Source organism: Actinoplanes auranticolor, assembly GCF_018332655.1.
Classification (GTDB): Bacteria; Actinomycetota; Actinomycetes; order Mycobacteriales; family Micromonosporaceae; genus Actinoplanes; species Actinoplanes auranticolor.
Genome location: NZ_BOQL01000014.1, coordinates 1 through 110,060, shown reverse-complemented (window position 1 = coordinate 110,060; position 110,060 = coordinate 1). Strand labels below are relative to the sequence as shown.

Here is a 110,060-nt window from a genome sequence, read left to right as displayed (position 1 = left end):
GAGGTGCTCACCGAGCGGGTGATCCGCCGGGCCAAGCTGCGGCACACCTACTTCCCGGCCGTCGGGGAGCAGGGCATCCGGGAACGGCACCCGCGGGGCTACCACCCGGACGCGGCGGGCAAGCCGCGGGACGTCACCACGCTGGACCCGTCCTGGGGCTGGGCCGCCGGACAGATGATCGCCACACCGGACGACCTGAACAAGTTCTTCGGCGCCCTGCTGGCCGGTCGCCTGCTGCCGGCCGCGCAGCTGAAGGAGATGCGCACCACCGTCCCGGCGGACATGTGGCCCGGCGCCCGGTACGGCCTGGGCGTGGTGAGCTTCCCGCTCAGCTGCGGCGGCGTGGCCTGGGGCCACGGCGGTGACATCCCGGGTTACGAGACCCGCGGCGGCGTCACCGAGGACGGTCGCGCGGCGTCGGTCGCCGTGACCTCGATGCCGGTCGATGAGGAATCGGCCGACAAGGTGCTCGAGACGGTGGACACCGCGCTCTGCGCATAGCCGTCAGCAGGGCGGCCGGGCGCCCTCGGGACGCCCGGCCGCCACCCGTCGGGCACCAGAAGCGGGGGTGTGCTCGCCTACGCCGGTGCGACCGGGCAGGATATGCCCTTATGAGCGAGCAGGGAGATCGGCACATGCCGGGCCAGGGCCTGATCAACGGGCTGGCCGTCACGCTCAAGACGATGACCAAGCGCAGCAGCACGCAGCAGTATCCGGACGTGGAGCCCGATCTGCCGCCGCGCTCCCGCGGGGTCATCGCCCTGCTCGAGGAGAACTGCACGGTCTGCATGCTGTGCGCCCGCGAGTGCCCGGACTGGTGCATCTACATCGACTCGCACAAGGAGGAGGTCGTCGTTCCCGGTGCCGCCCGGGCCCGGCAGCGCAACGTCCTCGACAAGTTCGACATCGACTTCTCCCTGTGCATGTACTGCGGCATCTGCATCGAGGTCTGCCCGTTCGACGCGCTGCACTGGACGCCGGAGTTCGAGTACGCGGAGACCGACGTGCTGAACCTGCTGCACGACAAGGACCGCCTCGGCGACTGGATGCGGACCGTCCCGCCGCCGCCGGCCCACGACGTGCTCGGCGAGCCCTCGAAGGAGGAGGCCACCGCCGCACGTAAGGCTGCGGGTCCCGGCGCGGCCACCCCGGCCAAGACCGCACGTCCCGCCGTACGCCCGGAGCCGGAGAAGTGACGGTCGCGGACGTGCTGCTGCTGGCCCTCGGAGCCGTGGCGGTGGGCTCCGGTGCGGCCGTGGTCACCAGCAACCACCTGGTCCGTTCCGGGCTCTACCTGGTGATCAGCCTGGGTGCGGTCGCCGGGCTCTACCTGGTCCTCGGGGCCGAGCTGGTCGCCTGGGTGCAGATCCTGGTCTACGTCGGCGCGGTGGTCGTGCTGCTGCTGTTCGCGGTCATGCTGACCCGGGCCCCGATCGGACCCTCCCGCGACCTGGACCGCCCGGCCTGGCCGGCGCTGATCGTCGGCGGCGGGGTCGGGCTGGGCCTGGCGGCGCTGCTGGCCGACGCGTTCCGCTGGACGCTCTACGACCGGCCGCCCCCGGGCACCGCCGAACGGATGGGCACGCAGATCTTCGGCCAGTGGGTGCTGCCGTTCGAGGTGCTGTCGATCCTGCTGCTCGCCGCGCTGGTGGGGGCGATCGTGCTGTCGCGCCCCGACATCGGCGCCCGCGAGGGGGAGGAGGCCTGATGCACGCCGTGATCCCGTACGTGACGGGCGCGCTGCTCTTCGGGCTCGGCGTCTACGGCGTGCTGCGCCGGCGCAACGCGATCCTGGTGCTGATGGCGGTCGAGCTGATGCTCAACGCGGTCAACCTGATCCTCGTGACCGCCGACGCCGCGGTCCGGGCCACCCTGGTCGGCGTACAGATCGAGTCCTGGGCGTATCCCAACGGCAGGCCGGCCCACTCCGGCGGGGTGTTCGCCCTGTTCGTGATCGTGCTGGCCGCCGCCGAGGTGGGCGTGGGCCTGGCCATCGTGCTGCAGTACTACCGGATGCGCCGGGCGGTGCACGTCGACGAGGTCGCCCTGCACCACGACGACGAGCAGGTCAGCCGGTGATCGCGGAGGTCTTCGGCACGGCGCTGTTCGGCGTACCGGTGCTGGCCGGGCTGCTGGGTCTGCTGCTGCCGGCCGGCGACGGCGGCCGGGCCCGACGCCGCCGGGCCGCCGCGCTCGGCATCGCCGGTGCCGCGTTCGCCCTGGCCGACGCGGTCTTCCTGCTGCTGGTCGCGGACGATCCGGTCGAGTTCGGGGTGGAGGCGGTGCGCTTCGGCGAGCTGCCGGTCACCTTCGGGGTCTCGCTCGGCCCGGCCGCCCTCTACGTCGCGCTCGCGGTCACCGTCGTCGCGCTGTTCGTGCAGATCTACTCGGTCGGCTACCTGCACGACGACCCGCGCTACGCCCCCTACGCCGCGCAGATCAGCATCTTCACCGGGGCGATGCTGCTGGTCGTGTCGGCCGGCGACCTGATCATGCTGCTGGTCGGGTGGGAGGTGATGGGCGTCTGTTCGTATCTGCTCATCGGCCACGACCGGCGGCTGCCCGAGGCGCCCCGGGCCGCGGTCAAGGCGTTCCTGGTGACCCGGGTCGGCGACGTCGGCTTCCTGCTCGGCATCGCGCTGCTCGGCGTCTCGGCCGGCAGCTTCGAGATCTCCGCCGTGCTGGCGAGCCCGCCGGCGCACCTGACCGTCGCGCTGCTGCTCATCCTGGCCGGGGTGGCGGGCAAGAGCGCCCAGTTCCCGCTGCACACCTGGCTGCCGGACGCGATGGCCGGCCCGACGCCGATCTCGGCCCTGATCCACGCGGCCACGATGGTCGCCGCGGGCGTGTACGTGGTCTTCCGGCTCTTCCCGCTCTTCGCCCGCTCACCCGGCGCGCTGGCGGTGCTCGGGGTCATGGCGGCGATCACCCTGCTGCTCGGCGCGCTCGCCGCGACCGCCCAGGACGACCTCAAGCGGGTGCTGGCCTGGTCCACGGTCTCGCAGATCGGCTACATGACCGGCGCCCTGGCCGTCGGCTCGCCTGCCGCGGCCCTGTTCCACCTGCTCACCCACGCCGCGTTCAAGGCGCTGCTGTTCCTCGCCGCCGGTGCGGTGATCCACGCGGTCGGCACCAACCTGATGTCCCGGATGGGCGGCCTGCGCCCGCATCTGCCCCGGACCTTCTGGGCCTTCGTGATCGGGCTCGGCGCGCTGGCCGGGCTGCCGCCGCTGGCCGGCTTCTGGTCCAAGGAGAACGTCCTGGTCGCCGCCGCGCACGCCGCCGACGGCGAGGGCCCGGCCCCGGCCTGGGTCGGCTGGGTGGTCTGGGTGGCCGGACTGCTCGGCGTCGCGATCACCGCCTGGTACGCGACCCGCCTGCTGCTGCGCACCTTCTTCGGCCACGCCCGCTCCCGCACCGACGAGTGGCACGTCGGCTTCGACGACGCCCGCTACGAGCGGGGGCCCGGCGCCGCGCACGACCCACCCGGGCTGATGCTGTGGCCGGTGCAGTTGCTGGCGATCCCGGCCGCGCTGCTCGGACTGGCCGCGTTCCTGCCCGGCTTCCGCAGCGCGCTGGAGCTCGAAGCGCCGCACCTGGAGGTCAGCATCGTGCTGCCGCTGATCCTGCTCGCGGCCGGCGCCGGCAGCTCGTGGTGGCTGTGGCACACCGCGCCCGGCGTGGACCCGGCGCAGGCCCTGGGCCGGTGGCGGCCGTTGTTCGCCGCCGGCTTCCGGCTCGACGACGTGCAGGACCGCCTGGTGGTACGCCCGGTCCGCGCGCTGGCCACCGCCCTGCGCCTGCTCGACGAGCGGGTGGTCGACGCGGCCGTCGAGGGCACCGGAACATCCACCACCCGCCTCGGCGTCGTGCTGGCGAACGCCCACCGGGCGGCGCTGCCACGGGCGGCGGTCGCGGTCTTCGCCGGCGCGCTGGTACTCGGCGTGGTCGCGGCGATCTACGGAGCCGCCTCATGACCACGCTCGCGCAGGTGCTGCTCGTCTCGGTGCTGGCCGTGCCGGCCCTCGGCGCGCTGGTCGTCGCGCTGCTGCCGGCCCGGCACGACCGCGGTGCCCGGATCGTGGCGACCGTCTTCGCGGCGGTCACCTTCGTGCTGACGGTGCTGCTCGTGGTGCCGGATGCGGAGTACGGCTGGTTCACGTACACGGATGGGCCGCCGGCTCTCCTGCCGTGGATCGACGTGTCCGCGTCCTGGGTGCCGGCGCTGGGGCTCGACTTCCACCTCGGCGTGGACGGGATCTCGTACCCGCTCGTGGTGCTGACCGGGCTGTTGACGCTGCTCTGCTGCGCGTACACGGTGTCCAAAGTGCCCGGCGGCGGTCGCGGCCGGACGCTGGCGGCGCTGCTGCTGGTGCTCGAGGTGGGCATCCTCGGCACGTTCCTGGCCCTGGACCTCGTGCTGTTCTTCATCTTCTTCGAGGTCGTCCTGCTGCCGATGTACGCGGTCATCGCCGGCTGGGGTGGCCCGGACCGCCGCCGCGCGGCCCGCAAGTTCGTGCTCTACACCCTGTTCGGCTCGCTGCTGCTCCTGCTCGGCGTCTTCACCGTCGTCGTCGCGGCCGGCACCGGCGACCTGATGGCCCTGACCGGCGGCACGGGCCTGTCCCGCACGGTGCAGTACGTCGCGTTCGCTCTGTTCGCCGTCGCCTTCGCGGTGAAGGCGCCGCTCTGGCCCCTGCACACCTGGCTTCCGGACGCGCACACCGAAGCCCCCACGGTCGGCAGCGTGATCCTGGCCGGCGTGCTGCTGAAGATGGGCACGTACGGCCTGATCCGGGTCGGGGTCGGGGTGGCTCCGCTCGGCGCGGCCTGGGCGGCGCCGGTGCTCGGCATCCTTGCCGTCGCCGCGATCCTCGTCGGGTCGCTGGTGTGCCTGCGGCAGACCGAGCTGAAGCGGCTGATCGCGTACTCCAGCGTCGGGCACATGGGTTTCGTGCTGCTGGGCATCGCGACGCTGACGGTGACCGGCCTGCAGGCCGCGCTGATCGGCAACGTGGCGCACGGCGTGATCACCGGCCTGCTGTTCTTCCTGGCCGGAGCGATCAAGGACCGGGCCCACACCGGCGCCCTGGCCGACCTGGGCGGGCTGCGGGAGACCGCGCCGCGGCTGGCCGGCCTGCTCGCGTTCGCGTCGATCGCCTCGCTGGGGCTGCCCGGCCTGGCCGGCTTCTGGGGCGAGGCCTTCGCCGTGGTGGCCGCCACCGAGCGCGGCGGACCCCTGTGGATCACCCTGGCGGTGCTGGCGGCGATCGGCGGCGCCCTGACCGCGGCGTACTTCCTGCGGCTGCTGCGCCGGGTCACCCACGGCCCGGCGAGCCCGGCGGTGGCCGGTTTCGCGGGTGTCGACCGGCCCGAATGGCTGGCGTGGTCGCCGCTGGTCCTGCTGGCGCTGGCCATCGGGCTGGTGCCGGCGCTGGTGCTCGCCGCGACCGCCGACCCGGTGGCCGCCCTGACCGGAGCCCTGCCATGACCCAGACCGTGAACCACTTCGCCCTGCTGCCGCTCTACGCGGCGGGCGGCACCGCGCTGCTCGTCCTGGTGCTGGAGCTGGCCTTCGGCCGGTTCGTGCTCCCGGCCGGCATCCTCGGCGGCCTGGCCACGATCGGCGCGGCGGTCGCGCTCGGGCTGCGCCCGGCCTCGACCTTCTGCGGCCCGGAGCACTGCTCCTGGGTGAGCGGCCCGCAGGCGGCGGTGGTCGCGGTGCTGTTCGCGGCGCTCACCATCGGCGTGCTGGCCCTGTCGGCCCCGGCGCTGCGCGCGGGCATCGCCCCGCCGGGCGAGTTCTGCTTCCTGCTGGCCGCGGCGATGGCCGGGGGAGTGGTCATCGCGTACGCGGGCGACCTGATCACCCTGATCGTCGGGCTGGAGACGCTGACCCTGCCGCTGTACGTGCTCGTCGGCCTGCGCCGGTTCGCACCCCGCGAGCGGGTGACGACCACTGGCGCCTCCGCCGCGGTCACCTTCTTCCTGGTCAGCGTGATCTCCACGGCGATCGCCCTGCTCGGCGCGGCCCTGCTGTTCGCGTCCACCGGCGTGCTGCACCTGGCCGTGCTGACCGAGGGATCGGGCCCGCTCGCGCCGCTCGGGGCGGTCGGCGCCGCGCTGCTGGTGATCGGCTTCGCCTTCAAGGTGGCGGCGGTACCGCTGCACGCCTGGGCGCCGGCCACCTACGACGGCGCACCCGTGCCCGTGGCGGCGTACCTGTCGACGGCCTCCAAGCTCGGCGGCGTGGTGGCTCTGGCCGCGGTCGTGCAGCGGCTGGACACCGGGCCGCTGGTGGCGGTCCTGGCCGTGCTGACCATGACGGTGGGCAACCTGGTCGCGCTGCGACAGACCCGCACGGTCCGGCTGCTGGCCTGGTCGTCGGTCGCCCAGGCGGGCTACATCCTGGCCGCGCTGGCGGTGGGCTCGGCGGGCGTGCCGGCGGCGATCGCGTACGCGCTCTTCTTCGTCGTGCTGGAGTTCGTGGCCTTCGCCGTGGTGGTGGCCGTGCGTGGCCCGTCCGCCGACGGTGGCGACCTGGCCGACTTCCGGGGCGTGGGCCGTGGTCAGCCCTGGCTGGGTGCGGCCCTGGTGCTGGCCCTGGCCGGTCTGGCCGGCCTCCCGCCGGGTCTGGCCGGCCTGTTCGCCAAGGTCACCGTGATCGCGGCCCTGATCAACGCGGGCTGGGGCTGGCTGGCGGCGGTGGTGGCGCTGAACGCCCTCATCGCGCTGGCCTACTACCTCCGGGTGGCGGCCCTGCTCTACGCCCGTTCCGAGCCGGTGGGCGTGCCCTTCGCCGACCTCCCGGCCCCCGAGCCCGCGGCGACCGGATCCACCGTGACCGCGGTCGCCGACCCGGACCTCCTCCGAGCGGCGACCCACCCCCGCGTTCCGGTGCCGCGCACGGTCGCCGCGGCGGTCGCGGTGGCGGGCACGATCACCGTCGTGCTGGGCTTCGCACCACAGTGGATCTTCGACGCGCTGCTCGGTTAGCCGGGTGTATCGATGATCACCTACAGCGAACTCACAGCTACAGCCGGATGAATCCACACCCTGTGGATGTTCCATGAGACGTGGGCCCACCGGCCCCCACGTCGAAGGAGCACCATCGTGCACAGCCACCACAACGGCCTCAAAACGGCCGCTCTGCTGGGCTTGCTCACCGCCATGATCCTGGCCGTCGGCTACTGGCTCGGGGGAAGCGGCGGGCTGGTCCTCGCCGTCGTCCTGTCGCTGGCGCTCAACGCCGGCAGCTACTTCTTCTCCGACAAGATCGCCCTGCGGTCCATGCGGGCCCGCCCGGTCTCCGAGGCCGAGTTCCCCGCGCTGCACCAGATCGTGCGGGAGCTCGCGACGGAGGCGGGGCAGCCGATGCCGCGCCTGTACGTCAGCCCGGCGATGCAGCCGAACGCGTTCGCGACCGGTCGCAACCCGCGGCACGCCGCCGTGGCGGTCACCGTCGGGATCACCCAGCTGCTGGACCGGCGTGAGCTGCGCGGCGTCATCGGCCACGAGCTCTCCCACGTCTACAACCGCGACATCCTGATCTCCAGCGTCGCCGCGGCGCTGGCCGGCATCATCACCACGTTCGCCCAGCTGGCGATCTTCCTGCCGTTCGGCAGCTCGGACGACGAGGACGGCCCGAACCCGGCGTCGCTGCTGCTCATGCTGATCCTCGGCCCGCTCGCCGCGTCGGTGATCCAGCTCGCGATCAGCCGCAACCGGGAGTATCAGGCCGACGCGTCCGGCGCGACCCTGACCCGGGACCCGCTGGCCCTGGCCAGTGCGCTGGAGAAGATCCAGTACGGCGCCCAGCGGCTGCCGCTGCCGGCCGACGGTCAGCTCGCCAGTTCGGCGCACCTGATGATCGCCAACCCGCTGCGCAGCGGCGGCATCGCGTCGCTGTTCTCGACGCACCCGCCGATGGGCGAGCGGATCAAGCGGCTGCACCAGCTGGCCGCGATCACCGGCACCGGACCGGTGCAGTTCCAGCGCTGACCCTTCCCACCGTCACCCCCGTCTCGCGTGCCGAGGCGGGGGTGACGTCTGTGACATCAAGCCGTATTTCCCGTGTGTTACGCGCCCGCCGGCAGTTACGTTCGGGGCTCGCGACGAAGGAGGTAGGACCCGATGACCGCACTGCGTCAGTACCTGGGCGTGTGGCAGATGCCAGGCGGCCGGGTGCTGCTGATCGTCGGGATCCTGGCCCGCCTGGGCATCGGCATGACCCCGCTCGCCCTGCTGCTGCTCGTCCAGCAGACCACCGGCCGGTACGCCGCCGCGGGCCTGGCCGGCGGCATGTACGCGCTGGCCGGCGCGGCCGTCAGCCCGATTGCGGGGCGGCTGGCCGACCGGATCGGCCCGTCACCGGTGCTGTGGACGACCGCGGTGCTGCATCCGCTGGCCCTGGTCGGTCTGCTGCTGGTCAGCCGGGATGGTGAGGCGGCGCTGCCGTGGATCTTCGTGGCGTCCGCGCTGGCCGGTGCGACGTACCCGCCGCTGACCGCCGCGATCCGCCGGGCCTGGACCGACGCCACCGCGGTGGGCAGTGGTCGGCACGGCCTGCGGGAGGCCGCGATGGCCGCCGAGACGTCACTGTTCGAGCTGGTCTTCGTGCTCGGCCCGATGCTGGTCGCGGCGCTGCTCGTGATCACCCACGACCCGGCGACCGCGCTGGCCACCTCGGCCGTGACGACCTTCGCCGGCACTCTGTGGATCGCCTCGCTGCCGATCATGCGGCACTGGGTGCGCCACGGGGATGCCACGACGACCCGTGGCCTGGGCCCGCTGAAGGTCGGCGGTTTCGGTGCCCTGCTGGTCTGCGTCGCCGCGCTCGGTATCGCCTTCGGCGCCGCCGGTGTGATCGTGCCCGCGTACGCCGGTCAGCACGGCGGCGGGGAGAGCCTCGGTGGTGTCCTGCTCGGGGTCTGGGGCGTGGGCAGTGCGATCGGCGGCATCTGGTTCGGCACCCGGCGGCCCGCGATGGCCCTGCCCCGGCAGTTCGCCTGGCTGCTCGGCGGGGTTGCGCTGAGCTTCCTGGTGCTGGCGGCCATGCCGAATCCGCTGTCGCTGGGCATCGCCCTGGTCGTGGGCGGCGCGACGATCGCCCCGGCACTGACGGTGGAGACCAACCTGGTCGGCCGGATCGCCCCGGCGGGGATGCTGAACGAGGCGTACACCTGGGTGGTCACCCTCTCGGTGGCGGGCAGCGCGGCCGGTGGCGCGGTGGCCGGGGCCATCGTGGACCAGCCGGGCGGGCTGCCGTGGGCCTTCGTCTTCGCGGCCGCGGTGCTGGTCGTGGCGGCCCTGGTGGCCGCCGTGCCGAGCGGACCGATGGCCCGGGCGGACCGGCGCGCGGCCGAGCGCCTGGAGCAGGCGCTGGCGGCGGCGCACTGACGCCTGTCGGATTAGCGTCATCACCCCTTTAGCCTGATAGACAGCGATATTGCCGCTCCGCGCCGTTACGTTCCGGTGATGGCAACAGGTCGTTATCGGACGGTATGGCGGATTCCCTACGCCCCGACGCTCCTGGTGGGCGGGATGGTGGCGCGGCTCGGCATCGCCATGACCCCGCTCGCCCTGCTGCTGCTCGTCGAGGAGGCCACCGGCCGGTACGCCGCCGGTGGCCTCGCCGCGGGTTGCTACGCGCTCGCCGGCGCCGTCGCCAACCCGCTGACCGCCCGCGTCGCCGACCGGATCGGCCCGGCACCCGTGCTGCGCCTCTGCGCGCTGGCCCACGCGCTGGTCCTGGCCGCGCTGGCGTTGCTGACCGACGCGGCGTTGCCGCTGCTGCTGGTCGTCTCCGCGATCGCGGGGGCCACGTACCCGCCGCTGACCGGGGCCATCCGGGGAGCCTGGACGACCCTGACCGGCGCCGGCCCGCGGCGAGCCGTCGGGCCTCGCGTGCGGCAGGCCGCGCTGGCGGCCGAGACGTCGCTGTTCGAGCTGATCTACGTCGTCGGCCCGTTGCTCGTGGCCGCGCTGACCCTGCTCCGGCCCGGCTACGGCCCGGCGCTGCTGGTCGCGGCGGCGGCCACGCTGCTCGGCGGACTGGCCGTCGCCCGGGTGCCGGTGCTGCGGTTCCCCCGGCGGATGACCCGGCGCCCGATGCGCCGGACTCCCGGGTTCGGCGCCCTGCTGCTCTGCGCCGGGCTGCTGGGGGCCGGCTTCGGCGCGGTCACCGTCGGCGTGCCCGCCTTCGCCGCGGCCCACGGAGGTGGCGCGGGTCTCGGCGGGGTGCTGCTGGGCGTGTGGGCGCTGGGCAGCACCTGCGGCGGCGTGTACTTCGGGACCCGCCGCCCGGCCCCGGACCCGAGCCGCCGGTACGCCGTCCTGCTCGCGCTGATCGGGGCCGGCTTCCTGGCGCTGATCGCCGCGCCGGGACCCTGGGGGCTGGCGGTGGTGCTGATCGTCGGCGGCGTCGCGATGGCACCCGCGCTGACCGTGGAGAACAACCTGGTCAGCCGGATCGCCCCGGGCGCGGTGCTGAACGAGGCCTACACCTGGGTGCTCACGATGGCGATCACGGCCAGCGCGGCCGGCAGTGCCGCGGCGGGGGCGGTCGTCGACCGGTCGGGCGACGCGCGGTGGGCGTTCGCGCTGGCCGGCGGTCTGGCCCTGGCCGCGGCGATCGTCGCGGGCCGGCCGGGCGGCGCGCTGGGACGGGCGGACGAGGTGATCGCCGCCCGGTTGCGCGCCGCGAGCGAGGTGGCCCGGTCGCTGCCGGCCATGCGGGAACAGCCGCCCGGCCGCGGGGTGACCGATCCTCCGGGCGGCCGCACCGCGCCCCTGGAACACGATCCGGAGCTCTTTGTGGACGGAGGGCAGGTTCAGGTCTAGAGCGCGGCGGGTGGCTCCATTAACCTGCTGTCATGGCCAAGGACGTCGTGCCGCACCGTGATGCCGAGACGTTACGCGCGGCCGACGCCGACCGGCACAAGATCGCCGACCAGCTGAAGTCCGCGCTCGACGAGGGCCGTCTCTCGCTGGGTGAGTACGACGACCGGGTGCGGCAGGCGTACGCCGCCCGCACCTACGCCGAGCTCCTGATCCTGGTGGCCGACCTGCCCCAGCCCGGGGTGAGCGCGGCCGAGGTGAGCGCCCGTCAGGCCGCGGAGCTGCGTCGCGCCGAGCGCAAGCTACCCATGGCGCTGCTCGTGCTGTGGACGATCTGGGGCGCGCTGGCCGCCGTCAACCTGATGGTCTGGTTCCTGGTCGCGGTCACCGTCGACGGTTACGTCTATCCGTGGCCGATCTGGCTCCTGGTGCCGGGTGCCGCGCTCGGTGCCGCGACGGTCGGGACCCAGGCGATCCGGCGGCAGCAGCGCCGGCGCTGACCTCGGCGGTGTGGCGGGAATCATGCACTGAGTGCAAGTTGCACCGAGTGCAATCGGCGTACGGTCGGAACTGTGGTTGTCGCCAGCCCGGTCCGGGAGCGTAAGAAACGCGAGACCTGGCGTCTCGTGCACGCGGCCGCGCTGAGGTTGATGACCGAGCGCGGCTTCGACGCCGTGTCGATCGACGACATCGTGGCCGCCGCCGGCATCTCCCGGCGCACGTTCTTCAACTACTTCGCGGGCAAGGAGTCGGTCGTCTTCGACCCCGACCCCGACGACCCGGCACTCTGGGCCGCGTTGCTGACCGAACGCCCGGCCGGCGAGCCGCTCTGGGTGTCGTTGCGCGAGGTCCTGATCGGCTACACCACGGCCGCGGCCGACCGGATGCTGCTGCAACGCCGCGTCCGGCTGGCCTCGCCGGAGCTGGCCGGCTGCTCCCGCGAGCTGGCCGACCAGTTCTGGGTCGCGGCCCGGGACTGGGCCGCCGACCGGTCCGGCCTGGACGAGCTGCACCTCGACCTCACCGTCAACGCCGCCCGCACGGTGCTGAACACCTCCTGCCCGCACTGGGACGCCGACACCGGCATCACCGGCCTGCACGAGCTGATCCGCGCCGGCTTCGCCTTCGTCACGCCATCTCTTCCGGAACGGATCACCTCATGAGTCGCGTACCCCTGTCCGTGCTCGATCTCGCCACCGTCCGCGAGGGTCACGACAGCACCGACGCCCTGCGCGGGACCACCGAGATCGCCCAGGCCGCCGACGACCTCGGCTACTCGCGGTTCTGGGTCGCCGAGCACCACAACATGCCGGCCGTCGCGTCCACCTCGCCGCCGGTGCTGATCGCCCACCTCGCCGCCACCACCCGGCGGATCCGGGTCGGCTCCGGCGGCGTCATGCTGCCCAACCACATGCCGTTCGTGGTGGCGGAGCAGTTCGCGCTGCTCGAGGCGCTGCACCCGAACCGCATCGACCTCGGCATCGGCCGCGCGCCCGGCACCGACCAGGCGACGGCGGCCGCGCTGCGCGGGGTGTCGCCGCACCTGACCGTCGAGCAGTTCCCGGATCACCTCGGCATGGTGCTCGCGCTGCTCGGTGACGACCGGGTCGCCGCCGAGCGGATCGAGAAGCTGCGGGCCACCCCGGCCCCGACGACCTTCCCCGAGGTGTGGATGCTCGGCTCGTCGACGTACGGGGCCCAGGTCGCCGCGGCGCTCGGCCTGCCGTTCTGTTACGCGTACCACTTCGCCATGAGCTCCGACGTGGACACGGCCGCCCGGCTGTACGTCGACGGCTTCAAGCCGTCGGCCCGTTTCCCCGAGCCGCACCTGATGGTCAGCGCCTCGGTGATCGCCGCCGAGACGCACGAGGAGGCGCAGTTCCTGGCCGGCCCGAGCCGGATCATGGCGCTGAGCCTGCGCACCGGCCGGCTCGGCCCGATCGTCTCGCCCGAGCAGGCCGCCACCCGCGAGCTGTCCGACCTCGACCGCCAGCTGCTCGACCAGCTCCCCGGCACCCAGTACGCGGGCACCGCCGAGGAAGTCGTGGAAGCGCTGGACAAGCTGGTCGAGCGGACCGGCGCCCGCGAGCTCATCCTGGCCGGGACGGTCTACGACCCGGCCACCCGGCGCGACTCGCTGGCCCGGATCGCCAAGGCCTGGGGCCTGCCGAATTAGGGATGCGCCGGGGTGCCCCGCGGCCGAGGATGACTGCATGCCCTGGCACATCACGAACAACGTCGACGAGTTCCTGAGCGGCGCGGGGGAGTTCCTGCGGGCCCGCCCGGTGGAGAACACGGTGCTGCTGACGATCACGGACAGCTTGCGGCAACGCGGGCCGCACGTGTTCGGCGACGGTGCCGCGGCGCTCGGCTGGTGCGGTGACGGGGCTTTTCTGCGTACGCCGCCGCGCGGGGCCCTGCTCTCCGACATGCCGCCGGCAGCCGCCGCGGAACTGGCCGTGGCCCTCGCCGGGACAGATCTGCCGGGCATCGCCGGGCCCGACAAGGTGGTGGACGCGTTCGCCGCCGAATGGCAGCGCCTCACCGGCGTCACCCCACGCCTCACCGGCCGCCAGCGGTTGTACCGGCTCGACCGGCTCACCCCGCCCGATCCGCCGGCTCCCGGCGCCGGCCGGTTCGCCGAGGCCCACGACCGTGACCTGCTCCTCAACTGGATGACCGCGTTCCAGCAGACCCTCGGTGAGGGCGCGGACCACGCGGCTGAGTTCGTCGACGACAAGCTGTCGCACGGCGGTCTGCTGCTCTGGGAGGACGGCGGCCGGCCGGTCTCGATGGCCGGCACCACCAGACCGGCGGCCGGCATGGTCCGGGTGCAGGCGGTCTACACGCCCCGCGAGCACCGCGCCAAGGGCTACGCGGGTGCCGCTACCGTGGCAGTCACCCGGGCGGCGCTGGACGCCGGCGCCACCGACGTGGTCCTCTTCACGGACCTGGACAACCCGACCAGCAACGCCCTCTACCAACGCCTCGGCTACACCCCGATCGAGGACCGCCGCACCGTGGAGTTCCCCGCATGAGTAGAGCCACCGTCCTGCAGGTCAACCTGGCCGTCCCGGAGAAGAGCGATGCCAAGAACGTCGGCATCACGGGCATCAACAAGCAACCGGTCGACCACCCGGTCGCCGTGCGTGCCCCGGGCCCGAAGCGCACCGGCCTGCACAGCGGCCTGGTCGGCGACCAGATCTTCGACATCGACCACCACGGCGGCGACGACCAGGCGGTCTACGCGTACGCCCGGGAGGACTACGACTGGTGGGAGCAGGAGCTCGGCCGCAGCCTGACCGGCGGGATCTTCGGCGAGAACCTGACGACCGAGGGACTCGACGTCAACGGCGCGGTCCTCGGCGAGACCTGGGCCATCGGTGCGGAACTGGTGCTGCAGACCACGTTCGGGCGCATTCCGTGTGCGACGTTCCAGTGGAAGATGCGCGAGCCCCGCTGGGTGAAGCGGTTCGCGGCGGAACGCCGCCCGGGCGCGTACCTGCGGGTGGTGCAGCCGGGCGACGTCCGGGCCGGTGACGAGGTACGGGTCCTGCACCGTCCGGCGCACGGGGTGACGATCGGCGACAGCTTCCACGCCTGGATGCACGACTCCAGTCGGCTGCGCGAGTACCTGGAGCTCGACGACCTGCCCGAGGGACTGCGCGCGGACATCCACCGCAAACTCAAGCTCTGATGGAGCCGATCCAGGTGGCCGGCCTGATCGCGGCGCACGTGGCCGTGATCGGGCTGGCGGTCGTGGCGCTCCGGGGCCGCGGTCGGCGGAACCGGGACGACAGCCCGCCGGGCGAGGGCCCGCGCACCGGCAACCAGCCGGACTGAAGCTGGGCTGGGCCGGCGTTCAGCCGTCTCGTTCCCGCCGTTCCAGATCGGTCTCGCGCTGCTCGGCGAGCTCTTCCCAGATGCCCTCCCACTGCTGCTGGGCGGCGACCCGCCGCTGCCGTTCGTCGAGCATCTTCTCCCGTTCGTCGGCGAGGCGGTCCCGGTCATCGGCGCGGCTGACCCGCTCCCGCGTGAGGCGCACGGAGGCGGCGCTCCCGGGGCGGACGTAGTGCTGCGGATTCCGGACCACCACCGCGATGCCCGCCCGGGCGGCCCGCTCGTGCACGGCCAGCAACGCGCGCAGCCCGCCCAGATCGAGAAACTCGACGCGGGCGAGCTCGATGTCGATCCGCCCGACCGGACGTTCGCTGACCTGGTCGACCACCTGCAGCACGATGGGCCCGTCGGACAGCTCCGCCAGATCCACAATGATCATCCGAGGCCCGCCCATCCTCTGACCGAGGCCCATTCCTCGCGGTCGCGTGCCACTTCTCGGTCTATTCAGAGCGGGTCGGGTCCCGGCCTCGTCGGGGGCCGGACGAGCAGATCCGCCGAGAGGTCGGGGTCTCGGAGAGCCCGGCGGTCCCGGCCGGGAAGCATCCGCCCGGCCGACACCACGAGCCGCGCCACCTCAATCGCGCCGCGCGCCTGCAAATGCGTGTCGTCGGATACGCCGTTCGGGAACTTCGGTGACTCGCCCGCGTCCAGCCAGAGGAAGTAGTCCTTGGTGGCCTCCGGCCCGAGCGAACTCCAGAGCGCGAAGGAAAGCGCGGCGAGATCAATCAGCGGCGTACGGGTGGTTGCGGCGAGGGCGCGCATCGCGTCGGGATATTCGCCGTGCGAAAGGAAAGACACCCCGTCGGCGGTGAAACGACGTCGTTCGACCGGGGTCACCAGAACGGGAAGGGCCCGGGTGGCCCGGGCGCCGTCGATGTAGAGCTGGAGGTAGTCCTGGAAGGTCGTCCAGGGGTCGGTGTGCCGGGTGGGGTGTTCTGACTCATCGCCGTGCCCGAAGGAGATGAGAAGGACGTCCCGGGGCCGGAGGACCGCCAGAATCCTGTCGAGCCGGCCGGCTACGGAGAAGCTCTTGGAGCTGGACGCGGAAACCGCCTCGTTGACGACGGTGGTTCCGGGGGTGAGGAAGAGGGGGAGGGCTTGACCCCACCCGGCGCGGGGAACCTCCGTTGTGGCGTAGGCAGAGGCGGTGGAGTCACCCACCACATAGATCGTCCGTCGATCGTCCTTGGAAGGGCGGGCTTCGGCCGGGCCGGCGGCGCCCAGCCAATGCGCGACTGCGCCGGTGACGGCGGCGCGAAGCAACATCCTACGACCGATGATCATGCCGCCATATGACCACAAAGCCGGCGAAGGTGCGTTCCCCCCGCCGCTACTTCAACTGATCGGCGCATGGCGACTCTCGCTGATCAGCTCACGCCGACACGGATGCGACACCAGCGCGACAACACCTGCTCGTCGATCGCCACGCCTCAGGCTGGACGAGTAAACGCTGAGGCAAGCCACGCTGCCGCTCGGTGGGGGTGCCGTAGCCCCCGTGTCTGATGGGCGCCCCGCCGGCCTAGAGCACCTTCGTCTCCACGTTCGGGCTATTCGGCACCAAAAGAGCGAAGATACTCGATGCATGCCTGCAGGCGCGTTATATCTTCGCTCGCGTTCCCCAGGATCCTGTTACAGGGCCCGCACAAAAGCTTCCTGACGGCGCCGGAGCCGTGACAATGATCGACTTGTAGTGCCATCGGCAGAGTGACGAGGCCGTCCTTTCGAGGTCTCCCACCCGGTCGCCGCTCGATCTCACTTTCCTGCCTCTTACATATTGCGCACCGGAAGTCCTGGCGTGCACGCATATCGTCGTACTGCTCAGGGGTAATGCCATACAGTCGGCGCAGATTACGACGACGTACAGCATCGGGCTGCTGGTGCGGATCAACACCCTTCGGCACGGGCGACCTCCGGCGACACATCAACTTAGCGGGTCCTCGCTGGCTGGCGTCCGAGTCGCGAACGTCGACACGAGCTCAGGTTCGAACGTTTGTACCTCGTATCCGATACGGGTAGGCGGAAGGGTGTACCGACTATCGACTGGCCTTGCTTTACCCGGCACGTTGTGGGAGCAGTGTGCTCAGACGGTGTCTTGAACTCGCCGATGCTACGTCTGCCCAGCGGCGGCAGCTTGAGCCCTCCGACACGCCGCCATGACGCACCGATCCATGAATTGGTCGCCCTCTACTGCTCGGGTTCGAAGGGTCACCGCAAGCGCTACGACGAGTTCCTGGAGAAGTGGACGGCAGAGGTTGGAGCCCTCCGAAGCCCGTGACCGACCTTCGCGGAGGCGACGACTGCCGGGGCGGGAGCGCCGACACGTATACGACACGACCAGTGGGATCGAGCGGTCCTGAGTGAGATTCAGTGGGACCGACGAGAGAAGCCCCTCACTGCTGTTTCAGCAGGTGAGGGGCTTCTTCGTGCCGGTGGTGGCGGGTAGAGGATTCGAACCTCTGTAGCTTTCGCGACGGATTTACAGTCCGCTCCCATTGGCCGCTCGGGCAACCCGCCTGGGCATGCCGCCGCGGTCCCCCGCTGCGACGAAGAACAGGATAGCCATACCGACGGCGGGTTTCACAACCGGGTACGGTCGGCATGTCGGGGGCCCCTCGCGGCCTTCCGCGGACATCGATACGTGGCCCACCAGCAGGAGTCTGATCATGGCAGCCAGCCCGTCGTTCGACATCGTCAGCAAGGTCGACGGCCAGGAGGTCGACAACGCCTTCCATCAGGCGGAGAAGGAGCTCGGGACCCGGTTCGACTTCCGGGGGACCGGCACCGTCATCGCCAAGTCGGGGGAGAACGGCGTCACCATCACCTCCGAGACCGAGGAGCGGGCCGTCGCCGCGCTCGACGTCTACAAGGAGAAGCTGGTCAAGCGGAACATCTCGCTGAAGTCTCTCGAGGCCGGCGAGCCGCGGCAGTCCGGCAAGACGTACAAGATCGATTGCAAGGTCATCGAGGGGATCGAGACCGACAAGGCCAAGGCGATCAGCAAGAAGATCCGCGACGAGGGTCCCAAGGGCGTGCAGGCGCAGATCCAGGGCGACCAGCTGCGGGTCACCGGCAAGAAGCGGGACGACCTGCAGGCCGTGATCGCCCTGCTCAAGGCCGAGGACTTCGGCGTCGCGCTGCAGTTCACGAACTACCGGTAAGCAGGCCGCCCGCGGCGCAGACTGAGGGCCATGGACCTCGGTACGGCGACGCTTCTGGTCGGTGGCGTGATCGGGCTCGTCCTGGCCCTGTTCGGGGTCAGGATGCTGGTCACCGGGCGCGCCCCGGCCAGCACGGTGCGGAACTTCCCGGGCGTGCGCGCCGCCGCCCTGTACCACCTTCTCTTCGGCCTGGCCCTCCTTCTGATGGTGCTGGGGCAGGGTCTGCTCACCGGCGCCGCGAGACTCGCCGTGACCGTGCTCGCCGTTGCGCTGGTCGCCGTGGCCCTCGTGCGGTTCCGGCCCCGCGGACGCAGATCCGCCGATGGCCAGTAGTGAGAGCTGATGGCCAGGTAAGTAAGGAGTCAACGTGATCGATCCGGTCGTCGACCAGGCGTGGGTGCGCGAGCAGGGGGACCGTGTGGTCCTCGCCGACGTCCGCTGGTATCTGGACGGCCGGTCCGGGCGCGCGGCGTACGACTCCGGGCATCTGCCGGGTGCCGTCTTCGTCGATCTGGACCGCTGGCTGGCCCGGCCCGCCTCGCCGGCCGAGGGCCGGCATCCGCTGCCGGATCCCGAGGTTTTCGCGGCGGGCATGGCCGCGGCCGGCATCAGCGACGACGACACGGTGATCGGGTACGACGACGCGGGCGGTGTCATTGCCGCCCGGCTGGTCTGGATGCTGCGCGCCACGGGACACGAGGCTGCGCTTCTCGACGGTGGGCTCACCGCGTACCAGGGTGAACTGGTCCGCGCTGAGCCGGACCGGCCCCCGGCGGTCTTCACGCCGCGACCTTGGCCCGCCGACCGCCTGGCCGGCATCGACGACGCAGCGGCCGGCTCGCTCGTGGTCCTTGACGCTCGTGACGCGCCGCGGTTCCGCGGTGACACCGAGCCGATCGATCCGCGGCCGGGCCACATCCCGGGCGCGCGGAACCTGCCGTGCCGGGAGAACCTCGGCGCCGACGGCCGCTTCCTGCCCGTCGCTCAGCTGCGCGAGCGGTTCGCCTCGGTCGGGGTGAGCGAAGGTACGGACGTCGTCTCCTACTGCGGCTCGGGCGTGACCGCCTGCCACAACCTGCTCGCCCTGGAGCACGCCGGCCTGGGTGCGGGGCGGCTCTACCCGGGCTCGTGGTCGCAGTACAGCGCGACCGACCGCCCGGCCGCCACCGGCGAGCAGCCCTGACCCACCCCGGCCCCGGCAGAAGCTCGCCGGCGGACAGCTCAGTCCGGGCGCCCGGCCAGGCCGCGAGCCGAGGAAGCCTGGTCCGGGTCGAGCCCCTCGAACCCGGTCAGCTCATGCTGACGCGCCTGCTCCTCGATCCACCGGTTGTGCGCCTCCCACGCGGCTTGCTTGCTGGTGCCGAGCGCCGCGCCGATCTGGTTCCACGACGCTCCGCTGCCGCGCGCCGAGCGCACCATCGCCTGCCGGCCGTAGCCCGCCTTGCGGATGACCACCTCGCTGAGGGCGAGCAATTCCAGCGTCTCCTCGCGGGACAGCGGGGGGTTGTCGGCGTCCGCGGTCATCGCCGCGAGCGCGTCCCGCATCCTCAGCTCGTCGTAACGCGTTGTGGCGGTAGAGAGCGTGTGCTGTTGCTCCAGTTCGTCGGGAGTAGTCATGAATCGCAGTCTTCCGTCAGGTTTCCCTGACGTCAAGCTGGCCTGACAGATTGAAGCGAATTGCGCTCACTTCTCCCAATAAATCCGGGCCAAAGGCCTCAATTTTGTGTGCCCTAACTGCATGAACACCTCAGCCGTTCAGTCAAGATTTCGGGATGTGCGGTTCCGACCCGCCGTTCGGCGGTGTCTGACGTACTCAGCGTGTGGCACCATCATGGAACCCCCACCCCGACTGACACCTTCAGCACAGGAGCCATAGATGTCCGCAAAGAAGCTCGGCCGCTTCACCGCCGGCTTGTTCGTGGCCCTCGGTCTGGCGTTCGGCGGTGCGCTCGCGGCCGCCGTCGACGGGAGTTCAGCGGTCGCCGCTGCCAAGACATCCCCGACGGCCGCCGTCACAGCGCAGTTCGACTTCGACTGGAGCTGAGTGAGCAGGCCGCCGTGCGGCCAGGGGACACCACGTCTGGAGTTCACCGAGCGGTAGGGGCGTTGGATGGCAGGTCGTCAATCCCCACCGCGGCGGTCGCCGGAATACGTCTGGCTCGTCACCGGCACCCTGGCGATCATCGCCATCGTCTTCAGCACGATCCTCGGTGTCCAGCACGACGGCTGGTCCGACGAGTGGCTCGCCGCCCTGGTCGCGCTTCCGCTGTTCGTCCTGCTCGGCACCGGATCCCGCTACATCCAGATCGGGCGCCACGGGACCTCGCTGAGCCTGAGCGAAATAGCCCTCGTCCTGGGCTTCTACTTCCTGCCGGCCGTCCTGGTCGTCGCGGTCAGCTCGATCGCCGTGGTCATCAAGGAGATCCGCCGGCATGCGGCGCCGGACAGGTTCGCGTTCAACGTCGCGCGTAGTGCCGCGGCTGTCGCCACGGCCGGCGTGGTCCTGCAGGCGTTCCCGAAGATCGAGGACAGCAGTCCGTCCTCCTGGGTCGCCCTCAGCGTCGCCGTCACGGTCAACACCGTCCTGACCTTGTTCGCGGTGGCCGCCGTGATGGCGACCGTCCAGGGACTGCAGGCCGGGCTCGAAATGCTGCGGGTGTCCTGGCCCGGTCTGGTGGCCGCGGAGCTGTGCATCGTCATCGGCCTGGTCTTCATCGTGGCCCTCGACGCCACCTGGTGGTCCGCGTTCCTGTTGTTCATCCTGGCCGGCGTGCTCATCCTGGCGTACCGGTCCTACTCGGACTTCCTGCGCCAGCACCACACCCTGGCCGAGCTCTACGAACTGGCCAACGCGGTAGCCGAGTCCAGTCAGGACGTCACGCTGATCGACTCGCTGCTGGTCCGCGCCCGTTCCCTCATGCAGGCCGAGTACGCGACGTTCCACCTGCCCGTCACCAGCCGGCACCCCGAGGTGCTGCTGACGGCCAAGGTCGAGGCCAAGGGTCTCCTCGACCTGAGCCGGACGCCGCCGGAGATGGTCGAGCGGGCCACCAGCGAGCGCCGCAGCGTGGCCGTGGGTTCCCGGCTCACCACCGACCAGGACCTGCGGCCGAGCCTGGCCAAGGCCGGCATCAAGGACTGCATCGTCGTGCCGCTGCGGTCGGGCCAGGCGGTGATCGGCACCCTCGAGGTGGTCAACCGCCTCGGCGACTTCAAGTACTTCACCACCGCCGACGTACAGGTCGTCGAGACGATCGCCGCGCACGCCGCCGCCGCGGTCGAGAATTCCCGCCTCGTCGAGCGGCTGCGCTACGACGCGTACCACGACCGGCTGACGTCGCTGCCCAACCGCCGGCGGATCACCGACGCGCTCACCGAGTCCGTCAAGATCCGCACCCCCGGTGAGGTGGTGGAGGTCATGCTCTTCGACGTCGACGGGCTGCGCGACGTCAACGAGTCGATGGGTCACGACGCCGGCGACAAGCTGCTCACCGAGGTGGCCGTACGGCTGCGCAAGATCGCCGGCCCGGGTGCGCTGGTCGGCCGGATCGGTGGCGACGAGTTCGTGGTGACGCTGCGGGCGGAGAGCACCGAGGAGACCGTACGGCTGGCCACCGAGATGCGGGAGCAGCTGCGCGGCCCGATGGCCGTCGGCACCCTCACGCTCGACGTGGACACGGCCGCCGGCGTGGCCGTGCAGCCGGACCACGGTGACGACCCGGACGCCCTGCTGCGCCGCGCTGAGCTGGCTGCCAACGCGGCCAAGGCGCTGCCGTACGGCGTCCAGCTGTTCCACCCCGCGCTGGAGTCCCGGGCGGTACGCCGCCTCGGCCTGGCCGCCGACCTGCGCCGGGCGCTGGACTCCGGCGAGCTCGAAGTGCACTTCCAGCCCAAGGTGACCATTCAGGACCGGCACCTGATCGGGGTCGAGTGCCTGGCCCGCTGGCAGCACCCCGCGCACGGTGAGGTCTCGCCGGAGGACTTCGTCGCGGTCGCCGAGCACACCGGTCAGCTGCACCGCCTGACCGAGGTGGTGCTGACCGCCGGCCTGCGGCACTGCCGGGAGTGGGCGGACGCCGGCCGGCCGCTGTCCATCGCGGTGAACCTGTCCGCGCGCACCCTGCTGGACCCGCGCTTCCCCGACCAGGTGCACGAGCTCCTCAAGCAGTACAGAGTGCCGCCGCCGCAGGTCACCTTCGAGATCTCCGAGCCGAGCATGCTGGGCGAGATCGAGCGGGCCCTGCCGACCCTCTACCGGTTGCGTGACCTCGGGGTCCGGCTCTCGGTCGACGACTTCGGCACGGGCGCCTCCTCGCTGTCCTACCTGCGCCAGCTGCCGGTGCACGAGGTGAAGATCGACGACAGCTTCGTACAGGGCATGGCGACGGACTCCGGCGATCTCGCGATCGTCCGGGCGGTGGTCGGCCTGTCCCGCGAGTTCGGGCTCACCGTGGTCGCCGAGGGTGTGGAGAGTGAGCTCACCTTCGATCTGCTGGCCGAGATGGGCTGTGAGATCGGGCAGGGCTACTTCTTCAGCCGGCCGCTGCCGGTGGAGCGATTGAACACGTGGCTCAGCGCCCAGACCGAGCCCGAGGAGACGCCGACCGGCGAGGTGCGCCGTTTGCGGGCCGTCGGATGACAAGCCGCTGACCAGGGATTTCGCCACACCGGGGAGGCGATTTCACCTGGGCTGGCCAGCCGTGTAAGCTTCTGTCTGCGCATCACGCGAGAGATCGCGCGCGCCCCCTTAGCTCAGTCGGCAGAGCGTCTCCATGGTAAGGAGAAGGTCTACGGTTCGATTCCGTAAGGGGGCTCCAACCGGGTTCGTCCTACGCCCTCGCCAAGATCGGTGAGGGCGTTCGATCGTGAGCCTGGCGCGGCGGTGTAGCTCAGATGGCAGAGCAAGCGGCTCATAATCGCTGTGTCGCCGGTTCAAGTCCGGCCACCGCTACTCATCCGGGACCCCGTCCCGGATGTCGTACGAACCCGGGCATCCGTCCGCCGGTTTTGCATGTCCGCGTGACTAGCGTCTACGCTGGTATGTCGTATGTGAATCCCGTTAGCAGGAAGGCACCCCGCCGTGGCCAAGGCGACCGACGTCCGTCCCAAGATCACCTTGGCGTGTACGGAGTGCAAGGAGCGGAACTACATCACCCGGAAGAACCGCCGCAACGACCCGGACCGCATCGAGCTGAAGAAGTTCTGCCCCCGGGACGGCAAGCACACCCTGCACCGCGAGACCCGCTGATCTTTCGTACGACGGCGTGGCGGTGACCCTCCGGGGTCGCCGCCACTTCTGTTTACCCGGGCCGTGACGGGCAGGTAGTTTCGCCTCATGCCCCTCGACCAGTCCTTCGTCGGCCGCAGCTGGCCGGCCACCGCGCCCTACCTCGTGGGCCGCGAGAAGATCCGCGAGTTCGCCACCGCGATCGGCGCCACCGACGCCGAGTATCACGACCCCGGGGCCGCCCGGGCGGCCGGCTACCCGGACGTGGTGGCCCCGCCCACCTTCCCGGTCGTGATCACCATGGCGGCCAGCCGGCAGATCGTCGCGGACCCGGCCCTCGGCCTGGACTACAGCCGGGTGGTGCACGGCGACCAGAAGTTCGCCTACACCCGTCCGGTGGTGGCCGGCGACTCGCTCATCTGTGTGAACACGGTGGACGAGATCACCTCGCGGGGCGGCCACGACTTCCTGACCACCCGCACCGAGGTCACCACCGAGGCCGGCGAGCCCGTCGTCACGGTCTGGTCCAAGCTCGTCCAGCGCGGGGAGAACTGATCATGACCGACACGCTGCCCACCCAGACCTTCCGGGTCACCCGGGCCGACCTGGTGCGCTACTGCGGCGCCTCCGGCGACTTCAACACGATCCACTGGAGCGAACGGATCGCCAAGAGCGTCGGCCTGCCCGGCGTGATCGCCCACGGGATGTACACGATGGCTCTCGCCGGCCGCGCCGTGACGGCGTGGGCCGGTGCGCCCGACGCCGTCGTCGAGTTCGGCGTGCGGTTCAGCCGCCCGGTGCCGGTGCCGGACACCGACGAGGGCACCGAGGTGGTGGTCACCGGGGTGATCAAGGAGGTCACCGACGACGGGCTCACCAAGCTCGAACTGACCGCGACCTGCGGCGGCGAGAAGGTGTTGTCGCTCGCGAGGGCCACCATCCGCAAGGGGTAGGCCCGGGTTGGGAATCACGCGGACCTACCCGTACACTGGTCCGCCGTGGGGTAGTGAACCCTGCCTTTCGCGCTGCGACGGGCAGGATGCCTCACAAAGGGGTGTAGCTCAATTGGCAGAGCAGCGGTCTCCAAAACCGCAGGCTGCAGGTTCAAGTCCTGTCACCCCTGCGCACCGATCGGCCCAGTAACCGGACCGGCCCAGTGGCCGGTTCGCCCGGCGGCGGGCGGCCGGCTTGACCGACCGCCGCATACGGCGCCGATGCGACATCCCATCGACGACGGAAGAGGGCGGAAGTGGCCGAGAGGAAGCGACCCGGTGACGACGCTGCAGGCGACCGCCCCGAGGACGAGGCCTACAACGACAGCGACGTCCAGGATGACGCCGTCGAGGTAGCCGACGAGTCGGACAGCCGTGGCGGCGACAAGGCCGAGTCCGGCAGCGTGGCGACCAGGAGTGAAGGCCGGCGAGGCGGCAACCGCATCGGCGGTTTCTTCCGCGAGGTCGTCAGCGAGCTGCGTAAGGTCATCTGGCCGACCCGCAAGGAACTGCTGACCTACACCGCGGTCGTCATCGTGTTCGTCACGGTCGTGACCACGATCGTGGCGCTGCTCGATCTCGGGTTCGGCAAGGCCGTCCTGGCGACGTTCGGCAACTGAAGCTGAGAGTTACGGAAGTGAGTAAGCGTGCCTGAGTACGACGACGAGACCGCCTTGGCCGCCGACGAGCAGTCCGCGGTCGCGACGGCGGACGATGCCGAGTCGGTCGAGGCCGCCAGCGCAGAGCCAGCCGCCGAGGCGGAAGCCCCGGACGTGGACGAGAACTACGACCCGGTCGCCGAGCTGCGCCAGAAACTGCGCTACGCCCCCGGCGACTGGTACGTGGTGCACTCGTACGCCGGCTACGAGAACAAGGTCAAGACCAACCTCGAGACCCGGATCACGAGCCTCGACATGGAGGAGTTCATCTTCCAGGTCGAGGTCCCGACCCGCGAAGAGGTCGAGGTCAAGAACGGCAAGCGCCTCCAGGTGCAGAACAAGGTCTTCCCCGGCTACATCCTGGTCCGGATGGATCTCACTCCCGAGTCGTACTCCTGCGTGCGCAACACGCCAGGAGTGACCGGCTTCGTGGGTGCCACCGACCGGGTGGACCGCCCGGCGCCGCTGTCGCTCGACGAGGTGCTCAAGTGGCTCGCCCCGGCCGTCGAGGCCGAGGAGAAGAAGGCCAAGCCCGAGGTCCGCGTGCTGGACTTCGAGGTCGGCGACTCGGTCACCGTCACGGACGGCGCCTTCGCGTCGCTGCCGGCCTCGATCAGTGAAATCAATGCCGACCAGCAGAAGTTGAAGGTGCTGGTCTCCATCTTCGGTCGCGAGACGCCGGTGGAGCTCAACTTCAACCAGGTCGCCAAGATCTAGTTCGCCAGACGGAAGTCGTGGGAGGGGCGCGAACGGCGCGCCCCGCCATCTACCACAGGAGTAAGAGAGACATGCAGCGCAGCAAGGCGTACCGCAAGGCAGCTGAGCAGATCGACACCAACGCGCTCTACGCGCCGGCCGAGGCTGTCAAGATCGCCAAGAACGCCAGCCCCACCAAGTTCGACGCCACGGTCGAGGTCGCGATGCGCCTCGGTGTGGACCCGCGTAAGGCCGACCAGATGGTCCGCGGCGTGGTCAACCTGCCGCACGGCACCGGCAAGACGGCCCGCGTGATCGTCTTCGCCCAGGGCGCCAAGGCCGAGGAGGCCGTCGCGGCCGGCGCCGACGAGGTCGGCACGGACGAGCTCGTCGCCCGCATCCAGGGTGGCTGGCTCGACTTCGACGCCGCGATCGCGACCCCGGACCAGATGGCCAAGATCGGCCGGATCGCCCGCATCCTCGGCCCCCGTGGCCTGATGCCGAACCCGAAGACGGGCACGGTCACCATGGACGTGACCAAGGCGGTCTCGGACATCAAGGGCGGCAAGATCACGTTCCGGGTGGACAAGCACTCGAACCTGCACCTGATCATCGGCAAGGCCTCGTTCTCCGAGGAGCAGCTGGTGGAGAACTACGGTGCGGTCCTCGACGAGGTCCTGCGGGCCAAGCCGTCCGCGGCCAAGGGCAAGTACCTCCGGAAGGTCACCGTCAGCACCACCATGGGCCCCGGCGTGCCGGTCGACCCGAACGTCGTCAAGAACCTGCGTGGCGACAACGCCGACGCCTGACGCACCCGTTCCACCAGGAAGCCCTCGGGGATCACCCCGGGGGCTTCTTTGTGCCAAGCTGTCCGGCGTGCGATTCGACCAGGTCTGGTTCCGGTACGCACGCCGCGCGCAGTGGACCCTGCGGACCGTGGACGCCACCGTCGAGCCCGGCGCCACCGTGGTGGTGCTCGGCCGCAACGGTGCCGGCAAGTCGACGCTGCTCCAGCTCGCCGCCGGGGTGCTGCGCCCGGTCTTGGGCGCCGTGCGGGACCGGCCGCCGATCGTCGGCTGGGTCCCGGAGCGCTTCCCGGCCGATCAGGCCTTCACCGCCGGGCAGTATCTGACCAGGATGGCGGCCCTGCGCGGACTGCGGGGGAGCGCCCAGGCCGAGCACTGGATCGAGCGGCTCGGCCTCGCCGAGCACTGCCACACCCGGCTGGCCGATCTGTCCAAGGGCACCGCGCAGAAGGTCGGCCTGGCCCAGGCCCTGCTGGTCACGCCCGGGCTGCTGGTGCTGGACGAACCGTGGGAGGGCCTCGACTCGGTCGCCCGGACGCTGATTCCCCACATCGTCGGTGAGGTCACCGCGGCCGGGGGAGCGGTGCTGGTCAGCGACCATCGCGGCGAGATCGCCGGCCTGCCGGACGCGATTCACTGGACGGTGGCCGACGGCGAGGTTCACACCGGCGCGCAGCCGGAGACCGACGAGGTGGTGGTCGAGGTCGCCGTCCGCCGGACGGCCGCGGACGCCACGGTGGCCCGGCTGCGTGCCGAAGGTCACCGCATCCTGACGGTACGCGCACCGGGCGGACCGTGGCCCGGCAGAGCGGAGCCGCAGGACGCCGAGGACTCCACGCGGGCCGCCGACGCCGCAGGCGACGGGGTGACCCGGTGATCGCCCTGGTCCGGATGCGCCTCGCCGCCTTCCTGCGCAGCGGCCGGGCCCTGGCCCCGGTGATCACCGCGCTGGTGGTGCTCGGGATCATCCACGGCGGCGGCCGGTCGGCGGCCGCCCCGGCGTACGGCTACTCCGCGGTCATGCTCTTCCCGGTGCTGGCCTGGCAGGCCAAGTTGCTGCTGGACGGGGAGCCGGACGTGCAGCGGCGCCTGGCCCGCCTGACCATCGGGGCTCGCCGTGAGGCGGTGGCCGGGCTGCTGGCCGCCACCGTGCTCGCCGTGGTCTTCTGTGCCGTCGCCATGCTGGTGCCGTGGTGGCCGTTGCACGCGATCCGCGGTCCGGAGCCCGGCTCCGTCGAGCCGTCCCTGGCGGCCGGCATCGTGCTCGGCGTGCTGGCCCATCTGCTGGCGGTGCCGGCGGCCGTGGCCCTCGGGGCCCTGGCCAGCCGGGCGGTGACCCGGACGGTCCGCAACGGCCTCACCGTGCTGGTCACCGGGTCCGTACTGGTGATCGTGCTCGGCCTGAGCAGCTCGGTGGCGCCGTGGCTGGTGCCGCCGGTGATGGCGACCGCGCGTGCGCTGAGCGCCGACCAGCTGCCCGCGGCGGGCACGCTCTGGCTGCTCATCGGCTGGACGACGCTGTGGTGCGCGGCCGCGTTCGGTGGTTACGGGCGTCTGCGCCGGAGCCGCTCGTGACGGTGATTTGGAGGTAGCGCTCGCGCTCGCGTACAGTTTGCCGAGAAGTTCCACCCATAGACCGCTGGTCGTCGCCCTTCCTGTCGTTTGACGGAAGTGGCGGTCGAAGGTCCCGCAGCATTCGGGCGGCCCGCGCAGGGGAGAACGGTTCGTGATCATGTCGACGCGGCAACGCGTCCATGTCCCGCCCCGTGCGCCCTGCGCCGGGGCGTTTCTCGTGCTCGGGCCCGCTGAGAAGTTCTGGCCAGCGGCTGAGCACTGAGAGAGGAGGGACATGGCGGACAAGCCGGTCCGGGCCGACAAGGCCTCTGCCGTTGCCGAGCTCACGGAGAACTTCCGTAACTCCGCGGCCACCCTGCTGACCGAGTACCGCGGCCTCACGGTTTCCGAGATCACCGAGCTGCGGCGCTCGCTGGGCAACGACACCAAGTACTCCGTGTCGAAGAACACGCTCGCCAAGCGGGCGGCGACCGACGCGGGTATCGAGGGCCTCGACACGCTGTTCACCGGTCCTACCGCGCTCGCCTTCGTGGGCGGGGACCCGGTCGAGGCGGCCAAGGGCCTTCGTGCCTTCGCCAAGGCCCACCCCGTCCTGATCATCAAGGGCGGCGTCTTCGAGGGCAAGGCCGTCTCGGCCGAAGAGGTCGGCAAGATCGCCGACCTCGAGTCCCGTGAGGTGCTGCTGGCGAAGCTCGCCGGCGCCATGAAGGGCAACCTGACCAAGGCGGCGGCCACGTTCCAGGCCCCGCTCGCTCAGGTCGCCCGCCTGGCCGCGGCTCTGCAGGACAAGCGCGCACAGGACGGTTCCGCCGAGGCCTGATCAGGCCGCGCGGAAGTTCGACTTTCCATTCAGAGAAACAACGAAAGGTTGCCAGACATGGCGAAGCTCAGCACCGACGAGCTGCTTGACGCGTTCAAGGAAATGACCCTGATCGAGCTCTCCGAGTTCGTGAAGCAGTTCGAAGAGGTCTTCGAGGTCACCGCGGCCGCGCCGGTCGCCGTCGCCGCCGCCGGTGGCGCTGCCGCCCCGGCCGAGGCCGAGGTCGAGAAGGACTCGTTCGACGTCGTCCTCGAGGGTGACGGTGGCAAGAAGATCCAGGTCATCAAGGTCGTGCGTGAGCTGACCGGCCTGGGCCTCAAGGAGGCCAAGGACGCCGTCGAGGCCGCCCCCAAGGCGATCCTCGAGGGTGTCAACAAGGAGAAGGCCGAGGCCGCCAAGGCCAAGCTCGAGGGCGAGGGCGCCAAGGTCACCCTCAAGTGACCTGAGCTCCACTGCTTCACCTCGGCGTAGGCGGGGACCCGCAAGGGTCCTCGCCTGCCCCGTTTCCAGGCGATGAAACACCAGGTCAGAGGCGGTTTGGCCGGCCGTCGGATGACTGACGGACAAATGCCGCCAGCCCCCGCTTTTCGTACGCTAAAGTCGCTATGCCGCGTCCGGTGGACGACGGCGCAGGACCGACCCGTGGCGCAACCCTTGACTGTGTGTCCGCTGACAGGCACGCTGACATCAGCAAGTTTCCGCGCTTGCGACAGCCGTCCTGTGGGTAGTCCCGTCATCGACCGGGGTTCCCGCAGACCGGCACCCGAGGGAGAGCAGCCGCGTTCCGAGCGGCCCCGCGCGAGGCACTGACCATGAAGGCGCAGGTCAGAGGCCGCGGGGACACGTTCCGCAGGCACCCTCCGGTGTGGGCTGGACAGCGGTTAGCCGAGCGGCTACACTGCTAGTTTGCGCTGCCTTCTGTCATGAGCCCTGCAGGAACATCGATCCGGATGATTTCCTGGGGGTTCATTGGAGTGCACGCACACAAGTGACGCAGACAGTTGCATCAGCAGCTCAGCCGCATCAGCAGCACCGGTCCTCGGAAGGACGCATCTTGGCAGCTTCCCGCCCTGCGAAGACCAGTCGTACGTCGAGCGCTTACGCTCCCCGCCGTATCTCGTTCGGCAGGATCGACGAGCAACTCGAAGTCCCCAACCTCCTCGCCCTCCAGACGGAGTCCTTCGACTGGTTGGTCGGGAACGAGGCTTGGCAGACGCGCTCTACGGACGATCCACATGCCCACTCGGGCCTCGCAGAGATCCTCGAAGAGATCAGTCCCATTGAGGACTTCTCCGGCACCATGTCGCTGTCCTTCTCAGCGCCGCGCTTCGACGAGGTCAAGGCCTCGATCGAGGAGTGCAAGGAGAAGGACCTGACCTACTGCGCACCGCTGTTCGTGACCGCGGAGTTCACCAACAACACGACTGGCGAGATCAAGAGCCAGACGGTGTTCATGGGTGACTTCCCGATGATGACCCCCAAGGGGACGTTCGTCATCAACGGCACCGAACGCGTCGTGGTGAGTCAGCTCGTCCGCTCGCCGGGCGTGTACTTCACCAAGGAGCCGGACAAGACCTCCGACCGTGACCTCTCCAGCGTCAAGGTCATTCCGAGCCGGGGCGCCTGGCTCGAGTTCGACATCGACAAGCGCGACACCGTCGGTGTCCGCATCGACCGCAAGCGCCGGCAGGCCGTCACCGTCCTGCTGAAGGCGATCGGTTGGTCGGCGGACCAGATCCGGGAGCGGTTCGGCTGGTCCGAGCTGCTCATGACGACGCTCGAGAAGGACCACATCGGCGGGCAGGACGAGGCCCTGCTCGACATCTACCGCAAGCTCCGTCCCGGCGAGCCGCCGACGCGTGAGAACGCGCAGACCCTGCTCGACAACCTCTTCTTCAACCCGAAGAGGTACGACGTCGCCAAGGTCGGCCGGTACAAGTTCAACAAGAAGCTCGACATCGACGTCCCGATCGTCCGGGGCACGCTGACCGAGGAAGACATCGTCAAGACCGTGGACTACCTCTGCCGGCTGCACGCCGGTGAGGAGGGCTACGAGGCCGACGACATCGACCACTTCGGCAACCGGCGCCTGCGTACCGTGGGCGAGCTCATCCAGAACCAGGTCCGCGTGGGCCTGTCCCGGATGGAGCGCGTCGTCCGCGAGCGCATGACGACCCAGGACGTCGAGGCGATCACGCCGCAGACCCTGATCAACATCCGCCCCGTGGTGGCCGCGATCAAGGAGTTCTTCGGTACGTCGCAGCTGTCGCAGTTCATGGACCAGACCAACCCGCTGGCGGGCTTGACCCACCGGCGCCGGCTGAGCGCGCTCGGCCCCGGTGGTCTGTCCCGTGAGCGGGCGGGCTTCGAGGTCCGTGACGTGCACCCGTCCCACTATGGCCGGATGTGCCCGATCGAGACGCCGGAAGGCCCGAACATCGGCCTGATCGGTGCCCTCTCGACGTTCGCGCGGGTCAACCCGTTCGGATTCATCGAGACCCCGTACCGCAAGGTGGAGAACGGCCGGGTCACCGACCAGGTCGACTACCTCACCGCGGACGAGGAGGACCGCTTCGTCAAGGCGCAGGCCAACGCGACGCTGGCGTCCGACGGCACCTTCGCGCAGGATCGCGTCCTGGTCCGCCGTAAGGGCGGTGAGGTCGACTACGTGCCCGGCACCGAGGTCGACTACATGGACGTCTCGCCGCGGCAGATGACCTCGGTCGCGACGGCGATGATCCCGTTCCTCGAGCACGACGACGCCAACCGCGCCCTGATGGGTGCGAACATGCAGCGTCAGGCCGTTCCGCTGGTCAAGGCGGAGGCGCCGCTGGTCGGCACGGGCATGGAATACCGTGCCGCGGTCGACGCCGGCGACGTGGTCGTGGCCGAGGTCGGCGGTCTGGTCGAGGACCTGTGCGCCGACTACGTGACGGTGCACCAGGACGACGGCCACCGCCGGACCTACCTGCTGCACAAGTTCCGTCGCAGCAACGCCGGCTCCTGCGTCAACCAGAAGCCCGTCGTCTTCGAAGGCGACCGGGTCGAGGCCGGCCAGGTCATCGCCGACGGTCCGTGCACCGACGAAGGGGAGATGGCCCTCGGCCGGAACCTGCTCGTCGCGTTCATGTGCTGGGAAGGCCACAACTACGAGGACGCGATCATCCTGTCGCAGCGCCTCGTGCAGCAGGACGTCCTCACCTCGATCCACATCGAGGAGCACGAGGTCGACGCCCGCGACACCAAGCTCGGCCCGGAAGAGATCACCCGCGACATCCCCAACGTCAGCGAGGAAATGCTCGCCGACCTGGACGAGCGCGGCATCATCCGGATCGGTGCCGAGGTCGTGCCCGGCGACATCCTGGTCGGCAAGGTCACGCCCAAGGGCGAGACCGAGCTGACCCCGGAGGAGCGGCTGCTGCGCGCGATCTTCGGTGAGAAGGCCCGGGAGGTCCGGGACACCTCGCTGAAGGTGCCGCACGGCGAGACCGGCACGGTCATCGGTGTCCGCACGTTCTCGCGGGAGGACGGCGACGAGCTGCCCCCCGGCGTGAACGAGCTGGTCCGGGTCTACGTCGCCCAGAAGCGCAAGATCCAGGACGGTGACAAGCTCGCGGGCCGGCACGGCAACAAGGGCGTCATCTCCAAGATCCTGCCGATCGAGGACATGCCGTTCCTGGAGGACGGCACCCCGGTCGACATCGTGCTCAACCCGCTGGGTGTGCCCTCGCGCATGAACATCGGCCAGGTCCTGGAGACCCACCTCGGGTGGATCGCCAAGACGGGCTGGGAGGTCGAGGGCGAGGACGCCGACTGGAAGCGTCAGCTGCGCGCCATCGAGGCCCACGAGTCGCCGAAGAACAGCAACGTGGCGACCCCGGTCTTCGACGGTGCCCAGGAGGACGAGATCAAGGGCCTGCTGGAGTCGACCCTGGTCAACCGCGACGGTAAGCGGCTGGTCAACGGCGACGGCAAGGCGCAGCTCTTCGACGGTCGTTCCGGTGAACCGCTGCCGGACCCGATCTCGGTCGGCTACGTCTACATCCTGAAGCTCAACCACCTGGTCGACGACAAGATCCACGCGCGCTCCACGGGGCCGTACTCGATGATCACGCAGCAGCCGCTGGGTGGTAAGGCGCAGTTCGGTGGCCAGCGCTTCGGTGAGATGGAGTGCTGGGCGATGCAGGCCTACGGTGCGGCCTACGCACTGCAGGAGCTGCTCACCATCAAGTCCGACGACGTACTCGGCCGCGTGAAGGTCTACGAGGCGATCGTCAAGGGCGAGAACATCCCGGAGCCGGGAATCCCCGAGTCCTTCAAGGTGCTTCTCAAGGAGCTCCAGTCGCTGTGCCTGAACGTCGAGGTGCTGTCCAGCGACGGTGTTGCCCTGGAGATGCGCGAGACGGACGACGAGGTCTTCCGGGCCGCGGAAGAACTCGGCATCGACCTGTCCCGGCGCCCGAACGAGGGCGTCAGCAGCGTCGAAGAGATCTGACGGAGAGCGTCCCCGGCGCCCCGGCCCACTGCGAAGTGAGCCGAGCGCCGGGGACGCCCCCGCCGGCCTGGAATTTATCCGAGCAACGAAACACGAGGGATAGTCCAAGTGCTCGACGTCAACTTCTTCGACGAGTTGCGTATCGGCCTTGCTACCGCTGACGACATCCGGCAGTGGTCTCACGGCGAGGTCAAGAAGCCCGAGACGATCAACTACCGCACGCTCAAGCCCGAGAAGGACGGACTCTTCTGCGAGAAGATCTTCGGCCCTCAGCGGGACTGGGAGTGCTACTGCGGCAAGTACAAGCGGGTCCGGTTCAAGGGCATCATCTGTGAGCGCTGCGGCGTCGAGGTGACCCGGTCCAAGGTCCGTCGTGAGCGCATGGGCCACATCGAGCTGGCCGCGTCGGTCACGCACATCTGGTACTTCAAGGGTGTGCCGAGCCGGCTGGGCTACCTGCTCGACCTGGCGCCCAAGGATCTCGAGAAGATCATCTACTTCGCCTCGTACGTGATCACGAGCGTGGACGCCGAAGCGCGTCACCGCGACATGTCCACGGTCGAGAACGAGATCTTCGCGGAGAAGCGGCAGTCCGAGAACAGCCGCGACTCCGAGATCGAGAAGCGCGCCGGCAAGCTCGAGCAGGACCTTGCCGAGCTGGAGGCCGAGGGGGCCAAGGCGGACGTGCGCCGCAAGGTCAAGGAGGCCGGCGAACGCGAGATGCGCCAGATCCGTGACAAGGCGCAGCGCGAGATCGACCGCCTGGACGAGGTGCTCGACACCTTCCGCAAGCTCGACAGCAAGCAGCTGGTCACCGACGAGCTGCTCTACCGCGAGCTGCGCGACCGCTTCGGTGAGTACTTCACCGGTGGCATGGGTGCCGAGGCGATCAAGGCCCTGCTGCAGAACATGGACCTCGACGCCGAGGCCGAGTCGCTGCGCGAGACCATCCGCAGCGGCAAGGGCCAGCGCAAGATCCGTGCGCTCAAGCGGCTCAAGGTCGTCGCCGCGTTCCTGAACACCCGCAACTCGCCGCTGGGCATGGTCCTGGACTGCGTCCCGGTCATCCCGCCGGACCTGCGCCCGATGGTGCAGCTCGACGGTGGCCGCTTCGCCACGTCCGACCTGAACGACCTGTACCGCCGCGTGATCAACCGGAACAACCGGCTCAAGCGGCTGATCGACCTCGGCGCGCCCGAGATCATCGTCAACAACGAGAAGCGGATGCTGCAGGAGGCCGTCGACGCACTGTTCGACAACGGCCGCCGCGGCCGGCCGGTCACCGGTCCGGGCAACCGTCCGCTGAAGTCGCTGTCCGACATGCTCAAGGGCAAGCAGGGCCGGTTCCGGCAGAACCTGCTCGGCAAGCGCGTCGACTACTCCGGCCGTTCCGTCATCGTCGTCGGCCCCCGGCTCAAGCTGCACCAGTGCGGCCTGCCGAAGCAGATGGCGCTGGAGCTGTTCAAGCCGTTCGTGATGAAGCGCCTGGTGGACCTGAACCACGCGCAGAACATCAAGTCGGCCAAGCGCATGGTCGAGCGTCAGCGCGCGGTCGTGTGGGACGTTCTCGAAGAGGTCATCAGCGAGCACCCGGTGCTGCTCAACCGCGCACCGACGCTGCACCGCCTGGGCATCCAGGCCTTCGAGCCGCAGCTGGTCGAGGGCAAGGCGATCCAGATCCACCCGCTCGTCTGCACGGCGTTCAACGCCGACTTCGACGGTGACCAGATGGCGGTGCACGTGCCGCTGTCGGCCGAGGCGCAGGCCGAGGCCCGGATCCTGATGCTGTCGTCGAACAACATCCTCAAGCCCGCCGACGGTAAGCCCGTCACCATGCCCACCCAGGACATGGTCATCGGCCTCTACTACCTGACCCACCTCACCAAGGGCGCGAAGGGCGAGGGCCGGACGTTCAGCTCGGACGCCGAGGCCCGGATGGCGTTCGACAACGGCGAGCTGCACCTGCAGGCGCTCGTGAAGATCCGCCTGCCCGAGGTGCTCGAGGTCGACAACGGTGCCGGCGCGGCTGCCTGGCAGCGGCCGGAGGGCTGGGAGTCGGGCGACAAGCTGACCGTGGAGACCACCCTGGGACGGGTGCTCTTCAACGAGACGCTGCCGCCGGGCTACCGCTACGTCAACTACGAGATCCGCAAGGGTCAGCTCTCCGCGATCGTCAACGACCTCGCCGAGCGCTTCCCCAAGGTCGCCCTTGCGGCGACCCTGGACGCGCTCAAGGAGGCCGGCTTCCACTGGGCCACCTGGTCCGGTGTGACGATCGGTATGGGCGACGTCGTGGCTCCGCCGCGCAAGCCGGAGATCATCGCCCGCTACCAGGGCGAGGCCGACCGCATCGACAAGCAGTACCAGCGTGGTCTGATGACCGCCGAGGAACGTCGCGGCGAGCTCATCGACATCTGGACCAACGCGACCAAGGACATCTCGAAGGAGATGGAGACGGCGCTGCCGCAGGAGAACCCGCTCTGGGTCATGATCAACTCCGGCGCTCGCGGTAACCTCCTCCAGCTCCGGCAGATCGCCGCGATCCGTGGTCTGGTGGCCAACCCCAAGGGCGAGATCATCCCGCGCCCGATCACCTCGTCGTACCGCGAGGGTCTGACCGTGCTGGAGTACTTCATCTCCACGCACGGTGCCCGTAAGGGTCTGGCCGACACCGCGCTGCGTACCGCCGACTCGGGTTACCTGACCCGGCGTCTGGTGGACGTCTCGCAGGACGTCATCATCCGCGAGGAGGACTGCGGCACCGACCGCGCGATCCCGATGCAGGTGGGCGACCGCGAGCCGGACGGCACCCTGGTGGTGCACACGCACGCCGAGACCGGCGTGCACGCCCGGACGCTGGCCGACGACATCGACGACGCCCAGGGCAACCGGGTGGTGTCGCGCGGCGACGACCTCAACTCGATCATGGTCGACAAGCTGGTCGCGGCCGGCGTGGAGACGGTCCGGGTGCGCAGCGTCCTGACCTGTGAGTCGAAGCTGGGTGTGTGTGCTGCCTGCTACGGCCGTTCGCTGCCGACCGGCAAGGCGGTCGACATCGGCGAGGCCGTCGGCATCATCGCGGCCCAGTCCATCGGTGAGCCCGGTACGCAGCTGACGATGCGTACCTTCCACACCGGTGGTGTCGCGGGTGAGGACATCACCCAGGGTCTGCCGCGTGTGCAGGAGATCTTCGAGGCTCGCGTGCCGAAGGGCAAGGCGCCCATCGCCGACACCCCCGGCCGCATCCGCATCGAGGACGGCGAGCGTTCGCGGAAGATCATCGTGATCCCGGACGACGGCAGCGAGGAGATCGTGTACGACAAGATCTCCAAGCGCGTCAAGCTGCGGGCCCACGACGGCGACCACGTCGCGGTCGGCGAGAAGCTCACCGAGGGCACCATCGATCCGCACGAACTGCTGCGCATCATGGGCCCGCGGGCGGTCCAGGTCCACCTGACCAGTGAGGTCCAGGAGGTCTACCGCTCGCAGGGTGTGCTCATCCACGACAAGCACATCGAGATCATCATCCGCCAGATGCTCAAGCGGGTCACGGTCATCGATTCCGGCGCGACCGAGTTCCTGCCGGGCGTGCTGGTCGACCGGGCGCTCTTCGAGTCGGAGAACCGCCGGCTCGTGGGCGAGGGTGGCGAGCCCGCCGCCGGTCGCCCGGTGCTGATGGGTATCACCAAGGCCTCGCTGGCGACCGACTCCTGGCTTTCGGCGGCCTCCTTCCAGGAGACCACCCGGGTGCTCACCGACGCTGCGATCAACTCGCGCAGCGACTCGCTGGTGGGCCTCAAGGAGAACGTCATCATCGGCAAGCTCATCCCGGCCGGTACGGGCATCAGCAAGTACCGCAACATCCGGGTCGAGCCGACCGAGGAGGCCAAGGCGAAGGTGTACTCGATGACCGGGTACCCCGAGACCGACTACGGCTTCGGGCCGGCCAGCGGGCAGGCCGTGCCGCTGGACGACTTCGATTTCGGGTCCTACCGCTAAGGTTTTTCGCACGGCAAGGCGGGCGGTCGCGCATCATGCGCGGCCGCCCGTTCGTGTTCCTAAGATGGACGGGTGAGCTACCCCGCGATGACCGCACCCACCCGGCACCCGATGGATCCCGAGCCGGCGCCGTCGACCAAGGCCCGGGCCGTCTTCGCGCTGGGACTCGTGGCGTTGCTGACCGGAGCGATGGTCGGCGGCGTGATTCCCGCCACGGTCGCGCTGATCCTCGCCCGGCAGGTCCGGCGCCAGGCCTACGCCGCCGGCGGCTACCTGCTCGGGGCCGCCTGGGTGCGCCGCGGGGAGCGGCTGGCCTGGGCCGGGATCGTGCTGGCGCTGACCGCGCTGGTCGTCGCGTCGATCGCCGGCCTGCTGCACCTGGCCGGTACCCCGGGGGGTCAGGACTTCGACTCCGACACCGACTGAGCGCCCGGGAGCGGCCCCAGGGCTGCGCCGGACCACGTTCGGGTGACATGCTCGAAGATCCAGGGGTACGCGGCGAGAGGGACGGTCCGGTGACGCAGCAACCAGGTTCGTGGCCACCGGCCGGACAGCCGGTGACGATGGCCGGCCCGCCGGCGCCGGTGGTGCTGCCCAAGCCCAGCGAGGCCTGGACGCCGGAACGGGTCGAGCCCGTGGCCGGCACCGAGTTCGCCCTCGTCCAGCTGCGGGTCGCGCCGATCACCTCCGGCCTGGCCACCGGCTCGCTCATCGCCGGCATCGGCGCGATCATGATCTCCACGCTGGTGCTCTGCTTCGGCCTGCTGGGTCAGTCCGAGGGCTGGGGTGCCGTGGTGGCGGGGGCGTTCGCACTGCTCGGTGTGCTGGTCGGCGGGGGCGCGGTGGGTGTAGGGCTGGCTGCCCGGCGCCAGATCAAGCGCTCCGGGCAGGACGGCAAGGTCCGCTTCGTGGGCCGGGGGATGGCCACGGCCGGGATCTCCTGCGGTGCTGCCGGGTTGGGAATTGCGGCGCTGACGCTGCTGTTGGTAGTGGTGTTGCAGTTCTCGTGAGGCCTTGTGACGCCGGATACGACACCGAGGCGTCGTCCCGCCGAGGCACCCGGTACACTTGTTAGCTGGAGATGTCCATCAGGGGAAACAGTTCTCGTTTTGACCTGTGTCCCTGCGGTGGGTACTCTTTCCCCTCGTGCCCGGGCTCGCCCGGGCAACTCGTGCGTGCGCCCGAGTCTGTAGTAACCGACGGGGCAGTGGCACGACAGGGTTACAGCCCTGACAAAGACAGAACACCCGCGGCGTGCGTCAAGCGCGCGGCGGGACCGTGAGCCGGACGACACGCCCGACCGCGGGTGCCGGGGGTCCAAACGGGATCTCTCGGTGCACAAGGCAGAACGAAGACGGTGCGGCCGCTGAAGGGCGGCCGAAGGGAGCGGAGAAACCCGGTGCCCACGATCCAGCAGCTGGTCCGAAAGGGCCGCCAGGCGAAGACGAGCAAGACCAAGACGCCGGCGCTGAAGGGAAGCCCCCAGCGGCGCGGCGTGTGCACGCGCGTGTACACCACTACCCCCAAGAAGCCGAACTCTGCGCTGCGCAAGGTCGCTCGTGTGAAGCTCAGCAGCCAGATCGAGGTGACGGCGTACATCCCGGGCGTCGGCCACAACCTGCAGGAGCACTCGATCGTGCTCGTGCGTGGCGGTCGTGTGAAGGACCTCCCGGGCGTCCGCTACAAGATCGTCCGCGGTTCGCTGGACACCCAGGGTGTCCGTAACCGCAAGCAGGCCCGCAGCCGTTACGGCGCGAAGAAGGAGAAGAGCTGACATGCCCCGTAAAGGCCCAGCGCCGAAACACCCGCTGGTAGCGGACCCGGTCTACAACTCGCCGCTGGTCACCCAGCTGGTGAACAAGATCCTGGTCGGCGGCAAGCGTCAGCTCGCCGAGCGCATCGTCTACGGCGCCCTCGAGGGCTGCCGTGAGAAGAGCGGCACCGACCCCGTGGTCACGCTCAAGCGAGCGATGGACAACGTCAAGCCGACCCTCGAGGTCCGCAGCCGCCGCGTCGGTGGCGCGACCTACCAGGTGCCGGTCGAGGTGCGCACCCCGCGCCAGACCACCCTCGGTCTGCGCTGGCTGGTCCAGTACTCCAAGGCCCGCCGCGAGAAGACCATGATCGAGCGGCTGCAGAACGAGCTGCTCGACGCCAGCAACGGCCTCGGCGCAGCGGTGAAGCGGCGCGAGGACACCCACAAGATGGCGGAGTCCAACAAGGCCTTCGCGCACTACCGCTGGTAAGACCCGCTGCCGGCCCGGTTCCCGCCGGGCCTTCGCAGTTCAGTCGTACCGGTCCTGCAGAGACGACGACGAAGAAAAGTAGGGATTGAAGTGGCTGCCGCAGACGCGCTCGCCAAGGTACGCAACATCGGCATCATGGCGCACATCGACGCTGGTAAGACCACGACGACCGAGCGGATCCTGTTCTACACCGGTATCACGTACAAGATCGGTGAAGTCCACGAGGGCGCGGCCGTCATGGACTGGATGGAACAGGAACAGGAACGCGGCATCACCATCACTTCCGCCGCCACGAAGTGCGAGTGGAAGGGCTACACGATCCAGATCATCGACACGCCCGGCCACGTCGACTTCACGGTCGAGGTCGAGCGGTCGCTGCGGGTGCTCGACGGTGCCGTCGCGGTCTACGACGGTGTCGCCGGCGTGGAGCCGCAGACGGAGAACGTCTGGCGGCAGGCGGACAAGTACCACGTCCCCCGGATGTGCTTCGTCAACAAGCTCGACCGGACCGGTGCCGACTTCTTCCGCTGCGTGCAGATGATGATCGACCGGCTCAACGCCACCCCGCTGGTCCTGCAGATCCCGATCGGGCTCGAGAGCGAGCACATCGGCGTCGTCGACCTGGTCACGATGAAGGCCTTCACCTGGCGCGGGGAGACCCAGAAGGGTGACGACTACGCGATCGAGGAGATCCCGGCGGACCTGCTGGACTCCGCGACCGAGTGGCGCGAGAAGCTCATCGAGACGCTCGCCGACGTGGACGACTTCGTGATGGAGAAGTACCTCGAGGGCGAAGAGGTCTCCCAGGACGAGATCAAGGCCGCCATCCGGCGCGCCACGATCGCCAGCAAGGCGAACCCGGTGCTCTGCGGTTCGGCGTTCAAGAACAAGGGCGTTCAGCCCATGCTCGACGCCGTCGTCGACTTCCTGCCGTCGCCGCTGGACGTCCCGGCCATCGACGGCACCGCGACCGACGGCGAGACGCCGATCGTCCGCAAGCCGTCGAACGACGAGCCGTTCTCCGGCCTGGCGTTCAAGATCCAGACGGACAAGCACCTCGGCAAGCTGACCTACGTCCGGGTCTACTCCGGCACGCTCGAATCCGGTTCCCAGGTGGTCAACTCCACCAAGGACCGCAAGGAGCGGATCGGCAAGATCTACCAGATGCACGCCAACAAGCGCGAAGAGCGTCCGACGGCGTGGGCCGGCGACATCATCGCCGTGCAGGGTCTCAAGCAGACCACCACGGGCGACACGCTGAGCGACCCGGCGCACCCGGTCATCCTGGAGTCGATGACGTTCCCGGAGCCGGTCATCCAGGTCGCCATCGAGCCGAAGACCAAGTCCGACCAGGAAAAGCTGGGTGTCGCCATCCAGCGCCTGGCCGAGGAGGACCCGACCTTCCGCGTCTTCAACGACGAGGAGACCGGCCAGACGGTCATCGCCGGCATGGGCGAGCTCCACCTGGACATCCTGGTGGACCGCATGCGCCGCGAGTTCAACGTCGAGGCGAACATCGGTAAGCCGCAGGTGGCGTACCGCGAGACGATCCGCGGCAAGGTGGAGAAGCTCACGTACGTGCACAAGAAGCAGACCGGTGGCTCGGGCCAGTACGCGAAGGTCGTCGTCACCGTCGAGCCGCTTGAGCTCGCCGCCGACGGCCCGACCTACGAGTTCGTCAACGCGGTGTCCGGTGGTCGCATCCCCAAGGAGTACATCCCTTCGGTGGACGCGGGCGCCCAGGACTCGCTGCAGTACGGCGTGCTCGCCGGCTACCCGATGGTCGGCGTCAAGCTGACCCTGGTGGACGGTCAGTTCCACGAGGTCGACTCGTCGGAGATGGCATTCAAGATCGCCGGCTCGATCGTGATGAAGGAGGCGGCCCGCAAGGCCGACCCCGCCCTCCTCGAGCCGATGATGTCCGTTGAGGTCACCACCCCTGAGGACAACATGGGTGACGTCATCGGTGACCTCAACTCCCGCCGCGGCATCATCCAGTCGATGGAGGAGCGCTCCGGCGCTCGCGTCATCAAGGCTCTGGTGCCGCTCTCGGAGATGTTCGGCTACGTCGGCGACCTCCGGTCGAAGACCCAGGGCCGGGCGAGCTACAGCATGCAGTTCGACTCCTACGCCGAGGTTCCTCAGAGCGTGGCGAAGGAGATCATCGCCAAGGCCACGGGCGCGTAAGCTCCCAGCCTGATGAGGCACGTGCGGTCCGTCGAGGACCGCACGTGCACGAGCAGTCGACAGAGTCCTGATCGCCTTATCGGCGTGCCGGACGAGAAGAAAAGATCCAGTCCACAGGAGGACACCAGTGGCGAAGGCGAAGTTCGAGCGGACTAAGCCGCACGTCAACATCGGCACCATTGGTCACATCGACCACGGTAAGACGACGCTGACTGCGGCCATCACGAAGGTCCTGCACGACGAGTACCCGGACCTCAACCCCTACACGCCGTTCGACGAGATCGACAAGGCGCCGGAGGAGAAGGCCCGCGGCATCACGATCTCGATCGCGCACGTCGAGTACCAGACCGCGTCGCGGCACTACGCGCACGTGGACTGCCCCGGCCACGCCGACTACATCAAGAACATGATCACCGGTGCCGCCCAGATGGACGGCGCGATCCTGGTGGTCGCCGCGACCGACGGCCCGATGCCGCAGACCAAGGAGCACGTGCTCCTGGCCCGCCAGGTCGGCGTGCCGTACATCGTCGTCGCCCTGAACAAGAGCGACATGGTGGACGACGAGGAGCTCCTGGAGCTCGTCGAGCTCGAGGTCCGTGAGCTGCTGAGCACCTACGAGTTCCCGGGCGACGACCTTCCGGTCGTGCGTGTCTCGGCGCTCAAGGCGCTCGAGGGCGACGCGGAGTGGACCGGCAAGCTGCTCGAGCTGATGAACGCGGTCGACACCGCGATCCCGCAGCCCGAGCGCGACACCGACAAGCCGTTCCTCATGCCGATCGAGGACGTCTTCACGATCACCGGTCGCGGTACGGTCGTCACCGGCCGGGCCGAGCGCGGCATCCTCAAGCCGAACGAGGAGGTCGAGATCGTGGGTATCCGCGAGAAGTCGACCAAGACCGTTTGCACCGGCATCGAGATGTTCCGCAAGCTGCTCGACGAGGCCCGCGCGGGTGAGAACGTCGGCCTCCTGCTGCGCGGTATCAAGCGCGAGGACGTCGAGCGCGGCATGGTCGTGGTGAAGCCGGGCTCCAGCACTCCGCACACGGAGTTCGAGGGCCAGGTCTACATCCTGTCGAAGGAGGAGGGCGGCCGGCACACGCCGTTCTTCCAGAACTACCGCCCGCAGTTCTACTTCCGCACCACGGACGTCACCGGCGTCGTCACGCTGCCCGAGGGCACCGAGATGGTCATGCCGGGCGACTCCACCTCGATGTCGGTCAAGCTGATCCAGCCGATCGCCATGGAGCAGGGCCTGAAGTTCGCGATCCGTGAGGGTGGCCGCACCGTCGGCGCCGGAACGGTCACGAAGATCAACGTCTGATTGAGGCAAACGCCTCAATGGTGACCCCGATTAGGATTGCCGCGATCGATACGGCATACTAGTCAGGTTGCGTCCGCGCAGGGTGGTTGGCTGCTCTCGCTCTTGAGAGAGGGCGGTCAGCCACCCTCGCCGGGTGTCCGGCGTGTTTTCACTGGCCGCCGGCATCCCCGATCCCGACGGATCAAGGGCTTCCCTCCGGGGGAATCCTTGCGGGCAAGATCGCTCCAGAGACCTGGGGCGGAGCTTGATTCCAGAGCGCGACACGCCCGACCGCGGGGGTCGGACATCGCAGGACCAACGGTCCTGCGGGCATGCGAGGGCCACAGCTTTCGCACGTAGCGGCATCGAGAGAAGGAAACAGAAGCCACCATGGCGGGACAGAAGATCCGCATCCGGCTCAAGGCCTATGACCACGAGGTCGTTGACTCGTCGGCACGCAAGATCGTCGAGACGGTCACGCGCACCGGAGCTTCGGTCGCGGGCCCGGTGCCGCTGCCCACGGAGATCAACCGTTTCTGCGTCATCCGTTCGCCGCACAAGTACAAGGACTCGCGCGAGCACTTCGAGATGCGCACGCACAAGCGTCTGATCGACATCATCGACCCGACTCCGAAGACGGTCGACTCGCTGATGCGCCTCGACCTGCCGGCTGGCGTCGACATCGAGATCAAGCTGTAGGGATCCGGACAATGGACAGGCAAGTGAAGGGCATCCTGGGCGCCAAGCTCGGCATGACCCAGGTCTGGGACAACAACAAGGTCGTCCCGGTAACCGTGGTGCAGGCCGGCCCGTGCGTCGTGACCCAGGTCCGCACCGCCGAGACTGACGGCTACACCGCGGTCCAGCTGGCGTACGGCGCCATCGACCCGCGCAAGGTCAACAAGCCGGAGGGCGGCCACTACGCCAAGGCGGGTGTGTCGCCGCGGCGCCACATCGTTGAGCTGCGCACCACCGACGCCACCGAGTACGAGCTCGGCCAGGAGGTCACCGTCGAGACGTTCCCGGTCGGCACGCCGATCGACGTCACCGGTAAGACCAAGGGCAAGGGCTACGCCGGTGTCATGAAGCGGCACGGCTTCCACGGCCTCAAGGCCAGCCACGGTGTCGAGCGCAAGCACCGTTCGCCCGGTTCCATCGGCGCCTGCGCGACCCCCGGTCGCGTCTTCAAGGGCACCCGGATGGCCGGCCGGATGGGCAACAAGCGCTTCACCGTGCAGAACCTGACGGTGCAGGCGGTCGACCTCGAGAACAACCTGCTGCTGGTCAAGGGCGCGGTGCCCGGTCCCAAGGGCGCGCTGATCCTGGTCCGTACGGCGGCGAAGAAGAAGGGTGGTGCCAAGTGAGCTCGGTTGACGTGATCAATGCCGAGGGCACGAAGGCCGGCTCGGTCGAGCTGCCCGACGACATCTTCGACGTGCAGGCGAACATCCCGCTGATGCACCAGGTCGTCGTGGCCCAGCTCGCCGCCGCCCGTCAGGGCACGGCCAAGACCAAGAATCGCGGCGAGGTCGCCGGTGGCGGCAAGAAGCCGTACAAGCAGAAGGGCACCGGTCGCGCCCGTCAGGGCTCGATCCGCGCGCCGCAGTTCACCGGCGGTGGCGTCGTGCACGGCCCCGTGCCGCGCGACTACAGCCAGCGGACCCCGAAGAAGATGAAGGCCGCCGCTCTGCGGGGCGCCCTCTCGGACCGGGCCCGTGACGGCCGCGTCCACGTGATCGAGGCGTTCGTCTCCGGCGACAAGCCGTCGACCAAGGCCGCGATCGCGACGCTGCGCAAGGCGACCGAGTCCACCAAGGTCCTGGTCGTGCTCAGCGGCTACGACGAGCTGAACTGGATCTCGCTGCGCAACGAGCCGACCGTGCACCTCATCGAGGCCGGCCAGCTGAACACCTACGACGTGCTGGTCGCCGACGAGGTCGTCTTCACCAAGGAAGCTCTCGACGAGTTCCTGGGTGTGCCGGCTGCGGCTGCCGAGGAGGGGGACAAGTGAGCACGATCGCCGACCCGCGCGACATCATCGTCGCGCCCGTGGTCTCCGAGAAGAGCTACAGCGTTCTCGACCAGAACTGGTACACGTTCCTGGTCCACCCGGACGCCAACAAGACCGAGATCAAGATCGCGATCCAGCAGATCTTCGATGTCCGTGTGCTGACGGTGAACACCATCAACCGCCAGGGCAAGCGCAAGCGCACCAGGACGGGCTTCGGTCAGCGTAAGGCGACCAAGCGTGCCCTCGTGAAGCTGGCTGACGGTGACCGTATCGAGGCCTTCGGCGGCCCGGTCAGCTAAGGGGTTGTAAATCATGGCTATCCGTAAGTACAAGCCGACCACGCCGGGCCGTCGCGGCTCCAGCGTCGCCGACTTCGCTGAGATCACCCGGTCCACGCCGGAGAAGTCTCTGCTGGTTCCGCTGCCCAAGAAGGGTGGTCGTAACGTCCACGGCCGCATCACCACGCGGCACCAGGGCGGCGGCCACAAGCGGCAGTACCGGCTGATCGACTTCCGGCGCAACGACAAGGACGGCGTGCCGGCCAAGGTCGCTCACATCGAGTACGACCCGAACCGCACGTCCCGCATCGCACTGCTGCACTACGCCGACGGCGAGAAGCGCTACATCCTCGCGCCGAAGGACCTCAAGCAGGGCGACCGCGTCGAGTCCGGCGTGGGCGCGGACATCAAGCCGGGCAACAACCTGCCCCTGCGCAACATCCCGGTCGGTACGACGATCCACGGTGTGGAGCTTCGTCCCGGCGGTGGCGCCAAGCTGGCCCGTTCGGCCGGCGTGGGCATCCAGCTGCTCGGCCGTGAGGGTGTGTACGCCACGCTGCGTATGCCCTCCGGTGAGATCCGTCGCGTCGACATCCGCTGCCGCGCGACCGTCGGCGAGATCGGCAACGCCGAGCAGTCGAACATCAACTGGGGCAAGGCCGGCCGCATGCGATGGAAGGGCAAGCGCCCGACCGTCCGTGGTGTCGCCATGAACCCGGTGGACCACCCGCACGGTGGTGGCGAGGGTAAGACCTCAGGTGGTCGCCACCCGGTCAACCCCGCCGGTAAGCCGGAGGGCCGTACCCGCCGCAAGGGCCAGGAGAGCGACCGCATGATCGTTCGCCGCCGCTACGCCACCCGCAAGCGCGGGTAACGGGAGTTAAAAGATGCCTCGCAGCCTGAAGAAGGGCCCGTTCGTCGACGACCACCTGCTCAAGAAGGTGGAAGTCCAGAACGAGAAGAACTCGAAGAACGTCATCAAGACCTGGTCGCGACGCTCGACGATCATTCCCGACATGCTCGGGCACACGATCGCCGTGCACGACGGGCGCAAGCACGTCCCGGTGTTCATCACCGAGGCCATGGTCGGTCACAAGCTCGGCGAGTTCGCTCTGACCCGCACGTTCAAGGGTCACGAGAAGGACGACCGCAAGAGCCGTCGTCGCTAATCAGTCCACGGATCAGAAAGGGGTTACAGCGATGCCAGTCAAGAGCGATGCTCCGGCACTTCCGGGCGCTCGGGCAGTTGCGCGCCACGTGCGCATCTCGCCGAACAAGGCGCGCCGCGTGATCAACCTCGTCCGCGGTCTGCCCGCGAAGGAGGCTCTCACGGTCCTGCAGTTCGCGCCGCAGGCCGCGAGTGAGCAGGTTTACAAGGTGCTCGCGAGCGCGATTGCGAACGCCGAGAACAACGAACGGCTCGACCCGGACGCGCTCCTGGTCAGCGAGGCTTTCGTGAACGAGGGCCCGACGCTCAAGCGGTTCCGGCCGCGGGCGCAGGGCCGGGCGTACCGGATCCGCAAGCGCACCTGCCACATCACCGTGGCGGTCGAGGCGGTTCAGGTGACCACGCCGGCCCGCAAGGCCACGGCCAAGAAGGCCGCGCCGGCCAAGAAGGCCGCTCCGGCGGCCCAGCCGGCCGAGTCCCAGAGCAGCGCAGAGCCGCAGGCGGCTGACGCCGCGTCTCAGAGCAGCACGAAGGGTGCCGAGTAATGGGTCAGAAAGTTCACCCCACCGGGTTCCGCCTCGGCATCTCCACCGACTGGAAGAGCCGCTGGTTCGCGGACAAGCTCTACAAGGACTACATCGGCGAGGATGTCAAGATCCGCCGCATGATGTCCAAGGGCCTCGAGCGCGCCGGCATCTCCAAGGTGGACATCGAGCGCACCCGCGACCGGGTCCGCGTGGACATCCACACCGCCCGGCCGGGCATCGTCATCGGCCGTAAGGGTGCGGAGGCCGACCGGATCCGCGGCGAGCTCGAGAAGCTCACCGGCAAGCAGGTCCAGCTGAACATCCTCGAGGTGAAGAGCCCTGAGTCGGACGCGCAGCTCGTGGCGCAGGGCGTCGCCGAGCAGCTGTCCAGCCGGGTCAGCTTCCGCCGGGCCATGCGCAAGGCGATGCAGTCGGCGATGAAGAACCCGATCTGCAAGGGCATCCGGGTGCAGGTCTCCGGCCGCCTCGGCGGTGCGGAGATGAGCCGCACGGAGTTCTACCGTGAGGGTCGCGTTCCGCTGCACACGCTGCGCGCCAACATCGAGTACGGCTTCTTCGAGGCCCGTACGACCTTCGGCCGCATCGGCGTGAAGGTCTGGATCTACAAGGGCGACTTCGTGCCTGGACGTGAGGTCGCCCCCGAGGCGCCCGCGCGTCCGCGCCGCGACCGCGCCGAGCGTCCCGACCGTCCGCGTCGCGGCCGTTCCGGCTCGTCCGGTACGACCGCAGGCGGCACCGAGGCCGGTCGCGCCGCTCAGGCCGCGGCTGCTACCCCCGCTTCGGCGGAGGCTGCGCCCACGACCGACACCGCCGTTGCTCCGGCTGCGGCCGAAACGCAGCAGGAGGGCTGACACATGCTGATGCCGCGTAAGCCCCCGAAGGGCTTCCGCAAGCCGCACCACCCGGACCGCCACGGCGCGTCCAAGGGCGGCAACCGGGTGGTCTTCGGTGAGTTCGGTATCCAGGCCCTGGAGCCGGCGTACGTGACCAACCGGCAGATCGAGTCAGCTCGTATCGCCATGACCCGCCACATCAAGCGTGGCGGCAAGGTGTGGATCTCGATCTTCCCGGACCAGGCACTGACCAAGAAGCCCGCCGAGACCCGCATGGGTTCCGGTAAGGGCTCGCCGGAGTGGTGGGTGGCGAACGTCAAGCCGGGACGCATTCTCTTCGAGATGTCGTTCCCGAACGAGACGATCGCGCGCGAAGCGATGCGTCGCGCGATCCACAAGCTCCCGATGAAGTGCCGCATCGTGATGCGCGAAGGTGGTGAAAGCTGATGGCAGCCGGCGTCAAGGCTTCCGAGCTGCGTGAGCTCTCCGAAGAGGAGCTGATCTCGCGGCTGCGTGAGTCCAAGGCGGAGCTGTTCAATCTCCGCGTGCAGGGTGCGACCGGTCAGCTCGACAACCACCGTCGTCTGCAGGTCGTCCGCAAGGACATCGCGAAGATCTACACGATCATGCGTGAGCGTGAGCTGGGGCTCTCGGCCGCGCCGACTGAGGTGACTACAGCATGAGCGAGAACGCAGCAGCTGCGCCCCGGACCCAGCGCAAGGTGCGTGAGGGCCTGGTGGTCAGCGACAAGATGGACAAGACCGTCATCGTCGAGGTCGAGGACCGCGTCAAGCACGCCCTTTACGGCAAGGTCCTGCGGCGCACCCGCAAGCTCCAGGCGCACGACGAGCAGAACGCGTGCGGCGTCGGTGACCGGGTCACCCTGATGGAGACCCGTCCGCTGTCGCGTACCAAGCGGTGGCGTGTCGTGGAGATCCTCGAAAAGGCCAAGTGAGTTTGCTGGGCCGGCCGGGAGAGCCCGGCCGGCCCGGCAGCCCGTCCAACCGCCCCACCGCCGCCCCTAACCGGACTGAAGGCAGGGCAACGTTCCGCCAAGCTTCGGCGTGTTGCCGGAGAACTGGCAGACATAGGAGACAGACGTGATCCAGCAGGAGTCGCGACTGCGCGTCGCCGACAACACGGGTGCCAAGGAAATTTTGTGCATCCGTGTTCTGGGCGGCTCCGGTCGCCGTTACGCGAGCATCGGTGACGTCATCGTGTGCACGGTCAAGGACGCCATTCCGGGTGCCGGTGTGAAGAAGGGTGACGTCGTCAAGGCGGTCATCGTCCGCACCGCCAAGGAGCGGCGCCGTCCCGACGGCTCGTACATCCGCTTCGACGAGAACGCCGCCGTCATCATCAAGGACGGTGGCGACCCCCGCGGTACCCGCATCTTCGGCCCGGTCGGCCGCGAGCTGCGCGACAAGCGGTTCATGAAGATCATCAGCCTGGCGCCGGAGGTGCTCTGACCGTGAAGATCAAGAAGGGCGACACGGTCGTCGTCATCGCCGGCAAGGACAAGGGCGCCAAGGGTAAGGTCATCGCGGCCTTCCCGCGGCAGGACAAGGTCCTGGTCGAGGGCGTCAACCGTATGAAGAAGCACGAGAAGATCCGCACGACGCAGCGCGGTTCCAAGACCGGCGGCATCGTCACGCAGGAAGCCCCGATCCACATCTCGAACGTGCAGATCGTGGACTCCGAGGGCAAGCCGACTCGCATCGGCTTCCGGCGGGACGAGAACGGCCAGAAGGTTCGTATCGCGCGTAGCACCGGTAAGGACCTGTGATGACTGCCGCTACCGAGACCAAGACGCTGCCCCGCCTGAAGCAGAAGTACCGCAGTGAGGTCATTGCTGCGCTTCAGGAGCAGTACAAGTACGGCAACCCCATGCAGATCCCCGGCCTGGTCAAGGTCGTCGTGAACATGGGTGTCGGCGAGGCCGCTCGCGACGCCAAGCTGATCGACGGCGCCGTGCGTGACCTGACCACCATCACCGGTCAGAAGCCGCTGGTGCGGCGGGCGACCAAGTCCATCGCGCAGTTCAAGCTGCGTGAGGGCATGCCGATCGGCGCGAAGGTCACCCTGCGCAACGACCGGATGTGGGAGTTCCTGGACCGGCTGCTGTCGATCGCGCTGCCGCGTATCCGTGACTTCCGCGGTCTGGACGGGCGCAAGCTCGACGGCCACGGCAACTACACGTTCGGTCTGACCGAGCAGTCGGTGTTCCACGAGATCGACCAGGACCGGATCGATCGGACCCGGGGCATGGACATCACGGTGGTCACCACCGCCACGACCGACGAGGAGGGCCGGCAGCTGCTCAAGCTTCTGGGCTTCCCCTTCAAGGAGAACTGAGCATGGCTAAGAAGGCGCTGATCATCAAGGCGGCCGCGAAGCCCAAGTTCGCCGTACGGGCGTACACCCGCTGCCAGAAGTGCGGACGTCCGCACTCGGTCTACCGCAAGTTCGGTCTGTGCCGGGTGTGCCTCCGGGACATGGCCCACCGCGGTGAGCTGCCCGGCGTGTCGAAGGCTTCCTGGTAATCCTTGCAATACCGCTTCGCCGTAGGCCCGGGTTTTGCCTGGGAACCCCGGCGAGAAAGGTTGACGAATACCCATGACGATGACGGACCCGATCGCAGACATGCTCACGCGTCTGCGTAACGCCAACCAGGCGTACCACGACAAGGTGACCATGCCCTTCTCGAAGATCAAGGCGAGCATCGCCGAGGTCCTCAAGGCAGAGGGCTACATCGCTTCCTGGTCGGCCGAGGAGCCCGCGGAAGGCGAAGTCGGCAAGCGCCTGGTGGTTGAGCTGAAGTACGGCCAGAACCGCGAGCGCAGCCTCGCCGGCATCAAGCGCGTGTCCAAGCCCGGCCTCCGGGTGTACGCCAAGTCCGACGAGCTCCCGCGCGTGCTCGGCGGCCTGGGTGTCGCGATCGTTTCGACGTCCCAGGGGCTGCTGACCGACCGGCAGGCCCGCAAGCGGAGCGTTGGCGGGGAAATCCTCGCCTTCGTTTGGTAACGGAGACTTAGACATGTCGCGAATCGGACGTAAGTCGATCCCGGTCCCGGCCGGCGTCGACGTCACCATCACGGGCCAGACCGTCAAGGTCAAGGGCCCCAAGGGCGAGCTGTCGCACACCGTCGCCGAGCCGATCACCGTCGAGAAGGCGGAGAACGGCGAGCTGGCGGTCAACCGGCCCAACGACGAACGTCGGGCCAAGGAGCTGCACGGCCTCTCGCGTACCCTGGTCGCCAACATGATCGTCGGCGTCACCGAGGGCTACAAGAAGACGCTGGAGATCAACGGCACCGGTTACCGCGTGACCGCCAAGGGCAAGGACCTCGAGTTCGCCCTGGGCTTCTCGCACCCGGTCAACGTGGTCCCGCCGGCCGGCATCACCTTCACGGTGGAGCGGCCGACGCAGTTCACGGTCGCCGGTATCGACAAGCAGCTCGTCGGCGAGGTCGCTGCGAACATCCGGAAGATCCGCCCGCCGGAGCCGTACAAGGGCAAGGGCGTCAAGTACCAGGGCGAGGTCATCCGCCGCAAGGCTGGAAAGGCAGGTAAGAAGTGACCGCCACGCTGCTCAAGCGCCGCAATGGCGGCGGTGTGTCGTACAAGCGCGCCGTCGGCAAGGCACGTCGGCACTTCCGGGTCCGCAAGAACGTCCGCGGCTCCGCCGAGCGCCCCCGTCTGGTCGTCACCCGGTCCACGCGGAACATCACCGCGCAGATCGTCGACGACCTCAAGGGCCACACGCTCGCGTCGGCCTCCACCCTCGACCCGTCCCTGCGGGGCGGAGAGGGTGACAAGAGCTCGCAGGCCGCCAAGGTCGGAGCTCTCCTCGCCGAGCGGGCTCAGGCCGCGGGCATTTCCAAGGTCGTCTTCGACCGCGGCGGCAACCGGTACGCGGGGCGCATCGCCGCGCTTGCCGCAGCCGCCCGCGAAGCCGGACTCGAGTTCTAGGAGGGAAGACCTATGCCTGGTCAGCAGCGCCGAGGCGGCGGGTCCGGCGGTAACAACGAAGGTGGCCGCCGCGACAACCGCCGTGAGGGCGGTCGCGGTAACGCGCCCGTCGAGAAGACCCCGCATCTCGAGCGGGTCGTAGCGATCAACCGTGTCGCCAAGGTCGTCAAGGGTGGTCGTCGCTTCAGCTTCACCGCCCTGGTGATCGTGGGCGACGGCGACGGCACCGTCGGTATCGGCTACGGAAAGGCCAAGGAGGTGCCCGCGGCGATCGCCAAGGGCGTCGAGGAGGCCAAGAAGCACTTCTTCAAGGTGCCGCGCATCGCCGCGACGATCCCCCACCCGATCCTGGGTGAGGCCGCCGCCGGTGTCGTGCTCCTCAAGCCGGCTTCCGCCGGTACCGGCGTCATCGCCGGTGGCCCGGTGCGCGCCGTTCTGGAGTGCGCTGGCATCCACGACGTGCTCTCGAAGAGCCTCGGCTCCTCGAACCCGATCAACATCGTGCACGCGACGGTGGCGGCCCTGAAGGGCCTGGAGTCCCCGGAGGCCGTTGCGGCCCGCCGTGGCCTCCCGGTCGAGGACGTCGCGCCTGCGGCCATGCTGGCGGCGCGTGCGGAAGCGGCGGTGCACTGATGGCACGCTTGAAGGTCACCCAGCTCCGTTCCGGCATCGGCCGTAAGCAGAACCAGCGGGACTCCCTGCGGTCGCTCGGGCTGAAGCGGATCAACGATGTGGTGGTCAAGGAGGACCGCCCCGAGATTCGGGGCATGATCTTCGCCGTGAGCCACCTCGTCAGTGTCGAGGAGGTCGAATAATGGCGATCAAGGTCCACCACCTGCGCCCGGCGCCCGGCGCCAAGAAGGCCAAGACCCGGGTGGGTCGTGGTGAAGGCTCCAAGGGCAAGACCGCGGGCCGCGGTACCAAGGGCACCAGCGCCCGTTACCAGGTCTCGGCGGCGTTCGAGGGCGGGCAGATGCCCCTCCACATGCGCCTGCCGAAGATCAAGGGCCTGGGCAACCGCCCGCGCAACAAGGTCGTCTTCCAGGTCGTCAACCTGGACCGGCTCGCCGAGCTGTTCCCGAACGGTGGCGAGATCGGTCCGCTGGAGCTGGCCGACGCCGGTGCGGTCCGTCGGGGCCAGCCGGTGAAGGTTCTCGGCTCGGGCGAGCTGGGTGGCGTGGCGCTGCAGGTCTCGGCGCACGCCTTCAGTGAGTCCGCCAAGGAGAAGATCGCAGCCGCCGGCGGTTCCGTCACCGAGCTGTGAGGTTTTCCGGGGATGCTGGCCCGGGCATCGCGAGATGCTCGGGCGGCATCCCCGTTGTGGCGTCTGACCTGGCATTTCGCCAGGGCGGGCGCCGCCGTTCCCCAGGTCGTCCGGTTGCCCTTCGTCCCAGGGTGTTGCACATAGGGCGACCGTGCCTCACAACAGGCACGTCAGACTGTTAAAGTCCGTTCCCAGCTAGGGATATCGGTCGTCCGGACCGATGCCTCCCCCCATCCGCCGGATACTGGCGGTCACCTCGCGCAGGAGGAAGAAGTTGCTCTCCGCCTTTTCCAGTGCGTTCCGGACGCCTGACCTGCGCAAGAAGTTGCTGTTCACAGTAGCGATCATCGCGGTCTATCGGCTCGGCGCCACTCTGCCCAGCCCAGGCGTGTCCTACACCAACGTCCGTAACTGCCTGGACGTGGTGAACAGCACCAACGCCGGCGGCGGGGTGTTGAACCTGCTGAACCTCTTCTCCGGTGGCGCGCTGCTTCAGCTGTCCGTCTTCGCGCTCGGCATCATGCCGTACATCACGGCATCGATCATCCTGCAGCTGCTGACCGTGGTGATTCCCCGCCTCGAGCAGCTCCGCAAGGAGGGTCAGTCCGGCCAGGCCAAGATCACGCAGTACACCCGCTATCTGACGCTGGGCCTCGCGGTCCTGCAGTCCTCGGCTTTCGTCGCGCTGGCCCGCTCCGGCCAGCTCTTCGCCAACGCCTGCCCGCAGGACCAGGCGAACTTCCAGATCGTGCCGACGAACACCGGGATCCCGGTCTGGCTGACTCTGACCATGCTGGTCGTTACGATGACCGCCGGCACAGGCGTGGTGATGTGGCTCGGCGAGCTCATCACCGACCGCGGCGTCGGCAACGGCATGTCCACTCTGATCTTCGCCTCGATCTCCGCCCGCCTTCCCGGCGAGGGCTGGACGATCAAGGAGAGCAGTGGCGTCGCCAAGTTCCTGCTGGTGATCGCCCTGGTGCTGCTGATCATCACCGCGGTCGTCTTCATCGAGCAGGCCCAGCGCCGCATTCCGGTGCAGTACGCGAAGCGCATGATCGGCCGGCGGATGTACGGCGGCACCTCGACGTACATCCCGCTGAAGGTCAACCAGGCCGGCGTCGTGCCGGTGATCTTCGCGTCCTCGCTGCTCTACCTGCCGCAGCTGTACCTGCAGTTCTTCGACCAGAACAATCTCAAGGGTTACCAGCAGTGGATCCAGAACAACCTGGCCAACCCGAGCCACTGGATCTACATCGCCACGTACTTCCTGCTGATCATCTTCTTCACGTACTTCTACGTCTCGATCACGTTCAACCCGACCGAGGTCGCGGACAACATGAAGAAGTACGGTGGTTTCGTCCCGGGCATCCGGCCCGGTAAGCCGACCGCCGACTACCTGGACTTCATCCTCAGCCGGATCACCCTTCCGGGTGCGCTCTACCTCGGCCTGATCTCGGTGCTGCCGAACTTCTTCTTCATCTGGCTGAACAGCGCGCAGTACCAGAACTTCCCGTTCGGCGGTGTGGGAGTGCTGATCATGGTGGGTGTGGGCCTGGAGACGGTCAAGCAGATCGAGAGCCAGCTGATGCAGCGCAACTACGAAGGGTTCCTCCGGTAGTGGGAGCGCGGAGCCGGGGGGCTCTCGCGTCGAAGGTTGGCGAGGCTCGTTCTCACCGAAGCGAGGCGATGTAGGTGCGGCTGGTACTGGTGGGCCCCCCGGGGGCCGGCAAGGGGACCCAGGCTGAGTTCATCGCTGCCCATCTCGCCGTACCGAAGATCTCGACCGGTGACATCTTCCGGGCCAACGTCTCCCAGGGGACACCGCTCGGCGTCGAGGCGAAGCGCTACATGGACGCGGGCAATCTCGTTCCTGACGAGGTGACCATCAACATGGTCCGCGACCGGCTCGCTGAGCCCGACGCCGGCGACGGCTTCCTGCTGGACGGTTTCCCGAGAACCGTCCCGCAGGCGTCGGCGCTCGACAAGCTGCTCGCCGACCTCGGCATCGCGCTCGATCTGGTGATGGAACTGGTCGTCGACGACGACGAGGTGATCCGGCGGCTCTCGGGCCGCCGGACCTGCCGCGGCTGCGGCAAGATCTGGCACGTCGAGTTCGACCCGACCAGCAAGGAGAACATCTGCGACAGGTGTGGCTCCGAGCTGTTCCAGCGGGACGACGACAAGGCGGAGACGATCGCCAACCGGCTCGTCGAGTACGCGGACAAGACCGCGCCGCTGGTGGACTTCTACGGCGCCCAGGGCAAGCTGGTGGGCATCGACGCCACCGGCCCGGTCGAGGACGTCACGGTGCGCGCGATCGACGCCCTGCGGTCGTACGGGGGATAACGATGCGCCGTCCGCAGCTGGACATTCAGCTGAAGACCCCGGAGCAGATCGAGCTGATGCGCGGTGCCGGCCTCGTCGTCGCCGCCGCTCTGGACGCGATGCGCGACGCGGTCGTCCCCGGCGTCTCCACCGCCGACCTCGACGCGATCGCCGAGAAGGTCATCCGGGACGCCGGCGCGGTCCCGTCGTTCAAGGGCTACCACGGCTTCCCCGCCTCGATCTGCGCCTCGGTCAACGAGCAGGTCGTGCACGGCATCCCGGCCGCTGAGCAGGTGCTCAAGGAGGGCGACCTGCTCTCCCTGGACTGCGGGGCCATCCTGCACGGCTGGCACGGCGACTCCGCGATCACCGTCGGCGTCGGCGAGACCGACCCGGCGCTGCTCACCATGGCCCGGGTGGCCGAGGACGCCATGTGGGCCGGCATCGCCGCCGCGGCCCGCGGTGCCGCCAACGGCCGGGGCCGGCTGACCGACATCTCGTTCAACGTCGAGAAGGCCGTCCGCAAGGGCGGCCGGTACGGCATCGTGGACGGCTACGGCGGCCACGGCATCGGCACCGAGATGCACCAGGACCCGCACGTGCTCAACCACGGCAAGCCCGGCAAGGGCCCGCGCCTGGAGCCCGGCCTGTGCCTGGCCATCGAGCCGATGATCACCATGGGCTCGCCCCGCACGGTGGAGCTCGACGACGGCTGGACCGTGGTCACCCGCGACGGCTCGATGGCCGCGCACGTCGAGCACACGATGTGTCTGCTCGACGACGGCGTCTGGGTCACCACGGCCCCCGACGGCGGCCGGGCCCGGCTGGGCGATCTGGTCACCGCCCGGCAACCGGCGGTTGACTCCGTAGCGGAGTAGAAGCCGATGAGCCGTGACGAGATGCGGGCCGGTGACACCGATCGCCAGGCCGTGGCCGACCGGCTCAAGACCGCGCTCGACGAGGGCCGGCTGGATCTGCACGAGTACGACGAGCGGTTGCAGCAGACGTACGCCGCCAGGACCTTCGGTGACCTCGACTCCCTGGTGACCGATCTGCCCGGCACCGTCCCGGTCCAGCAGTCCCGCGTGGAGCCCTATGAGCCGCCCGCTGCGCCCCTGGCGGCGTCCGGCGCTGGTGACATGCGCCGGCCGGGCGGTCCGCCGTTCCTGGCCTCGTACGGCGGTGTGGTGCTGCTCTGCTTCCTCATCTGGGGCGCGTCGTGCCTCGCGTCCGGCGACTTCATCTACCCGTGGCCGTTCTGGATGCTGATCCCGCTGCTCCTCGGCGTGCTCGGCCGGTGGGGCAAGCGCGATCGCTGATGCCGCTCCTGGCCCGTTGCTGGCATGCTGGAGGGTATGGGCCGGGACGAGATGAGAGCGGCCGACGCCGATCGGCAGGCGGTCGCGGATCAGCTGAAGGCCGCGCTCGACGAGGGCCGGCTGGATCTGCACGAGTACGACGAGCGGTTGCAGCAGGCGTACGCCGCGAAAACCTACGGTGACCTGCGCCCGTTGCTCGACGACCTGCCGTCGGCCGCAGTGCCGGTGCCGGCACCGCGGCGACCGTCCGGCTCCATCGCCGCCGCCGGGGTCGACGCCTCCGACGCCCAGTTGGCCCGCCGCTGGGTGCTCGAGGTCTGGTCCAGCTGGATACCGGTGGTCGGGATCACCACCGCGATCTGGCTGATCTCCAGCATCGTGTCGAGCCAACTGCTCGGCTTCTGGCCCATCTGGGTCGCCGGGCCGTGGGGTGTCGTGCTGGTCTTCGTCACCGTGGCCGGCCTCGCCTCCGGTGAGCCCCGCAAGCAGGCCGAGAAGAAGGCGCGCAAGGCGCAGGCGAAGCAGCTCAAGCGGGAGCGCAAGGCGCTGGCGGCCGAGGCCGCCGAGCCGGACGAAGGGGCACCGGAGCGGCCGAAGACGGACAAAAGTCAGGGCTGAGAAGCTGCTCGACACACCCGACCCCGGGTTACGGGGACCTCGGTTTGGTGTCAATGGTCCTCGCGCGTACACTGGCTAGCTGGCGCGCAGCGTCCACTCTTCCATGTCCACCAGCGCTTCGGTGGCGGAGGAGCCGCGGCTGGTCCCGGTGCGAACCCTCGACCCGGGATGAACGTTGTGAGCCCGCCCCAGAACCCGATGTCAGGTAGCGGAGGACATGCCAAAGAAAGACGGAGCCATCGAGATCGAAGGCCGAGTGATCGAGCCTCTGCCGAACGCCATGTTCCGTGTGGAGCTTGCTAATGGTCACAAGGTACTGGCTCATATCAGCGGCAAGATGCGGCAGCACTACATCCGCATCCTCCCGGAGGACAGGGTCGTCGTCGAGCTTTCGCCGTACGACCTGACCCGCGGGCGAATCGTCTACCGCTACAAGTAAGGGTCGCGGGGGCTTTGCCTAGTCCCGTCTGACAGAGAGTCAAGGCACAACCGTGAAGGTCAAGCCGAGCGTCAAGCGGATCTGCAACAACTGCCGGGTCATCCGGCGGCACGGCCGCGTCATGGTCATCTGCAAGACCGACGCGCGCCACAAGCAGCGCCAGGGTTAATTCAACCTCGCTGCCAGGTCCGTACCACTGAACAAGCTCGTCCCAGCCGCGGCGTCATCTCACGATGAAGCGCGGTTTCACCCCCGGTCGGAGGCCGGGGCCCCACCCGGGCAGGTGGGGATGGGCCGGGCACAGACCTCCGTGAGACACCTGAGGAGTACGCCCACTTATGGCTCGACTCGTCGGCGTCGATCTTCCCCGCGAGAAGCGGATGGAGATCGCGCTCACCTACATCTTCGGGGTCGGTCGGACCCGCGCCGTAGAGGCGCTCACCTCGACCGGCATTGACCTGAACAAGCGCGCCAAGGACCTCACGGACGAGGAGCTGGTCCAGCTCCGCGACTACATCGAGGCCAATTTCAAGGTTGAAGGCGACCTGCGCCGCGAGGTCGCCGCCGACATCCGCCGCAAGGTCGAGATCGGCTGCTACGCCGGCATCCGCCACCGCCGGGGTCTCCCCGTCCGCGGACAGCGGACGCGGACCAACGCTCGTACCCGCAAGGGTCCGAAGCGCACGGTCGCTGGCAAGAAGAAGCCCGGTCGGAAGTAATAGGAGCGCACTGACTTATGCCACCGAAGGCACGCGCCGGAGCACCCGTCAAGAAGGTCCGGCGCAAGGAACGCAAGAACGTCGCCCACGGGCAGGCGCACATCAAGAGCACCTTCAACAACACCATCGTGTCGATCACCGACCCGACCGGTGCTGTGATCTCCTGGGCCTCGTCCGGCCAGGTCGGCTTCAAGGGCTCCCGCAAGTCGACTCCGTTCGCCGCGCAGCTGGCCGCCGAGGCCGCCGCCCGTCGGGCCATGGAGCACGGCATGCGCAAGGTCGACGTGTTCGTCAAGGGCCCCGGCTCCGGCCGGGAGACCGCCATCCGTTCGCTGCAGGCCGCGGGCCTCGAGGTCGGGCAGATCTCCGACGTCACGCCGCAGCCGCACAACGGTTGCCGTCCGCCTAAGCGTCGCCGGGTCTAAGGGAGAGATCGAAGCATGGCTCGTTACACAGGGGCGGACTGCAAGCGCTGCCGCCGCGAGAAGATGAAGCTGTTCCTCAAGGGCAGCAAGTGCGACGGGCCGAAGTGCCCGTTCGAGTCGCGTCCCTTCCCGCCCGGCCAGCACGGCCGCGGTCGGACCAAGGAGACCGAGTACCTGCTCCAGCACCGCGAGAAGCAGAAGGCCCGCCGTACCTACGGCGTGCTCGAGAAGCAGTTCCGCGGTTACTACGAGGAGGCTGTCACCAAGCCCGGCAAGACCGGTGAGGTGCTGCTGCAGATCCTCGAGTCGCGTCTCGACAACGTCGTCTACCGGGCCGGCTACGCCGCGTCCCGCGACATGGCCCGTCAGCTGGTCAAGCACGGCCACCTGCTGGTCAACGGAGTCAAGGTCGACATCCCGTCGTACCGGGTGAAGGACCACGACATCGTGCAGGTCCGGGAGAAGTCCCGCGAGATGACGCCGTTCGTGGTCGCGCAGGCCCAGGCGGGTTCCCGCCCGGTGCCGGCGTGGCTGGAGCCGATCCCGAGCGAGATGAAGATCCTGATCCACTCGCTCCCGGCCCGTCAGGTGATCGACACCCAGGTCCAGGAGCAGCTGATCGTCGAGCTCTACTCCAAGTAGCGCTCAGGTCCCGGCACCCTCCACGGAGGGTGCCGGGACTGCACCACCACAGGACGGGCTTCATATAGCGGAAGCCCCGAACGAAAGAAGAAACGCGTGCTCATCAGCCAGCGCCCGAGCCTCTCCGAAGAGTCGCTCAGCGAGACCCGCTCCCGGTTCACCATCGAGCCCCTGGAGCCGGGCTTCGGCTACACCCTCGGCAACTCGCTGCGCCGGACCCTGCTGTCGTCCATCCCGGGCGCGGCGGTCACCAGCATCAAGATCGACGGCGTGCTGCACGAGTTCACCACGATCCCCGGTGTCAAGGAGGACGTGGTCGAGCTCGTCATGAACGTCAAGGAGCTCACCGTCAGCTCCGAGCACGACGAGCCCGTCAGCATGTACCTGCGCAAGCAGGGCCCGGGCGACGTCACCGCGGGCGACATCCAGCCCCCGGCCGGCGTCTCCGTGCACAACCCCGACCTGAAGCTGGCCACGCTCAACAGCAAGGGCCGGCTCGACATGGAGCTCACCGTCGAGCGGGGTCGTGGCTACGTCACGGCCGCGCAGAACAAGAACGCCGGCGCCGAGATCGGCCGCATCCCGGTCGACTCCATCTACTCGCCGGTCATGAAGGTGACCTACCGCGTCGAGGCGACCCGTGTCGAGCAGCGTACCGACTTCGACCGCCTGATCATCGACGTCGAGTCGAAGGCGTCGATCTCGCCCCGGACCGCGCTGGCTTCCGCCGGTTCGACCCTGGTTGAGCTGTTCGGTCTCTGCCGCGAGCTGGACGAGACCGCCGAGGGCATCGACATCGGCCCGTCCCCGCAGGACGCGCAGCTGGCCGCCGATCTGGCCCTGCCGATCGAGGAGCTGGACCTCACCGTCCGGTCGTACAACTGCCTCAAGCGCGAGGGCATCAACACCGTCGGTGAACTCATCGGGCGGACGGAGGCCGACCTTCTGGATATAAGGAATTTCGGTCAGAAGTCGATCGACGAGGTCAAGATGAAGCTCGCCGGTATGGGCCTGGGCCTGAAGGACAGCGCGCCGTCCTTCGACCCCGCGCACGTGGTCGACTCGTTCGGCGACGTGGACTACGACACCGACGACTACCGCGAGACCGAGCAGCTCTAATCCCGGCTGCCGCGTGAGCTGGGCGGCTGTGCCGCCCGGCAGGAATTTCAACGAGGAGCAAGAAGATGCCCACGCCCACCAAGGGTCCCCGCCTCGGCGGCAGCCCGGCGCACGAGAAGCTGCTGCTGGCCAACCTGGCCACGGAGCTCTTCCGGCACGGGAAGATCAAGACCACCGAGACCAAGGCGAAGCGCCTGCGCCCCTTGGCGGAGCAGCTCATCACCAAGGCCAAGCGCGGCGACCTGCACTCGCGCCGCCGGGTCCTGGGTGTCGTCAAGGACAAGGACGTCGTCTACTCGCTGTTCGAGCAGATCGCGCCGCGGTACACCAACCGCCCGGGTGGCTACACCCGGATCACCAAGGTCGGTATCCGCAAGGGTGACGCCGCTCCCATGGCCGTCATCGAGCTGGTCGAGGAGCTGCAGGTCGCGGCCACCACCGCGCCGGCCAAGAAGGCGGCCCGCAAGGCCGCCGCGCAGCAGGACAAGGTGGAGGCGCTCGCCCGCGAGGACGAGGCGGTTTCTTCGTCTTCTTCGGCTGACGCTGGTGCAGACCAGGACGCCGAGCCGCCGGTGAACGCTTCCGGTGACAAGGGTGCCGAGGGCCCGGGCGACCAGGCCGAGGGCGAAGACCCCGCCGACGCCAAGGCCTGATCTTCAGCTAGGCAGGAAAGGCCCGGCACCCTTCGTGGGTGCCGGGCTTTCTTTTTCCGTACGGCTTCCTTGTCCACGAATCAGCAGAGGACTGCCCCCACATGACCGAGGCCACCCGCCTGCGCCTGGACGTCTCCTACGACGGCCGGGAGTTCTCGGGCTGGGCCGTGCAGCCGTCCCGGCGCACCGTAGCCGGGGTGCTGGTCGAGGCGCTGGAGCGGCTGGTCGGCGCGGAGGTGCCGCTCGGTCTGACCGTGGCGGGTCGCACCGACGCGGGCGTGCACGCTACGGGGCAGGTGTGCCACATCGACCTGCCTACGGCCGTGTGGGAGTCGTTGTCGGACTCGCTGGTGCGGCGTCTCGCCGGATTGATGCCGCCGGACGCGCGGGTGCGGGCAGTCACGCCGGTGCCGTCCACGTTCGACGCCCGCTTCTCTGCCACCTTCCGGCGTTACGAGTACCGGGTGGCGGACACGGCTTTCGGGCCGGAGCCGCTGCGGCGTTACGACACGATCGGCTGGATGCGGCCCCTCGATCTGAGCCGGTTGCGGGAGGCGGCGGCCGGGCTGGTCGGGCTGCACGACTTCGCGGCGTTCTGCAAGCGTAAGGAGCACGCCACCACCGTGCGGGCCATCACCCGGCTGGAGTGGCGGCGGGAGCCCGACGGGGTCGCCGTGGCCACCGTGCAGGCCGACGCCTTCTGCCAGGCGATGGTCCGCAGCCTGGTCGGCGCCATGCTGAGCGTGGGCGACGGCCGCCGGGACCCGGACTGGCCGGCGAAGCTGCTGACCCTGCGGGAGCGGTCCAGTGAGGTCACCGTCGCACCGGCGCACGGACTGACCCTGATCGCGGTCGGCTATCCCGACGAGACCCAGTACGCGGACCGGGCCGACGCCACCCGCCGGCTACGGGTCTAGCGTCCGGGCCCCGATGACCTGCGCGCCGAGGTACCGCTCGACCAGCTCGGTGGTGATCCGGGCCGCGTACGGGTCGTCATCGGCGACGAGCTGACCGTCGGGCCGGGCGATGACGCAGTACAACAGGTAGTGACCGCGGCTGTGCCAGCCCACCTGGGCCAGCGGCTCGCCCAGCGGGTCACCGGCCGACCCGCCGAGCATGGTGAAGGTGCCCCGGCCGTTCTCCACCAGAGTGCCGGCCAGCTCGCTGACCTGCGCCGCCCCGCTGTCGTCGGCGAGATTGAAGACGCCCGCGGTGACCAGGTAGCCGCCGTGCGGCGCGGCCAGCCGGGCCCGGACGACGTGGTCGCAGCCGTAGTCGTCGAGCAGCCCGCCCAGTTCACCGACCGTGGCGGTCCGGCACACGGTGTCGCTGTGGGTGAGCTGCACCGGGTAACCCGCGTCGCCGGCGGCGAGCCGGACCGTCGGCTCGGGGAAGACTTCATGCTGGGTCAGCGGCTCGGGGTCGACCGCCCGGGAGGTGATCCGGGGCTCGGAGCCCGGCAGAGCAACGGAGTCCCGCCCGTTCCCCCGGCGCTGCTCGGCGACGATGAAGAACGCGCTGAGTCCGACGATGGCCAGGACGATCAGCGCGGCCAGCCCGCGCATCACCGTCTGCAGAGCCTGTTGGGGTTCCCGGGGTACCCGCCGCTGCAGGGCGTGGCGTTGGTGGGTGGCAGCGGCCGGCCATTGCCCGCTGCGGGACAGCCGGTGCTGCGGCGTCGCCGGCCGGTCCGCCACCGTGGGGTGCAGGTCCGCCCACTCCACGGCCGGGGACTCGACCGCCGGCAGGTGCCCGGCCGGACGCCGGCTCCCCAGGAACCGGTGGCCGGGCAATCGGACGCCGGGAGTCCGGGTGCCGGGAACTCGGGTCTCCGGGAAGCGGGCGGACTGGATCTGGGCGGCCTGGAACTCGGCGGCCAGCCGTACCACGGTCTGCAGTCCCACCGGTCGCAACCGGACCGTCCGCAGCCCCGCGGTCTCCCGCCCCGAGTGCCGCGGGCCCGGGTGCAGGTCGTCGCCGTCGTGGGTGACGGCGATGGTGGCTGTCCGGCCCGGGATGTGACGGTGCCGGTCGGGTGCCCGGTGGCCGCGCGTCCGGCGGGCCATGGCCTGGCGGATGATCGCCTGCCGGGCGCGGGCGTGTCCGGCCTGCGCCTGGCGCACCAGGCCCTGCGGGGTCAGCGACGCGAGTCCGCCCGCCGGGCCGGCGCGGTGGGCGGAGCGGGGGTGCGGATCGCCAGGCATGCAGGCCACGGTAGGAGGGCACCCTGGTCGATGGACGCACAGCGTGTGCGGCACCCTCCCACGGCCTCCCGTCGTTGCGGTCCCGGGGTTGGGGGAGGATGGACGGTGTGACCGCCGACCATTACTTCAGCGCCGAGCCGGCCGCGCCCGCCAAGCGGAGCCGCATCGAGTTCACCGCCGCCGGCCGCGTCTACGACCTCGCCGTCGCGGCCGGGGTGTTCTCCGCCGGGCGGCTCGATCCCGGTACCGCCGTCCTGCTCCGCAAAGGTGATCTGCCGACCGCCGCGACCACCGGCACCCTGCTCGACCTCGGCTGCGGCTACGGCCCGATCGCGTGTGTGCTGGCCAGCGAGGCGCCGGCCGCCGCCGTCTACGCGATCGACGTCAACGCCCGGGCCCGGGAGCTGACGGCTGAGAACGCCGCCACCCTCGGACTGGGTGACCGGGTGCGGGTCGCGGCCCCGGACGAGGTGCCGGACGACGTCACCTTCGCGCAGATCTGGAGCAACCCGCCCACCCACGTCGGCAAGGCCGAGCTGCACGCGCTGATGGAGCGCTGGCTGCCGCGGCTCGCGCCCGGCGGGGTCGCCTGGCTGGTGATCAACCGCAACCTCGGCGGTGATTCACTGCACACCTGGCTGGTCTCGCTGGGCTGGGAAGTGGCGCGTACGGCCAGCCAGCGGGGGTTCCGGGTGCTGCGGGTGAGCGGAAAAACCGACTGACCACCGGCGGGTCGTCGGGGAGGATGCCCACGTGGGATACGTAGACGTGTCAGGGGTCGGATTCGTGCTGCCGGACGGCCGGGAGCTCTTCTCCGACGTCTCGTTCCGGGTCGGCGAGGGTGCGAAGGTGGCGCTGGTCGGGCCGAACGGGGCCGGCAAGACCACGCTGCTGCGGATGGTCGCCGGGGACACGCCGACGCCGATCGGCACCATCGCGCGGGCCGGCGGGCTCGGGGTGATGCGCCAGTTCATCGGGATGATCGGCGATGACCGTACCCTCGACGACCTGGCGTTGTCCCTGGTCGCGCCGCCGCTGCGGGCCGCCGGTGCGGTCCTGGCCGCGGCCCAGTCCGCGCTGGAGAGCAACCCCGACGCCGAGAAGGCGCAGCTGGCCTACGCCAACGCGATCGCCGGCTGGGGCGAGGCCGGCGGCTACGACGCCGAGGTCCTCTTCGACGTCGTAGCCGTGGCCATCCTCGGCAAGCCGTGGGAGGAGGTCCGGCACCGCCCGGTGCGCATGCTCTCCGGCGGCCAGCAGAAACGCTTCGCCCTCGACCTGCTGCTGCGCGGCGGCGACGAGGTGCTGCTGCTCGACGAGCCGGACAACTTCCTCGACGTGCCCGGCAAGCGCTGGCTGGAGGCGCGGCTCAAGGAATCGACGAAGTCGGTGCTCTACGTCTCGCACGACCGGGAGCTGCTGGCCCAGACGGCGAGCCGGGTGGTGGCCGTCGAGGGCGGCAGCGCGTGGACGCATCCGGGCGGCTTCGCGTCCTGGCACGAGGCCCGCTCCGATCGCCACGAACGGCTGCTGGAGCTGCGCCGGCGCTGGGACGAGGAGCACGAGAAGCTGCGTGAGCTGGTCTTCACGCTGAAGAACAAGGCGGCGTACAACGACGGGCTGGCGTCGCGGTATCAGGCGGCACAGACCCGGCTGCGCAAGTTCGAGGAGGCCGGGCCGCCGCCGTTGCCGCCCAAGGAGCAGTCGCTGCGGATGAACCTGCGCGGCGGGCGTACGGGGAAACGCGCGGTGATGTGCACCGGGCTGGAGCTGGAGAACCTGACCTTCCCGTTCGACCTGGAGATCTGGTACGGCGACCGGGTCGCCGTGCTGGGCGCCAACGGTACGGGCAAGTCGCACTTCCTGCGGCTGCTCGCGGCCGGCGGCACCGCCCCCGACGTGGACAACAAGCCGGTCGACGGCGCACCGCTGGCCCACGTGGCCCACAACGGTGTGGCCCGGCTCGGCGCCCGGGTCCGCCCCGGCCACTTCTCGCAGACGCACGACCGTCCGGAGCTGCTGAAACGGACCCTCGTCGAGATCCTCTGGCGCGGTGACGACCACCGCTCCGGGATGGACCGGGCGGGTGCCATGAAGGCCCTGAACCGCTACGAGCTCGCGGCCCAGGGCGACCAGCTCTTCGGCACCCTCTCCGGCGGCCAGCAGGCGCGGTTCCTGGTGCTGCTGCTGGAGCTCTCCGGCGCGACCGTGCTGCTGCTCGACGAGCCCACGGACAACCTGGACCTGGCGTCGGCCGAGGCGCTGGAGGAGGGGCTGCAGGCGTTCGAGGGCACGGTGGTCGCGGTGACCCACGACCGGTGGTTCACCCGCGGTTTCGACCGCTTCGTCCTCTTCCAGAGCGACGGCGAGGTCGTGGAGACCCCGGAGCCCGTCTGGGACGTCCGCTAGCGGCGACTTTCCGGCGCGTCCACGATGGAAGGGACGCGAGGGGGGCCGTCAGCGGCCATCCTGCCCCACTCCGTGCAGCGCGAGGGTGAGGAATTTTCGCGCGCTCGTTTCCGCAGCGTGTGGGCGCTGTGCGACGACGCGGCCACCCACTGTGGACATAAGTGAGGGCTTTACGGGCGGCGGGACGCGGGTTACCGTCTGCTCGGAACCAACCCCACGGGAGTCCGGTGCACCGGGCTGAGAGGGGGGCTGTCGCGGCCCCCGACCGTTGAACCTGATCCGGGTAATGCCGGCGCAGGGAGGAGTGCGTTGTGGGCCCTGTTTTTCCGCACCTGCACGTCATCACGGATGCCCGGCCCGGCCGGCAGCCGCTGACGGTCGTGGCCGCCACCATCGCCGCCGCCCGGCGGCTGGACGCGTGCCACCGCCTGGCGATCCAGGTCCGGGTCGAGGACGACGTCAGCGACCGGGACGCCTACGACCTGGCCGACGCCGTGCTGGAGCTGTGCCGCCCGTACGGCGTGTTGTGCCTGGTCAACGACCGGTTGCACGTGGCCCTGGCGGTCGGCGCCGACGGCGGGCACGTGGGCGCCGCCGACCTGCCGGTCGCGGTGGCCCGCAAGGTGCTCGGGCCGGTCGGCGTGCTCGGTGCCACCTGCCGGGACGTCGCCGCGGCCCGGGCGGCCCGGCGGGCGGGCGCCTCGTATCTCGGTGTCGGACCGGCCTTCGCCACCGCCACGAAGACCGGGCTGCCGAACCCGCTCGGGCCGGCCACGGTGGGCGCGGTCGCGGCGGCCGTACCGGACACACCGATCGTCGCCATCGGGGGAGTGACCGCCGGCAACGCGCGGTCGCTGATCGGCGCCGGAGCCGCCGCGGTCGCGGTGGTCGGCGCGGTCGCCGCTGCGGCGGACCCGGCCCGGGCGACCGAGGATCTGCTGCGGGCGATCGGATGAGCGCCACCCGGGTCGTCGTGGTCGGCGGTGGCATCATCGGACTGTCGATCGGCTGGCGGTGCGCCCAGCGCGGGCTGACCGTGACCGTGCACGACAGCGCTGGCGACGACGGCGCGTGGTACGCCGCCGCCGGCATGCTGGCCCCCGCCGGTGAGGCCGGATTCGGCCAGGAGGCGCTGACCGGGCTCCTGGTCGAGTCCGCGACGCGGTGGCCGGACTTCGCCGCTGAGCTGGAGCGCGAGACCGGCATCGCGGTCGGCTACGACACGGTGGGCACCCTGAGCGTCGCCCTCACCGCTGACGACCTCGCCGAGGCCCGGCGGCTCTGGGAGTACCGCCGCGAGCACGGCCTCGGGGTGAGCCCGCTGCTGCCCAGCGCCATCCGTGAGCGGGAACCGGCGCTGTCACCACGGCTGCGCGGTGGCGCCCATGCTCCCGACGACCGGCAGGTCGACCCGCGGCGGGTCGTCGCGGCGCTGCGGGCCGCCCTCGGACCGGCGATCGTCCGGGACCGGGTGACGGACCTCCCGGCCTCGCGGCCCGTGGTCGTCGCGGCCGGATCCGGGACGGCCGCACTGACGGGGCTGCCGGTGCGGCCGGTGAAGGGTCTCGTGCTGCGGCTGCGCGGCGAGCCCGGCCTGCTGCGGCACGTGGTCAGCGGCTGGGCCGACGGCCGGCACGTCTACCTCGTGCCGCGCGCCGACGGCGAGGTGGTCGTCGGCGCCACCCAGGAGGAGCGGGTGGACGCCACGGTGACCGCCGGGCAGGTGCTCGACCTGCTACGGGCGGCCACCGACCTGGTGCCCGACCTGGGCGAGTGCGAGCTGGTCGAGACGCTCGTCCGGCACCGGCCGGCCACGCCGGACAACGCGCCGTTGCTCGGCGCGTACGGCGAGGGCGTGGTCGTCGCGGCCGGGCACCACCGCAACGGGGTGCTGCTCGCCCCGGTCACCGCCGATCTGATCGCCGAACTGGTGGCGACCGGGAAGTCGGCGCCACTGCTGGACGCGTTCGCACCGGGGAGGTTCGGATGAAGGTCATCGTCAACGGCGCCACCCGCGACGTCGATGTGGTCAGCGTCGAAGGGTTGGTCGAGCAGTTGACCACCGCCCGGCGCGGGGTCGCGGTCGCCGTCAACGGGGAGGTCGTACCGCGATCGTCGTGGCCGGCCGCGCAGTTGCGCGACGGCGACCGGGTCGAGGTCCTCACCGCGGCGCAGGGAGGCTGAGATGTTCGGCGAATCCCGGCTGATCCTGGGCACCGGCGGCGCGGAGAGCCTCGCCGCGCTCGAGGCGGCGATCGTCGCGTCGGGCACCGAGCTGGTCACCGTCGCGCTGCGCCGGGTCGACGCCGCGGGCCCCGGGCTGCTGCCGATGCTCGACCGGCTCGGCATGCGCATCCTGCCGAACACGGCCGGGTGCTACACCGCGGCCGACGCCGTGAAGGCCGCCCACCTGGCCCGCGACGCGTTCGAGACGGACCTGGTGAAGCTGGAGGTCATCGGGGACGAGCGGACCCTGCTGCCGGACGGCGTCGAGCTGTTGCGGGCGGCCGAGACGCTGGTGGCGGACGGCTTCCAGGTGTTGCCGTACACCAGTGACGATCCGATTCTCGCGCGCCGGCTCGCCGACGTCGGATGTGCGGCGGTGATGCCCGCGGGCGCGCCGATCGGGTCCGGCCTGGGCATCTCCAACCCCCATCACATCCGGCTCATCCGCGACAGCGTGGACGTGCCGGTGGTCCTGGACGCGGGCATCGGCACGGCCTCGGATGCGGCGCTGGCGATGGAGCTGGGCTGTGACGCCGTACTGATCGCCAGCGCCGTCACCCGGGCCGTCGATCCGGCGCGGATGGCGGCGGCGATGCGGCACGCCGTGGAGGCCGGGCGGCTGGCCTTCGGCGCCGGCCGGATCCCCAAGCGCTACCACGCGCTGGCGTCCACATCGGACGAGGGGCGGCCGGCATGGTGATCCCGTCCGGCGTCGTCGTGCTGACCGACCGGCGGCTCGCGGCGCGGCCGCTCGTCGAGGTGGTCGCGGCCGCGGTCCGGGGCGGCGCCGCGTGGGTCATCCTGCGCGAGAAAGATCTGGGGTACGCCGAAAGGCGCGCCCTCGCCGAGAGCCTGCGCGCCGTGGTTCCGGCCGGGCGGCTCGTGGTCGCGGGCCCAGATCCGCTCGGTGGCGACGCGGTGCACCTGTCGGCCACCGATCCGGTCCCACCGGGTGTCCGGCTGATCGGGCGTTCCTGCCACGGGGTACCGCAGTTGTCCACGGAGGACTACGTGACGCTGTCGCCGGTCTACCGCACGACGACCAAGCCCGGCTACGGGCCCGCGCTGGGACCGGATCGGGCGGCCGCTCTGGCCGGTGGAGTGCCATGGCTCGCCCTGGGCGGGGTGCAGTCGGCGCACCGGGCCGCCGCCTGCGCGGCCGCCGGAGCGACTGGGATCGCGGTGCTGGGCGCGGTGATGCGAGCGGCCGACCCGGAGAGGGTGGTCCGCACCCTGACTCGGGCCTTCGCGGAGGCGGCGATTGGGGTCACGGGCCTGACGCAGGACGATGGTCCCGGCCGAGATCTCGCCGGAGGCGGCACCGGCGGTGCGGGGATCACGCCGGGCGGTGTGGTGCCGGCCGACGGCCGAACGAGTGCGGCGACGGGAGCGCGGGCATGACGCCGCGGGTGGTGCTGACCATTGCCGGGTCGGACAGCGGGGGTGGGGCCGGGATCCAGGCCGACCTCAAGACGTTCGCCGCGCTCGGCGTCTACGGCGTTTCCGTACTGACGGCGGTCACGGCGCAGAACACGCTCGGCGTCACGGCGATCCATCCGGTGCCGGTGGACGTGGTGGCGGCCCAGCTGGACGCGGTGCTCGGGGATCTGGCGCCCGATGCGGTCAAGGTGGGCATGATCGGCGACCCGGCCGTGGCCGAGCTGATCGCGTCCCGGGCCGGTGAGCTGCCGAACCTCGTCGTCGATCCGGTGCTCGTGGCCACCAGCGGGAGCCGGTTGTCCGGGGTGGACGCGGTCACGCCGCTGCTGGCGTACCGCTGCGTCCTGACGCCGAACCGGCAGGAAGCCGGCGCTCTGGTCGGCCGCCGGGTGACGACCGTGGCCGAGGCGGCCGATGCGGCCGCCGAGCTGGCGGCCCGCGGTCCGGGCGCGGTCGTGGTCACCGGCAGCGAATCCGCCGTGGACGTGCTGCACGCGGACGGGGTGACCACGGTGCTCGACGGTGATCCGGTGCCCAGCGGCAACAACCACGGCTCGGGGTGCACCTTCTCGTCGGCGATCGCGGTGCGGCTGGCCCAGGGCGATCCGCTGCCGGTCGCCGTGCGCGCCGCCAAGGACTACGTGGGACGGGCGCTCGCCGGCTCCCGCGACTGGAAGCTCGGCGCGGGACCGGGCCCCCTGGACCATTTCGGCTTCGCCCACTGAGGAACGACTGACCCGGCTGTACCGGCCTTCGGCGGTTCCGTGCTGCCGCATGCCGTCCTGTTTGCCCCTATATAGGAGGAACCATGAGGCGCAAGGTGTACGTCGAGGGATCCCGTCCGGACCTGCGGGTGCCGTTCGCCGAGATCGACCTGGCCGGGGACAACCCGCCGGTCCGGCTCTACGACACGTCCGGTCCCGGTAGCGACCCGGAGGTCGGCCTGCCGCCGCTGCGCGGCCCGTGGATCGCCGAGCGGGGCGACGTGGCGCCGGTGGCGGGTCCGGGCACGCCACTGGCCGGCGTCCGGCCCACCCAGCTCGCCTACGCCCGGGCCGGCATCATCACGCCGGAGATGGAGTTCGTGGCGATCCGGGAGAACGTCGAGCCCGAGGTGGTCCGCGAGGAGATCGCCGCCGGGCGCGCGGTGCTGCCGGCCAACGTCAACCACCCGGAGATCGAGCCGATGATCATCGGGACGCGCTTCCTGGTGAAGATCAACGCCAACATCGGTACGTCCGCGGTGACCTCGTCGGTGGCCGAGGAGGTCGACAAGCTCACCTGGGCCACCCGCTGGGGCGCCGACACCGTGATGGACCTGTCCACCGGCAAGCGCATCCACGAGACCCGCGAGGCGATCGTGCGCAACTCCGCGGTCCCGATCGGCACGGTCCCCATCTACCAGGCCCTGGAGAAGGTGGACGGTGACCCGGTGAAGCTCTCCTGGGAGGTGTTCCGGGAGACCGTGATCGAGCAGGCCGAACAGGGCGTCGACTACATGACCGTGCACGCCGGGGTGCTGCTGCCGTACGTGCCGCTGGCGGTGGACCGGGTCACCGGCATCGTGTCGCGCGGCGGCTCGATCATGGCGGCCTGGTGCCTGGCCCACCACACCGAGAACTTCCTCTACACCAACTTCGCCGAGCTCTGCGAGATCCTCGCGCGCTACGACATCACCTTCTCGCTCGGGGACGGGCTGCGGCCGGGGTCCATCGCGGACGCCAACGACGCGGCGCAGTTCGCCGAGCTGCGCACGCTCGGGGAGCTGACGCACGTCGCCTGGGAGCACGGGGTGCAGGTGATGATCGAGGGGCCGGGTCACGTACCCATGCACAAGATCAAGGAGAACGTGGACCTGCAGCAGGAGTTGTGCGGCGGGGCGCCGTTCTACACGCTGGGCCCGCTGACGACGGACATCGCGCCCGCGTACGACCACATCACCTCGGCCATCGGCGCGGCGATGATCGGCATGTTCGGCACCGCGATGCTCTGCTACGTCACTCCCAAGGAGCACCTCGGACTGCCGGACCGCGACGACGTGAAGGCCGGGGTGATCGCGTACAAGATCGCCGCGCACGCCGCCGACCTGGCCAAGGGGCACCCGGGCGCGCAGGAGTGGGACGACGCGCTGAGCAAGGCCCGGTTCGAGTTCCGCTGGGAGGACCAGTTCAACCTCGCGCTGGACCCGGACACCGCGCGGGCGTACCACGACGCGACGCTGCCGGCCGCGCCGGCGAAGACGGCCCACTTCTGCTCGATGTGCGGCCCCAAGTTCTGCTCCATGAAGATCACCCAGGAGCTCAAGGAGTACGCGGCCCGCGGCATGCAGGACAAGAGCGAGGAGTTCGTCTCCGCCGGCGGCAAGGTGTACCTGCCGATTGTTCAATGAATTTGCATGGGTTTTCCGCCGCGGATCAGCTCAGCTCAGAGCTTGTAGAAGTTGGCGTAGTGGTCGGGGGTGAACCAGGTCTCGCGGGTGGACCGGTTCACCACGATCCGGTACGCGTCCCGCGGCGCGAAGGCGACGGCAGCGAGCAGGCGGCGCAGCCGGGACGGGCGGGGTGCGTCAATCGACATGGCGGACTCCGTGACGTCGGGGGCCCGTGCGGCCGGGCCGTGCCCCCATCCTGGAGTCGCCGGGCCGGGCCGGGATACCTCCCCGACGCATCATTCCATCGGCGTTCGGCTATGTGTCTGCTCCCGCTCGCCGGCTATTTGCCCAGCCCGCTGACCCAGTCCACGTAGTCCTCGTCCTTGCCGTTCTTGGGCTTGCGCTTGCCGTCCGGCGTCTCGCCGACCGGGTTCGGCGCCGCCTCCGCCCGCGGGGCCGGGGTGACCGGCAGCGGCGGGGTGACCGGGTCCGGGTGCGGCAGCGGTGCGCTGATCGGCGTCGGCTCCGGGGTCAGCGGCTCGGCGGACTTGCCGCGGCTGAACGGGCGCAGGCCGCGACCCAGCCGGCCGCCCGCACCACGCGGCTGCTCCGGCTCGGACGTGCCGACGCCGGGCGGCAGCGGCCGGGTGGCGGGCTCGGGGACGTACGGCTTGGGCTCCGGGCGGCGCGCCTGCTCGGCGGGGGACCACGGTGCGCCACCGGAGCGGGGAGCCGCCGCCGGGTCGGGCCGGCTGAAGGCGTCGAACGGGGCCGGCTCGCGGTGATCGGCGGGCGCGACACCGGTCCTCGACCGGCCGGCCGGGAACTCGTCGGCGCTGGTCCCGTGCCGGGGGGCGTCGGCTGCGGGCCGGGGGGCTTCGCTGCTCGGCGGGGTGGCCGGGAACTCGCCGGTGCGGCCGATGAAGGCGTCGGCGAAGCTGGAGCGGCGTCCGCGCCGGCGGGGCTTCTCCGGCTTGGCCGACGCCGGCGGCGGCCCACCGAGGCCCGCGCCGAGGCCCGCGCCGAGGTCCGTCGGGCCCGCGGCCGTGGCCCCGGTTCCGTAGCCCGTCCCCGAGCCGTGACCGGGTCCTGAGCCGTGACCGGGCTCCGACGCGTGATCGGGCTCAGCGCCGCGGGCCGGACCGGAGCTGGGGGCAGAATCGGCGCGCTGGCCGGCGCCGGCGCTGAGAGTGGGGCTGGTGCTGGGAGTGGGATCGGCTGCCGGGAAGGCCGGCGTGGGCGCGTCGTCGGGGCGGCCGCGCGGCGGCAGGTCGAAGACGCCGGTGTCGACCGGGCGCAACGGCTGATCAACCGCCGGTCCGCCGCCCGCCGCGGCGATCGCCGACTCCGGCTGGTTGGTGCGCTTGGGCAGCGGCGGCTTCTCCGGCTCGAGCCCGTCCTGCTCGTCCTCCGGCTCCGGGGCACGGCGCAGCACCGCGGCCAGCACCGAACCGAGCACCCCCGCGCCCGTGGCTGTCATCGCCGCCCAGTACGGGACCACCTGGTAGCGGTCGTCGCCTCCGCCGGGGCCGGCGATCAGGTAGGCGATCGTCAGCAACGCGGGCCCGGGCAGGCCGGCCAGCGCGATCGTCAGCGTCGGCAGCTCGCGCCGCCGTGCCGTCCAGCCCAGCAGCGCACCGATCACCAGGGCCAGCGCGGGCATCGTGGCCAGGGCCGTCCGCTGGGTCACCGCCGGGGACAGGAAGCCGGCGTCGAAGACACCCAGCCGGACGGCGGGCAGCGGATCGCTCGGCGCCAGCGACGGCGCCACCGACACCAGCGCGATGGCCCACACTGCGGCGCCCATCGTCACCAGACTCCACCGGGCGACCGCCTGGGCCAGCGCGGCCCACGCGGCGAACACGCCGACGAGCGCGCCCAGGCCGGCGCAGATCGCGATCACGACCACCGGGTTGACGCCCTCGACCTGCGCGGTGCGGGCCGGCTGCATGGTCAGCGGCACCACCACGGCGGCACCGACCGCGGCTGCGAGGGCCAGCGCCAGCTCAGTGCCTGGACCGACGACCGGTGAGCCCGGCGACCAGCGTCGCAGCAGGGCGGCACCGGACAGGGCGCCCACCACGGCCGCCAGCATCGGCACCCAGGCCACCCAGGCCAGCTGCGCCGTCCACTGGTCACGCGTGGTCACGTCGAGCACGCGGGTGAGCCGCACGATGCCGAGGCCGTAGGCCAGCCCCAGCTGACTCGCGCCGGCCAGCGCGCCCACGCCCAGGGTGGCGGCCAGCAGCTTGGCCCACGTCCGAAATGCCATGCCGGGCAGGGTACGGAATGGTCCGTGCCGCGGCCAGTCCGGAGCCTGCTTCTTAAGGCAGGCCAAAATTCCGCTCAGCCGGCCGCGGCGCCGCTCTTCAACTCAACGATGCGGCCGACATACACAGTGTCACCGGCGTTGGTCAGCATGTGCGTCTGGCCGGGCTCGCGGAAGACCACGCTGCCCGTCTCCTCCTCGACGTCGATGCGCTCGCCCGCCGCGGTGTGGATCACGTTCTTGGCGCCCTGCACGGCGATCACCACGTAGGCCAGCCCGTGGTGGTGCAGCGGCTGCGTCTCGCCCGGGGCCAGGGTGATGTGCCACACCCGGACCTGGTCGTTCTCCAGCATGATCTCCTGGCCGACCTGGCCCAGCACCTGCTCTGTCATAACTCTCCCACCTGAGGCAGGACCCGGGACGCGATCAACTCCACGTGCTCCAGGTCGGACATGTCGATGACCCGCAGATGCACCCGGGTCGCGCCGATCGCGGCGAACTCCCCGATGCGCTGGACCAGGGCGTCCGGCGAGCCGACCACCGGGTCCTCCGGCGGCAGGGCGCTGGGCACGTGCAGGGGAGCGGCCCGGCGTTGTGCTTCCTCGTCGGTGCGCCCGAGGGCCACGACGATCCCTGCTGAGAGCGTGACGCTGCGCCCGTACCGCCGGCTCGCGGCCCGGACCCGGTCGAAGGCCGCCGCCGTCTCCGCCACCGTCTTGAACGGCATGTTGAACTCGTCCGCGAAGCGGCCGGCCAGCTCCGGGGTGCGCTTCGCGCCGCGGCCGCCGACGATGATCGGCGGGCCGGGCCGTTGCACCGGTTTGGGCAGCGCGGGGGAGTCGAGCAACTGGTAGTGCTTGCCCTCGTAGGAGAACCGGGCACCGTCCGGTGTCGACCACAGGCCGGTGATGATCGCGAGCTGCTCCTCCAGGCGGTCGAAGCGCTCACCCAGCGGCGGGAACGGGATGCCGTACGAGGTGTGCTCGCGCTCCAGCCAGCCGGCGCCCAGCCCCAGCTCGACCCGGCCGCCGCTCATCGCGTCCACCTGGGCCACCATGATCGCCAGCGGCCCGGGCAGCCGGAACGTCGCCGAGCTGACCAGCGTGCCCAGCCGCAGCCGGGAGGTCTCGCGGGCCAGCGCGGCCAGGGTCAGCCAGGCATCGGTCGGGCCGGGCAGTCCCGGGTCGGCGCCCATCGACTGGTAGTGGTCGGCGCGCAGGAAGCCCTCGAAGCCGCCGTCCTCGGCGTGCCGGGCCAGCCGCAGCTGGTCGTCGTAGGTCGCGCCGCGGTGCGGCTCGGTGAACAGGCTGACGCGCATCGTCGGTCCTTCAGGCCATCAGGAGTTCGTGCAGCTCGGCGCTGCATCGGGCGACCTCTTCGAGGTGCGCGCCCCGGCCCAGGGTGCGGGGCCGGGGGATGTCGATGTCGATGATCTCGCGGATCCGGCCCGGGCGCGGGCTCAGCACGACCACCCGGTCGGCCAGCAGCACCGCCTCGTCGATCGAGTGGGTCACGAAGACGATCGTGGTGCCGAGCTCCATGTGCACCCGCTGCAGCTCACCGGAGAGCTCCTCGCGGGTCAGTGCGTCCAGCGCGGAGAACGGCTCGTCCATGAGCATCACGCGCGGCTGGGCGATCATCGACCGGCACAGCGCCACCCGCTGCTGCATGCCGCCGGAGAGCTCGTGCGGTAGCCGCTTCTCGAAGCCGGACAGCCCGGTCATGGTCAGCAACTGCTGGGCCCGGTCCCGGTGGGCCGCCTTCTTGTCGCCGAAGATCTGCATCGGGAGCAGCACGTTGTCCAGCACCGAGCGCCAGGGCAGCAGGGCCGGCTTCTGGAACATCATCGCGATGTCGCGGCGCGGCTTGGTCACCCGTTCGCCTGACACCTGGACCTCGCCCGCGCTCACCGGCAGTAGGCCCGAGATCAATCGCAGCAGTGTGGACTTTCCGCAGCCAGAGCGGCCGAGGACGGCGACGAACTCGCCGTCGGCGACCGTCAGGTCGATGCCGCGCAAAGCCTCCACCGTGCCGGATCGGCCCGCGAATGTCCGGGAGACGCCGGTGAGACGGATCATCGTCGGGTGCTCCCGATAGTTTCGGATCGATGCGCTGACACTGTAGCCAGCCGCTGCCCCATTGCCGCGACCACCCCGTCCACAAGGGCTTCTGAGACGTACCTGTCATCGATCAGCGGGCCGGGGTCCCCTACGCTAACGCGCGAGTTCCCGCACACCACCATGCGGCGCCGGTGCACCCTCCGCCCCGACGCCGACTGTCTCGACACCCCCTCGGTTGGGAAGGAACACGGTGCACAGAAGAACGTTCACCCGCACGCTCGTGGCCGCCGCGCTGGCCACGACTCTCGCCGCCGCAGCCGGTTGCAGCGACGACGGGGATGACAATGGCGCGTCCGGCGGCACGCAGACGCTGGAAAAGATCACATACCTGACGTCGTTCGGCACCTTCGGCCGCGACTCGTACGCATACGTGGCCAAGGAGAAGGGCTACTTCCGCGACGCCGGCTTCGACGTCGAGATCAAGCCCGGTGGCGGCAGCGGTGAGGGCATCAAGCAGATCGTCGCCGGCACCGCCCAGTTCACGCCGATCGACCTGACCGGCGGCCTGCTCGCCGCGGGCGGCCCGGCCAAGGCCACCGGCTTCACCGCCGTCGGCGCCGTGCAGCAGCGCACGATGGCCGCGATCATGTCGCTCGAGGGCTACGGCATCAGCTCGCCGAAGGACCTCGAGGGCAAGACGCTCGCCGACACCCCCGGTTCCGTGGTGCGCAACCTGTTCCCCACCTACGCCAAGCTGGCCAACGTGGACGCGTCCAAGGTCAACTTCGTGAACGGCAACCCGCAGACGCTGTTCGGCACGCTGGCCTCGCACAAGGTGGACGGCATCGGCCAGTTCGTGGTCGGTAAGCCCACCATCGAGGGCATCGCCAAGAAGCCGGCGGTGCTGCTGCCGTACAGCGACTACCTGCAGGACCTCTACGGCAACGTGCTGATCACCAGCACCAAGTACGCCAAGGACAACCCGGAGAAGGTCAAGAAGTTCACCGCGGCGCTGCTCAAGGGCCTCGAGGACTCCATCACCAACCCGGACGAGGCCGGCAACCTGCTGAAGAAGAACGTGCCGACCGCCGACCCCAAGTCGGCCGCGGCGGAACTGACGCTGATGGCGCCGTTCGTGCGGTCCGAGGCCTCCGGTGTGCCGGTGGGTGCCCTGGACAGCCAGCGGGTCGCGCGCAGCATCGCCATCCTGCAGGGCTCCGGCCAGATCCAGGCCGGGCTGACGCCCGAGCAGGTCATCAGCTTCGACCTGGTGCCGAACGCCTGATCCGGCAGTACGGGGCCTGTCGTAGCCGGCAGGCCCCGTGTGCCGACAGTGGGAGCGAGAAGACTGATGACTGACGTGGCGACAGCGCCCGCCCCGGCGCCGGCTGATCAGGCCGGGTCCAGCCGCCGCCGTACCCTCGCGGCCGTGGCCTGGCCGCTGCTCGGCCTGGCCGTCGCGATCGGCCTCTGGTGGGCCGGCACGGCCCTCTTCGCGATCAACACGGTCGTGCTGCCGTCACCGCCCGCGGTGATCGACGGCTTCAACCGCTACCGCGAGTTCCTCGTCGACGAGGCCTGGCACACCACCGCCGCCACGGTGCAGGGCTTCCTGCTCTCGGTCGGTGTCGGGGTGCTGCTCGGGATCGCCATCGCGGCGTGGAGCCCGTTCGAGCGGATGTTCTCACCGTTGCTGGTCGCCTTCAACGCGGTGCCCAAGGTGGCGCTCGCGCCGCTGGTGCTGATCTGGTTCGGCTACGGGCGTACGCCGATCCTGGCGATGGCGTTCATGGTCTGCTTCTTCCCCATCGTGCTGTCCACCGCGACCGGCCTGACCAGCACCCCGGCCGACCTGGTGGAGCTGGCCCGGTCGATGGACGCGTCGCGGGCGCAGACCTTCGCCCGGGTGCGGCTGCCCGCCGCCCTGCCGCAGATCTTCGTCGGGCTCAAGGTCGCGATGCCGCTCGCGGTGATCGGCGTGGTGGTCGGCGAGATGCAGTACGGCGAGAGCGGCCTGGGCACCATCATCGTGCAGACCAGCGGCCAGGGTGACACCTCGACGGCGTTCGCGGCCATCACCCTGCTGGCGCTGATCAGCATCGTCCTCTACTACGCGCTGGTCCTCGTGGAACGCCTCGCTCTGCCCTGGGTGCGCGCCACGACCTCCCAGCGCTGACCGCGCACGAAGAAGCCGGCCGACGGAGAGTCGGCCGGCTTCTGTGGTGTCCGGGGTGGATCAGCTCAGCAGCCGCCAGCGGCCGCTGCGCGCCACCAGCAGGGTCAGTGCCTGCGGCATCAGCCCGGAGTGGTTGTCCGGGGTCAGCCGGATCGGGCCGGCCAGGCCGTCGGTCTGCGAGGTCTCGAGCACGTCGCGGATCCGGCGCCGGTCCCCGCCGACCTTGACGACCGCGTCGGCGATCAGGTCCACCGCGTCGGCGGCGAACGCGGCCACGCCCGAGTAGCTGCCGTACCGAGCTGTGTAGTCGCGGAACCACTGCTTGCGGGCCGCCTTGGCCGGCGTCGTGGCGATCACGTCGTCGATGGCCAGGATCTGGGTGAACACCATGGTGGTCTTGTCGGTGGCAGCCGCGGCCGCCTGTGGCAGGAAGAGATCGCCGGCCGCGGCGGCGTCGAAGTAGACACTGCCCTTGTAGTTGGCCGCCTTGGCGCTGGTGGCTGTCTGGGTCGCCAGGTCCGAGCCGGCCAGCACCACGAGGGCCTGGGGGTCGGCATCGGTCAGCGTGCCGACCGTCTGGCTGATCTCGGTGGCCGACGGCTTGACGCTGCGGCTGCCGGAAATCGTGATCCTGGCGCTCTTCAGCTGCTCGGTCATCTTCTTGTGCGCGGCCCGGCCGTAGAGGTCGTCGGCGTAGAGCAGGGCGGCGGTCTTGGTCTTCTTGCGGGTCAGCTCGGCCACGATGGCGGCCACGCTGTCGGTCGAGTTCGGACCGAGCTTGAAGACGAACCGGCGGCTCTCCACCGGCGTGGTGACCTCGTCGGCGGCGGCTAGCGCGATCGTCGGGATCTGCTGGTCGTTGATGGTCTTGGCCGAGTTGACCACACACAGGTCGCAGGAGCCGGTGATCACCGCGGCGACCGCCGGGTCCTGGGCGAACGTGCTGATGTTGCGCAACGAGTCGGTGGGATCCGACCGGTTGTCCTGGGTACGCAGTACCAGTTCGCGGTTGCCGAGCACGCCCGAGGCGTTCACCTGGTCGATCTTCAGCTGCAGGGCGCGGGTGTACGCGAAGTCGACCGCGTTGCCGGAGGCGTCCAGGTCGGCGCCGATCACGACCTGGGTCTTGTCGCCGGCCTCGGGGTCCGAGTCGCAGCCCGTCAGCGCGGCGACGACGAGCGTCGATGCAGCCACGGACGCCGTCACACGGCGGGGGAGCCTCACTGCGGGTGCCTCCTAGGGGGCGGAGCCCGGGATTGAACCATCCCGGTGAACGCAACGTTGTCCGGTGTGGACCGCGCGCACACGGACAGTCCGTCCGTTCGATCGCGCCAAACCTTGCCAACGTGAAGGTCCCTGGTCAAGCCGCGCCGCGGACGACCGGCGGGATGGCTTTCCCACATAGTGGTTGGAATCTTGATGGATCAGCGTCACTGTACCAACACGGAAAGTGGCCATGGTTACATTCGTGCACGTCAACGCCTACGCAGTGTCGATTGTCGAGCCGAACGGTTGATTGTCAGTGCGCCGTGAACGGTGTTTCCGGAACGTCGCAGACTTCCCAAACCGTTGCCGTCTCTGATGAAATCGCGGCCGTGCCGCGTGTGGCACGAGCCCTGTCGCGTGGATCGGCTATTCCCGGGCGGCAGTATCGGGGTGGGCGAAGAGATGCGGGGATGACCAGCGAGGAGATGTCGTGAGCACCGGTTCTTCGACCCAGGCTTCGACCTACCCCGCTCGCGCCGCCGGAAACCCGGCTGGACCCCATGCGGACGCAGGTCGGCAGAGCGGCTCCGGCACCCGGGAGCGGCGCGGGCGCATTCCGCGCCTGCGTGACGCCCGCATCCGGTCCAAGCTCGCCCTGATCCTCTTCGTGCCGCTGGTGGCCGTGCTCGCGCTGGCCACCGTCCGGCTCGTCGACGTCGGCGGCTCGGCGCTCGACGCCCGCCAGGTCGAGGACCTGACCGAGCTCTCCACCGACGTCTCCGACCTGACGCAGTACCTCCACAAGGAGCGGATGGCCGCGGCGCAGTATCTCGCGGCGCCCGACACCAAGGCGGACGGTTACAACGCCGCGATCGCCCTCAGTGATCAGCGCATCCAGCGCTACACCGCCGACCGCCGTGAGCTGGACGAGCCGCCCGCCGCCGTGCAGGATCGGCTGAACCGCATCGACCAGCACCTGCAGACGATGGACGCCACCCGTAAGAAGGTGACCGACCGCGACGAGATCGCCGTCTCCGAGGTCGTGCTGCGCTACGGCGTCGTGCTCACCGACCTGGTCGGCTACGGCGAGGTGCTCAGCCAGTACGCCGGCGAGGGCACGGTCGCCGACACCCTGCGCGCGGTCTCGGCGTTCGCCCGGGCCAAGGCGGGCACGGCCGAGCAGGAAGCGGTCGCGTACGCCTCCCGCGCCTCCGGTGACGTCAGCGCCGAGCAGCTCTCGGTCCTGACCGCCACGGAGACCAGCCAGCAGGAGGCGCTCGAGGCCTTCGCGCTGGTGGCGACCCCGCAGCAGCGCGCCCTGGTGGACAACACGGTCACCGGCGACGCGATCAACCTCGCCGACCAGTACGCCACCCGGCTCGACCGCTCCGACCCGATCGTGCCGGTCGAGCTCACCCAGTCCTTCGGCGCGGTCGTCGACCTGATGCGCTGGGCCGAGCAGCGGCTCGAGACCCAGGCCCTGCGGCAGGCGTCCGACGAGAGCTCCGCGGTGGGCCGCCAGGCCGCCATGGAGGCCGGCCTGGTCCTGCTGACCCTGATCATCGCCATCGCGCTCGCCGTCGTGCTGGCCCGCTCGCTCAACCTCTCGCTGCGCCGCCTGCGGGAAGGCGCCCTGGCGGTGGCCAACCGCGACCTGCCCGAGGCGGTCGCCCGGCTGCGCGACGTGCGCAACCTCGGCGACGGCGGCGCCGACGACATCGTGCGGCAGGTCCGCGACCCGATCCGGCTCACCAACCGCGACGAGGTCGGCCAGGTGGCGCAGGCGTTCAACGTCGTGCACCGCGAGGCGGTCCGGATCGCGGCCGAGCAGGCCGCCCTGCGGACCAGCGTCTCGGCGATGTTCCTCAACCTGGCCCGCCGCTCGCAGAGCCTGGTCGACCGGATGATCGGCGAGCTCGACCAGATCGAGCGCGGCGAGGAGGACCCGAAGCGGCTCGCCCAGCTCTTCGAGCTCGACCACCTCGCCACCCGGATGCGCCGCAACGACGAGAACCTGCTGGTCCTGGCCGGTGCCGACTCCAGCCCGCCCCGCCGCGAGGACGCCCTCGTGGTCGACGCGCTGCGCGCCGCGCAGTCCGAGGTCGAGCTCTACAACCGCATCGAGTTCGGCACGGTCGACACCGACATCTCGATCACGGCCGTGGCCGTCAACGACGTCGTGCGCCTGGTCGCCGAGCTGCTCGACAACGCGACCCGCTTCTCCCCGCCGAACACGGTGGTGGTCGCCGACGGCCGGCGCATCCGTGACTACGTGGTGATCCAGGTCGAGGACCGCGGGCTGGGGATGTCCGAGGAACAGATGGACTCCCTGAACCGGCGGCTGGCCGAGACCCCGGACGTCGACGTGGCCGCGTTCCGGCTGATGGGCCTGGCCGTGGTCAGCCGCCTCGCCAACCGCTACGGCATCCGGGTGGAGCTGCGGGCCAACATCGAGGGCGGCACGGTCGCCCAGGTGATCCTGCCGAGCCACATCGTGGTGCTGCCCAGCAACCGCCCGCTGGACCCGCCGAGCCGCGGCAACCGCCAGCTCGACGCGGCCCCGGCCAACTGGAACGACCCGATGCCGCTGGGCCGGGGCAGTGCGGCGACGGCGACCCTGCCGGCCATCGCGCCCGAGCCGTGGGGGCAGCAGCGCTCCGACGACGGCCTGATCCGGGCCGGCGCCGGCGGCTTCTCCTCCATCAGCAACCCGCAGCAGCCGCAGCAGCCGGCCCACCCGCAGCTCCCGCGCCAGCCCTCGCAGCTGCCCGGCCGCGGCGAGGGCACGCCCACCCCGGACCGCCCGGTGCTGCCCAAGCGCGGCGACGGGCAACCGGGCACCGACCGGCCACCGCTGCCCACCCGGGTCACCCAGCCGGCCGAGTCCGCACCGGTCGCCGGTCCGGGCCTCGGCTCCGCGGCCACCAGCTCGCCGACCATGGCGTACCCGACCATGAAGGCCGCGGCGCCCGACCGGCAGCAGAGCTTCGCGCCGGCCTCCGGTTTCGCCACGCCGGACGGGGGCACGGTGCCCGCGCCGCGGCAACCGGCCAGCCCGAACCCGAACGGCTGGGGTGCCGCGCTCGCCGCGATGCCCCCGCCGCCCCCGCCGCCGGTCGCCCAGCCCGAGGACCGTGGCGAGACCTCGCCGATCTTCCTCGAGATGCAGCAGAGCTGGTTCAAGGGACACGCCGGGCCGATCTCCGAGGAGTGGAGCATGCCGACCGCGGGCTACGCGCCTCCGCCGAACCAGCCGGCCCCCGCCGCGACGGCAGCCCCGGCGGCAGCGGCTCCAGCTCCGGCGGCTCCGGCTCCGGCAGCAGCGGCCCCGGCCCAGCCGGCCGCCCCGCCCGCCGCTCCACCGGCCCCACGGGCCCCGGTGTCCCCACCGGCGCCGGTCTCCCCGCCGGCCCGAGCCGAAACGACGACCTCCCGAGCCTCGAACCCGGGGCAGAATGGTTCGCGACCGGCGGACGCCGGTCCGGACAGCGGTGCCCAGGTGCCCCGGCCACGCAAGTCGGCCGAGGATGCCTGGCGTACCGCCGCCGACGAAGGATGGCAGCGGGCGATGGCCGCGGCGGAACCCTCCGTCACCGACACCACCCGTTCCGGACTACCCAAGCGGGTGCCCCAGGCCCAGCTCGTCCCCGGTGGCGTGCAGAGCAGCCCGCGCAACCAGAACCGTCGCAGCCCGGATGAGGTACGTGGCCTCCTCTCCGCGTACCACCGCGGTGTGCAACGTGGGCGTACGGCCGGCAGTGAAGAAGCTGCCGCGGGCGCCCCTGCTCCGAAGGAGAACTAACAGTGACCAGGCCCCCCACCATGCAGGACATGGGCTGGCTGCTCAGCAACTTCGCCGACAGCGTGGCCGGTATCGCGCACGTCGTCGCGGTCTCCGCCGACGGCCTGCTGCTGGCCTCGTCGCGGGACCTGCCGGCGGACCGCGCCGACCAGCTCGCCGCTATCACCTCAGGCGTCGTCAGCCTCACCGACGGTGCGTCGCGCATGTTCAACGCCGGCGCGGTGCAGCAGACGATCATCGAGATGGACAGCGGATACCTCTTCCTGATGTCCATCAGTGACGGGTCGTCGATGGCCGTCCTGGCCGCGCGCAGCTGCGACGTCGGCCAGGTCGGCTATGAGATGGATCTGCTGGTCGAGCGGGTGGGTGCCGCCCTGGTGCCCGCACCCCGCGAGGCCGTCGCGCACCAGGTGTGACCCGTACGACCCCGCAATGCCGCTGATCCGAGCCGGAAGGAGGTGACCGCACGATGGGACAGCCGAACGACCCCCGGGGCAACCTGGTCCGTCCCTACGCGGTCACCCGGGGCCGGACGGAGCCGCGGCGCGACATCCCCATCGAGGCGGTCCTGGTCGCCAGTCAGGCCGCCGTTCAGGAATCCCGGTTCGCCGGGCATGACAAGTACCGCATCGCCGTGCTGTGCGAGCCGCGGGCGCAGTCGTTGGCCGAGATCGCGGCCTACAGCCGGCTCCCGCTGGGAGTAGCCCGGGTGCTCGTCGCCGACATGGTCGCCGACGGGCTGTTGTCGCTGCACAGTGCCGCTCCCAAGGAAGGCTTCACGGAGCGGATGGATCTGCTGGAAAGGGTGTTGAGTGGACTTCGCAAGCTCTGAGCGGGCGGGGGCGCAACCCAAGGAGATCACCTCCGCGAAGATCGTCATAGCCGGCGGCTTCGGCGTGGGCAAGACGACCCTGGTCGGTGCGGTCTCCGAGATCGAGCCGCTGACCACCGAGGCAGTGATGACCTCGGCGGGACAAGGCATCGACGACGCGTCCAAGGTGCCCGGCAAGGAGACCACCACGGTCGCCATGGACTTCGGCCGGATCACCATGGCCGACGACCTGATCCTGTACCTCTTCGGCACGCCCGGCCAGACCCGGTTCTGGTTCATGTGGGACGAGCTGATCCGGGGTGCGGTGGGCGCGGCGGTCCTGGTGGACACCAGGCGGATCTCCGACGCCTTCGCGCCGCTCGACTATTTCGAGAACCGTCACCTGCCGTACCTGGTGGCCCTGAACTGCTTCGACGGCGCTCCCCGGTACGAACCGGAGGAGGTCCGTGAGGCTCTGGCCATCGCCCCGCACGTGCCGCTGCTCATGTGCGACGCCCGGCATCGCGACTCGGTGAAGTCCGTGCTGGTGGGAGTCGTGGAACACGCGATGGCGACCCTGGTCGCCGAGCAGGGCCGAGGGTACCCCGCCACAGTGGGGTGACCAGGCAACGTCTTCTGCGCGGCGGTCCGTCTGGGTGCGGGCCGCCGCTTTTACTCCGCCGGGGAGGGAACCGCTCAGGCGGGCAGGCGGTAGCCGCGCTTGACGACCGTCTGGATGACGCCCGGGGCGCCCAGGCCCGCGCGCAGACGGGCCACCGCCATCTCAACCGCGTGCTCGTCCGCGCCCCGGGGCAGAGCACGCAGCAGAGCCGCGCGGGACAGGACACGCCCCGGCGTGGCGGCCAGCGCCCTCAGCACCGCCATCGGGGCCGGGGCCAGCGGTTTCAGGTCGCCGTCGACGATCGCCGCGTGGCCGCGCAGGGTGAGCTTGTGACCGGCCACCTCCAGCGACAGAGCCCGGCGGGGCAGCTCGTCCACGATTGTGCGTACCAGGGCGCTCAGCCGGGCCCGGGCCGGGGTGACCACCGGGATGTCGTGCCGGCGCAGCGGCGCCGCCGTCACCGGGCCCACGCAGGCGGTCAGGACGTCGGCCCGCAGGGATTCCAGCAATGGCTCGGTGCCCGGGCCGGCCGCGCGCAGCAGCGCACCCACCGCCGGGGCCGAGGTGAAGGTCACCGCGTCCACCAGGCGTCCGGTGATCAGGTCGACCAGGCGGTGCAGCGGCGCCGGGTCGATCGGGGCCGCCCAGCGGTACACCGGGACCTCGACCACCCGGGCGCCGGCCGCCTCCAGCGCCTCGGTGTACTCGGGCTGGCTCTCGCCGTGCAGCTGCATCGCCACCGTCAGCCCCGCGAGGCCGCGGGCGGTCAGATGCTCCACGACCTCCTCGTAGCTCTCACCCTCCGGCGACCACTGGGCCTGCAGGCCGGCGGACCGGATCGCGGCGCGGGCCTTCGGGCCCCGGGCGACCAGGTACGCCCGCGCGAGCACCGCCCGCAGCGGCTCCGCCAGGCCCCAGCCCTCCGCCGCCTCCAGCCAGCCGCGCATGCCTATCCCGGTGTTGACCAGCACGATGTCCGGGGGCTGGGCCAGACAGGCCCGGGTGGCCGCCCGCAGCTCCGCGTCGTCGGCGATCGGGACGATGCGCAGCGCGGGAGCGATCACCACGCGGGCCCCTCTGTTCTCCAGCAGGCCGGCCAGCTCGTCACGGCGGCGGTCGGAAGTCACGCCGATCGTGTAGCCGGACAGCGACGCCGCCGGCTCCGCGAGCGCTGCTGCGGTGATCACGATCTTTCGCGCGCTGCCGGCCCGTTCCGTCATCCGGCGGCCCGCCCTCCCCACACTGAAGTGCGGGGAGGGTTGCCAGAAAGCCGCGGCGTGGCCGGCCGGTCCACCGAAGGGCACGCTCGGAGACCGCCGTCCTCAGCGTCGACCCGCTCCCATGTCACGCCTGCGTTCTCCGCCGTACCTCCGACCGGCACACGCCGCGGCTTCCCGGTGCCGAGCCGGTCAACCGGCTCGGCGGGCACCGCCAGGTCCGTCCTCAACCCTGGCGGCGGTTCCTGGGTGGTGCGCCCGGGCACACCGCCGGACCGGAGCTCCGGCCGCGTCGAGGTGCCCGCACCACTTGCCATGTCCGAAGCGTGCCGGGGGGTAATTTCGCCCCCGCGTCCCGTATGTTTCGAGCCTGCTAAGAGGCATTCACGTCAGCGGGTCATCACCGTGGGTGGAATCACCCGGCCCCATGTCGGCGCGCCGCGGGGGACCGCCTAAACTAGGAGCGCTACGTTATCCGGTCCCGTCTGCATGGCGGGCCCACCGCCCGTTTTGACCGCGCGCCGCACAGGCGGGTATTGTTGCCTGCTGTTGTGCGACAGCTGCGAGCGTGCCCGTCCGGGTAGGCTCGATGTTCGTGCTTGACGCGGCCAGCGCGCGCCCCCAGACCGACGACGAGACAAGGTAATTCTGTGCGTACGTACAGCCCGAAGCCGGGTGAGATCGAGCGTCAGTGGCACATCATCGACGCTTCCGACGTCGTTCTGGGCCGGCTCGCCACCCACACCGCCACGCTCCTGCGCGGCAAGCACAAGCCCACGTTCGCCCCGCACGTCGACACCGGCGACTTCGTGGTGATCATCAACGCGGGCAAGGTTGCGCTGACCGGCAACAAGCGGCAGACCAAGCTGGCCTACCGGCACTCCGGCTACCCGGGTGGTCTGAAGCAGGTCAACTACGAGGAGCTGCTGACCAAGCGCCCCGAGCACGCGGTCGAGCTGGCCGTCAAGGGCATGCTCCCGCACAACAAGCTGGCCCGCCAGATCATCAAGAAGCTGAAGGTCTACCCGGGCGCCGAGCACCCGCACGCCGCGCAGCAGCCGGTGCCGTTCGAAATCAAGCAGATCGCGCAGTGAGCGCGGGCGAAGGAAACAGCATGACCGACATCGTCGAGCCCGAGGTCGCCGAGACCGTCGTGGAGCCCGCCGCCGCCGAGGAGCCCACCGCTGAGGCCCCCGCCGAGGAGCCCACCGCCGAGGAGCCCACCGCCGAGGCCCCCGCCGCTGAGGTTCCGGCCGCCGAGGTTCCCGCCGAGACCGTCGTGGTCGTCGAGGCCGCACCGGCCGCGGTGCGTGCCCCGCGCCCGGGTGACCGTCCGATCCAGACCGTCGGCCGCCGCAAGGAGGCCATCGTCCGGGTGCGTCTCATCCCCGGCACCGGCAAGATCACCTGCAACGGCCGCGACCTCGAGGCGTACTTCCCGAGCAAGGTGCACCAGCAGCTCATCCGCGAGCCGCTGAGCACCGCCGAGAAGCCCGAGCAGTTCGACGTGATCGCCAACCTGCGTGGCGGCGGCATCACCGGCCAGGCCGGCGCGCTGCGCCTCGGCATCGCCCGGGCGCTCATCACGAACGACCCGGACGACCGCCCGGCCCTGAAGAAGGCCGGCTTCCTCACCCGTGACTCGCGGGTCAAGGAGAGCAAGAAGTACGGCCTCAAGAAGGCCCGCAAGGCTCCGCAGTACTCGAAGCGCTGATCGCAGCGCTCGTCTTGCACCACGTCTGACCGGACGGCCGGGTGCGCCCCTCGGGGGCGTGCTCGGCCGTTCGCGTTTTCCCTCCCTCACAACACGGCACCGGTCCACCGCACCCGAGTAGGGGCGGGGCCGGCGAAAGGATCGACCGCCATGGGGCGACTCTTCGGCACTGACGGCGTACGCGGGCTGGCGAACGGTGACCTGCTCACCCCGGAACTGGCTCTGTCGGTCGCGGTCGCGGCCGCCCGGGTGCTCATCGAGAGCGACGCGAGCCATCAGCCGCTGGCGATCGTCGGGCGTGACCCGCGGGCCAGCGGCGAGATGCTGGAGGCGGCGGTCGTGGCCGGCCTGACCAGCGCCGGCGCCAACGTCGTCCGGGTCGGCGTGCTGCCCACCCCGGCGGTCGCGTACCTGGTCGGCCAGGCCGGTGCCGACCTCGGCGTGATGCTGTCGGCGTCACACAACCCGATGCCGGACAACGGCATCAAGCTCTTCGCCCCGGGCGGCCAGAAGCTCCCGGACGAGCTGGAGGAGAAGATCGAGACGGCCGTCGCGGACGGGCACGGCCTGGTCGGACGGCCGACCGGCGCCGGCGTGGGCCGGGTGCACGACCTGCTGGACGGGGCCGAGCACTACATCAAGCACCTGCTCGAGTCGACCCCGCACCCGCTGGCCGGGGTGAAGGTCGTGGTCGACTGCGCGAACGGCGCGGCCAGCGAGGTCGGCCCGGCGGTGTACCGGGAGGCTGGCGCAGAGGTCATCGCGATCCACGCCGATCCCGACGGCCTCAACATCAACGACAACTGCGGCTCGACCCACCTCGAGGCGGTCCGCGAGGCCGTCCTGGAGCACGGCGCCGACCTGGGCCTGGCCCACGACGGCGACGCCGACCGCTGCCTCGCGGTGACCGCGGCCGGCGACGTGGTCGACGGTGACCAGATCATGGCGATCCTGGCCCTGGCGATGCGCGAGGCGGGCGCGCTGACCGAGGACACCCTGGTCGCGACGGTGATGAGCAACCTGGGCCTGCGCCTGGCCATGAAGGAAGCCGGCATCAAGCTGCTGGAGACCAAGGTCGGCGACCGGTACGTGCTCGAGGAACTGGCGGCGGGCGGCTACGCCCTGGGCGGCGAGCAGAGCGGGCACATCGTGATGCCGGCCTACGCGACGACCGGCGACGGCGTGCTGACCGGCCTGCACCTGATGGCGACGATCGCGAAGACCGGCAAGTCACTGGCGGACCTGGCGGCGGTGCTGCACAAGCTGCCGCAGGTGCTGATCAACGTCCCGGTCAAGGACCGTCAGGCGGGTGCGGCGGCCCCGACGGTGCAGGCGGCGGTGGCGCTGGCCGAGGACGAGCTGGGGGAGACCGGACGGGTGCTGCTGCGCCCGTCGGGCACCGAGCACCTCGTACGGGTGATGGTCGAGGCGGTCACCGAGGAGCAGGCGCGGACGATCGCGGAGCGGGTGGCGGACGAGGTCCGGTCGGCCAGCCCGGCCTGAGCTGACGATCAGCGGCAGGTCCGGCGGGTCGCCGGGCCTGCCGCTTTCGTCGGTGCCGGCTTTGCGGCGGCTTCTCGCAGGGCGTCAGGCGAGAGTGCGCAGGCGCTTGGCGGCTTCGTCGATGACGTCCTCGCGCTTGCAGAAGGCGAAGCGGATCAGCCGCTTGCCCTGCTCCCGGTGGTCGTAGAAGACCTGCGTGGGCACGGCCACGACGCCGCAGCGCTCCGGCAGTGACCGGCAGAAGTCGACGCCGTCCGTGCCGCCGAGCGGCGTGATGTCGGCCGTCACGAAATAGGTGCCCTCGGACGGCAGCACGCCGAAGCCCGCGTCCGTCAGGCCCGCGACGAGCCGGTCCCGCCGGGCCTGGAGGCCGTCGCGGAAGCCGGTGAAGTAGGACTCCGGCAGGGCGAGCGCCACCGCCACCGCCGGCTGCAGCGGCCCCGCGTTCACGAACGTCAGGAACTGCTTCACCCGCATCGCCGCCGACACCAGCGGGGCCGGGCCGGTCGCCCAGCCCACCTTCCAGCCCGTGCAGGAGAAACTCTTGCCGGCCGACGAGATGCGCAGCGTGCGGTCCCGCATGCCCGGCAGCGTGGCCAGCGGGAGGTGCGGCGCGGCGGCGTCGGTGAAGACCAGGTGCTCGTAGACCTCGTCCGTGACGGCGTACACGTCGTGCTCCTGGCAGAGCCGCGCGATCAGCGCGAGCTCGTCGCCGGTGAAGACCTTGCCGGTCGGGTTGTGCGGGGTGTTGAGCAGGATCATCCGGGTGCGCGGCCCGAACGCGGCGCGCAGCTCACCCTCGTCGAAGCCGTACCGCCCGTCCGGCCCGGGCCGCAACGTGACCGGCCGCCGGACCGCGCCGGCCAGGGCGATCGAGGCCGCGTACGAGTCGTAGTACGGCTCGAAGCACACCACCTCGTCCCCGGCCTCGCACAACGCCAGAATGCTCGCGGCGACCGCCTCGGTGGCGCCGGCGGTGACCACCACCTCGGTGTCCGGGTCGCGTTCGAGCCCCCAGAACCGCTGCTCGTGCGCCACGATCGCGTGCCGCAGGGCCGGGATGCCCGCCAGCGGCGGGTACTGGTTCGCCCCCGAGCGGAGAGCTTCGGCGGCCGCCGCCAGCATCTCCGGTGGCCCGTCGGTGTCCGGGAAGCCCTGCCCGAGGTTGACCGAGCCGGTGCGCACGGCCAGCGCGGACATCTCGGAGAAGATCGTGGTGCCGAACGGGCGCATGCGCCCGACGAGCGGATCGGCCGGGGTCGACGTCGTCACACCGCCCAGCCTACGGCCGTCCGCCCGGGTGCCGCTGCCCACCGGCGCTCAGCAGGCCGGCCGCTCAGCAGGCCGGCCGCTCAGAAGACCAGCTTGGTGCAGGCGGCGGTGATGAAGGTGCCCTCGCTCGTCTTCTGGGCCACTTCCTTGCCGTCGACCTTGGCGCTACAGCTCAGCGTGCCCTCCGAGGTCGCGCCCCGGACGGCGATCACCGAGACCAGCGACGAGCCCTTCATTGTGAGCGTCTTGCGCCACGGCAGCGAGGCGTTGCGGACCCGCTGCGGGTCGCCGCCGAGCTTGTCCACGTACACGATCTCGGCCGGGCCGTCGCCGGTGACCTCGTACTCGACCTGGAGCTCCTGGTTCGGATCCACGTCGGGCAGGTTCGGCAGCCCGGTGGGCAGGTCGGTCGGGAGCTCGGTGGGCAGTTCGGTGGGGAGCCCGGGCACGTCGGTCGGGAGGTCCGGCACCTCCGTCGGCAGGTTGGGCAGGGAGTCGATCTGTTCCTGTGCCTTGTCGGTGGCCTTGTTCACCAGCAGCACGGCGGAGGTCACGCCACCTGCGCACAGCAGCAGCACCACGGCCACCACCACGGCGATCAGCGGGGCGTTGCTGCGCTTCGGCGGCGGTGGGGGCGCGGCACCGTACCCCGGCTGCTGGCCGTAGCCGGGGGGCGGGCCGTAGCCGCCCGGAGGACCGTAGCCGCCGGGCGGCTGGTAGGCCGGGGGCGGGTACTGGCCCTGCTGGTCCGGCGGCGGGTAGCCGGCCTGCGCGTCGTAGTGCGGCTGCGGCTGGGCAGGGAACTGCGAGGTCGGCGGGTAGCCGTCCGGCGGTCCGCTGCTCTGCGCGTTCGGCTGCGGCAGGGGGGCATAGCCCGGCTGGAAGGACGGCGTCGGTGGCCGCGGCGGCTGGGCCGACAGGGAATCGCCCGACGGGTTCGACCACGGCTGACCTGATACGGGTTCTTCCGCGGGGTACGGACGCGTCGGGTCCGAAGGCGGTGGGTAGCTCAATCGTCTCTCCAGAGCAGGCGTCCGCCCGACGGTACGCCCCCAGCGCCAGATTCGGATCACCCGGTCGTGTCAGCGACTCGCCTGAGCTGGCCGTGGGTACCGGCGCGACCGTCTGAACGGTTCTTTCGATCACGTCCGATGCGCGAAAGTATGGTTCTTGCGCAGCGGCCGTGAGCGGAAGTCCGCTACGCTGCCCCCCATGTGTGGGATCGTGGGTTACGTCGGCAGTCGGCCGGCTCTGCAAATCGTCCTCGACGGGCTCCGCCGGCTGGAGTACCGCGGTTATGACTCCGCCGGCATCGCCGTCATCGACGACTCCGTCATCCTGACCGAGAAGAAGGCCGGCAAGCTGGCCAATCTCGAAAAGGCGCTGGTCGAGCGCGCGGGTGACGGCATCTCGGTGGGCTCGACCGCGATCGGGCACACCCGCTGGGCCACCCACGGTGGTCCCACCGACCGCAACGCCCACCCGCACCTGTCGGCCGACGGCCGGGTCGCGGTGATCCACAACGGCATCATCGAGAACTTCGCCCGCCTGCGCGCCGAGATCGAGGCGACCGGCGTCGAGTTCGTCAGCGACACCGACACCGAGTGCGCCGCGCACATGCTCGCCGCCGAGATGCGGGCCCTGCGCGCCGCCGGTGCCGAGGAGGGCCCGCAGCTGCTCGCCGAGGGCATGCGCCGCGTCGTACGCCGGCTCGAGGGCGCCTTCACCCTGCTCGCGATCGACGTCGACGTGCCCGACGCGGTCGTCGCCGCCCGGCGCAACTCGCCGCTGGTCGTGGGCCGCGGCGACGGGGAGAACTTCCTCGCCAGCGACGTGTCCGCGTTCATCGAGCACACCCGCGAGGCGGTGGAGCTGGGCCAGGACCAGGTCGTGCTGATCACGCCGGCCGGCATCGAGATCACCGACTTCGCCGGTGCCCCCGCGACCGGCAAGGAGTTCCACATCGACTGGGACGCCTCCGCCGCGGAGAAGGGCGGCTACGACTACTTCATGCTCAAGGAGATCGCCGAGCAGCCCCAGGCGATCGCGGACACCCTGCTCGGCCGGCTCTCCGAGCGCGGCGAGATCGTCCTGGACGAGGTCCGCCTCACCGACCAGGACCTGCGCGACGTCGACAAGGTCTTCGTCATCGCCTGTGGCACGTCCTACCACGCGGGCATGGTCGCCAAGTACGCCATCGAGCACTGGACCCGCCTGCCCTGCGAGGTCGAGCTGGCCAGCGAGTTCCGCTACCGCGACCCGATCCTCGACCGCTCCACGCTGGTGATCGTGATCAGCCAGTCGGGCGAGACGATGGACACCCTGATGGCCCTGCGGCACGCCAAGGAGCAGAAGGCCCGGGTGCTGGCCATCTGCAACACCAACGGCTCGACGATCCCCCGCGAGTCCGACGCGGTGCTCTACACCCACGGCGGCCCCGAGATCGCCGTCGCCTCCACCAAGGCGTTCCTGACCCAGCTGGTCGCCTGCTACCTGATCGGGCTGCACCTGGCCCAGGTCCGCGGCGTGATGTACGCCGACGAGGTCGCGGCCGTCGTCTCCCGGCTGCAGCGCACCCCGGACGACCTGCGGGAGCTGCTCGCCGACATGGAGGACGTCCGGGCGCTGGCCCGCGAGCTCAAGGCGGCTCCGACGATCCTGTTCATCGGCCGGCACGTGGGCTTCCCGGTCGCCCTGGAGGGTGCGCTGAAGCTCAAGGAGCTCGCGTACATGCACGCCGAGGGCTTCGCCGCGGGCGAGCTGAAGCACGGCCCGATCTCGCTGATCGACGACGGCACCCCGGTGGTGTGCGTGGTGCCGTCGCCGGCCGGCCGCGGCGTGCTGCGGGACAAGGTCGTCTCCAACATCCAGGAGGTACGCGCCCGCGGAGCGCGCACCATCGTCATCGCCGAGGAGGGCGACGACACGGTGGGCGCCTACGCCGACCACCTCATCACCGTGCCGCGTACGCCGACTCTGCTGGCCCCGCTGATGACCACCGTGCCGTTGCAGATCCTGGCCTGCGAGATCGCCGCGGCCCGGGGACACGACGTCGACCAGCCGCGCAACCTGGCCAAGTCCGTCACCGTGGAATGACATCGCCCCGCCCCACCGCGATGCCCGCGAGCGCGTCGAGCGCCGCGCTGCCGGGCTCCCAGTAACCGAGGTGCCCGGCGTCCGGCTCGCTCGCGAACACGCGGGCGCCGAACGCCGGGTCACTCGGATTGGTGCCGAAGTACAGGTCGTCCTCGGGCCGGGTGAAAGCCAGCAGGGCACCACCCGGCACCGCCTGGCTGGCCACCAGGTCCTCGGCGAGGCTGCGCGGCGAGACGGCTGCCCACTGGATGACGTCCGACCGCGACGTCGAGGACCACACCCGGTCCGGCTGCACCTGGAGCTCGGCTGCCGAGTCCACGCCGACGCCGGGGGAGCCGACGAAGACCACGTCGTCGGTGGCCAGGCCGGGGCGGGCGGCCGCGGTGCCGACGACCAGCGATCCGTAGCTGTGCCCGAGCACGGTCTGGTGCGCCGGGGCGTCCAGGTGAGTGGCCCGCAGCCCGTCCTGGAACCGGCGCAGGCCGAGGGCGCCGGCGGTGGCCTGGGACCGGCTGGCGGCCTCGTGCACGAAGTCCGGGGCGTCGTAGCCCAGCCACATGACGGTGCTGGTGGCGTGCTGCGGAGCGAGCTCGGTCGCGCGGGTGGCGATCCGCTCGGCGCGGGCCAGCTCGCCGCCGTACGAAGCCAGGTCTGCGGTCATGCCCGGCACCTGGGTCAGCACGTTCGCGGCGCGGTCCGGATCGCCCAGCGCGACCACGGCCCGTCCCTCGCCCGCCGGATCCAGCTGTAAGAGATACGCCCGCGTGCCATCGCCGTCGGCGAGCCGGTCCCGCAGCGCGTCGAGGCCGGGCAGCCGGGCCGGCAGCTCGTCCAGCATCAGCCGGTTGGCCAGGTCCCGGATCCCGGCCGGAATGCCGTCCAGCGGACCGAGCCGGCCCGGTTCGCCGACGAGCAGCCAACGGCGCTGCGCCGGACTCAGCGCCTCCCACCACTGCCGGACCTGGGCCGGCGTGGCGGTGCAGGACGGCGGCTCACCCGTCGGCGGACTGGCTGCCCCGCCCATGTCGGCTGCTCTGAGTCTGCTCGTGGCCGCGCCGTCCGCCTCCGCGGCGATGGCCAGCGCCACCTTGATGCCGGCCGCGGTGTCACGGACGGCTGCCGCGGGTTGCCCGCTGACCGTGCCGTCACCGGCGATGGTGACGCCGGCCGGCGGGGTCGCGGGCATCGACCTGCTCCGGGCCAGAGCCGCCGCGAACTCGCTGAGCGCCTGGTCGGCGGCCCAGCAGCCGAGCCGGAACAGCTGCAGTCGGCGGATCAGCACGGCCAGGTGGGCCGTGGCGGCGTCGGCAGCCGAGCCGGTCCAGATCGCGCGGAGGCGGGTCGCGTGGGCGCGCAGCTCGGCGGCCCAGCGGCCGGCGGTCGCGGCCCAGGAACGCCAGGCCGTCGCCGTGTCGCGCCAGCGGCCGGGGTCGGTGGCGCGCAGCAGCGGATAGCTCACGGTCGTCATGGTCATCGGACAGCTCGGAGCCGGGCCGCGACGCGGTCGTCCGCGTCGTCGTAGTCGTCCGCTGCCGCCGCTGCCTGCCGGGCTGTCGCGGAGATGTCGTCCGCGAGTGCCCGGAGCTGGGCCCGCGCCGCGTCGGCAGCGGCTGAGGCGGCCGCCGTCGACGACCAGGGCGGGCCGCTCGGCGGTGGCGGCGGATCAGTGCTGATCCGGGCGGCTGTCGCGGACAGCGCCCGGGCCCAGGCACGGACCGCGGCGGCATCGACTTCGAGCTCGGACGTCATCGGCAACCTCCAGATCGCAACGGGTACGGCCGACGACGTTAGGGGAGTTCAGCCGCTCGAAATCGCCCCTGTGGACAAGGCGCTGCGGGCGTACCCGCGTTGTCCACAGGCCCGGCGCACGACCGGTCGCCGCGGACCGCGGGCCGATAGGGTTGCTCGTGTGATCGTGTCTGTGGGGATCGACGTCGTGCTGGTGGACCGGTTCGCCCAGGCGCTGGAGCGCACGCCGCTGCTCGCCGACCGGCTCTTCACCGACTCGGAGCGCATGACCTCCTCCGGCAACCCGCGGTCGCCGGAGTCACTGGCCGCGCGGTTCGCGGCCAAGGAGGCCGTCGCCAAGGCGCTGGGCGCACCCGCCGGGCTGCGCTGGCACGACTGTGAAGTGGTCACCGATCCGGACGGACGCCCCTGGCTGACCGTCTCCGGTACGGTCGCGGCGGTGGCGGCCGAACGGGGTGTCAGCCGCTGGCATCTGTCGCTGTCGCACGACGGCGGCATCGCCTCCGCGATGGTCGTCGCGGAGGCCTGAGTTACCTGGGGGTTGGAGCATGCGGCAGGCGTGGCGCGTGGCGGACGTCCGTGCGGCGGAGAAGGCGCTGATGCCGACGCTGCCGTCGGGCACGCTCATGCAGCGGGCGGCGGCCGGGCTGGCCCGCCGGTGTGCCCTGCTGCTGCAGGAGTCCGGCGGTGTCTACGGCGCCACGGTGCTGCTGCTGGTCGGCAGCGGTGACAACGGCGGCGACACGCTCTATGCGGGCGCCACGCTCGCCGCGCGCGGTGCGGGTGTCCGAGCCGTGCTGCTGCGGCCCGACCGGGTGCACCTCGCCGGCCTCGCCGCCCTCCGCCGCGCCGGTGGCGTCACGGTCACCGACCTGCCCGGTCAGGTTGATCTCGTGGTCGACGGGATCGTCGGCATCGGGGCCAGCGGCGGTCTGCGACCGGACGCGACCGCCCTGGTCGAGCGCCTGCCGGAGCTGCGGGGCCGGGACGGCGCGCGGCCGCCGGTCGTTGCTGTCGACGTGCCCAGCGGAGTCGCGGTCGACACCGGTGACGTGCCCGGCGAGGCCGTGCGCGCCGACGTCACCGTCACCTTCGGCTGCCTGAAGCCCGCGCACGTCGTCGGCCCGGCCGCGGCCCTGGCGGGCCACGTCGAGCTGGTCGACATCGGCCTGGGAGCGACGCTGCACGCCGACCCGGCGGTACGGGTGCCCGACGCTGCCGACATCGCCGCCTGGTGGCCGGGGCCGAACCCGGCCTCCGACAAGTACAGCCGCGGCGTCGTGGGCGTGGCCACCGGCTCAGCGACGTACCCGGGCGCTGCCGTGTTGTCCGTCACCGGCGCACTCGCCGGCCCCACCGGCATGGTCCGGTACGCGGGCAGCGCCGACCGTGAAGTGCTGCGTCGGCACCCGTCCGTGGTGGCCGCCAAGCGGGTGGCCGAGGCGGGCCGGGTGCAGGCCTGGGTCTGCGGTTCCGGCCTCGGCACCGACGACGCGGCCCGCACAGAGCTGCGCAGCGTGCTCGCCACCTCCCTGCCGGTCCTGCTGGACGCCGATGCGCTGACCCTGCTCGTTGACGGCAAGCACGCCGCCGACCTGCGCCGGGACGCGCCGCTCGTGCTCACCCCGCACGACGGTGAGTTCGCGCGCCTGGCCGGCGAGCGACCGGGCGCGGACAGGATCGCGGCGGCCTGCCGGCTGGCCTCCTGGACCAACGCCGTGGTGCTGCTCAAGGGCGACCGGACGATCGTGGCCACGCCCGCGGGCGAGGCGTGGGCCAACCCGACGGGCACCTCGGCGCTCGCCACCGCCGGCAGCGGCGACGTGCTCGCGGGCCTGCTCGGCTCGCTGCTCGCCGCCGGCCTGCCCGCGGAACGAGCGGCGATCATGGCGGCCTACGTGCACGGGCTGGCCGGGCGCCGGGCCGAGCGGGACGGCCCGGTGACGTCGGAGGACATCGCCGCGGCCCTGCGGCCGGTGCTGGCGGACCTGCTGTGACCCAAGTCCTGTCGTACCCCTCAGTAGGCTGGTGACCATGTGGCAGGCCGAGGTCCGGGTTGATCTGGACGCTATCCGGGACAACGTCGCGACGCTGCGCGCCGGCACCACCGCCGAGGTCATGGCGGTGGTCAAGGCCGACGGCTACGGGCACGGCATGTTGCCGGTGGCCCGGGCCGCGCTCGCCGGCGGGGCGACCTGGCTGGGCGTCGCCACCCTCGACGAAGCGCTGACCCTGCGCCGGGCCGGGCTGACCGCGCCGGTGCTGGCCTGGCTGCTGGCTCCGGGGCTGCCGCTGCACGACGGCGTCGCCGCCGACATCGACCTCAACGCGGGCAGCCTCGCCCAGCTCGGCGAGCTGGTCACGGCCGCCCGCCGGGCGCAGCGACCGGCCCGCGTGCACCTCAAGCTCGACACCGGCCTGGCCCGCGGCGGTGCCACCCCGGCCGAGTGGCCCGCCCTGCTGGAAGCGGCGGCCAAAGCCCAGGCCGAGGGCGAGGCGGAGATCGTCGGCGCCTGGAGCCACTTCGTGTACGCCGACGCGCCGGGCCACGAGACGATCGACCACCAACTGGCCGTGTTCGCCGAGGGTCTCGCCACCGCTGAGCAGTACGGCATCGAGCCCCGCTACCGCCACATCGCCAACTCGGCGGCCACCCTGACCCGCCCGGACGCCCACTACGACCTGGTCCGCCCGGGCGTGGCCGTCTACGGGCTGTCGCCGTTGCCACCCGAGCACCCGACCGGACTGCGCCCGGCGATGACCGCCCGCGCCCGGGTCACGCTGACCAAACGCGTCCCGGCGGGCCAGGGCGTCTCGTACGGTCACGCCTATCACACGTCCCGGGAGACGACGCTGGCCCTGGTGCCGCTGGGGTACGGCGACGGGGTGCCGCGGCATGCGTCCAATGTGGGCCCGGTGTCGCTGGGTGGGCGGACCCGGACGATCGCGGGCCGGGTCTGCATGGACCAGATCATCCTCGACTGCGGGGACGACCCGGTGGCGGCGGGCGACGTGGCGGTCCTCTTCGGGCCGGGCGACGACGGCACGCCGACGGCCACCGACTGGGCCGAGGCGATCGGCACGATCAACTACGAGATCGTGACGCGCTTCGGCGGCACCCGCGTCCCTCGCGTCTACGACGGCACGGCCGGTGTCCCCAATGAAGCGGCTTCGGGCCGGCTGAGCGACGATGGCACCGCCGGCACCGCCGGCACCGCCGGCACCGCCGGCACCGCGGCCGAGGCGGCGCCGGGCCGGCTGAGCGACGACGTCACCGCTGATCTTCCGGCCGGAAGCCGGGCGGACGCACCGAGCGACCACGACACCGGCAATCCGCGTGCCGGTGCTTCGCCCAGCCGGTCTGATGCCCGTGGGCGGGGAAGCGACGCCCGAGGGCGGGGAAGCGACGCCCGTGGGCGGGGAAGCGAAGGGTTCGTCGCGAGAATGGCCGATTCGTCGGTGGGCCAGCCAGGGGAGGGTGCGTGAGCTCCGCCAAACCGTCCGCCAAGTCGTCAGCGAAGGCCGACCCGCGCCGGCGGGCCAAGCAGGTCGGGATAGTCGGCGCCGCCATCGGTCTCGCCGCCGCCGGGCTGGCCACCGCCTTCGCCGTCGAGCGCGTCCTGGTCCGCAAGTCGCTCAACGCCCCCGGTGATCCCTACGTCGAGGAGGAGTTCGGCGACCAGTCGTTCGACCGCGAGCTCACCGTCACCGCCGCCGACGGCACCGATCTGCACGTCGAGATCGTCGAGCCCAAGGTCCCCGGGGCCAAGCCGACCGTCGTCTTCGTGCACGGGTTCGCGCTCGACATGGGGACCTTCTACTTCCAGCGGCAGGCCCTGACCGAGCTGGGCGAGAACCGGCTGGTCTTCTACGACCAGCCCGGGCACGGACGGTCCAGCCGGCTGCAGTCCGGCGACTACGACATCGCCGCGCTGGGCAAGTCGCTTGCCGCCGTGCTCGACGAGACCGTGCCGGACGGGCACATCATTCTGGTCGGGCACTCGATGGGCGGCATGACGATCATGGCGTTCGCCGAGCAGTATCCGGAGTGGTTCGGTGAGCGGGTCACCGGTGTCGTGCTGATGTCCACGTCGGCCGGTCTGATCGACAAGAGCAAGCTCGGCGTTCCCTCGCTGGTCGCGCGGGTCAGTGCGCCGTTCTTCCCGATCTGGGGCGGGGCCGCCCGGATCGGCGGCGGCGCCATCGACAAGGCCCGGGTCGCGGTCGGGGATCTGGCCTGGCTGTTGACCCGCCGGTACGGCTTCGGCGACGCCCGGCCGAGCCCGACCCTGGTCACCTTCGTCGAGCAGATGAACTCGAAGACCTCGGTCGAGACCCTGACCAGATATCTGCACACGCTCTACACGCACAACCGTTTCCCGGCGCTGTCCGCGTTGCGGGGCGTGCCGGTGCTCGTGCTGGTGGGCACCAAGGACTATCTGACCCCGGTGGCCCACTCCGAGGAGATCCTCCGGCGCCTGCCCGAGGCGACGCTGGTGAAGATCGACAACAGCGGGCACGTCGTGATGCTGGAGAAAGCCGCCGAGGTCAATGCCGCGCTGATCCCGTTCCTGGAGAAGATCTCGTGATCCCGGAGCGGAACCACGTCCGGCTGACCACTGTGGACGACACCCGGGCGTTCGGGCGCCGGCTCGCCGCTGTGCTGCGTCCCGGGGATCTGCTGTTGCTCACCGGTCCCCTCGGCGCCGGCAAGACCGCGCTGGTGCAGGGCATCGGCGCCGGGCTCGGCGTGCAGGGTGCCATCACCTCGCCGACCTTCGTCATCGCGCGGGTGCACCGTCCCGATCCCGCCCAGGGTGGTGCGGTGCCGCTGGTGCACGCGGACGCGTACCGGCTGGGCGACGCGGCGGATCCGCGCGCCGAGATCGACGACCTCGACCTGGACGCGTCGGCCGACGACGCCGTCACCGTGGTCGAGTGGGGCGCCGGCCTGGTGGAGCAGCTCAACGACGAATACCTGGCCGTCCGGATCGACCGGCTCGACGACGACACCCGGGTCATCGACCTCGTCCCCCACGGCGGCGACTGGGCCGCCCGACTGGAGAAGATGTGAACCTGCCCGATCTGCTCCCACCCGCCTGGCGGACGGAGCTCCGGCCGTTCCTCGACGAAGCGGCCACGACGGCCCTCGGTGCCTTCGTCGGCGAGCAGTACACGACGAACACGGTGTATCCGCCCGTCGAGGACCTGTTCGCGGCGTACCGGCTGTGCCCGCCCGAGCAGACCAAGGTGCTGATCCTGGGGCAGGACCCCTATCACGGGCCGGGGCAGGCGCACGGCCTGAGCTTCAGCGTCCGGGACGGGGTGCGGATCCCGCCGTCGCTGCGCAACGTCTTCAAGGAGCTGGCCGAGGACGTCGCCGTCCCGCCGGCGACCAGCGGCGATCTCACCGGCTGGGCCCGGCAGGGGGTGCTGTTGCTCAACGCGGTTCTGACCGTACGCGCGGGAGCAGCGGCGTCCCACGCGAACAAGGGCTGGGAAGCGTTCACCGATGCGACGATCCAGGCTCTGAACGCCCGCGACGAGCGCGTGGTGTTCCTGCTCTGGGGCAGCTACGCCCGCAAGAAGGCGGCGCTGGTCGGCAATCCCGCCCACGTGGTGCTGGAGGCGGGCCACCCGAGCCCGCTGAACCCGAAGGGCTTCCGCGGCTCGCGCCCGTTCAGTGCGGCGAACAAGGCCCTGGCCGACGCCGGCCGCCCCCTCATCGACTGGAACCCCCGAGCCTGACCCGGGCCGGCTGGGCGGGCGTGCGCCCGGCTCCGGTGCGGGCTGCTTCGGCGGTTAGGGTTCTCACGTGCTCGTTCTAGCTCTGGACACCTCCACCCCCGCGGTCACCGCCGCGCTCGGGGAGGTCACCGACAGTGGCATGAAGGGGATCGCCGAGCGGCGGACCGTTGATCCCCGGGCCCACGGTGAGCGGCTTGCGCCGCAGATCCAGCTCGTGCTGGACGATGCCGGCGTGCGGCCGCGTGAGCTCGCCGCCATCGTCGCCGGGGTCGGGCCCGGGCCTTTCACCGGACTGCGCGTGGGGCTGGCGACCGCCGCCGCCATGGGGCAGGCGCTGGGCATCCCCGCGTACGGGATCTGCTCGCTCGATGCTCTCGGCCGGGCCGCCGGGCCCGGCCGGGTCCTGGTCGCCACCGACGCCCGCCGCCGGGAGGTGTATTTCGCGACCTACGCCGACGGTGTCCGGCTCACCGGCCCCGACGTCGCCAAGCCCGCCGACGTCCTGGTCGCGGCCGATCGGGCCGTCGGTGAGGGTGCGCTGAAGTACAGCGAGATCTTCGGCCTCCCGATCGACGACCGGCTCCTCCACCCCTCCGGTGAGGCGCTGATCGCGCTGGCCGCCGACCAGGTCCGCAGCCGGGCTCCGGGTGATCCGCTCACCCCGCTCTATCTGCGCCGGCCCGATGCCGTCGAGCCCACCGCCCGCAAGGCTGCGCTGCCCTGATGCTCATCAACCGGTTCCGCTGGTGGCACATCGCCGAGGTGCTGCCGATCGAGGAGGATCTGTTCGGCGCGGAGAAGTGGTCGGCGGCCATGTTCTGGAACGAGCTGGCCCAGCGGCACTTCTACCTGGTCGCCGAGGAGAACGAGAAGGTGCTCGGCTATGCGGGCCTGGCGATCGTCGACCGGGAGGAGTCCTGGGTGCAGAACATCGCCGTCGACCGGCGGGCCCAGCGCGGCGGTCTCGGGCGGCAGCTGCTGGAGGCGCTGCTCGCCCAGGCCGGTGAGCGCAAGGTGCTGCTCGAGGTGGCCGTCGACAACGCACCTGCCCAGCGGCTCTACGCCGCCTACGATTTCGAGCCCGTCGGCCTGCGGCGTGGCTACTACCAGCCCAGCAACACCGACGCCGTGGTGATGATGCGCAATGCCTGACGAGCCCCTGGTCCTCGGGATCGAGACCTCCTGCGACGAGACCGGGGTCGGCATCGTCCGCGGCCACACCCTGCTCGCCGACGCGCTCGCCTCCAGCGTCGATCAGCATGCCCGGTTCGGCGGGGTGGTGCCCGAGGTCGCCAGCCGGGCCCACCTCGAGGCGATGGTGCCGACCATGCAGCGGGCGCTCGACGACGCCGGGGTGACCCTGGCCGACATCGACGCGATCGCGGTGACCGCCGGGCCCGGTCTGGCGGGGGCGCTGCTCGTCGGGGTCGCCGCGGCCAAGGGGTACGCCCTGGCCGCCGACAAGCCCATCTACGGCGTCAACCACCTCGCGGCCCACGTCGCCGTCGACACCCTGGAGCACGGTCCGCTGCCCGAGCCGGCCATCGCCATGCTGGTCTCCGGGGGCCACTCGTCGCTGCTGCTGGTCGACGACCTCACCGCCGGGGTGACGCCGCTGGGCGCGACCATCGACGACGCCGCGGGGGAGGCCTTCGACAAGGTCGCCCGGCTGCTCGGCATGGGATTTCCCGGCGGCCCGGTGATCGACCGGACGGCCCGCGACGGCAACCCCGCCGCGATCGCCTTCCCGCGCGGTCTGACCTCGCCGAAGGACCAGCTCAAGCACCGGTTCGACTTCTCCTTCTCGGGGCTGAAGACGGCCGTGGCGCGCTGGGTCGAGGCGCGTGAGCGCAACGGCGAGCCGGTGCCGGTGGCCGACGTCGCGGCCAGCTTCCAGGACGCGGTCTGTGACGTGCTGACCAGCAAGGCGCTGGACGCCTGCCGGGAGCACGGCGTCGAGACCCTGATCATCGGGGGCGGGGTCGCCGCGAACTCGCGGTTGCGGGTGCTCGCCGAGGAGCGCGCCGCGAAGCTCGGCATCCGGGTCCGGGTGCCGCGTCCGGGCCTGTGTACCGACAACGGCGCGATGGTCGCCGCGCTCGGTTCGCATCTCGTCGCCGCCGGCATCGCGCCCAGCCGGCTCGACCTGCCGGCCGATTCCGCGATGTCATTGACCTCGGTCACTGTGGCGGGGTAGGAATCAGCATGATTGCTCGCATGTGGGAGGTACGGGCCCTGGGCAGCGGCTTCGACGAGCTGCTCACCTGGGTCTGCGACGTGGCGTTGCCGCAGGTCGAGGTCCTGCCCTCGCACGTGTCGAGCGAGGTCTACTCGTCGACCGACCATCGCATCGTGGTCATCTCCCGCTGGCGGCACACCCCGGTGGACCTGCCCGCGCCGCCGCCGCACCTGACCGCCCGCGCGCCGCACGCCTGGGATTTCACGCCCGTCGATAGATAACGCGCTTCCGCGTGACGGCACAGTTTCGTACCGTCAGGAGAGAATGCGCGAGCTGCCCCCTGCCGATCCCGGCATTCCCGACGACCGGTCCGCCACCCGCTACCTGGGCTGGCTCGCCCGGCGCGCCTGGCCATCCATGACCGGCGGCGTGCTGCTCGGCGTCCTCTGGATGACCTGCCAGGCGCTGGTCCCGGCGATCGTCGGCCGGGCCATCGACGCCGGGCTGACCCACCGCGACGGCGGATCCCTGCTCACCTGGAGCCTGGTGCTGCTGGGCATCGGCGTCGTGCAGGCCGGCGCCGGGGTGACCCGGCACCGGCTGGCCGTCTTCAACTGGCTGGCCGGCGCGTACCGCACCGTGCAGGTCGCAGTCCGGCAGGCGAACCGGCTCGGCTCGGCCCTGCCGCGCCGGCTCGAGGCCGGTGAGGTCGTCGCCGTCGGTACGGCCGACATCAGCCACATCGGCGGTGCGCTGGAGATCACCGCCCGGGGTGTCGGCTCGCTCGTCGCGATCGTCACGGTGACAGTGATCCTGCTGTCCACGTCGGTGCCGCTGGGTCTGGTCGTGGTGCTCGGTGTGCCGCTGCTGATGGCGGTCGTGGGCCTGCTGATCCGGCCGTTGCACCACCGCCAGCAGGCGTACCGCGAGCAGCAGGGACGGCTGACCGGGCGGGCCACCGACCTGGTCGGCGGGCTGCGGGTGCTGCGGGGCGTGGGCGGCGAGCCGGTCATGTCCGGCCGCTACCGCGCCGAGTCGCAGCGGCTGCGGGCGGCGGGGCTGCGGGTGGCGTCCGTGGAGGCGTTGCTGGAGGCGGCCCAGGTGCTGCTCCCGGGCATCCTGCTGGTGCTGGTGACCTGGCTGGGTGCCCGCTTCGCGCTGTCCGGGCGGATCACTCTGGGCCAGCTGGTCTCCTTCTACGGGTACGCGGCGTTCCTCGTCGCCCCGTTGCGGCAGCTCACCGAGACGCTCGACAAGTTCACCCGCGGGCACGTCTCCGGCCGTCGCGTGGTGCGGATGCTGCGGATCCGCACCGATCTGCCCGACCCCGTCCGTCCGGCACCCCCGCCCGGCCCCGGCGAACTGGTCGACAGCGTGTCCGGAGTGGTGGTGCGGCCGGGACTGGTCACCGCGATCGCGGCGGCTGTGCCGGCCGACGCGGTCGCCATCGCCGATCGGCTCGGCCGCTACGTCGGCAGTGCCCCGGGTACGGCGGCGACGCTGGCCGGCGTACCGCTGGATGATCTTGATCTGGCGACCGTGCGCGCCCGGATCCTGGTGGCCGACAACGACGCCCGCCTGTTCTCCGGCCCGCTCCGGGCTGATCTTGATCCGAGCGGCACCGGGCCGCTGCCGGCGGCGCTGGCGGCCGCCGGTGCGGACGAGATCGTCGCCGCGCTGCCCGCCGGTCTGCGGACCCAGGTCGCCGAGCGGGGCCGCACCTTCTCCGGCGGCCAGCAGCAGCGACTGCGCCTGGCCCGCGCGCTGATCGCCGACCCCGAGGTGCTCGTGCTGGTCGAGCCGACCAGCGCGGTCGACGCGCACACCGAGGCCCGGATCGCCGACCGGCTCGGCCCGGCCCGGCGCGGCCGCACCACGGTGGTCTGCTCCACCAGCCCGCTGGTGCTGGATCGCGCTGATGTCGTGCTGTACGTCGAGGACGGCCGGGTGATCGCCGAGGGGACCCACCGGGAGCTGCTGGCCGGCCATCCGGGATACGCGAGGACGGTGTTGCGGGAGTGAGCAACGCGCTGCCCGTGGCGGACACCCGCCAGGTCCGCCGGTACGCCCGCACCCTGTTCCGCCGGCACCCACGCCCCCTGCTGCTCGCCGTGTCGCTGCACGCCGTCGCCGCGATCGCCGGCCTGGCCGGGCCCCGGCTGCTCGGTGACCTCGTCGAGTCGCTGCAGCACGGCGCCGGAACCGGCACCGTCGACCGGATCGCCCTGGTCATCGCCGCGTTCATCGTGGTGCAGGCGGTGCTGATGCGGTTCGCGTACCTGGCCTCGGCGCGGCTCGGCGAGCGGGTGCTGGCCGAGCTGCGGGAGGAGTTCGTGGACCGGGTGCTGGCCGTGCCGCTGTCCACGGTGGAGCGGGCGGGCACCGGCGACCTGCTGACCCGTACCTCGCGGGACGTCGACGCGCTGTCGCGGTGTGTGCGGCTGGCGGTTCCGGAAACGACGATCGCGCTGCTGACCACGGTGCTGGCGGTGGGCGCGCTGATCCTGGTCAGCCCGCTGCTGGCGCTGCCGCTGCTGACCGCCGTACCGGTGATCGTGTTGTCGGCCCGCTGGTACCTGCGCCGGGCCGGTCCCGGCTATCTGCGCCAGAATGCCGCCTATTCGCAGGTCACCGACGGTCTCGCGGAGACCGTCGAGGGCGCCCGGACGGTGGACGCGCTGCGCCGGCAGACCGACCGTGTCCGGCGTACGGATGCCGACCTGCGCCGCTCCTTCCGCACCGAGAAGTACACGTTGTTCCTGCGTACGGTCTGGTCGCCCATCGTGGAGATCGGTTACGTGCTGCCGGTGGTGGGCACGCTGCTCATCGGCGGCTGGTTCTACCTGCGCGGCTGGGTCAGCCTGGGCCAGGTCACCGCGGCCGTGCTCTACGCCCAGCTGCTGATCGACCCGCTCGACCGGTTCCTCGGCTGGCTGGACGAGCTGCAGGTCGGCGCCGCCTCGCTGGCCCGGCTGCTGGGCGTGGCGGAGACCCCGGACGCGGCACCGCAGCACGGTGCGGCTCCGCGGGGCGGCCGGATCGTCGCCGACGACGTGCGGTTCTCCTACGTGCCGGGGCGTGAGGTGCTGCACGGCATCTCGCTGACCATCGAGCCGGGGGAGCGGCTGGCGATCGTCGGACCGTCCGGCGCGGGCAAGTCCACCCTGGGCCGGCTGCTCGCCGGCGTCTACGCGCCCGGCACGGGCTCGATCACGGTCGGCGGCGTGCCGCTCGCCGGCCTGCCGCTGCACCGGCTGCGCACCGAGGTGGCGCTGGTCAGCCAGGAGCACCACGTCTTCATGGGTACGCTGCGCGACAACGTCGCCATGGTCCGGCCCGGTTGCCGGCCGCACGAGGTCCGTGACGCGCTCGCCGCCGTGCACGCCCTGAGCTGGGCCGACGCCCTGCCCGCCGGCCTGGACACGGAGGTCGGTGCCGGCGGGGTGACGCTGTCGGCGGCGCAGGAGCAGCAGGTGGCGCTGGCCCGGCTGGTCCTGGCCGACCCGCACACCCTGGTGCTGGACGAGGCGACGTCGCTGCTGGACCCGCGGGCCGCCCGCGACCTGGAACGGTCACTGGCCGCGGTGCTGCGAGGCCGTACGGTGGTGGCGATCGCGCACCGGCTCTTCTCGGCCCACGACGCGGACCGGGTGGCGGTGGTGGAGGACGGCCGGATCACCGAGCTGGGCTCGCACGACGAACTGGTGGCGGCGGATGGCTCCTACGCGGCGCTCTGGGCCTCGTGGCACGGCGCGCCGCCGGTCACCGCAGCGCCAGCGCCACCCCGAGCAGCACCAGGGTGATCAGGGCGACCGCGAAGACGATCAGCAGCTCGCGGCGCTGCTTCTCCTCGGCGGTCTCGGCCGGCAGGTCACTCACGACCGCGGCCAGCTCGTCCAGGGTGCGGGCGTCACTGACCACCCCGACCCGGTGGGCGAACTCGTCCAGGGTCAGCCGTCCGGCACCGGTGTGCCGCTCGAGCGCGGCCACGATCCGCTGCCGATCCTCATCGGAAGCGCGGATACTCACGGGGGCACTTTAACCCCTGGCTCACAACAGTGGATCGGCCAGCAAACGTTCGAAGGCGAGCTCGGCCGCGCCGATCAGGGCCGCGTCCGTGCCGAGCTCGGGTGTCCGCAGCCGGACGTGTTCCCGGCAGGCCGGGAGCGCCACCTCGTTCAGGCGGCTGCGGATCTGGGCCGCGGCGACCAGGTAGACGTCGCGCAGGGTGCCGCCGAAGATCACTGCTTCCGGGTTGAAGATGTTGATCAGGTTGCCCACGCCCAGGCCGATCCAGTCACCGACGTGGCGGACCGCCTGCTGGGCCTCCCAGTCGCCGCGCATCGCCGCGTCCACCACGTCCAGCACCGCCTCGCGGCCGCTCAGGTGACCGCGGCCCGCCAGCTCCAGCAGCGCGAACTCGCCGATCTCGGTCTCCCAGCAGCCGCGCGAGCCGCAGCTGCACGGCCGGCCCTTCGGGTTGACCACCATGTGGCCGACCTCGCCGCCGTACCCGCCGTGGCCGGTGACCCGCCGACCGCCGGCGATGATGCCGCCACCGACGCCCACGTCGCCGTACAGGTAGATGACGTTGTCGCGGCCCGCCGCCGCGCCGCGGCTGTGCTCGACCAGGGCCGAGACGTCGGCGATGTTGCCGACGATCAGCGGGCCGACATCCCCGATCTCTTCGCTGAGGGCTTCGCCGACCGGTTCCTCGACCCAGCCGATGGTGGGGGCCAGCCGGACCATGCCGTCGTCGCGGCGGACCATGCCGGCCACGGCCAGGCCGCCGCCCACGTAGCGGGCGCCCTCGGGTACGTCCATCCGCATCTCGTGGATGAAGCCGGCCAGCGGCTGGATCGCGTCGATGACCTGCATGCCGCGCGGACGGTCGGTCTCGCGCCGGTCCAGGATCCGGCCGCCGAGCCCGACCCGGGCGGCGCGCAGCCGGTCCACCTCGATGGCGAGCGCGTACGCGTACACCTGGGACGACTCGGGCCGGACGACCAGCGAAGGTCGTCCGGCCCGGCGGGTCTGCTGTGGCGGGCGCTCGGTGACCAGCCCGGCGGCGGCCAGCTCGGTGGTCAGCGCGCCGATGGTGCTGCGGTTCAGTCCGAGCTTGGTGGTCAGCTCCGCCCGGGACGTAGCGCCGTGAATGTGGACGTACCGCAGCAACGTCCCCAGGTTGTGCCGGCGCACCTCCTCCTGGCTGGGGCCCGCTCGCATCAGGTGGCTGCCCCCTTACCGTGACCGTGAGGCTCGCTCATCGGTTACCGGTGGCTGCCGCTCTCCGCCGCGACAACGCGTCCACGCTGGCGGCCAGAAGCAGGATAAGTCCTGTGACCACGAACTTGGTACCGGCGCTGTATCCCATCAGGCCCATGCCGTTGTCGATCACCGCGATGACCGCCCCGCCGATGACCGCGTCCAGCACCCGGCCCTTGCCGCCGAACAGGCTGGTGCCACCGATGACGGCCGCGCCGACCGCGTACAGCAACACGTTGCTGCCGCCGGAGTTCGGGTCCACCGAGTTGGCCCGGCTGGCGGCGATGATGCCACCGATCGAGGCCATGAACGAGCCGATCACGAAGACCGAGATGCGGATCCGGTCGACCGGGATGCCGGCGCGGCGGGCGGCCTCGGTGTTGCCGCCGACGGCGTACACGTGCCGGCCGTACGCGGTCCGGCCCAGCACGAAGGTCCAGACGATCAGGAAGACCGCGATGATCGGGGCCACGATCGGCACGCCCTTGACCGACCCGCTGATCAGCGGGTTGATGCTGCGTTCGGTGGTGAGCACCGCGACCGCGGTGAACAGCAGGGCCGCGAGCGCGATGATCCGGCCGAGCACGATGCCCACCGGGTCGGTGACCAGGCCGCGCACCGCGCGGCTGCGGAGCCGGGCGAACTGCAGGGTGGCGTAGCCGGCCACGGCCAGGATCGCCAGCGCCCAGCTGACCAGGACCGACATGTTCCGGTTGGCCAGCGAGAGCACGAACGTCTCCCGGATGGAGATGTTCTTGCCGCCGCTGAGCAGCACCAGCAGGATGCCCTGGAAGGCCAGGAACGCCGCCAGCGTGACGACGAAGGACGGGATGCCGACCTTCGACACCAGAAAGCCCAGCACGAAGCCGATGGCCAGGCCGGTGATCAGCGCGATGAGGATCGCCGAGGCCCAGTGCCAGCCGTGGTTGGTCAGCAGGATGGCCATCACCGCGCCGCACACGCCGCTGGCGAAGCCGGCGGAGAGGTCGATCTCGCCGAGCAGCAGCACGAAGACCAGGCCCATGGCGATGAAGATGACCGCCGCGCCCTGCGAGAACAGGTTGGCGAAGTTGACCGCGCTGAAGAAGGTGGGGCGGGCGATGCCGAAGATCAGGCAGAGCACGATCAGGCCCAGGATGGCGGGCAGGCTGCCGATGTCGCCGCCGCGGACCCGGCCCCAGTAGTCGTGCAGATGGCTGGCGACCGTGGGCTTGACGACCTTGACGCCGCCGGCCGTTGTGGTGGTGGTTGTCATCGGTCCGCGTCTCCTGCAGGCGTGATGTCGGCGAAGCCGGAGGCGGCCGGCTTCTCGGGCGGCAGGCCGAGATTGCCGCTGCGTCCGGAGGTGATGAGTTCGACGATCTGGGAGTGGGTGACGTCGGTGGTTTTGACCTGGGCGGCGGTGCGGCCGAGGTAGAGGGCGACGACGCGGTCGGAGACGGCGAAGACGTCGTTCATGTTGTGCGAGATGAGCACGACGCCGAGG

The 110,060-nt window shown here is 70.7% G+C and carries 121 protein-coding genes, 4 tRNA genes, 3 pseudogenes and 1 riboswitch (1 of these 129 running past the window's edge); of the genes and pseudogenes, 107 read left to right on the top strand and 21 right to left on the bottom strand.

Annotated elements, in window-relative coordinates:
* From Aau02nite_RS06410 to Aau02nite_RS06335, 16 genes are all read left to right on the top strand, one after another.
* Nucleotides 1–501, top strand: partial view of a serine hydrolase domain-containing protein gene (locus tag Aau02nite_RS06410; protein ID WP_212987368.1) — the 3' end only. The gene continues 615 nt to the left of window position 1, outside the view; 501 of the gene's 1,116 nt are visible here — the last part of the coding sequence; the start codon falls outside the window, past its left edge; the stop codon is at nucleotides 499–501.
* Nucleotides 502–611: 110 nt separating this feature from the next.
* On the top strand, nucleotides 612–1,196 hold the full coding sequence (locus Aau02nite_RS06405; protein WP_212987367.1) for a NuoI/complex I 23 kDa subunit family protein: 585 nt from the start codon (nucleotides 612–614) through the stop codon (nucleotides 1,194–1,196).
* Nucleotides 1,193–1,708 carry an NADH-quinone oxidoreductase subunit J family protein gene (locus Aau02nite_RS06400; RefSeq protein ID WP_212987366.1) on the top strand — a complete coding sequence of 172 codons (516 nt, stop codon included), beginning with the start codon at nucleotides 1,193–1,195 and terminating at the stop codon, nucleotides 1,706–1,708. Before Aau02nite_RS06405 ends, Aau02nite_RS06400 begins: the two co-directional genes overlap by 4 nt.
* Nucleotides 1,708–2,079, top strand: a complete 372-nt coding sequence (gene nuoK, locus Aau02nite_RS06395; protein ID WP_212987365.1) for an NADH-quinone oxidoreductase subunit NuoK — start codon at nucleotides 1,708–1,710, stop codon at nucleotides 2,077–2,079. The genes Aau02nite_RS06400 and nuoK overlap by 1 nt, the downstream gene beginning before the upstream one ends.
* Nucleotides 2,076–3,977, top strand: a complete 1,902-nt coding sequence (locus Aau02nite_RS06390) for an NADH-quinone oxidoreductase subunit 5 family protein (RefSeq protein WP_212987364.1) — start codon at nucleotides 2,076–2,078, stop codon at nucleotides 3,975–3,977. The genes nuoK and Aau02nite_RS06390 overlap by 4 nt, the downstream gene beginning before the upstream one ends.
* Nucleotides 3,974–5,491, top strand: a complete 1,518-nt coding sequence (locus Aau02nite_RS06385; RefSeq protein ID WP_212987363.1) for a complex I subunit 4 family protein — start codon at nucleotides 3,974–3,976, stop codon at nucleotides 5,489–5,491. Before Aau02nite_RS06390 ends, Aau02nite_RS06385 begins: the two co-directional genes overlap by 4 nt.
* Nucleotides 5,488–6,996, top strand: a complete 1,509-nt coding sequence (locus tag Aau02nite_RS06380) for an NADH-quinone oxidoreductase subunit N (protein WP_212987362.1) — start codon at nucleotides 5,488–5,490, stop codon at nucleotides 6,994–6,996. The genes Aau02nite_RS06385 and Aau02nite_RS06380 overlap by 4 nt, the downstream gene beginning before the upstream one ends.
* Before the next feature lie 66 nt (nucleotides 6,997–7,062).
* Nucleotides 7,063–8,001 carry a zinc metalloprotease HtpX gene (htpX, locus tag Aau02nite_RS06375; RefSeq protein ID WP_212987361.1) on the top strand — a complete coding sequence of 313 codons (939 nt, stop codon included), beginning with the start codon at nucleotides 7,063–7,065 and terminating at the stop codon, nucleotides 7,999–8,001.
* A 132-nt stretch (nucleotides 8,002–8,133) separates the two neighbouring features.
* Complete coding sequence (locus Aau02nite_RS06370; RefSeq protein WP_212987360.1) at nucleotides 8,134–9,399, top strand: MFS transporter; 1,266 nt, start codon at nucleotides 8,134–8,136, stop codon at nucleotides 9,397–9,399.
* Between the two features lie 78 nt (nucleotides 9,400–9,477).
* Nucleotides 9,478–10,842: an MFS transporter gene (locus Aau02nite_RS06365; RefSeq protein WP_307857848.1), complete on the top strand. Its 1,365-nt coding sequence runs from the start codon at nucleotides 9,478–9,480 to the stop codon at nucleotides 10,840–10,842.
* 32 nt (nucleotides 10,843–10,874) lie between these two features.
* Nucleotides 10,875–11,339: a DUF1707 SHOCT-like domain-containing protein gene (locus Aau02nite_RS06360; protein WP_212987358.1), complete on the top strand. Its 465-nt coding sequence runs from the start codon at nucleotides 10,875–10,877 to the stop codon at nucleotides 11,337–11,339.
* A gap of 72 nt (nucleotides 11,340–11,411) precedes the next feature.
* On the top strand, nucleotides 11,412–12,002 hold the full coding sequence (locus tag Aau02nite_RS06355) for a TetR family transcriptional regulator (protein ID WP_212987357.1): 591 nt from the start codon (nucleotides 11,412–11,414) through the stop codon (nucleotides 12,000–12,002).
* Nucleotides 11,999–13,015 (top strand): LLM class flavin-dependent oxidoreductase, encoded by a 1,017-nt coding sequence (locus Aau02nite_RS06350; protein ID WP_212987356.1) that lies wholly within the window; start codon nucleotides 11,999–12,001, stop codon nucleotides 13,013–13,015. Before Aau02nite_RS06355 ends, Aau02nite_RS06350 begins: the two co-directional genes overlap by 4 nt.
* Nucleotides 13,016–13,052: 37 nt before the next feature.
* Nucleotides 13,053–13,877 (top strand): GNAT family N-acetyltransferase, encoded by an 825-nt coding sequence (locus Aau02nite_RS06345; protein ID WP_212987355.1) that lies wholly within the window; start codon nucleotides 13,053–13,055, stop codon nucleotides 13,875–13,877.
* A complete protein-coding gene (locus Aau02nite_RS06340) occupies nucleotides 13,874–14,536 on the top strand; it encodes an MOSC domain-containing protein (protein WP_212987354.1) in 663 nt (220 codons plus the stop codon). The genes Aau02nite_RS06345 and Aau02nite_RS06340 overlap by 4 nt, the downstream gene beginning before the upstream one ends.
* The gene (locus Aau02nite_RS06335) at nucleotides 14,536–14,682 is read left to right on the top strand and encodes a hypothetical protein (RefSeq protein ID WP_212987353.1); all 147 of its coding nucleotides are present in this window, start codon (nucleotides 14,536–14,538) and stop codon (nucleotides 14,680–14,682) included. The genes Aau02nite_RS06340 and Aau02nite_RS06335 overlap by 1 nt, the downstream gene beginning before the upstream one ends.
* Nucleotides 14,683–14,701: 19 nt before the next feature.
* Here Aau02nite_RS06335 and Aau02nite_RS06330 read toward each other — a convergent pair whose 3' ends face one another.
* From Aau02nite_RS06330 to Aau02nite_RS06315, 4 genes are all read right to left on the bottom strand, one after another.
* A complete protein-coding gene (locus tag Aau02nite_RS06330) occupies nucleotides 14,702–15,118 on the bottom strand; it encodes an STAS domain-containing protein (RefSeq protein ID WP_212987352.1) in 417 nt (138 codons plus the stop codon).
* 65 nt (nucleotides 15,119–15,183) lie between these two features.
* The gene (locus Aau02nite_RS06325; RefSeq protein WP_246594942.1) at nucleotides 15,184–16,023 is read right to left on the bottom strand and encodes a rhamnogalacturonan acetylesterase; all 840 of its coding nucleotides are present in this window, start codon (nucleotides 16,021–16,023) and stop codon (nucleotides 15,184–15,186) included.
* A gap of 263 nt (nucleotides 16,024–16,286) precedes the next feature.
* Entirely contained in the window at nucleotides 16,287–16,436 is a 150-nt protein-coding gene (locus tag Aau02nite_RS47810; RefSeq protein WP_369076748.1) for an endonuclease domain-containing protein, read from the bottom strand.
* Nucleotides 16,437–17,169: 733 nt separating this feature from the next.
* Nucleotides 17,170–17,253: transfer RNA gene (locus tag Aau02nite_RS06315), tRNA-Tyr, on the bottom strand.
* A gap of 149 nt (nucleotides 17,254–17,402) precedes the next feature.
* Here Aau02nite_RS06315 and Aau02nite_RS06310 point away from each other — a divergent pair.
* The 3 genes from Aau02nite_RS06310 to Aau02nite_RS06300 are packed head-to-tail and all read left to right on the top strand — an operon-like array spanning nucleotide 17,403 to nucleotide 19,080.
* Nucleotides 17,403–17,897 (top strand): YajQ family cyclic di-GMP-binding protein, encoded by a 495-nt coding sequence (locus Aau02nite_RS06310; RefSeq protein ID WP_212987350.1) that lies wholly within the window; start codon nucleotides 17,403–17,405, stop codon nucleotides 17,895–17,897.
* Nucleotides 17,898–17,927: 30 nt separating this feature from the next.
* Nucleotides 17,928–18,230 carry a hypothetical protein gene (locus Aau02nite_RS06305; RefSeq protein ID WP_212987349.1) on the top strand — a complete coding sequence of 101 codons (303 nt, stop codon included), beginning with the start codon at nucleotides 17,928–17,930 and terminating at the stop codon, nucleotides 18,228–18,230.
* Nucleotides 18,231–18,264: 34 nt separating this feature from the next.
* Nucleotides 18,265–19,080 carry a sulfurtransferase gene (locus Aau02nite_RS06300; RefSeq protein WP_212987348.1) on the top strand — a complete coding sequence of 272 codons (816 nt, stop codon included), beginning with the start codon at nucleotides 18,265–18,267 and terminating at the stop codon, nucleotides 19,078–19,080.
* Nucleotides 19,081–19,118: 38 nt separating this feature from the next.
* On the opposite strand, the gene Aau02nite_RS06295 is transcribed toward Aau02nite_RS06300, so the two are convergent.
* A complete protein-coding gene (locus Aau02nite_RS06295) occupies nucleotides 19,119–19,514 on the bottom strand; it encodes a hypothetical protein (protein ID WP_212987347.1) in 396 nt (131 codons plus the stop codon).
* 259 nt (nucleotides 19,515–19,773) lie between these two features.
* Here Aau02nite_RS06295 and Aau02nite_RS06290 point away from each other — a divergent pair, with 259 nt between their 5' ends.
* From Aau02nite_RS06290 to truA, 57 genes are all read left to right on the top strand, one after another.
* Entirely contained in the window at nucleotides 19,774–19,941 is a 168-nt protein-coding gene (locus Aau02nite_RS06290; protein WP_212987346.1) for a hypothetical protein, read from the top strand.
* A gap of 66 nt (nucleotides 19,942–20,007) precedes the next feature.
* Nucleotides 20,008–22,536, top strand: a complete 2,529-nt coding sequence (locus Aau02nite_RS06285; protein ID WP_212987345.1) for a putative bifunctional diguanylate cyclase/phosphodiesterase — start codon at nucleotides 20,008–20,010, stop codon at nucleotides 22,534–22,536.
* A gap of 102 nt (nucleotides 22,537–22,638) precedes the next feature.
* Nucleotides 22,639–22,714, top strand: a tRNA-Thr gene (locus Aau02nite_RS06280).
* A 61-nt stretch (nucleotides 22,715–22,775) separates the two neighbouring features.
* A tRNA-Met gene (locus Aau02nite_RS06275) sits at nucleotides 22,776–22,848 on the top strand.
* A gap of 129 nt (nucleotides 22,849–22,977) precedes the next feature.
* Nucleotides 22,978–23,145 (top strand): 50S ribosomal protein L33, encoded by a 168-nt coding sequence (rpmG, locus tag Aau02nite_RS06270; protein WP_067495822.1) that lies wholly within the window; start codon nucleotides 22,978–22,980, stop codon nucleotides 23,143–23,145.
* A gap of 87 nt (nucleotides 23,146–23,232) precedes the next feature.
* The gene (locus Aau02nite_RS06265; RefSeq protein ID WP_212987344.1) at nucleotides 23,233–23,679 is read left to right on the top strand and encodes a MaoC family dehydratase N-terminal domain-containing protein; all 447 of its coding nucleotides are present in this window, start codon (nucleotides 23,233–23,235) and stop codon (nucleotides 23,677–23,679) included.
* A 2-nt stretch (nucleotides 23,680–23,681) separates the two neighbouring features.
* The gene (locus Aau02nite_RS06260; RefSeq protein WP_212987343.1) at nucleotides 23,682–24,077 is read left to right on the top strand and encodes a MaoC family dehydratase; all 396 of its coding nucleotides are present in this window, start codon (nucleotides 23,682–23,684) and stop codon (nucleotides 24,075–24,077) included.
* A gap of 97 nt (nucleotides 24,078–24,174) precedes the next feature.
* Nucleotides 24,175–24,247 (top strand) — tRNA-Trp (locus Aau02nite_RS06255).
* 126 nt (nucleotides 24,248–24,373) lie between these two features.
* Nucleotides 24,374–24,736, top strand: a complete 363-nt coding sequence (gene secE / locus Aau02nite_RS06250) for a preprotein translocase subunit SecE (protein WP_212987342.1) — start codon at nucleotides 24,374–24,376, stop codon at nucleotides 24,734–24,736.
* A gap of 27 nt (nucleotides 24,737–24,763) precedes the next feature.
* Nucleotides 24,764–25,492: a transcription termination/antitermination protein NusG gene (nusG, locus tag Aau02nite_RS06245; RefSeq protein WP_212987341.1), complete on the top strand. Its 729-nt coding sequence runs from the start codon at nucleotides 24,764–24,766 to the stop codon at nucleotides 25,490–25,492.
* Nucleotides 25,493–25,563: 71 nt separating this feature from the next.
* Nucleotides 25,564–26,280: a 50S ribosomal protein L1 gene (gene rplA, locus Aau02nite_RS06240; protein ID WP_212987340.1), complete on the top strand. Its 717-nt coding sequence runs from the start codon at nucleotides 25,564–25,566 to the stop codon at nucleotides 26,278–26,280.
* A gap of 67 nt (nucleotides 26,281–26,347) precedes the next feature.
* Nucleotides 26,348–27,154 carry an ATP-binding cassette domain-containing protein gene (locus Aau02nite_RS06235; RefSeq protein ID WP_212987339.1) on the top strand — a complete coding sequence of 269 codons (807 nt, stop codon included), beginning with the start codon at nucleotides 26,348–26,350 and terminating at the stop codon, nucleotides 27,152–27,154.
* Nucleotides 27,151–27,852: a hypothetical protein gene (locus Aau02nite_RS06230; protein WP_212987338.1), complete on the top strand. Its 702-nt coding sequence runs from the start codon at nucleotides 27,151–27,153 to the stop codon at nucleotides 27,850–27,852. The genes Aau02nite_RS06235 and Aau02nite_RS06230 overlap by 4 nt, the downstream gene beginning before the upstream one ends.
* Nucleotides 27,853–28,126: 274 nt before the next feature.
* Nucleotides 28,127–28,672 carry a 50S ribosomal protein L10 gene (rplJ, locus tag Aau02nite_RS06225; RefSeq protein ID WP_212987337.1) on the top strand — a complete coding sequence of 182 codons (546 nt, stop codon included), beginning with the start codon at nucleotides 28,127–28,129 and terminating at the stop codon, nucleotides 28,670–28,672.
* A 57-nt stretch (nucleotides 28,673–28,729) separates the two neighbouring features.
* On the top strand, nucleotides 28,730–29,113 hold the full coding sequence (gene rplL / locus Aau02nite_RS06220) for a 50S ribosomal protein L7/L12 (RefSeq protein ID WP_212987336.1): 384 nt from the start codon (nucleotides 28,730–28,732) through the stop codon (nucleotides 29,111–29,113).
* A gap of 613 nt (nucleotides 29,114–29,726) precedes the next feature.
* Complete coding sequence (gene rpoB, locus Aau02nite_RS06215) at nucleotides 29,727–33,167, top strand: DNA-directed RNA polymerase subunit beta (RefSeq protein WP_212987335.1); 3,441 nt, start codon at nucleotides 29,727–29,729, stop codon at nucleotides 33,165–33,167.
* Between the two features lie 108 nt (nucleotides 33,168–33,275).
* On the top strand, nucleotides 33,276–37,166 hold the full coding sequence (locus Aau02nite_RS06210) for a DNA-directed RNA polymerase subunit beta' (RefSeq protein WP_212987334.1): 3,891 nt from the start codon (nucleotides 33,276–33,278) through the stop codon (nucleotides 37,164–37,166).
* Between the two features lie 111 nt (nucleotides 37,167–37,277).
* Entirely contained in the window at nucleotides 37,278–37,592 is a 315-nt protein-coding gene (locus tag Aau02nite_RS06205) for a hypothetical protein (protein WP_438841107.1), read from the top strand.
* Nucleotides 37,593–37,681: 89 nt separating this feature from the next.
* Nucleotides 37,682–38,176, top strand: a complete 495-nt coding sequence (locus Aau02nite_RS06200) for a hypothetical protein (RefSeq protein WP_307857847.1) — start codon at nucleotides 37,682–37,684, stop codon at nucleotides 38,174–38,176.
* Between the two features lie 389 nt (nucleotides 38,177–38,565).
* A complete protein-coding gene (rpsL, locus tag Aau02nite_RS06195; RefSeq protein WP_014440718.1) occupies nucleotides 38,566–38,940 on the top strand; it encodes a 30S ribosomal protein S12 in 375 nt (124 codons plus the stop codon).
* 1 nt (nucleotide 38,941) lies between these two features.
* Nucleotides 38,942–39,412, top strand: a complete 471-nt coding sequence (gene rpsG / locus Aau02nite_RS06190; RefSeq protein ID WP_125812313.1) for a 30S ribosomal protein S7 — start codon at nucleotides 38,942–38,944, stop codon at nucleotides 39,410–39,412.
* 90 nt (nucleotides 39,413–39,502) lie between these two features.
* A complete protein-coding gene (gene fusA / locus Aau02nite_RS06185; protein ID WP_212987333.1) occupies nucleotides 39,503–41,599 on the top strand; it encodes an elongation factor G in 2,097 nt (698 codons plus the stop codon).
* A gap of 127 nt (nucleotides 41,600–41,726) precedes the next feature.
* A complete protein-coding gene (tuf, locus tag Aau02nite_RS06180; RefSeq protein ID WP_212987332.1) occupies nucleotides 41,727–42,920 on the top strand; it encodes an elongation factor Tu in 1,194 nt (397 codons plus the stop codon).
* 369 nt (nucleotides 42,921–43,289) lie between these two features.
* On the top strand, nucleotides 43,290–43,598 hold the full coding sequence (rpsJ, locus tag Aau02nite_RS06175) for a 30S ribosomal protein S10 (RefSeq protein WP_097322778.1): 309 nt from the start codon (nucleotides 43,290–43,292) through the stop codon (nucleotides 43,596–43,598).
* An 11-nt stretch (nucleotides 43,599–43,609) separates the two neighbouring features.
* On the top strand, nucleotides 43,610–44,263 hold the full coding sequence (rplC, locus tag Aau02nite_RS06170) for a 50S ribosomal protein L3 (RefSeq protein WP_212987331.1): 654 nt from the start codon (nucleotides 43,610–43,612) through the stop codon (nucleotides 44,261–44,263).
* Nucleotides 44,260–44,910 carry a 50S ribosomal protein L4 gene (rplD, locus tag Aau02nite_RS06165; protein WP_212987330.1) on the top strand — a complete coding sequence of 217 codons (651 nt, stop codon included), beginning with the start codon at nucleotides 44,260–44,262 and terminating at the stop codon, nucleotides 44,908–44,910. Before rplC ends, rplD begins: the two co-directional genes overlap by 4 nt.
* A complete protein-coding gene (gene rplW, locus Aau02nite_RS06160; protein ID WP_203776595.1) occupies nucleotides 44,907–45,209 on the top strand; it encodes a 50S ribosomal protein L23 in 303 nt (100 codons plus the stop codon). The genes rplD and rplW overlap by 4 nt, the downstream gene beginning before the upstream one ends.
* Nucleotides 45,210–45,222: 13 nt before the next feature.
* Nucleotides 45,223–46,062, top strand: coding sequence for a 50S ribosomal protein L2 (rplB, locus tag Aau02nite_RS06155; protein ID WP_212987329.1), 840 nt, complete (start codon nucleotides 45,223–45,225; stop codon nucleotides 46,060–46,062).
* Nucleotides 46,063–46,075: 13 nt separating this feature from the next.
* The gene (rpsS, locus tag Aau02nite_RS06150) at nucleotides 46,076–46,357 is read left to right on the top strand and encodes a 30S ribosomal protein S19 (RefSeq protein WP_020513590.1); all 282 of its coding nucleotides are present in this window, start codon (nucleotides 46,076–46,078) and stop codon (nucleotides 46,355–46,357) included.
* Between the two features lie 31 nt (nucleotides 46,358–46,388).
* Nucleotides 46,389–46,901, top strand: coding sequence for a 50S ribosomal protein L22 (rplV, locus tag Aau02nite_RS06145; protein WP_212987328.1), 513 nt, complete (start codon nucleotides 46,389–46,391; stop codon nucleotides 46,899–46,901).
* Entirely contained in the window at nucleotides 46,901–47,755 is an 855-nt protein-coding gene (gene rpsC / locus Aau02nite_RS06140; protein WP_212987327.1) for a 30S ribosomal protein S3, read from the top strand. The genes rplV and rpsC overlap by 1 nt, the downstream gene beginning before the upstream one ends.
* Nucleotides 47,756–47,758: 3 nt before the next feature.
* Nucleotides 47,759–48,184, top strand: a complete 426-nt coding sequence (rplP, locus tag Aau02nite_RS06135) for a 50S ribosomal protein L16 (RefSeq protein WP_212987326.1) — start codon at nucleotides 47,759–47,761, stop codon at nucleotides 48,182–48,184.
* Complete coding sequence (rpmC, locus tag Aau02nite_RS06130; RefSeq protein WP_212987325.1) at nucleotides 48,184–48,420, top strand: 50S ribosomal protein L29; 237 nt, start codon at nucleotides 48,184–48,186, stop codon at nucleotides 48,418–48,420. Before rplP ends, rpmC begins: the two co-directional genes overlap by 1 nt.
* Entirely contained in the window at nucleotides 48,417–48,692 is a 276-nt protein-coding gene (rpsQ, locus tag Aau02nite_RS06125) for a 30S ribosomal protein S17 (RefSeq protein WP_212987324.1), read from the top strand. Before rpmC ends, rpsQ begins: the two co-directional genes overlap by 4 nt.
* Nucleotides 48,693–48,837: 145 nt before the next feature.
* Nucleotides 48,838–49,206, top strand: coding sequence for a 50S ribosomal protein L14 (gene rplN / locus Aau02nite_RS06120; RefSeq protein ID WP_212987323.1), 369 nt, complete (start codon nucleotides 48,838–48,840; stop codon nucleotides 49,204–49,206).
* Nucleotides 49,203–49,523 (top strand): 50S ribosomal protein L24, encoded by a 321-nt coding sequence (rplX, locus tag Aau02nite_RS06115; RefSeq protein ID WP_212987499.1) that lies wholly within the window; start codon nucleotides 49,203–49,205, stop codon nucleotides 49,521–49,523. Before rplN ends, rplX begins: the two co-directional genes overlap by 4 nt.
* Nucleotides 49,523–50,092, top strand: coding sequence for a 50S ribosomal protein L5 (rplE, locus tag Aau02nite_RS06110; RefSeq protein ID WP_212987322.1), 570 nt, complete (start codon nucleotides 49,523–49,525; stop codon nucleotides 50,090–50,092). Before rplX ends, rplE begins: the two co-directional genes overlap by 1 nt.
* Nucleotides 50,093–50,094: 2 nt before the next feature.
* Entirely contained in the window at nucleotides 50,095–50,280 is a 186-nt protein-coding gene (locus Aau02nite_RS06105) for a type Z 30S ribosomal protein S14 (RefSeq protein WP_023358191.1), read from the top strand.
* A 73-nt stretch (nucleotides 50,281–50,353) separates the two neighbouring features.
* On the top strand, nucleotides 50,354–50,761 hold the full coding sequence (rpsH, locus tag Aau02nite_RS06100; protein WP_203776587.1) for a 30S ribosomal protein S8: 408 nt from the start codon (nucleotides 50,354–50,356) through the stop codon (nucleotides 50,759–50,761).
* Between the two features lie 13 nt (nucleotides 50,762–50,774).
* A complete protein-coding gene (gene rplF / locus Aau02nite_RS06095; RefSeq protein ID WP_212987321.1) occupies nucleotides 50,775–51,317 on the top strand; it encodes a 50S ribosomal protein L6 in 543 nt (180 codons plus the stop codon).
* On the top strand, nucleotides 51,314–51,709 hold the full coding sequence (gene rplR / locus Aau02nite_RS06090) for a 50S ribosomal protein L18 (protein WP_212987320.1): 396 nt from the start codon (nucleotides 51,314–51,316) through the stop codon (nucleotides 51,707–51,709). Before rplF ends, rplR begins: the two co-directional genes overlap by 4 nt.
* 12 nt (nucleotides 51,710–51,721) lie before the next feature.
* The gene (gene rpsE, locus Aau02nite_RS06085; RefSeq protein WP_212987319.1) at nucleotides 51,722–52,342 is read left to right on the top strand and encodes a 30S ribosomal protein S5; all 621 of its coding nucleotides are present in this window, start codon (nucleotides 51,722–51,724) and stop codon (nucleotides 52,340–52,342) included.
* Nucleotides 52,342–52,524, top strand: coding sequence for a 50S ribosomal protein L30 (gene rpmD / locus Aau02nite_RS06080; protein ID WP_203776584.1), 183 nt, complete (start codon nucleotides 52,342–52,344; stop codon nucleotides 52,522–52,524). Before rpsE ends, rpmD begins: the two co-directional genes overlap by 1 nt.
* Nucleotides 52,524–52,973 carry a 50S ribosomal protein L15 gene (gene rplO / locus Aau02nite_RS06075; protein ID WP_212987318.1) on the top strand — a complete coding sequence of 150 codons (450 nt, stop codon included), beginning with the start codon at nucleotides 52,524–52,526 and terminating at the stop codon, nucleotides 52,971–52,973. The genes rpmD and rplO overlap by 1 nt, the downstream gene beginning before the upstream one ends.
* Nucleotides 52,974–53,247: 274 nt before the next feature.
* Nucleotides 53,248–54,594: a preprotein translocase subunit SecY gene (gene secY / locus Aau02nite_RS06070; protein ID WP_212987317.1), complete on the top strand. Its 1,347-nt coding sequence runs from the start codon at nucleotides 53,248–53,250 to the stop codon at nucleotides 54,592–54,594.
* A gap of 74 nt (nucleotides 54,595–54,668) precedes the next feature.
* A complete protein-coding gene (locus tag Aau02nite_RS06065) occupies nucleotides 54,669–55,322 on the top strand; it encodes an adenylate kinase (protein ID WP_125804098.1) in 654 nt (217 codons plus the stop codon).
* 2 nt (nucleotides 55,323–55,324) lie between these two features.
* Nucleotides 55,325–56,179 carry a type I methionyl aminopeptidase gene (gene map / locus Aau02nite_RS06060; RefSeq protein ID WP_212987316.1) on the top strand — a complete coding sequence of 285 codons (855 nt, stop codon included), beginning with the start codon at nucleotides 55,325–55,327 and terminating at the stop codon, nucleotides 56,177–56,179.
* 6 nt (nucleotides 56,180–56,185) lie between these two features.
* Nucleotides 56,186–56,620 carry a DUF1707 SHOCT-like domain-containing protein gene (locus Aau02nite_RS06055; RefSeq protein WP_246594941.1) on the top strand — a complete coding sequence of 145 codons (435 nt, stop codon included), beginning with the start codon at nucleotides 56,186–56,188 and terminating at the stop codon, nucleotides 56,618–56,620.
* 51 nt (nucleotides 56,621–56,671) lie between these two features.
* A complete protein-coding gene (locus tag Aau02nite_RS06050; RefSeq protein WP_212987497.1) occupies nucleotides 56,672–57,238 on the top strand; it encodes a DUF1707 SHOCT-like domain-containing protein in 567 nt (188 codons plus the stop codon).
* Between the two features lie 217 nt (nucleotides 57,239–57,455).
* Nucleotides 57,456–57,677 carry a translation initiation factor IF-1 gene (gene infA / locus Aau02nite_RS06045; RefSeq protein WP_007073013.1) on the top strand — a complete coding sequence of 74 codons (222 nt, stop codon included), beginning with the start codon at nucleotides 57,456–57,458 and terminating at the stop codon, nucleotides 57,675–57,677.
* A 52-nt stretch (nucleotides 57,678–57,729) separates the two neighbouring features.
* Nucleotides 57,730–57,846, top strand: coding sequence for a 50S ribosomal protein L36 (rpmJ, locus tag Aau02nite_RS06040; protein ID WP_015619018.1), 117 nt, complete (start codon nucleotides 57,730–57,732; stop codon nucleotides 57,844–57,846).
* Between the two features lie 169 nt (nucleotides 57,847–58,015).
* On the top strand, nucleotides 58,016–58,396 hold the full coding sequence (rpsM, locus tag Aau02nite_RS06035) for a 30S ribosomal protein S13 (protein ID WP_203776578.1): 381 nt from the start codon (nucleotides 58,016–58,018) through the stop codon (nucleotides 58,394–58,396).
* Between the two features lie 17 nt (nucleotides 58,397–58,413).
* Nucleotides 58,414–58,821, top strand: a complete 408-nt coding sequence (gene rpsK / locus Aau02nite_RS06030) for a 30S ribosomal protein S11 (RefSeq protein WP_015619020.1) — start codon at nucleotides 58,414–58,416, stop codon at nucleotides 58,819–58,821.
* 15 nt (nucleotides 58,822–58,836) lie between these two features.
* On the top strand, nucleotides 58,837–59,463 hold the full coding sequence (gene rpsD / locus Aau02nite_RS06025) for a 30S ribosomal protein S4 (RefSeq protein WP_203776576.1): 627 nt from the start codon (nucleotides 58,837–58,839) through the stop codon (nucleotides 59,461–59,463).
* A gap of 96 nt (nucleotides 59,464–59,559) precedes the next feature.
* Complete coding sequence (locus Aau02nite_RS06020) at nucleotides 59,560–60,582, top strand: DNA-directed RNA polymerase subunit alpha (protein ID WP_130510652.1); 1,023 nt, start codon at nucleotides 59,560–59,562, stop codon at nucleotides 60,580–60,582.
* 65 nt (nucleotides 60,583–60,647) lie between these two features.
* Nucleotides 60,648–61,235 carry a 50S ribosomal protein L17 gene (rplQ, locus tag Aau02nite_RS06015; RefSeq protein ID WP_212987315.1) on the top strand — a complete coding sequence of 196 codons (588 nt, stop codon included), beginning with the start codon at nucleotides 60,648–60,650 and terminating at the stop codon, nucleotides 61,233–61,235.
* 101 nt (nucleotides 61,236–61,336) lie between these two features.
* Nucleotides 61,337–62,152, top strand: coding sequence for a tRNA pseudouridine(38-40) synthase TruA (gene truA / locus Aau02nite_RS06010; protein ID WP_212987314.1), 816 nt, complete (start codon nucleotides 61,337–61,339; stop codon nucleotides 62,150–62,152).
* Here the strand turns inward: truA and Aau02nite_RS06005 are convergent.
* Nucleotides 62,141–63,439 carry a hypothetical protein gene (locus tag Aau02nite_RS06005; RefSeq protein WP_212987313.1) on the bottom strand — a complete coding sequence of 433 codons (1,299 nt, stop codon included), beginning with the start codon at nucleotides 63,437–63,439 and terminating at the stop codon, nucleotides 62,141–62,143. The genes truA and Aau02nite_RS06005 overlap by 12 nt on opposite strands.
* 107 nt (nucleotides 63,440–63,546) lie before the next feature.
* Here Aau02nite_RS06005 and Aau02nite_RS06000 point away from each other — a divergent pair, with 107 nt between their 5' ends.
* The 9 genes from Aau02nite_RS06000 (at nucleotide 63,547) to thiC (ending at nucleotide 71,903) form a co-directional block, all read left to right on the top strand.
* On the top strand, nucleotides 63,547–64,161 hold the full coding sequence (locus Aau02nite_RS06000; RefSeq protein WP_212987312.1) for a class I SAM-dependent methyltransferase: 615 nt from the start codon (nucleotides 63,547–63,549) through the stop codon (nucleotides 64,159–64,161).
* Between the two features lie 31 nt (nucleotides 64,162–64,192).
* On the top strand, nucleotides 64,193–65,848 hold the full coding sequence (locus Aau02nite_RS05995; RefSeq protein ID WP_212987311.1) for an ABC-F family ATP-binding cassette domain-containing protein: 1,656 nt from the start codon (nucleotides 64,193–64,195) through the stop codon (nucleotides 65,846–65,848).
* 206 nt (nucleotides 65,849–66,054) lie between these two features.
* Nucleotides 66,055–66,166, top strand: a riboswitch (TPP riboswitch).
* 14 nt (nucleotides 66,167–66,180) lie between these two features.
* Nucleotides 66,181–66,804 (top strand): thiamine phosphate synthase, encoded by a 624-nt coding sequence (thiE, locus tag Aau02nite_RS05990; RefSeq protein WP_438841106.1) that lies wholly within the window; start codon nucleotides 66,181–66,183, stop codon nucleotides 66,802–66,804.
* On the top strand, nucleotides 66,801–67,838 hold the full coding sequence (gene thiO, locus Aau02nite_RS05985; protein WP_212987309.1) for a glycine oxidase ThiO: 1,038 nt from the start codon (nucleotides 66,801–66,803) through the stop codon (nucleotides 67,836–67,838). The genes thiE and thiO overlap by 4 nt, the downstream gene beginning before the upstream one ends.
* Nucleotides 67,835–68,032, top strand: coding sequence for a sulfur carrier protein ThiS (gene thiS, locus Aau02nite_RS05980; protein ID WP_212987308.1), 198 nt, complete (start codon nucleotides 67,835–67,837; stop codon nucleotides 68,030–68,032). Before thiO ends, thiS begins: the two co-directional genes overlap by 4 nt.
* Nucleotide 68,033: 1 nt before the next feature.
* A complete protein-coding gene (locus Aau02nite_RS05975) occupies nucleotides 68,034–68,774 on the top strand; it encodes a thiazole synthase (protein ID WP_212987307.1) in 741 nt (246 codons plus the stop codon).
* Nucleotides 68,768–69,475, top strand: coding sequence for a thiamine phosphate synthase (locus Aau02nite_RS05970; RefSeq protein WP_212987306.1), 708 nt, complete (start codon nucleotides 68,768–68,770; stop codon nucleotides 69,473–69,475). Before Aau02nite_RS05975 ends, Aau02nite_RS05970 begins: the two co-directional genes overlap by 7 nt.
* Entirely contained in the window at nucleotides 69,472–70,239 is a 768-nt protein-coding gene (gene thiD / locus Aau02nite_RS05965) for a bifunctional hydroxymethylpyrimidine kinase/phosphomethylpyrimidine kinase (protein ID WP_212987305.1), read from the top strand. Before Aau02nite_RS05970 ends, thiD begins: the two co-directional genes overlap by 4 nt.
* 83 nt (nucleotides 70,240–70,322) lie before the next feature.
* A complete protein-coding gene (gene thiC, locus Aau02nite_RS05960) occupies nucleotides 70,323–71,903 on the top strand; it encodes a phosphomethylpyrimidine synthase ThiC (RefSeq protein ID WP_212987304.1) in 1,581 nt (526 codons plus the stop codon).
* A gap of 35 nt (nucleotides 71,904–71,938) precedes the next feature.
* Here thiC and Aau02nite_RS47645 read toward each other — a convergent pair.
* From Aau02nite_RS47645 to Aau02nite_RS05935, 5 genes and pseudogenes are all read right to left on the bottom strand, one after another.
* A pseudogene (locus Aau02nite_RS47645) lies at nucleotides 71,939–72,031 on the bottom strand (ribonuclease domain-containing protein); the annotation flags it as partial.
* Between the two features lie 194 nt (nucleotides 72,032–72,225).
* Entirely contained in the window at nucleotides 72,226–74,157 is a 1,932-nt protein-coding gene (locus tag Aau02nite_RS05950) for an MMPL family transporter (RefSeq protein ID WP_212987303.1), read from the bottom strand.
* 74 nt (nucleotides 74,158–74,231) lie between these two features.
* On the bottom strand, nucleotides 74,232–74,546 hold the full coding sequence (locus Aau02nite_RS05945; protein WP_212987302.1) for a cupin domain-containing protein: 315 nt from the start codon (nucleotides 74,544–74,546) through the stop codon (nucleotides 74,232–74,234).
* Entirely contained in the window at nucleotides 74,543–75,472 is a 930-nt protein-coding gene (locus Aau02nite_RS05940; RefSeq protein ID WP_212987301.1) for an LLM class F420-dependent oxidoreductase, read from the bottom strand. Before Aau02nite_RS05940 ends, Aau02nite_RS05945 begins: the two co-directional genes overlap by 4 nt.
* Before the next feature lie 10 nt (nucleotides 75,473–75,482).
* Nucleotides 75,483–76,232, bottom strand: a complete 750-nt coding sequence (locus Aau02nite_RS05935; RefSeq protein ID WP_212987300.1) for an ABC transporter ATP-binding protein — start codon at nucleotides 76,230–76,232, stop codon at nucleotides 75,483–75,485.
* Between the two features lie 274 nt (nucleotides 76,233–76,506).
* Here Aau02nite_RS05935 and Aau02nite_RS05930 point away from each other — a divergent pair, with 274 nt between their 5' ends.
* A complete protein-coding gene (locus Aau02nite_RS05930; protein WP_438841105.1) occupies nucleotides 76,507–77,499 on the top strand; it encodes an ABC transporter substrate-binding protein in 993 nt (330 codons plus the stop codon).
* A 66-nt stretch (nucleotides 77,500–77,565) separates the two neighbouring features.
* Nucleotides 77,566–78,390 (top strand): ABC transporter permease, encoded by an 825-nt coding sequence (locus Aau02nite_RS05925; protein WP_212987298.1) that lies wholly within the window; start codon nucleotides 77,566–77,568, stop codon nucleotides 78,388–78,390.
* A 60-nt stretch (nucleotides 78,391–78,450) separates the two neighbouring features.
* On the opposite strand, the gene Aau02nite_RS05920 is transcribed toward Aau02nite_RS05925, so the two are convergent.
* Nucleotides 78,451–79,584 carry an ABC transporter substrate-binding protein gene (locus Aau02nite_RS05920; RefSeq protein ID WP_246594939.1) on the bottom strand — a complete coding sequence of 378 codons (1,134 nt, stop codon included), beginning with the start codon at nucleotides 79,582–79,584 and terminating at the stop codon, nucleotides 78,451–78,453.
* A 502-nt stretch (nucleotides 79,585–80,086) separates the two neighbouring features.
* Here Aau02nite_RS05920 and Aau02nite_RS05915 point away from each other — a divergent pair.
* The 4 genes from Aau02nite_RS05915 to Aau02nite_RS05900 are packed head-to-tail and all read left to right on the top strand — an operon-like array spanning nucleotide 80,087 to nucleotide 84,831.
* Nucleotides 80,087–83,398, top strand: a complete 3,312-nt coding sequence (locus tag Aau02nite_RS05915; protein ID WP_212987296.1) for a sensor histidine kinase — start codon at nucleotides 80,087–80,089, stop codon at nucleotides 83,396–83,398.
* A 2-nt stretch (nucleotides 83,399–83,400) separates the two neighbouring features.
* Nucleotides 83,401–83,814 (top strand): roadblock/LC7 domain-containing protein, encoded by a 414-nt coding sequence (locus tag Aau02nite_RS05910; protein WP_212987295.1) that lies wholly within the window; start codon nucleotides 83,401–83,403, stop codon nucleotides 83,812–83,814.
* A 53-nt stretch (nucleotides 83,815–83,867) separates the two neighbouring features.
* Nucleotides 83,868–84,230: a DUF742 domain-containing protein gene (locus Aau02nite_RS05905; RefSeq protein ID WP_212987294.1), complete on the top strand. Its 363-nt coding sequence runs from the start codon at nucleotides 83,868–83,870 to the stop codon at nucleotides 84,228–84,230.
* Nucleotides 84,211–84,831, top strand: a complete 621-nt coding sequence (locus tag Aau02nite_RS05900) for a GTP-binding protein (protein ID WP_212987293.1) — start codon at nucleotides 84,211–84,213, stop codon at nucleotides 84,829–84,831. The genes Aau02nite_RS05905 and Aau02nite_RS05900 overlap by 20 nt, the downstream gene beginning before the upstream one ends.
* Nucleotides 84,832–84,905: 74 nt before the next feature.
* On the opposite strand, the gene Aau02nite_RS05895 is transcribed toward Aau02nite_RS05900, so the two are convergent.
* Nucleotides 84,906–86,051 carry a uroporphyrinogen-III synthase gene (locus Aau02nite_RS05895; protein ID WP_212987292.1) on the bottom strand — a complete coding sequence of 382 codons (1,146 nt, stop codon included), beginning with the start codon at nucleotides 86,049–86,051 and terminating at the stop codon, nucleotides 84,906–84,908.
* 647 nt (nucleotides 86,052–86,698) lie between these two features.
* On the opposite strand from Aau02nite_RS05895, the gene rplM reads away from it, so the two are divergent.
* The 3 genes from rplM (at nucleotide 86,699) to glmM (ending at nucleotide 89,265) form a co-directional block, all read left to right on the top strand.
* Entirely contained in the window at nucleotides 86,699–87,142 is a 444-nt protein-coding gene (gene rplM / locus Aau02nite_RS05890; RefSeq protein WP_212987291.1) for a 50S ribosomal protein L13, read from the top strand.
* Between the two features lie 185 nt (nucleotides 87,143–87,327).
* Nucleotides 87,328–87,762 carry a 30S ribosomal protein S9 gene (rpsI, locus tag Aau02nite_RS05885; RefSeq protein ID WP_307857851.1) on the top strand — a complete coding sequence of 145 codons (435 nt, stop codon included), beginning with the start codon at nucleotides 87,328–87,330 and terminating at the stop codon, nucleotides 87,760–87,762.
* A gap of 150 nt (nucleotides 87,763–87,912) precedes the next feature.
* Complete coding sequence (gene glmM, locus Aau02nite_RS05880; RefSeq protein WP_212987290.1) at nucleotides 87,913–89,265, top strand: phosphoglucosamine mutase; 1,353 nt, start codon at nucleotides 87,913–87,915, stop codon at nucleotides 89,263–89,265.
* A gap of 84 nt (nucleotides 89,266–89,349) precedes the next feature.
* Here the strand turns inward: glmM and Aau02nite_RS05875 are convergent, their stop codons facing one another.
* A complete protein-coding gene (locus tag Aau02nite_RS05875; RefSeq protein ID WP_281420961.1) occupies nucleotides 89,350–90,537 on the bottom strand; it encodes a pyridoxal phosphate-dependent aminotransferase in 1,188 nt (395 codons plus the stop codon).
* Between the two features lie 80 nt (nucleotides 90,538–90,617).
* On the bottom strand, nucleotides 90,618–91,550 hold the full coding sequence (locus Aau02nite_RS05870) for an MmpS family transport accessory protein (protein ID WP_212987289.1): 933 nt from the start codon (nucleotides 91,548–91,550) through the stop codon (nucleotides 90,618–90,620).
* 199 nt (nucleotides 91,551–91,749) lie between these two features.
* Here Aau02nite_RS05870 and glmS point away from each other — a divergent pair, with 199 nt between their 5' ends.
* Entirely contained in the window at nucleotides 91,750–93,633 is a 1,884-nt protein-coding gene (gene glmS / locus Aau02nite_RS05865) for a glutamine--fructose-6-phosphate transaminase (isomerizing) (RefSeq protein ID WP_212987288.1), read from the top strand.
* On the opposite strand, the gene Aau02nite_RS05860 is transcribed toward glmS, so the two are convergent.
* Complete coding sequence (locus Aau02nite_RS05860; protein WP_246594938.1) at nucleotides 93,620–95,107, bottom strand: alpha/beta hydrolase; 1,488 nt, start codon at nucleotides 95,105–95,107, stop codon at nucleotides 93,620–93,622. The two genes, glmS and Aau02nite_RS05860, sit on opposite strands and share 14 nt — an antisense overlap.
* The gene (locus Aau02nite_RS05855) at nucleotides 95,104–95,382 is read right to left on the bottom strand and encodes a hypothetical protein (protein ID WP_212987287.1); all 279 of its coding nucleotides are present in this window, start codon (nucleotides 95,380–95,382) and stop codon (nucleotides 95,104–95,106) included. Before Aau02nite_RS05855 ends, Aau02nite_RS05860 begins: the two co-directional genes overlap by 4 nt.
* A 160-nt stretch (nucleotides 95,383–95,542) precedes the next feature.
* Between Aau02nite_RS05855 and Aau02nite_RS05850 the strand changes: the two genes are divergently transcribed.
* The 12 genes and pseudogenes from Aau02nite_RS05850 (at nucleotide 95,543) to Aau02nite_RS05795 (ending at nucleotide 107,112) form a co-directional block, all read left to right on the top strand.
* Nucleotides 95,543–95,911 carry a holo-ACP synthase gene (locus tag Aau02nite_RS05850; protein ID WP_212987286.1) on the top strand — a complete coding sequence of 123 codons (369 nt, stop codon included), beginning with the start codon at nucleotides 95,543–95,545 and terminating at the stop codon, nucleotides 95,909–95,911.
* A 19-nt stretch (nucleotides 95,912–95,930) separates the two neighbouring features.
* On the top strand, nucleotides 95,931–97,379 hold the full coding sequence (locus tag Aau02nite_RS05845) for an NAD(P)H-hydrate dehydratase (RefSeq protein WP_212987285.1): 1,449 nt from the start codon (nucleotides 95,931–95,933) through the stop codon (nucleotides 97,377–97,379).
* A 37-nt stretch (nucleotides 97,380–97,416) separates the two neighbouring features.
* Nucleotides 97,417–98,526, top strand: a pseudogene (gene alr / locus Aau02nite_RS05840) (alanine racemase); the annotation flags it as partial.
* Nucleotides 98,527–98,936: 410 nt separating this feature from the next.
* Nucleotides 98,937–99,971 (top strand): alpha/beta fold hydrolase, encoded by a 1,035-nt coding sequence (locus Aau02nite_RS05835; protein WP_246594956.1) that lies wholly within the window; start codon nucleotides 98,937–98,939, stop codon nucleotides 99,969–99,971.
* Nucleotides 99,968–100,456, top strand: a complete 489-nt coding sequence (gene tsaE / locus Aau02nite_RS05830) for a tRNA (adenosine(37)-N6)-threonylcarbamoyltransferase complex ATPase subunit type 1 TsaE (RefSeq protein ID WP_212987283.1) — start codon at nucleotides 99,968–99,970, stop codon at nucleotides 100,454–100,456. Before Aau02nite_RS05835 ends, tsaE begins: the two co-directional genes overlap by 4 nt.
* Nucleotides 100,453–101,130: a uracil-DNA glycosylase gene (locus Aau02nite_RS05825; protein WP_212987282.1), complete on the top strand. Its 678-nt coding sequence runs from the start codon at nucleotides 100,453–100,455 to the stop codon at nucleotides 101,128–101,130. The genes tsaE and Aau02nite_RS05825 overlap by 4 nt, the downstream gene beginning before the upstream one ends.
* Before the next feature lie 67 nt (nucleotides 101,131–101,197).
* Nucleotides 101,198–101,854: a tRNA (adenosine(37)-N6)-threonylcarbamoyltransferase complex dimerization subunit type 1 TsaB gene (tsaB, locus tag Aau02nite_RS05820; RefSeq protein ID WP_212987281.1), complete on the top strand. Its 657-nt coding sequence runs from the start codon at nucleotides 101,198–101,200 to the stop codon at nucleotides 101,852–101,854.
* The gene (gene rimI, locus Aau02nite_RS05815; RefSeq protein WP_212987280.1) at nucleotides 101,854–102,282 is read left to right on the top strand and encodes a ribosomal protein S18-alanine N-acetyltransferase; all 429 of its coding nucleotides are present in this window, start codon (nucleotides 101,854–101,856) and stop codon (nucleotides 102,280–102,282) included. Before tsaB ends, rimI begins: the two co-directional genes overlap by 1 nt.
* Entirely contained in the window at nucleotides 102,275–103,327 is a 1,053-nt protein-coding gene (gene tsaD / locus Aau02nite_RS05810) for a tRNA (adenosine(37)-N6)-threonylcarbamoyltransferase complex transferase subunit TsaD (RefSeq protein ID WP_212987279.1), read from the top strand. Before rimI ends, tsaD begins: the two co-directional genes overlap by 8 nt.
* An 8-nt stretch (nucleotides 103,328–103,335) precedes the next feature.
* Entirely contained in the window at nucleotides 103,336–103,590 is a 255-nt protein-coding gene (locus tag Aau02nite_RS05805; protein WP_212987278.1) for a hypothetical protein, read from the top strand.
* 43 nt (nucleotides 103,591–103,633) lie between these two features.
* On the top strand, nucleotides 103,634–105,331 hold the full coding sequence (locus Aau02nite_RS05800) for an ABC transporter transmembrane domain-containing protein (RefSeq protein WP_212987277.1): 1,698 nt from the start codon (nucleotides 103,634–103,636) through the stop codon (nucleotides 105,329–105,331).
* Entirely contained in the window at nucleotides 105,328–107,112 is a 1,785-nt protein-coding gene (locus Aau02nite_RS05795) for an ABC transporter ATP-binding protein (protein WP_212987276.1), read from the top strand. The genes Aau02nite_RS05800 and Aau02nite_RS05795 overlap by 4 nt, the downstream gene beginning before the upstream one ends.
* Here the strand turns inward: Aau02nite_RS05795 and Aau02nite_RS05790 are convergent.
* From Aau02nite_RS05790 to Aau02nite_RS05775, 4 genes and pseudogenes are all read right to left on the bottom strand, one after another.
* Nucleotides 107,072–107,338 carry a DUF1707 SHOCT-like domain-containing protein gene (locus tag Aau02nite_RS05790; protein WP_212987275.1) on the bottom strand — a complete coding sequence of 89 codons (267 nt, stop codon included), beginning with the start codon at nucleotides 107,336–107,338 and terminating at the stop codon, nucleotides 107,072–107,074. The two genes, Aau02nite_RS05795 and Aau02nite_RS05790, sit on opposite strands and share 41 nt — an antisense overlap.
* A 21-nt stretch (nucleotides 107,339–107,359) precedes the next feature.
* Nucleotides 107,360–108,535 carry an ROK family transcriptional regulator gene (locus Aau02nite_RS05785; protein ID WP_212987274.1) on the bottom strand — a complete coding sequence of 392 codons (1,176 nt, stop codon included), beginning with the start codon at nucleotides 108,533–108,535 and terminating at the stop codon, nucleotides 107,360–107,362.
* Between the two features lie 37 nt (nucleotides 108,536–108,572).
* Nucleotides 108,573–109,829, bottom strand: a complete 1,257-nt coding sequence (locus Aau02nite_RS05780; RefSeq protein WP_212987273.1) for a sugar ABC transporter permease — start codon at nucleotides 109,827–109,829, stop codon at nucleotides 108,573–108,575.
* A pseudogene (locus Aau02nite_RS05775) lies at nucleotides 109,826–110,060 on the bottom strand (sugar ABC transporter ATP-binding protein); the annotation flags it as partial. The gene Aau02nite_RS05780 and the pseudogene Aau02nite_RS05775, both read right to left, overlap by 4 nt.

Bases quoted from the DNA above. Each gene is read 5' to 3' on its own strand.
- Aau02nite_RS06370 (WP_212987360.1), top strand. From the start codon at position 8,134: ATGACCGCACTGCGTCAGTACCTGGGCGTGTGGCAGATGCCAGGCGGC.
- rpsS (WP_020513590.1), top strand. From the start codon at position 46,076: ATGCCTCGCAGCCTGAAGAAGGGCCCGTTCGTCGACGACCACCTGCTC.
- Aau02nite_RS06345 (WP_212987355.1), top strand. From the start codon at position 13,053: ATGCCCTGGCACATCACGAACAACGTCGACGAGTTCCTGAGCGGCGCG.
- rplO (WP_212987318.1), top strand. From the start codon at position 52,524: ATGGCGATCAAGGTCCACCACCTGCGCCCGGCGCCCGGCGCCAAGAAG.
- rplF (WP_212987321.1), top strand. From the start codon at position 50,775: ATGTCGCGAATCGGACGTAAGTCGATCCCGGTCCCGGCCGGCGTCGAC.
- map (WP_212987316.1), top strand. From the start codon at position 55,325: ATGCGCCGTCCGCAGCTGGACATTCAGCTGAAGACCCCGGAGCAGATC.
- Aau02nite_RS05970 (WP_212987306.1), top strand. From the start codon at position 68,768: ATGGTGATCCCGTCCGGCGTCGTCGTGCTGACCGACCGGCGGCTCGCG.
- rpsD (WP_203776576.1), top strand. From the start codon at position 58,837: ATGGCTCGTTACACAGGGGCGGACTGCAAGCGCTGCCGCCGCGAGAAG.
- thiD (WP_212987305.1), top strand. From the start codon at position 69,472: ATGACGCCGCGGGTGGTGCTGACCATTGCCGGGTCGGACAGCGGGGGT.
- rplV (WP_212987328.1), top strand. From the start codon at position 46,389: ATGCCAGTCAAGAGCGATGCTCCGGCACTTCCGGGCGCTCGGGCAGTT.
- rpsH (WP_203776587.1), top strand. From the start codon at position 50,354: ATGACGATGACGGACCCGATCGCAGACATGCTCACGCGTCTGCGTAAC.
- Aau02nite_RS06290 (WP_212987346.1), top strand. From the start codon at position 19,774: ATGTCCGCAAAGAAGCTCGGCCGCTTCACCGCCGGCTTGTTCGTGGCC.
- Aau02nite_RS06205 (WP_438841107.1), top strand. From the start codon at position 37,278: ATGGATCCCGAGCCGGCGCCGTCGACCAAGGCCCGGGCCGTCTTCGCG.
- Aau02nite_RS05860 (WP_246594938.1), bottom strand. From the start codon at position 95,107: ATGACCATGACGACCGTGAGCTATCCGCTGCTGCGCGCCACCGACCCC.
- Aau02nite_RS06305 (WP_212987349.1), top strand. From the start codon at position 17,928: ATGGACCTCGGTACGGCGACGCTTCTGGTCGGTGGCGTGATCGGGCTC.
- htpX (WP_212987361.1), top strand. From the start codon at position 7,063: ATGTTCCATGAGACGTGGGCCCACCGGCCCCCACGTCGAAGGAGCACC.
- rpsK (WP_015619020.1), top strand. From the start codon at position 58,414: ATGCCACCGAAGGCACGCGCCGGAGCACCCGTCAAGAAGGTCCGGCGC.
- Aau02nite_RS06380 (WP_212987362.1), top strand. From the start codon at position 5,488: ATGACCCAGACCGTGAACCACTTCGCCCTGCTGCCGCTCTACGCGGCG.
- thiO (WP_212987309.1), top strand. From the start codon at position 66,801: ATGAGCGCCACCCGGGTCGTCGTGGTCGGCGGTGGCATCATCGGACTG.
- rplC (WP_212987331.1), top strand. From the start codon at position 43,610: ATGGACAGGCAAGTGAAGGGCATCCTGGGCGCCAAGCTCGGCATGACC.
- rplQ (WP_212987315.1), top strand. From the start codon at position 60,648: ATGCCCACGCCCACCAAGGGTCCCCGCCTCGGCGGCAGCCCGGCGCAC.
- rplP (WP_212987326.1), top strand. From the start codon at position 47,759: ATGCTGATGCCGCGTAAGCCCCCGAAGGGCTTCCGCAAGCCGCACCAC.
- Aau02nite_RS05800 (WP_212987277.1), top strand. From the start codon at position 103,634: ATGCGCGAGCTGCCCCCTGCCGATCCCGGCATTCCCGACGACCGGTCC.
- rimI (WP_212987280.1), top strand. From the start codon at position 101,854: ATGCTCATCAACCGGTTCCGCTGGTGGCACATCGCCGAGGTGCTGCCG.
- Aau02nite_RS06310 (WP_212987350.1), top strand. From the start codon at position 17,403: ATGGCAGCCAGCCCGTCGTTCGACATCGTCAGCAAGGTCGACGGCCAG.
- rplE (WP_212987322.1), top strand. From the start codon at position 49,523: ATGACTGCCGCTACCGAGACCAAGACGCTGCCCCGCCTGAAGCAGAAG.
- thiC (WP_212987304.1), top strand. From the start codon at position 70,323: ATGAGGCGCAAGGTGTACGTCGAGGGATCCCGTCCGGACCTGCGGGTG.
- Aau02nite_RS06365 (WP_307857848.1), top strand. From the start codon at position 9,478: ATGGCAACAGGTCGTTATCGGACGGTATGGCGGATTCCCTACGCCCCG.
- rpsE (WP_212987319.1), top strand. From the start codon at position 51,722: ATGCCTGGTCAGCAGCGCCGAGGCGGCGGGTCCGGCGGTAACAACGAA.
- Aau02nite_RS06105 (WP_023358191.1), top strand. From the start codon at position 50,095: ATGGCTAAGAAGGCGCTGATCATCAAGGCGGCCGCGAAGCCCAAGTTC.
- Aau02nite_RS06285 (WP_212987345.1), top strand. From the start codon at position 20,008: ATGGCAGGTCGTCAATCCCCACCGCGGCGGTCGCCGGAATACGTCTGG.
- Aau02nite_RS05785 (WP_212987274.1), bottom strand. From the start codon at position 108,535: ATGCGAGCGGGCCCCAGCCAGGAGGAGGTGCGCCGGCACAACCTGGGG.
- glmM (WP_212987290.1), top strand. From the start codon at position 87,913: ATGGGGCGACTCTTCGGCACTGACGGCGTACGCGGGCTGGCGAACGGT.
- Aau02nite_RS06360 (WP_212987358.1), top strand. From the start codon at position 10,875: ATGGCCAAGGACGTCGTGCCGCACCGTGATGCCGAGACGTTACGCGCG.
- rplA (WP_212987340.1), top strand. From the start codon at position 25,564: ATGCAGCGCAGCAAGGCGTACCGCAAGGCAGCTGAGCAGATCGACACC.
- rplL (WP_212987336.1), top strand. From the start codon at position 28,730: ATGGCGAAGCTCAGCACCGACGAGCTGCTTGACGCGTTCAAGGAAATG.
- Aau02nite_RS06265 (WP_212987344.1), top strand. From the start codon at position 23,233: ATGCCCCTCGACCAGTCCTTCGTCGGCCGCAGCTGGCCGGCCACCGCG.
- Aau02nite_RS06350 (WP_212987356.1), top strand. From the start codon at position 11,999: ATGAGTCGCGTACCCCTGTCCGTGCTCGATCTCGCCACCGTCCGCGAG.
- rplJ (WP_212987337.1), top strand. From the start codon at position 28,127: ATGGCGGACAAGCCGGTCCGGGCCGACAAGGCCTCTGCCGTTGCCGAG.
- rpmD (WP_203776584.1), top strand. From the start codon at position 52,342: ATGGCACGCTTGAAGGTCACCCAGCTCCGTTCCGGCATCGGCCGTAAG.
- Aau02nite_RS05945 (WP_212987302.1), bottom strand. From the start codon at position 74,546: ATGACAGAGCAGGTGCTGGGCCAGGTCGGCCAGGAGATCATGCTGGAG.
- rpmC (WP_212987325.1), top strand. From the start codon at position 48,184: ATGGCAGCCGGCGTCAAGGCTTCCGAGCTGCGTGAGCTCTCCGAAGAG.
- Aau02nite_RS05975 (WP_212987307.1), top strand. From the start codon at position 68,034: ATGTTCGGCGAATCCCGGCTGATCCTGGGCACCGGCGGCGCGGAGAGC.
- nuoK (WP_212987365.1), top strand. From the start codon at position 1,708: ATGCACGCCGTGATCCCGTACGTGACGGGCGCGCTGCTCTTCGGGCTC.
- Aau02nite_RS05940 (WP_212987301.1), bottom strand. From the start codon at position 75,472: ATGCGCGTCAGCCTGTTCACCGAGCCGCACCGCGGCGCGACCTACGAC.
- rpsJ (WP_097322778.1), top strand. From the start codon at position 43,290: ATGGCGGGACAGAAGATCCGCATCCGGCTCAAGGCCTATGACCACGAG.
- Aau02nite_RS06385 (WP_212987363.1), top strand. From the start codon at position 3,974: ATGACCACGCTCGCGCAGGTGCTGCTCGTCTCGGTGCTGGCCGTGCCG.
- rplB (WP_212987329.1), top strand. From the start codon at position 45,223: ATGGCTATCCGTAAGTACAAGCCGACCACGCCGGGCCGTCGCGGCTCC.
- thiS (WP_212987308.1), top strand. From the start codon at position 67,835: ATGAAGGTCATCGTCAACGGCGCCACCCGCGACGTCGATGTGGTCAGC.
- Aau02nite_RS06055 (WP_246594941.1), top strand. From the start codon at position 56,186: ATGAGCCGTGACGAGATGCGGGCCGGTGACACCGATCGCCAGGCCGTG.
- Aau02nite_RS06260 (WP_212987343.1), top strand. From the start codon at position 23,682: ATGACCGACACGCTGCCCACCCAGACCTTCCGGGTCACCCGGGCCGAC.
- Aau02nite_RS05895 (WP_212987292.1), bottom strand. From the start codon at position 86,051: ATGACGGAACGGGCCGGCAGCGCGCGAAAGATCGTGATCACCGCAGCA.
- Aau02nite_RS05805 (WP_212987278.1), top strand. From the start codon at position 103,336: ATGATTGCTCGCATGTGGGAGGTACGGGCCCTGGGCAGCGGCTTCGAC.
- Aau02nite_RS05905 (WP_212987294.1), top strand. From the start codon at position 83,868: ATGGGACAGCCGAACGACCCCCGGGGCAACCTGGTCCGTCCCTACGCG.
- Aau02nite_RS47810 (WP_369076748.1), bottom strand. From the start codon at position 16,436: ATGGCACTACAAGTCGATCATTGTCACGGCTCCGGCGCCGTCAGGAAG.
- Aau02nite_RS05950 (WP_212987303.1), bottom strand. From the start codon at position 74,157: ATGGCATTTCGGACGTGGGCCAAGCTGCTGGCCGCCACCCTGGGCGTG.
- rpsC (WP_212987327.1), top strand. From the start codon at position 46,901: ATGGGTCAGAAAGTTCACCCCACCGGGTTCCGCCTCGGCATCTCCACC.
- Aau02nite_RS06340 (WP_212987354.1), top strand. From the start codon at position 13,874: ATGAGTAGAGCCACCGTCCTGCAGGTCAACCTGGCCGTCCCGGAGAAG.
- Aau02nite_RS06005 (WP_212987313.1), bottom strand. From the start codon at position 63,439: ATGCCTGGCGATCCGCACCCCCGCTCCGCCCACCGCGCCGGCCCGGCG.
- rpsG (WP_125812313.1), top strand. From the start codon at position 38,942: ATGCCCCGTAAAGGCCCAGCGCCGAAACACCCGCTGGTAGCGGACCCG.
- tsaD (WP_212987279.1), top strand. From the start codon at position 102,275: ATGCCTGACGAGCCCCTGGTCCTCGGGATCGAGACCTCCTGCGACGAG.
- Aau02nite_RS06330 (WP_212987352.1), bottom strand. From the start codon at position 15,118: ATGATCATTGTGGATCTGGCGGAGCTGTCCGACGGGCCCATCGTGCTG.
- rpsM (WP_203776578.1), top strand. From the start codon at position 58,016: ATGGCTCGACTCGTCGGCGTCGATCTTCCCCGCGAGAAGCGGATGGAG.
- Aau02nite_RS05845 (WP_212987285.1), top strand. From the start codon at position 95,931: ATGCGGCAGGCGTGGCGCGTGGCGGACGTCCGTGCGGCGGAGAAGGCG.
- Aau02nite_RS06295 (WP_212987347.1), bottom strand. From the start codon at position 19,514: ATGACTACTCCCGACGAACTGGAGCAACAGCACACGCTCTCTACCGCC.
- infA (WP_007073013.1), top strand. From the start codon at position 57,456: ATGCCAAAGAAAGACGGAGCCATCGAGATCGAAGGCCGAGTGATCGAG.
- Aau02nite_RS06325 (WP_246594942.1), bottom strand. From the start codon at position 16,023: ATGATCATCGGTCGTAGGATGTTGCTTCGCGCCGCCGTCACCGGCGCA.
- Aau02nite_RS05925 (WP_212987298.1), top strand. From the start codon at position 77,566: ATGACTGACGTGGCGACAGCGCCCGCCCCGGCGCCGGCTGATCAGGCC.
- Aau02nite_RS05935 (WP_212987300.1), bottom strand. From the start codon at position 76,232: ATGATCCGTCTCACCGGCGTCTCCCGGACATTCGCGGGCCGATCCGGC.
- Aau02nite_RS06050 (WP_212987497.1), top strand. From the start codon at position 56,672: ATGAGAGCGGCCGACGCCGATCGGCAGGCGGTCGCGGATCAGCTGAAG.
- Aau02nite_RS06335 (WP_212987353.1), top strand. From the start codon at position 14,536: ATGGAGCCGATCCAGGTGGCCGGCCTGATCGCGGCGCACGTGGCCGTG.
- Aau02nite_RS06405 (WP_212987367.1), top strand. From the start codon at position 612: ATGAGCGAGCAGGGAGATCGGCACATGCCGGGCCAGGGCCTGATCAAC.
- rpsQ (WP_212987324.1), top strand. From the start codon at position 48,417: ATGAGCGAGAACGCAGCAGCTGCGCCCCGGACCCAGCGCAAGGTGCGT.
- Aau02nite_RS05855 (WP_212987287.1), bottom strand. From the start codon at position 95,382: ATGACGTCCGAGCTCGAAGTCGATGCCGCCGCGGTCCGTGCCTGGGCC.
- truA (WP_212987314.1), top strand. From the start codon at position 61,337: ATGACCGAGGCCACCCGCCTGCGCCTGGACGTCTCCTACGACGGCCGG.
- Aau02nite_RS05780 (WP_212987273.1), bottom strand. From the start codon at position 109,829: ATGACAACCACCACCACAACGGCCGGCGGCGTCAAGGTCGTCAAGCCC.
- glmS (WP_212987288.1), top strand. From the start codon at position 91,750: ATGTGTGGGATCGTGGGTTACGTCGGCAGTCGGCCGGCTCTGCAAATC.